This is a genomic window from Cryobacterium sp. TMS1-13-1, assembly GCF_004403125.1.
Taxonomy (GTDB): domain Bacteria; phylum Actinomycetota; class Actinomycetes; order Actinomycetales; family Microbacteriaceae; genus Cryobacterium; species Cryobacterium levicorallinum.
The window spans coordinates 799,609-905,941 of record NZ_SOGX01000010.1; the positions used below are offsets into that span (position 1 = coordinate 799,609).

At 65.4% G+C, this 106,333-nt stretch carries 102 protein-coding genes (1 of these 102 cut by a window edge); 27 read left to right on the forward strand and 75 right to left on the reverse strand.

The window, feature by feature from the left end; translation table 11 throughout:
- The 8 genes from mraY to E3T31_RS13130 all read right to left on the reverse strand — a co-directional run.
- Positions 1–487, reverse strand: the 5' portion of a protein-coding gene (mraY, locus tag E3T31_RS13095) for a phospho-N-acetylmuramoyl-pentapeptide-transferase (RefSeq protein WP_092450543.1). 605 nt of this gene lie to the left of the window's left edge; the window shows 487 of its 1,092 coding nt (coding positions 1–487); its start codon is at positions 485–487; the stop codon falls past the left edge of the window.
- Positions 484–1,893 (reverse strand): UDP-N-acetylmuramoyl-tripeptide--D-alanyl-D-alanine ligase, encoded by a 1,410-nt coding sequence (murF, locus tag E3T31_RS13100; RefSeq protein ID WP_134469063.1) that lies wholly within the window; start codon positions 1,891–1,893, stop codon positions 484–486. Before murF ends, mraY begins: the two co-directional genes overlap by 4 nt.
- Complete coding sequence (locus E3T31_RS13105) at positions 1,894–3,438, reverse strand: Mur ligase family protein (protein ID WP_134469064.1); 1,545 nt, start codon at positions 3,436–3,438, stop codon at positions 1,894–1,896.
- A 15-nt stretch (positions 3,439–3,453) separates the two neighbouring features.
- Positions 3,454–5,262, reverse strand: coding sequence for a penicillin-binding protein 2 (locus tag E3T31_RS13110; RefSeq protein ID WP_134469065.1), 1,809 nt, complete (start codon positions 5,260–5,262; stop codon positions 3,454–3,456).
- A 27-nt stretch (positions 5,263–5,289) separates the two neighbouring features.
- Positions 5,290–5,853, reverse strand: coding sequence for a hypothetical protein (locus tag E3T31_RS13115; RefSeq protein ID WP_134443119.1), 564 nt, complete (start codon positions 5,851–5,853; stop codon positions 5,290–5,292).
- Entirely contained in the window at positions 5,850–6,821 is a 972-nt protein-coding gene (gene rsmH, locus E3T31_RS13120) for a 16S rRNA (cytosine(1402)-N(4))-methyltransferase RsmH (protein ID WP_134469366.1), read from the reverse strand. The genes E3T31_RS13115 and rsmH overlap by 4 nt, the downstream gene beginning before the upstream one ends.
- Before the next feature lie 99 nt (positions 6,822–6,920).
- The gene (mraZ, locus tag E3T31_RS13125; protein WP_092339873.1) at positions 6,921–7,352 is read right to left on the reverse strand and encodes a division/cell wall cluster transcriptional repressor MraZ; all 432 of its coding nucleotides are present in this window, start codon (positions 7,350–7,352) and stop codon (positions 6,921–6,923) included.
- Positions 7,353–7,707: 355 nt separating this feature from the next.
- On the reverse strand, positions 7,708–8,085 hold the full coding sequence (locus tag E3T31_RS13130) for a DUF3040 domain-containing protein (RefSeq protein WP_134469066.1): 378 nt from the start codon (positions 8,083–8,085) through the stop codon (positions 7,708–7,710).
- 120 nt (positions 8,086–8,205) lie between these two features.
- Here E3T31_RS13130 and E3T31_RS13135 point away from each other — a divergent pair, with 120 nt between their 5' ends.
- Positions 8,206–9,372, forward strand: coding sequence for a polyprenyl synthetase family protein (locus E3T31_RS13135; RefSeq protein WP_134469067.1), 1,167 nt, complete (start codon positions 8,206–8,208; stop codon positions 9,370–9,372).
- Between the two features lie 89 nt (positions 9,373–9,461).
- Here the strand turns inward: E3T31_RS13135 and E3T31_RS13140 are convergent, their stop codons facing one another.
- Positions 9,462–9,803, reverse strand: coding sequence for an Rv2175c family DNA-binding protein (locus E3T31_RS13140; RefSeq protein WP_134469068.1), 342 nt, complete (start codon positions 9,801–9,803; stop codon positions 9,462–9,464).
- A 201-nt stretch (positions 9,804–10,004) separates the two neighbouring features.
- On the opposite strand from E3T31_RS13140, the gene E3T31_RS13145 reads away from it, so the two are divergent.
- Both E3T31_RS13145 and pknB read left to right on the forward strand, forming a co-directional pair.
- The gene (locus tag E3T31_RS13145) at positions 10,005–11,342 is read left to right on the forward strand and encodes a LysM peptidoglycan-binding domain-containing protein (protein ID WP_134469069.1); all 1,338 of its coding nucleotides are present in this window, start codon (positions 10,005–10,007) and stop codon (positions 11,340–11,342) included.
- A gap of 112 nt (positions 11,343–11,454) precedes the next feature.
- Positions 11,455–13,407: a Stk1 family PASTA domain-containing Ser/Thr kinase gene (gene pknB / locus E3T31_RS13150; protein WP_370304606.1), complete on the forward strand. Its 1,953-nt coding sequence runs from the start codon at positions 11,455–11,457 to the stop codon at positions 13,405–13,407.
- Between the two features lie 326 nt (positions 13,408–13,733).
- On the opposite strand, the gene E3T31_RS13155 is transcribed toward pknB, so the two are convergent.
- The 3 genes from E3T31_RS13155 to E3T31_RS13165 form a co-directional block, all read right to left on the reverse strand.
- On the reverse strand, positions 13,734–15,104 hold the full coding sequence (locus tag E3T31_RS13155; RefSeq protein WP_134469071.1) for a class II 3-deoxy-7-phosphoheptulonate synthase: 1,371 nt from the start codon (positions 15,102–15,104) through the stop codon (positions 13,734–13,736).
- A gap of 100 nt (positions 15,105–15,204) precedes the next feature.
- On the reverse strand, positions 15,205–15,894 hold the full coding sequence (locus tag E3T31_RS13160) for a 1-acyl-sn-glycerol-3-phosphate acyltransferase (RefSeq protein WP_134469072.1): 690 nt from the start codon (positions 15,892–15,894) through the stop codon (positions 15,205–15,207).
- A 142-nt stretch (positions 15,895–16,036) separates the two neighbouring features.
- Positions 16,037–16,981: an ROK family glucokinase gene (locus tag E3T31_RS13165; RefSeq protein WP_134469073.1), complete on the reverse strand. Its 945-nt coding sequence runs from the start codon at positions 16,979–16,981 to the stop codon at positions 16,037–16,039.
- Between the two features lie 173 nt (positions 16,982–17,154).
- Here E3T31_RS13165 and E3T31_RS13170 point away from each other — a divergent pair, with 173 nt between their 5' ends.
- Entirely contained in the window at positions 17,155–18,987 is a 1,833-nt protein-coding gene (locus tag E3T31_RS13170) for a long-chain fatty acid--CoA ligase (protein WP_134469074.1), read from the forward strand.
- Between the two features lie 212 nt (positions 18,988–19,199).
- Here the strand turns inward: E3T31_RS13170 and def are convergent, their stop codons facing one another.
- The 3 genes from def to E3T31_RS13185 all read right to left on the reverse strand — a co-directional run bounded on the left by def (position 19,200) and on the right by E3T31_RS13185 (position 24,574).
- Positions 19,200–19,691, reverse strand: coding sequence for a peptide deformylase (def, locus tag E3T31_RS13175; protein WP_134469075.1), 492 nt, complete (start codon positions 19,689–19,691; stop codon positions 19,200–19,202).
- A 93-nt stretch (positions 19,692–19,784) separates the two neighbouring features.
- On the reverse strand, positions 19,785–21,134 hold the full coding sequence (locus E3T31_RS13180; protein WP_241977908.1) for a MinD/ParA family protein: 1,350 nt from the start codon (positions 21,132–21,134) through the stop codon (positions 19,785–19,787).
- A 35-nt stretch (positions 21,135–21,169) separates the two neighbouring features.
- Entirely contained in the window at positions 21,170–24,574 is a 3,405-nt protein-coding gene (locus E3T31_RS13185; protein ID WP_134469076.1) for a pyruvate carboxylase, read from the reverse strand.
- Between the two features lie 77 nt (positions 24,575–24,651).
- On the opposite strand from E3T31_RS13185, the gene E3T31_RS13190 reads away from it, so the two are divergent.
- Positions 24,652–25,464: a ParA family protein gene (locus E3T31_RS13190; RefSeq protein WP_134469370.1), complete on the forward strand. Its 813-nt coding sequence runs from the start codon at positions 24,652–24,654 to the stop codon at positions 25,462–25,464.
- 406 nt (positions 25,465–25,870) lie between these two features.
- Here the strand turns inward: E3T31_RS13190 and E3T31_RS13195 are convergent, their stop codons facing one another.
- The 7 genes from E3T31_RS13195 to E3T31_RS13225 form a co-directional block, all read right to left on the reverse strand.
- Positions 25,871–26,422, reverse strand: a complete 552-nt coding sequence (locus tag E3T31_RS13195; RefSeq protein WP_092450577.1) for a MerR family transcriptional regulator — start codon at positions 26,420–26,422, stop codon at positions 25,871–25,873.
- A gap of 341 nt (positions 26,423–26,763) precedes the next feature.
- Positions 26,764–27,456, reverse strand: a complete 693-nt coding sequence (locus tag E3T31_RS13200; protein WP_166788501.1) for a MerR family transcriptional regulator — start codon at positions 27,454–27,456, stop codon at positions 26,764–26,766.
- Positions 27,457–27,485: 29 nt separating this feature from the next.
- Positions 27,486–27,920 carry an FHA domain-containing protein gene (locus E3T31_RS13205; protein WP_134469372.1) on the reverse strand — a complete coding sequence of 145 codons (435 nt, stop codon included), beginning with the start codon at positions 27,918–27,920 and terminating at the stop codon, positions 27,486–27,488.
- Between the two features lie 220 nt (positions 27,921–28,140).
- Entirely contained in the window at positions 28,141–28,758 is a 618-nt protein-coding gene (locus E3T31_RS13210) for a CDP-alcohol phosphatidyltransferase family protein (RefSeq protein ID WP_241977909.1), read from the reverse strand.
- Between the two features lie 65 nt (positions 28,759–28,823).
- The gene (locus E3T31_RS13215) at positions 28,824–29,333 is read right to left on the reverse strand and encodes an NUDIX domain-containing protein (protein ID WP_134469078.1); all 510 of its coding nucleotides are present in this window, start codon (positions 29,331–29,333) and stop codon (positions 28,824–28,826) included.
- Positions 29,334–29,412: 79 nt separating this feature from the next.
- Positions 29,413–29,964: an adenine phosphoribosyltransferase gene (locus E3T31_RS13220; protein ID WP_134469079.1), complete on the reverse strand. Its 552-nt coding sequence runs from the start codon at positions 29,962–29,964 to the stop codon at positions 29,413–29,415.
- A 54-nt stretch (positions 29,965–30,018) separates the two neighbouring features.
- The gene (locus E3T31_RS13225; RefSeq protein ID WP_134469080.1) at positions 30,019–30,573 is read right to left on the reverse strand and encodes a MarR family winged helix-turn-helix transcriptional regulator; all 555 of its coding nucleotides are present in this window, start codon (positions 30,571–30,573) and stop codon (positions 30,019–30,021) included.
- Between the two features lie 79 nt (positions 30,574–30,652).
- Here E3T31_RS13225 and E3T31_RS18070 point away from each other — a divergent pair, with 79 nt between their 5' ends.
- The 8 genes from E3T31_RS18070 to E3T31_RS13255 are packed head-to-tail and all read left to right on the forward strand — an operon-like array spanning position 30,653 to position 36,319.
- Positions 30,653–30,793: a hypothetical protein gene (locus E3T31_RS18070; RefSeq protein WP_206750318.1), complete on the forward strand. Its 141-nt coding sequence runs from the start codon at positions 30,653–30,655 to the stop codon at positions 30,791–30,793.
- Positions 30,786–31,832, forward strand: a complete 1,047-nt coding sequence (locus E3T31_RS13230) for a polyprenyl synthetase family protein (RefSeq protein ID WP_166788502.1) — start codon at positions 30,786–30,788, stop codon at positions 31,830–31,832. The genes E3T31_RS18070 and E3T31_RS13230 overlap by 8 nt, the downstream gene beginning before the upstream one ends.
- A complete protein-coding gene (locus E3T31_RS17880; protein WP_166788503.1) occupies positions 31,832–32,740 on the forward strand; it encodes a squalene/phytoene synthase family protein in 909 nt (302 codons plus the stop codon). The genes E3T31_RS13230 and E3T31_RS17880 overlap by 1 nt, the downstream gene beginning before the upstream one ends.
- Positions 32,737–34,383 carry a phytoene desaturase family protein gene (gene crtI / locus E3T31_RS17885; RefSeq protein ID WP_166788504.1) on the forward strand — a complete coding sequence of 549 codons (1,647 nt, stop codon included), beginning with the start codon at positions 32,737–32,739 and terminating at the stop codon, positions 34,381–34,383. The genes E3T31_RS17880 and crtI overlap by 4 nt, the downstream gene beginning before the upstream one ends.
- The gene (locus E3T31_RS13240) at positions 34,380–34,703 is read left to right on the forward strand and encodes a lycopene cyclase domain-containing protein (protein ID WP_134469082.1); all 324 of its coding nucleotides are present in this window, start codon (positions 34,380–34,382) and stop codon (positions 34,701–34,703) included. Before crtI ends, E3T31_RS13240 begins: the two co-directional genes overlap by 4 nt.
- Positions 34,700–35,020, forward strand: a complete 321-nt coding sequence (locus E3T31_RS13245) for a lycopene cyclase domain-containing protein (protein WP_134469083.1) — start codon at positions 34,700–34,702, stop codon at positions 35,018–35,020. The genes E3T31_RS13240 and E3T31_RS13245 overlap by 4 nt, the downstream gene beginning before the upstream one ends.
- A complete protein-coding gene (locus tag E3T31_RS13250; protein ID WP_134469084.1) occupies positions 35,013–35,912 on the forward strand; it encodes a prenyltransferase in 900 nt (299 codons plus the stop codon). The genes E3T31_RS13245 and E3T31_RS13250 overlap by 8 nt, the downstream gene beginning before the upstream one ends.
- A gap of 29 nt (positions 35,913–35,941) precedes the next feature.
- Entirely contained in the window at positions 35,942–36,319 is a 378-nt protein-coding gene (locus E3T31_RS13255; RefSeq protein ID WP_092450597.1) for an RNA-binding S4 domain-containing protein, read from the forward strand.
- A gap of 16 nt (positions 36,320–36,335) precedes the next feature.
- On the opposite strand, the gene csrA is transcribed toward E3T31_RS13255, so the two are convergent.
- From csrA to E3T31_RS13410, 31 genes are all read right to left on the reverse strand, one after another.
- On the reverse strand, positions 36,336–36,689 hold the full coding sequence (csrA, locus tag E3T31_RS18770) for a carbon storage regulator CsrA (protein WP_134469085.1): 354 nt from the start codon (positions 36,687–36,689) through the stop codon (positions 36,336–36,338).
- A gap of 16 nt (positions 36,690–36,705) precedes the next feature.
- Complete coding sequence (locus E3T31_RS13265; RefSeq protein ID WP_134469086.1) at positions 36,706–37,653, reverse strand: hypothetical protein; 948 nt, start codon at positions 37,651–37,653, stop codon at positions 36,706–36,708.
- Entirely contained in the window at positions 37,628–39,679 is a 2,052-nt protein-coding gene (locus E3T31_RS13270; protein ID WP_134469088.1) for a flagellar biosynthesis protein FlhA, read from the reverse strand. Before E3T31_RS13270 ends, E3T31_RS13265 begins: the two co-directional genes overlap by 26 nt.
- A 1-nt stretch (position 39,680) precedes the next feature.
- Positions 39,681–40,907, reverse strand: a complete 1,227-nt coding sequence (locus E3T31_RS13275; RefSeq protein WP_134469090.1) for a flagellar biosynthesis protein FlhB — start codon at positions 40,905–40,907, stop codon at positions 39,681–39,683.
- Positions 40,908–41,666, reverse strand: coding sequence for a flagellar biosynthetic protein FliR (locus E3T31_RS13280; RefSeq protein ID WP_134469092.1), 759 nt, complete (start codon positions 41,664–41,666; stop codon positions 40,908–40,910).
- Positions 41,667–41,942 (reverse strand): flagellar biosynthesis protein FliQ, encoded by a 276-nt coding sequence (gene fliQ, locus E3T31_RS13285; RefSeq protein WP_134469094.1) that lies wholly within the window; start codon positions 41,940–41,942, stop codon positions 41,667–41,669.
- Positions 41,939–42,808, reverse strand: coding sequence for a flagellar type III secretion system pore protein FliP (gene fliP / locus E3T31_RS13290; protein ID WP_241977911.1), 870 nt, complete (start codon positions 42,806–42,808; stop codon positions 41,939–41,941). Before fliP ends, fliQ begins: the two co-directional genes overlap by 4 nt.
- Positions 42,805–43,326, reverse strand: coding sequence for a flagellar biosynthetic protein FliO (locus E3T31_RS13295; protein ID WP_134469096.1), 522 nt, complete (start codon positions 43,324–43,326; stop codon positions 42,805–42,807). The genes fliP and E3T31_RS13295 overlap by 4 nt, the downstream gene beginning before the upstream one ends.
- Before the next feature lie 3 nt (positions 43,327–43,329).
- On the reverse strand, positions 43,330–44,034 hold the full coding sequence (gene fliN, locus E3T31_RS13300; RefSeq protein WP_134469098.1) for a flagellar motor switch protein FliN: 705 nt from the start codon (positions 44,032–44,034) through the stop codon (positions 43,330–43,332).
- Positions 44,031–44,942 (reverse strand): flagellar motor switch protein FliM, encoded by a 912-nt coding sequence (locus E3T31_RS13305; protein WP_241977913.1) that lies wholly within the window; start codon positions 44,940–44,942, stop codon positions 44,031–44,033. Before E3T31_RS13305 ends, fliN begins: the two co-directional genes overlap by 4 nt.
- A 64-nt stretch (positions 44,943–45,006) precedes the next feature.
- Complete coding sequence (locus E3T31_RS13310; protein ID WP_134469102.1) at positions 45,007–45,897, reverse strand: flagellar motor protein MotB; 891 nt, start codon at positions 45,895–45,897, stop codon at positions 45,007–45,009.
- The gene (locus E3T31_RS13315; RefSeq protein WP_134469104.1) at positions 45,894–46,754 is read right to left on the reverse strand and encodes a motility protein A; all 861 of its coding nucleotides are present in this window, start codon (positions 46,752–46,754) and stop codon (positions 45,894–45,896) included. The genes E3T31_RS13310 and E3T31_RS13315 overlap by 4 nt, the downstream gene beginning before the upstream one ends.
- A complete protein-coding gene (locus tag E3T31_RS13320; RefSeq protein ID WP_134469106.1) occupies positions 46,754–46,987 on the reverse strand; it encodes a flagellar FlbD family protein in 234 nt (77 codons plus the stop codon). The genes E3T31_RS13315 and E3T31_RS13320 overlap by 1 nt, the downstream gene beginning before the upstream one ends.
- A gap of 160 nt (positions 46,988–47,147) precedes the next feature.
- Positions 47,148–48,092, reverse strand: coding sequence for a hypothetical protein (locus E3T31_RS13325; protein WP_134469108.1), 945 nt, complete (start codon positions 48,090–48,092; stop codon positions 47,148–47,150).
- Positions 48,093–48,368: 276 nt separating this feature from the next.
- Complete coding sequence (locus tag E3T31_RS13330) at positions 48,369–49,559, reverse strand: flagellar hook protein FlgE (RefSeq protein WP_134469110.1); 1,191 nt, start codon at positions 49,557–49,559, stop codon at positions 48,369–48,371.
- Positions 49,560–49,615: 56 nt separating this feature from the next.
- The gene (locus E3T31_RS13335) at positions 49,616–50,044 is read right to left on the reverse strand and encodes a flagellar hook assembly protein FlgD (protein WP_134469112.1); all 429 of its coding nucleotides are present in this window, start codon (positions 50,042–50,044) and stop codon (positions 49,616–49,618) included.
- 15 nt (positions 50,045–50,059) lie between these two features.
- Positions 50,060–51,811 (reverse strand): flagellar hook-length control protein FliK, encoded by a 1,752-nt coding sequence (locus tag E3T31_RS13340; protein ID WP_134469114.1) that lies wholly within the window; start codon positions 51,809–51,811, stop codon positions 50,060–50,062.
- Positions 51,808–52,467: a C40 family peptidase gene (locus tag E3T31_RS13345; RefSeq protein WP_134469116.1), complete on the reverse strand. Its 660-nt coding sequence runs from the start codon at positions 52,465–52,467 to the stop codon at positions 51,808–51,810. Before E3T31_RS13345 ends, E3T31_RS13340 begins: the two co-directional genes overlap by 4 nt.
- Positions 52,464–52,922, reverse strand: a complete 459-nt coding sequence (locus E3T31_RS13350) for a flagellar FliJ family protein (RefSeq protein ID WP_134469118.1) — start codon at positions 52,920–52,922, stop codon at positions 52,464–52,466. Before E3T31_RS13350 ends, E3T31_RS13345 begins: the two co-directional genes overlap by 4 nt.
- The gene (locus E3T31_RS13355; RefSeq protein WP_134469120.1) at positions 52,919–54,262 is read right to left on the reverse strand and encodes a FliI/YscN family ATPase; all 1,344 of its coding nucleotides are present in this window, start codon (positions 54,260–54,262) and stop codon (positions 52,919–52,921) included. Before E3T31_RS13355 ends, E3T31_RS13350 begins: the two co-directional genes overlap by 4 nt.
- Positions 54,259–54,888 (reverse strand): FliH/SctL family protein, encoded by a 630-nt coding sequence (locus E3T31_RS13360; RefSeq protein ID WP_166788505.1) that lies wholly within the window; start codon positions 54,886–54,888, stop codon positions 54,259–54,261. Before E3T31_RS13360 ends, E3T31_RS13355 begins: the two co-directional genes overlap by 4 nt.
- Positions 54,878–55,921 (reverse strand): flagellar motor switch protein FliG, encoded by a 1,044-nt coding sequence (gene fliG, locus E3T31_RS13365; protein WP_134469124.1) that lies wholly within the window; start codon positions 55,919–55,921, stop codon positions 54,878–54,880. The genes E3T31_RS13360 and fliG overlap by 11 nt, the downstream gene beginning before the upstream one ends.
- A complete protein-coding gene (fliF, locus tag E3T31_RS13370; protein ID WP_134469126.1) occupies positions 55,918–57,561 on the reverse strand; it encodes a flagellar basal-body MS-ring/collar protein FliF in 1,644 nt (547 codons plus the stop codon). Before fliF ends, fliG begins: the two co-directional genes overlap by 4 nt.
- Positions 57,561–57,875, reverse strand: coding sequence for a flagellar hook-basal body complex protein FliE (locus E3T31_RS13375; protein ID WP_092450645.1), 315 nt, complete (start codon positions 57,873–57,875; stop codon positions 57,561–57,563). Before E3T31_RS13375 ends, fliF begins: the two co-directional genes overlap by 1 nt.
- Positions 57,875–58,264 (reverse strand): flagellar basal body rod protein FlgC, encoded by a 390-nt coding sequence (locus E3T31_RS13380; RefSeq protein ID WP_134469128.1) that lies wholly within the window; start codon positions 58,262–58,264, stop codon positions 57,875–57,877. Before E3T31_RS13380 ends, E3T31_RS13375 begins: the two co-directional genes overlap by 1 nt.
- Positions 58,261–58,602, reverse strand: a complete 342-nt coding sequence (locus tag E3T31_RS13385; RefSeq protein WP_104132884.1) for a flagellar basal body protein — start codon at positions 58,600–58,602, stop codon at positions 58,261–58,263. Before E3T31_RS13385 ends, E3T31_RS13380 begins: the two co-directional genes overlap by 4 nt.
- A gap of 193 nt (positions 58,603–58,795) precedes the next feature.
- Positions 58,796–59,209 (reverse strand): hypothetical protein, encoded by a 414-nt coding sequence (locus E3T31_RS13390; RefSeq protein WP_134469130.1) that lies wholly within the window; start codon positions 59,207–59,209, stop codon positions 58,796–58,798.
- Positions 59,202–59,630, reverse strand: a complete 429-nt coding sequence (fliS, locus tag E3T31_RS13395) for a flagellar export chaperone FliS (RefSeq protein WP_174775289.1) — start codon at positions 59,628–59,630, stop codon at positions 59,202–59,204. Before fliS ends, E3T31_RS13390 begins: the two co-directional genes overlap by 8 nt.
- Before the next feature lie 11 nt (positions 59,631–59,641).
- On the reverse strand, positions 59,642–60,988 hold the full coding sequence (fliD, locus tag E3T31_RS13400; protein WP_134469134.1) for a flagellar filament capping protein FliD: 1,347 nt from the start codon (positions 60,986–60,988) through the stop codon (positions 59,642–59,644).
- A gap of 581 nt (positions 60,989–61,569) precedes the next feature.
- A complete protein-coding gene (locus E3T31_RS13405) occupies positions 61,570–62,859 on the reverse strand; it encodes a type II toxin-antitoxin system HipA family toxin (protein WP_134469136.1) in 1,290 nt (429 codons plus the stop codon).
- Positions 62,852–63,073 (reverse strand): helix-turn-helix domain-containing protein, encoded by a 222-nt coding sequence (locus E3T31_RS13410; RefSeq protein ID WP_134469138.1) that lies wholly within the window; start codon positions 63,071–63,073, stop codon positions 62,852–62,854. The genes E3T31_RS13405 and E3T31_RS13410 overlap by 8 nt, the downstream gene beginning before the upstream one ends.
- Positions 63,074–63,180: 107 nt before the next feature.
- Between E3T31_RS13410 and E3T31_RS17890 the strand changes: the two genes are divergently transcribed.
- Positions 63,181–63,318 (forward strand): hypothetical protein, encoded by a 138-nt coding sequence (locus E3T31_RS17890; RefSeq protein WP_166788506.1) that lies wholly within the window; start codon positions 63,181–63,183, stop codon positions 63,316–63,318.
- Positions 63,319–63,419: 101 nt separating this feature from the next.
- On the opposite strand, the gene E3T31_RS13415 is transcribed toward E3T31_RS17890, so the two are convergent.
- From E3T31_RS13415 to E3T31_RS13440, 6 genes are all read right to left on the reverse strand, one after another.
- The gene (locus E3T31_RS13415; RefSeq protein ID WP_134469140.1) at positions 63,420–63,725 is read right to left on the reverse strand and encodes a GIY-YIG nuclease family protein; all 306 of its coding nucleotides are present in this window, start codon (positions 63,723–63,725) and stop codon (positions 63,420–63,422) included.
- Between the two features lie 390 nt (positions 63,726–64,115).
- The gene (locus E3T31_RS13420) at positions 64,116–65,246 is read right to left on the reverse strand and encodes a flagellin (RefSeq protein WP_134469142.1); all 1,131 of its coding nucleotides are present in this window, start codon (positions 65,244–65,246) and stop codon (positions 64,116–64,118) included.
- 320 nt (positions 65,247–65,566) lie between these two features.
- Positions 65,567–65,830 carry a nucleotidyltransferase family protein gene (locus tag E3T31_RS13425; RefSeq protein ID WP_134469144.1) on the reverse strand — a complete coding sequence of 88 codons (264 nt, stop codon included), beginning with the start codon at positions 65,828–65,830 and terminating at the stop codon, positions 65,567–65,569.
- A gap of 134 nt (positions 65,831–65,964) precedes the next feature.
- Positions 65,965–66,630: a maleylpyruvate isomerase family mycothiol-dependent enzyme gene (locus tag E3T31_RS13430; protein WP_134469145.1), complete on the reverse strand. Its 666-nt coding sequence runs from the start codon at positions 66,628–66,630 to the stop codon at positions 65,965–65,967.
- Positions 66,631–66,756: 126 nt separating this feature from the next.
- A complete protein-coding gene (locus E3T31_RS13435; protein ID WP_134469147.1) occupies positions 66,757–67,092 on the reverse strand; it encodes a flagellin in 336 nt (111 codons plus the stop codon).
- 99 nt (positions 67,093–67,191) lie between these two features.
- A complete protein-coding gene (locus E3T31_RS13440) occupies positions 67,192–68,028 on the reverse strand; it encodes a sigma-70 family RNA polymerase sigma factor (RefSeq protein ID WP_134469149.1) in 837 nt (278 codons plus the stop codon).
- Positions 68,029–68,379: 351 nt separating this feature from the next.
- Here E3T31_RS13440 and E3T31_RS13445 point away from each other — a divergent pair, with 351 nt between their 5' ends.
- The 4 genes from E3T31_RS13445 to E3T31_RS13460 are packed head-to-tail and all read left to right on the forward strand — an operon-like array spanning position 68,380 to position 71,649.
- Complete coding sequence (locus tag E3T31_RS13445) at positions 68,380–68,865, forward strand: flagellar protein FlgN (RefSeq protein WP_092450676.1); 486 nt, start codon at positions 68,380–68,382, stop codon at positions 68,863–68,865.
- A 10-nt stretch (positions 68,866–68,875) separates the two neighbouring features.
- Positions 68,876–70,318, forward strand: a complete 1,443-nt coding sequence (gene flgK, locus E3T31_RS13450; protein WP_134469151.1) for a flagellar hook-associated protein FlgK — start codon at positions 68,876–68,878, stop codon at positions 70,316–70,318.
- Between the two features lie 3 nt (positions 70,319–70,321).
- The gene (flgL, locus tag E3T31_RS13455; RefSeq protein WP_134469153.1) at positions 70,322–71,248 is read left to right on the forward strand and encodes a flagellar hook-associated protein FlgL; all 927 of its coding nucleotides are present in this window, start codon (positions 70,322–70,324) and stop codon (positions 71,246–71,248) included.
- A complete protein-coding gene (locus E3T31_RS13460) occupies positions 71,245–71,649 on the forward strand; it encodes a flagellar assembly protein FliW (protein WP_134469155.1) in 405 nt (134 codons plus the stop codon). The genes flgL and E3T31_RS13460 overlap by 4 nt, the downstream gene beginning before the upstream one ends.
- 100 nt (positions 71,650–71,749) lie before the next feature.
- On the opposite strand, the gene sufU is transcribed toward E3T31_RS13460, so the two are convergent.
- Positions 71,750–72,289, reverse strand: a complete 540-nt coding sequence (gene sufU, locus E3T31_RS13465) for a Fe-S cluster assembly sulfur transfer protein SufU (RefSeq protein WP_134469157.1) — start codon at positions 72,287–72,289, stop codon at positions 71,750–71,752.
- Positions 72,286–73,650, reverse strand: coding sequence for an aminotransferase class V-fold PLP-dependent enzyme (locus tag E3T31_RS13470; RefSeq protein WP_134469159.1), 1,365 nt, complete (start codon positions 73,648–73,650; stop codon positions 72,286–72,288). Before E3T31_RS13470 ends, sufU begins: the two co-directional genes overlap by 4 nt.
- A 109-nt stretch (positions 73,651–73,759) precedes the next feature.
- On the opposite strand from E3T31_RS13470, the gene clpS reads away from it, so the two are divergent.
- Positions 73,760–74,044 (forward strand): ATP-dependent Clp protease adapter ClpS, encoded by a 285-nt coding sequence (gene clpS, locus E3T31_RS13475; RefSeq protein ID WP_134443168.1) that lies wholly within the window; start codon positions 73,760–73,762, stop codon positions 74,042–74,044.
- Positions 74,041–74,574 (forward strand): DUF2017 family protein, encoded by a 534-nt coding sequence (locus E3T31_RS13480; protein WP_134469161.1) that lies wholly within the window; start codon positions 74,041–74,043, stop codon positions 74,572–74,574. The genes clpS and E3T31_RS13480 overlap by 4 nt, the downstream gene beginning before the upstream one ends.
- Here the strand turns inward: E3T31_RS13480 and E3T31_RS13485 are convergent.
- A complete protein-coding gene (locus tag E3T31_RS13485; protein WP_134469163.1) occupies positions 74,556–76,049 on the reverse strand; it encodes an NAD(P)/FAD-dependent oxidoreductase in 1,494 nt (497 codons plus the stop codon). The two genes, E3T31_RS13480 and E3T31_RS13485, sit on opposite strands and share 19 nt — an antisense overlap.
- A gap of 209 nt (positions 76,050–76,258) precedes the next feature.
- On the opposite strand from E3T31_RS13485, the gene E3T31_RS13490 reads away from it, so the two are divergent.
- The 3 genes from E3T31_RS13490 (at position 76,259) to E3T31_RS13500 (ending at position 81,864) form a co-directional block, all read left to right on the forward strand.
- Entirely contained in the window at positions 76,259–77,074 is an 816-nt protein-coding gene (locus tag E3T31_RS13490; RefSeq protein ID WP_134469166.1) for an FAD binding domain-containing protein, read from the forward strand.
- A complete protein-coding gene (locus E3T31_RS13495; protein ID WP_134469168.1) occupies positions 77,071–80,034 on the forward strand; it encodes a molybdopterin-dependent oxidoreductase in 2,964 nt (987 codons plus the stop codon). The genes E3T31_RS13490 and E3T31_RS13495 overlap by 4 nt, the downstream gene beginning before the upstream one ends.
- Positions 80,035–80,547: 513 nt before the next feature.
- Complete coding sequence (locus E3T31_RS13500) at positions 80,548–81,864, forward strand: amidohydrolase family protein (protein WP_241977917.1); 1,317 nt, start codon at positions 80,548–80,550, stop codon at positions 81,862–81,864.
- A gap of 89 nt (positions 81,865–81,953) precedes the next feature.
- On the opposite strand, the gene E3T31_RS18775 is transcribed toward E3T31_RS13500, so the two are convergent.
- The 3 genes from E3T31_RS18775 to E3T31_RS17895 all read right to left on the reverse strand — a co-directional run bounded on the left by E3T31_RS18775 (position 81,954) and on the right by E3T31_RS17895 (position 83,444).
- A complete protein-coding gene (locus tag E3T31_RS18775) occupies positions 81,954–82,022 on the reverse strand; it encodes a hydroxyisourate hydrolase (RefSeq protein WP_370304607.1) in 69 nt (22 codons plus the stop codon).
- Between the two features lie 54 nt (positions 82,023–82,076).
- Positions 82,077–82,928 (reverse strand): MurR/RpiR family transcriptional regulator, encoded by an 852-nt coding sequence (locus E3T31_RS13510; protein ID WP_134469172.1) that lies wholly within the window; start codon positions 82,926–82,928, stop codon positions 82,077–82,079.
- 318 nt (positions 82,929–83,246) lie between these two features.
- Positions 83,247–83,444, reverse strand: a complete 198-nt coding sequence (locus E3T31_RS17895) for a hypothetical protein (protein ID WP_166788508.1) — start codon at positions 83,442–83,444, stop codon at positions 83,247–83,249.
- A 259-nt stretch (positions 83,445–83,703) separates the two neighbouring features.
- Here E3T31_RS17895 and E3T31_RS13520 point away from each other — a divergent pair, with 259 nt between their 5' ends.
- Entirely contained in the window at positions 83,704–84,414 is a 711-nt protein-coding gene (locus E3T31_RS13520; RefSeq protein WP_134469176.1) for an NTP transferase domain-containing protein, read from the forward strand.
- A gap of 81 nt (positions 84,415–84,495) precedes the next feature.
- Here E3T31_RS13520 and E3T31_RS13525 read toward each other — a convergent pair whose 3' ends face one another.
- The 3 genes from E3T31_RS13525 to E3T31_RS13535 form a co-directional block, all read right to left on the reverse strand.
- Positions 84,496–85,809: a glycosyltransferase gene (locus E3T31_RS13525; protein WP_134469178.1), complete on the reverse strand. Its 1,314-nt coding sequence runs from the start codon at positions 85,807–85,809 to the stop codon at positions 84,496–84,498.
- Positions 85,806–88,184, reverse strand: a complete 2,379-nt coding sequence (locus E3T31_RS13530) for a glycosyltransferase (RefSeq protein WP_134469180.1) — start codon at positions 88,182–88,184, stop codon at positions 85,806–85,808. The genes E3T31_RS13525 and E3T31_RS13530 overlap by 4 nt, the downstream gene beginning before the upstream one ends.
- Before the next feature lie 399 nt (positions 88,185–88,583).
- Complete coding sequence (locus E3T31_RS13535; protein ID WP_134469182.1) at positions 88,584–89,978, reverse strand: OFA family MFS transporter; 1,395 nt, start codon at positions 89,976–89,978, stop codon at positions 88,584–88,586.
- Between the two features lie 207 nt (positions 89,979–90,185).
- Between E3T31_RS13535 and E3T31_RS13540 the strand changes: the two genes are divergently transcribed.
- On the forward strand, positions 90,186–92,486 hold the full coding sequence (locus tag E3T31_RS13540; protein WP_134469184.1) for an FdhF/YdeP family oxidoreductase: 2,301 nt from the start codon (positions 90,186–90,188) through the stop codon (positions 92,484–92,486).
- Between the two features lie 6 nt (positions 92,487–92,492).
- Here the strand turns inward: E3T31_RS13540 and fdhD are convergent, their stop codons facing one another.
- From fdhD to E3T31_RS13575, 7 genes are all read right to left on the reverse strand, one after another.
- Positions 92,493–93,344 carry a formate dehydrogenase accessory sulfurtransferase FdhD gene (gene fdhD / locus E3T31_RS13545; RefSeq protein ID WP_134469186.1) on the reverse strand — a complete coding sequence of 284 codons (852 nt, stop codon included), beginning with the start codon at positions 93,342–93,344 and terminating at the stop codon, positions 92,493–92,495.
- A gap of 49 nt (positions 93,345–93,393) precedes the next feature.
- Positions 93,394–94,512 (reverse strand): GTP 3',8-cyclase MoaA, encoded by a 1,119-nt coding sequence (gene moaA, locus E3T31_RS13550; protein WP_134469188.1) that lies wholly within the window; start codon positions 94,510–94,512, stop codon positions 93,394–93,396.
- 250 nt (positions 94,513–94,762) lie between these two features.
- Complete coding sequence (gene fdhA / locus E3T31_RS13555; RefSeq protein ID WP_134469190.1) at positions 94,763–95,980, reverse strand: formaldehyde dehydrogenase, glutathione-independent; 1,218 nt, start codon at positions 95,978–95,980, stop codon at positions 94,763–94,765.
- 192 nt (positions 95,981–96,172) lie between these two features.
- On the reverse strand, positions 96,173–98,212 hold the full coding sequence (locus E3T31_RS13560; RefSeq protein ID WP_241977956.1) for a PhoX family phosphatase: 2,040 nt from the start codon (positions 98,210–98,212) through the stop codon (positions 96,173–96,175).
- A 207-nt stretch (positions 98,213–98,419) separates the two neighbouring features.
- Entirely contained in the window at positions 98,420–99,784 is a 1,365-nt protein-coding gene (locus E3T31_RS13565; protein WP_134469194.1) for a GntP family permease, read from the reverse strand.
- A 49-nt stretch (positions 99,785–99,833) separates the two neighbouring features.
- Positions 99,834–101,006, reverse strand: coding sequence for a glycerate kinase (locus tag E3T31_RS13570; RefSeq protein ID WP_134469196.1), 1,173 nt, complete (start codon positions 101,004–101,006; stop codon positions 99,834–99,836).
- 72 nt (positions 101,007–101,078) lie between these two features.
- Positions 101,079–102,221: a sugar diacid recognition domain-containing protein gene (locus E3T31_RS13575; RefSeq protein WP_166788509.1), complete on the reverse strand. Its 1,143-nt coding sequence runs from the start codon at positions 102,219–102,221 to the stop codon at positions 101,079–101,081.
- A 245-nt stretch (positions 102,222–102,466) separates the two neighbouring features.
- Between E3T31_RS13575 and E3T31_RS13580 the strand changes: the two genes are divergently transcribed.
- Together E3T31_RS13580 and E3T31_RS13585 are read left to right on the forward strand one after the other, a co-directional pair.
- Positions 102,467–102,739 (forward strand): hypothetical protein, encoded by a 273-nt coding sequence (locus E3T31_RS13580; protein ID WP_092450722.1) that lies wholly within the window; start codon positions 102,467–102,469, stop codon positions 102,737–102,739.
- A complete protein-coding gene (locus E3T31_RS13585; RefSeq protein ID WP_134469199.1) occupies positions 102,736–106,188 on the forward strand; it encodes a DNA polymerase III subunit alpha in 3,453 nt (1,150 codons plus the stop codon). The genes E3T31_RS13580 and E3T31_RS13585 overlap by 4 nt, the downstream gene beginning before the upstream one ends.
- Positions 106,189–106,333: the final 145 nt, after the last annotated feature.

A 106,333-nucleotide genomic window follows, 5' to 3' on the forward strand; every position in this document is an offset into this window, starting at 1 on the left:
TGAACGTGCCCAGTTTCATGAAGTCGAGCGGCAGGTCCCGAATGAAGGACACGCTCGTCGAGGCGGGGGTCTGACCGTTGCGGTCGACGAATTGCAGCGACAGCACGCCAAAAGCGCCGGCGACGATGACCTGCCCGAGCACCTTGGACCAGCCGCCGAGGCCGAGACTGCGCTGGTTGCGGGTCTTCAGAAAGTCGTCGAGAAACCCGACCAGTCCGAGGCCGACCATCATGAACAGCACGAGCAGCGGCGAGGGGGTGAACGGTCGTTGCTCGATCAGCATGGCGGTGAAATAGCTGATCAACACACCCAGGATGATGATGATGCCGCCCATGGTGGCGGTGCCGCGCTTGGCGTGGTGGCTCTTCGGCCCATCGTCGCGAATGAACTGGCCCCAGCCGAACTTCTTGAACAGCCGAATGAACAGCGGCGTCAGAAACAGGGTGAAGGCGAGCGAAAACGCGCCGGACAGTAGCAGGACTCTCACGAGAACAAGTCTCCCAGTCGATCGCCGAGGAACCGCAGACCCGCGGAGTTGGATGACTTGACGAGCACAGTATCACCCGGATTCACTGAGCTGCGCACCAGTTCGAAGGCCTCGTTCGGCGTGTCGACATAGGCCGACTCACCGTCCCAGGACCCCTCGTTGATGGTGCTGATGTGCATGCGGCGGGCACCCCGCCCGACCACGATCAGTTGCGAGATATTGAGGCGCACGGCAAGCAGGCCTATTCGATCGTGCTCCTCACCGGCCAATTCGCCCAGTTCGGCCATTTCGCCGAGCACGGCGATGGTGCGCTTTCCGGGGGTACCGATCTGAGCGAGAGTCTTGAGCGCGGCGCTCATCGAGTCGGGGCTTGCGTTATAGGCGTCGTTGATGACGGTGACATCGTCCTTGCCGCCGAGAACCTCCATGCGCCAGCGTTCGGCCCGGGTCGTGGCCTCGAGCGCGGCGACGATGTCGGGCAGCGAGACCCCGAGTACTTCAGCGGCGGCGGCAGCGGCGAGTGCGTTCATAACGTGGTGCTCGCCTAGCACCCGGAACACGACCGGAGCGCTCTGCCCGCCTGCGAGGTGCAGGGTGAACGTTGTGCCGGTGCGGCCTCCGTGCAGGTCGCTCGCGCGCACGTCGACCTGACCGTACTCGCCGAAGCGCACGATGCGGGCCGGGGTGAGCGCGGCCATCTGCGCGACGCGCGGATCGTCTGCATTCAGCACCGCGACATCCGTTTCCAGCAGGTCGGTGACCATCTCGGATTTGGCGCGAACGGTGGCATCAAGATCGCCGAACTCGCCGGCGTGGGCGAGGCCGACGGTCAGCACGATCCCCACGTCGGGCCGGGCCAGGCGCACCAGGTGCGCGATCGCACCTTCGCTGCTGGCGCCCATCTCGATCACGAGAAAACGAGTCTCGGCCGTGACCTCGAGCATGGTCATCGGCGCGCCGACCTGGTTGTTGAAGGACCCGCGCGGGGCGACGGTCGGGCCGACCCGTTCGAGCATGCTGCGCAGCAGGTTCTTGGTGGTGGTCTTGCCGTTCGAGCCGGTGACGGCGACAACCTTGAGCGTTCCGGCGGCGCGTACCCGGGCAACCACGGCCGCGGCGAGGGCGCCGAGCGCGGCCACGGCATCGGCGACGACGATCTGGGTGACCGGCAGGTCGAGCGTTCGCTCGACGATCAACAGGGCGGCACCGCGCTCGGCGGCGACCGGCGCGAACAGGTGGCCGTCGGTCACCGCGCCGGGCTTGGCAACGAAGATGGAGCCTGGCTCGATCAGGCGGGAGTCGGTCTGTACCGAGCCGCTGATCTGGTCAGCGGCGTTGGCAGGACCGGCCAGGTGCAGCGCACCGTTAACGGCCTCGGTGATCTCGGTCAGGGAGAGGGCAATCATTTACAGCCACCCCGCCGAACGCAGCGCTTCGCGGGCATCCTCGCGGGCGGAGTAGGGCAGTTTCTTGCCCTGTACCTCGTGGTAGTCCTCATGGCCTGGGCCGGCATACAGAATGGTGTCTCCTTCGTGTGCCAGTGACAACGCCGTGCGGAATGCCGCACGAGGGTTGGCCACCTCGTAGAACTCGCCGTCGGGAACGGCCGCGCGCGCTGCTTCAAGCAAGACAGCACGGATGCTCGCGGCGTCTTCGTAGCGCGGGTGAAAGTCGGTCACGACCACGATATCGCTGCCCCGGGCAGCGATCGCGCCCATATCGGCGCGTTTCGTGGTGTCACGGTCACCGTCAGCGCCGAACAGCATGATCAGCTTGCCGGAGGTGAATTTGCGCAGGGCCGCGAGGGTATTGAGGAAGGCGTCCGGACTGTGCCCGTAGTCGATGTAGACGAGCGGGCCACGGTCGCCGGAGATGCGCTCGGCCCGGCCGGGAATGTAAGCGACGATGCCGCCGTCGCGGTCGAGGGTGTGCTGAATCGCCTCGAGGTCGAAGCCGGATTCGACCAGCATGACGATGGCGAGGGCAGCGTTCGCCGCCATGTACCAGCCGAGCAGGGGAACCCGGGTGCGCAGGCGCCGGCCGTCCGGCCCGTCGAGCACGAAATCGGTGTGGCTGGCGGTTTCACCGACCACGGTCATGCGCCAGTCGGCGTCAATGTCCGTGTGGTTGGTGATCGTCGTGACCGGGATACGGCATTCGTCGGCGATGCGCCGGCCCCAGTCGGTGTCGACGGTGACGACGCCGCGGTGCGAGCGGTCGGGCTGGAACAGCTCGAGCTTGGCCTGAAAGTAGTCGTCCATCGCCGCGTAGTCGTCGAGGTGGTCGTGGCTGAGGTTGGTGAACGCGGCGACGTCGAAGACCAGCCCGTCGACCCGGTAGCGGCTGAGCGCCTGGGCCGACACCTCGATGCCGACCGCGCGCACCTCGGCCTCGTTCATGCGGGCGAGCAGGGCGTGCAGTTCGCTCGCCTCCGGGGTGGTCAGCGCACTGGTCACGGCGAGGTCGCCGATGCGACGCTCGGCGGTGGAGGTCAGCCCGGAGACGATGCCGAGCTGGTTCAGAATGCCGAAGAGCAGGTAGACCACGCTGGTCTTGCCGTTCGTGCCGGTCACCGCGAACAGGGTCGCCGGATTATCGGCGGTGCGGTAGATCCACCCGGAGACGGCGCCGAGCGCTGCGCGGGCATCCGGGGTGACGAGCACGGGGAGCCCACTGCCCGCGGCCAGCAGCGCCCCGGCCTGGTCGGTCAGGATAGCCACGGCACCGGCCTCTGCCGCGGCGGCGGCGAAAGTGGCTCCGTGCAGGTGCGCTCCGGGTACACCGACGTAGAGGTCGCCGGGCTGCACCGTGCGGGAGCTCAGGCTCACCCCGGTGACTTCAAGACCGTCAATGTCTCCACGTAGTTCTAGATCAAATTCGGCAACCAATCCCGACAACGACCGCGGAACGGGATGCTCGGGACGGAGAGCCGACGGCGCCAATTCAGACACGCAGGGCTCGCTTTCTTACCAGGTGGACGGGAGATCGGGCGCACTCGCGCCGGAGGGAACCGCCCGGTACTTTTTCAAAACCTGGCTCATGATCTCCTGGAAGACCGGAGCCGGTGCGGCAGATGTGTTCAGTTTAACAGGATCGGCGATGCTGACCGAGACTACGTACTGTGGATCGTCGGCCGGGGCGAACCCAGAAACCGAAACGAGGTACCCGTTAGAGTACCCACCGTGCCCGTCAGGCATCTGGGCGGTGCCGGTCTTAGCGGCGACGCGATAGCCCGGAATATTCCACTTACTGTTCACCCAGCTCTTCTGATAGACCATCTCGAGCACGTCGCTCGTGTCATTCGCCGCGCTTTCGGAGAGCACCCGGGTGCCGGTGGCATCGGGCACATTGGTCAGCGTGCCGTCGGCCTGCCGGCAACCCTCCACCAGTTGCACCGGCATGCGCACGCCGTCGTTGGCGATGGTCTGGTAGATGCTGGCGATCTGAAGGGCGCTCGTGGTTAGGCCCTGCCCGAACATGGTCGCGTAGCTGGTCTGGTTGTCCCATTCGTCGGCGGGGTGCAGAATGCCGCCGTCTTCGCGCGGGAATCCGGTCTCCGTGGCGGTGCCCACTCCGAAGGCCTTCATATAGTCGTAGCGCTGCTGATTGGTGAGCATCTCGCCGAACTTGGACATGCCGGTGTTGCTCGAGTCGATCAGCACCCCGGTGAGGGTCATGTTCTGGTCGGGGTGCGAGTGGCTGTCATTGATATTGGCGCCGTTGGAGGGCAGGTAGCGGTAGGGCGAGACGACGCCGGTATCGAGTGTGGCAACGCCGGCATCGAGAACGGATGCCGCGGTGAGCGCTTTGAAGGTCGACCCCGGTTCGAAAGACTGGGTGAACGCCCGGGATCCGCGATCGTCGGGGTTTTCGGTACCGCCCACATTGTTCGGGTCGACCGAGGGGTAGTCGGCGACGGCGAGAAGTTTGCCGGTCTTGGCGTCCTGCACGACCGCGTTCGCCCAGGCGGCTCCGGTCTCTTGCGCCCGCGCGGCAAGGGTCTGCTGCACGAACCATTGCAGGTCGGAGTCGATGGTGGTGACGACGTCGCCGCCGTCAACGGCCTCGGTGCTCGTGACGCTGCTACCCGGGATGCGCACGCCGTCGGCTCCCTTTTCATAGGTTTCCGAACCGTTGGTGGAGGCCAGGCAGGCGTCCTGCCCGGATTCGAGGCCGGCCTGCGGCACTCCCTCCCCCGACAGAAAGCCGAGCAGATTGCCGGCGACGGCTCCGTTCGGGTAGACCCGGCTCGGGCTGTTCTCGGAGTACGTCCACGGAATGTGCAGCTCCTGCACGGCGCGCAGCACGTCGACGTCGACCTTCTGGGCGATGTAGGCGAAATTGGCCTTGGCGTTGGCCTCCAGGGCGGTGGAAATGGTCAGCAGAATGGCGTCACCAGTCTGCCCGGTGGCGGCACCGATTTCGGCGGCCGCCTCGGCCACCGAGACCTCGACCTTTTTTCCGTCGACCGTGCGTTTGAAGGGGGTGGCGTTGACCGGCGACATGGTGATGTTATAGCGCATGACCGTTCCGGCAAGCACCACACCGTTCCCATCGACGATCTCGCCGCGCGAGCCATAGATCACCTGGCCGACCGAACGGTTTCCCACGGAGTCCTTGGTGAGCGAATCGGCCTGCACCACCTGAATATCGACGAGTCGCACCACGAACACACCGATGACGGCGAACAGCACGACGATGGTGAAAAAGGTGCGTCGACGACTGGACCGGGTGTTGGTCGGGTTGGTTCGGGCACTGCTGTTGCGCACGCTCATCTGCCCATCATGGTCGACACGGAGAAACTATCGGGTAGTGGGCGCCGCGAGTCCTGCAGGAACTACCGGAGCACTCGTGATCGCGACAGCGCCCGTTGCCGCCGCTGCGTCGTCGGGCAGCTGCGACAGCAGGGCGCTGCCGGTCAGCAGGGCGTTCGGAACGAGGCTGGCCGCCCCGGCCTGCGAACCCGACGCCGAGGCCGGAGCGCCCAGAACAGCGCCGTCGGACAGGCGCAGGTAGACGGGGTTGGAGTTGGTGACCATGCCGAGTCCCTCGGCGTTGGCGGCGAGACTTTGCGGCGATGAGACCCGCACGAGGTCTTCGCTGACGCCCGCGGCCGTGCGGCCGAGTTCGGACTGGCTCGACTGAAGGCTGGAGATCTCGTAGGCTCCCTGGGAGATGCCCACGCTCAGGAGCAGCTGGGCGACGATGATCGCAGCCATGCCGGCCACCGCGGTGAGGGCATAGAAGATGCGCGGGCGCGCCCGGCGTCTCGGGTTCGACGAGACGATACGAAAGGGGCGACGCTCCGGCGTCTCGAACTTTTCGCGTTCGACCGCAAACGATACGCGTGCCAGGTTGTCGCTCATGCGGCGGCCCTTCTCAGTCGTTCAGCAGCGCGCAGCCGAACCGGCGTCGCGCGGGGGTTGATGGCCTTCTCCGCGTCGGATGCCAGCTCGGCTCCGCGCAGCAGCAGGGTGAAGAGCGGTTTGTGTTCGGGGAGTTCCACCGGCAAGCCGGCGGGGGCGGTTGAACCGGATGCCGCGGCGAGGGCCCGTTTGACGATGCGGTCTTCGAGCGACTGGTACGCCATGACGACGATGCGCCCACCAACCTGCACGCGCTCGAGCGCTGCGGGAATGGCCCGCTCGAGCACGGCGAGCTCCTGGTTGACCTCGATGCGGAGCGCCTGGAAGACTCGCTTGGCCGGGTGGCCCTGCCGCTGAACGACGACCGGGGTCGCCTTCGTGATCACGTCGACGAGCTGTGCCGACCGCACGAAGGGAGTCGTTTCGCGAGCTTCGACGATGGCCTTGGCGTAGCGGGCGGACAGTTTCTCTTCGCCGTAGTCCTGAAAGATGCGCTTGAGGTCGCGTTCGCTGTAATCGGCGAGGATGCTCGCGGCTGTCAGGCCGGCGGTGCCGTCCATGCGCATATCGAGCGGGGCATCCTTCGAGTAGGAAAAGCCGCGTTCGACCCGGTCGATCTGCAGGCTGGAGACGCCGAGGTCGAACAAGACGCCGGCGACCTCAGTGATGCCGAGGCCGTCGAGGGCTTCGCCGATGCCGTCATAGACGGTGTGCACGAGGTGGACCCGGTCGCCGAATCCCTTGAGGCGTTCCTCGGCGATGGCGAGGGCCTCGGTGTCGCGGTCGAGGCCGACGAGCGTGAGCCCCGGAAAGCGGGACAGGATCGCTTCGGCGTGACCGCCCATTCCCAGCGTCGCGTCAACGAGCACGGCTCCGGGTTGTTCGAGCGCGGGGGCAAGCAGCTCGACGCAGCGTTCGAGCAGGACCGGGGTGTGGATCTTGTTGCTGGGGATGTCGTTGCTGGCCATAATGCCGGGAAAGTCCGTGAGGCCTGATTCCCCTCCATTTCGTCCTGGCACCGGGGAAGTGTGTCAGGGCAAAAACGGCGAGGAGTCAGGCACCAGGGGCTAGAAGAGTCCCGGAATCACCTCCTCCGTCGTGTTGGCGTACGAGGTTTCCTGCTCGGCGAGGTATGTGGCCCACGCTTCGCTGTCCCAAATCTCGACTCGGCTGCCAGCGCCGATGACGGTCAGTTCCCGGTCAAGCCCCGCATAGCTGCGGAGATTGCCGGGGATGGTGACGCGGTTTTGTTTGTCCGGCGTTTCGGAACTCGCTCCGGACAGGAACACCCGGAGGTAGTCGCGAGCTTGTTTGCTCGTGACCGGGGCCTGACGGATCTTGTCGTGGAGCGTTTCGAATTCGCGGGTGCTGAACACGTAGATGCAGTGTTCCTGCCCGCGTGTCATCACCACGCCGGTGGAGAGTTCCTCCCGAAATTTCGCGGGAAGAATGATTCGACCTTTCTCGTCGAGCCGGGGGGCGTACGTGCCAAGGAACACGCGTACCCCTTTCTTCCGGCCAGATTCAGGTCTACCTCCACTTTACTCCACCTTCAACCACTTGTCGAAGAATTCTGACCTTTTTCTAAACTTAATCAACAAACTGCCCCGAATTCATTGGTAACTTGCTGTGGAGGAAAAGGGAGCACACTCATTGGAAATGGATGTCAATTGCTGGTTTTTGGGCACAAAAAAAGGGCCGATCGGATGATCGGCCCTTTGGGGCTGCAAATTCTTGAGTCCTGGAAACCCGGTGGAGGACTCAGCTCAGGTGACTCGAGGCCATTCTCGCTACTGGCCATTCTCGCTACTGACCGTTCGCGCTACTGACCGTTCGCGCTACTGACCGTTCGCGCTACTGACCGTCTTGACGGCGGTCCCAGCGGTCATTCAGGCGATCCATCAGCCCTTGGTTGGACTTGGCCTGCGCCGGTCGACGACCGGGTGCGGACGGTCCGGAAACACCACGGATGGCTTTGCCTGGCGAGACGGCGACAAGAACGCCACCGAACATCACAATGAAGCCGAGAATGCCGAGCCAGAGCTGTGCAATGGCTACGCCCAGGATGAGCGCGACAATGCCCGCGACGGCGAGGAGTACACCGATGGCGATGGAACGATAGTTCGGGCGGAGTCGCGACACACCCACGCTGGCGACGAAGTCGGCATCGTTGTGATAGAGGCTGCGCTCCATCTCTTCAAGGAGTCGCTGCTCCTGTTCTGAAAGCGGCATCTCATTCCCTTCCAGTTACGGGATCGAGCGGGTGGGTTGAAAAATTTGAACTGCAAAATTCGAACCGGGTAAGGTCGAACTACTCAATTCTAACCCCGCCATGGTGGCTAGGCTATACGGGTGCCTGAAAGCAAACGCCTGGTCGACTTGGTTCAATCTCGCATCGACGAGTTCCTCATGTCCCGCGAACCAATTGTGACCCTGATCAGCTCCGATCTGACGCCTCTAACAGACTTCTCACGGCAGTTTCTCAGCGGTGGAAAGCGGTTTCGAGCCCAGTTTTGTTACTGGGGCGCGCAGAGCGTCCGTGCGGCCGATACGGGCCCAAATGCAGGCCAGTCGGAGGCGAAAACACCGGCGGCCACAGCCGGCGGGCGAGGCGCGGCATCCACTGCCCCAGTCCCGCTTGAGGCGGTCGTCTCGGCGGCCAGCGCCCTGGAAATTTTTCATGCCGCCGCGCTCGTGCACGACGACATTATTGACAACTCGGACACCCGACGCGGGGCGCCGAGCGCCCACAAACTGTTCGAAAGTTTGCACGAGAATGAGGGCTGGTCCGGCGGTCCGGTCACGTTCGGACGGGCATCGGCGATTCTGCTCGGCGACCTGCTCCTTGGATGGAGTGACGAGCTGCTCGACGAAGGACTCGATGCGGTCGCCGACCGACCGTCGGCCCGGCGCGCTCGGCTTGAGTTCAATCACATGCGCACCGAGGTCACGGCCGGGCAATACCTCGATATTCTCGAGGAACGCGCCTGGCTTGCTCAGCCCGAATCGCAGCTGCTCGACCGTGCCCTGCGGGTCATCGTCTACAAGTCAGCCAAGTACAGCGTGCAGGCTCCGCTCGTGATCGGGGCCGCGCTGGCCGGAGCGTCGGCCGACCAGCTCAGCTCACTGCGGGCCTTCGGCCTGCCGCTCGGCATGGCTTATCAGTTGCGCGACGACCTGCTCGGGGTGTTCGGCGATGCCGCGGTGACCGGAAAACCGAGCGGGGACGACCTGACCGAGGGCAAGCGCACCGTGCTGATCGCGCTGGCTCGGGAGCGGCTAAACGACCGGGATCGACAGGCACTGGATGCCCAGCTCGGCGACCCGACGCTCGATCAGGCGCAGATTCGCGCCCTTCAGGAGCTCATCACGGCCAGCGGCGCGGTCGCGCGGGTCGAAACTTTGATCGCCGCCCAGGTCGCAGAAGCGCTGAACGCGCTGGAAACCGCTCCGATCACCGCAACGGCCCGGCAGACCCTGCTCGATCTGACCGATCGCGTGACGCGTCGGGCATACTGACCGGCGCAGCCGTCGTGATCGGCGCATCCGTTTTATCGTGAGGTCATTTTGCACCGCACGCCGTCGCTGGCGGGCCGGACCGAAGGCGCTTAGGCGAGCGCCTGGGCGACGCGGCGCACCTCAGCCTTGCGTCCGGCGCGGAGGGCTTCGATCGGAGCAACGCCGAGGCTGTCGTCGACCTCGAGCAGCCAGGTCATGGCCTGCATGTCGGTGAAGCCGTCATCGGCCAGCACGAACAGCGTGCCGCGCAGTTCCGGAACGGGAGCTCCCTCACGCAGAAACAGGGCGGGAACCGACACGACGTTGTCCCGCCGGATAGCCAGCAGGTATTTGTCGTCGATCAGGTGCCGCACGCGGCTCTGGCTCATTCCGAGGAGGTTGACAAGGGCAGGAATAGTAAGCCACTCGGGCTCTGAAGACAGATCACTCACGTTGGTAGCTTCCCATGATTTTGGGGCCGGTACAAAACCTTGTGGAGCTTTTTATCGTGATCAGTGCCAATTCGCCGCTCCGTTTCAATTGACTCCTTCTCATATTTATGAAAACCTCAGGGTGGGGATTGCTGCACAGCAGCCGTTGCTGCGAACTTGATGTCCACATCGAGCGTGATGCACACAATGAAATGGAGCACCATGTCGACCAGGGTGAAAACACAAACTAAAACGGATGCCGCGGCGCCGGCCGCACCGCGCGCCACCGTTCCGCAGACTGGCGCTGCACACGCCGGTATTGAGCTGAGCGCTGTTGATCGTGCCAGCGCTCCTGTCGCCAGCGGTACGAAGCGTCGGGTGAAGAAGGTCGCAGACCTGCGGTCCCGCCAGGCCCTGCTCACTGTGCCCATTGTGCTGGTCAGCACCCTGGCCATCAGCCTCAACCTCGCAGCCCCCGCCGAAGCCCAGGCGCTCGCCAAGAAGCCACTGAAAGCAAAGCTCGCCCAGTCCACACCGGTTCTCGCCGCCGTTCCCAGGTTGGTCGCTGCCACCGTGCAGATCGCACCGGCGCAGTACTCCGTCGTGGACGGCGACACCGTCAGTGGTATCGCTGGCCGGTTCGGCCTGTCGACGGCGACCGTGCTGGCACTGAACGGTCTCGATTCCCGGGCCCTGATCTTTCCAGGCCAGGTCTTGACCCTGACTCAGGCGGCGGCGCCGGCCGCATCCGCTGCACCGGTCTCGACGGATTATGTCGTGCAGAGCGGCGACACGATCAGCGGCATTGCGGCCATACACGGGCTGAAGACCGCCGACCTGCTTGGAGCCAACGGCCTCGACGGCAGCAGCGTGATCTACCCCGGTCAGGTCGTGCTGCTGGCCGCTGCTGGCGCGATGGAGGCCGCCGTGTACGTCGCGCCGGCGGTTGCGGTTGCCGCCGCCACCCATACGATTGCCTCGGGCGAGACCATCACCGCGGTCGCTGATGCGGCCGGGGTGAGCGTGCAGGCCGTGCTCGACGCCAACGGACTCGGCTGGTCGAGCATCATCTACCCCGGGCAGGTTCTGACGCTGCCCGTGACCGTGGCCCCGGCGGCCTCCATCACTCGCGCCACCGCTGGCATCGTCACGCCGATGACCGCCGAAATGCGCCAGAACGCCCAAACCATCGTGGCGACGGGGCGCGGCGCGGGTGTGAACAATGCCGGTCTGGTGATCGCGCTGGCCGCCGCCGCCCAGGAGTCGGGGCTGCGCAATGTCGACTACGGCGACCGGGATTCCCTCGGGCTGTTCCAACAGCGCCCGAGCGCCGGCTGGGGCACCCCGGAACAGGTCATGGACCCGGTACGGGCCAGCCTGGCCTTCTTCGGCGGCGCGTCCAACCCCAACCCCGACATCACGCGCGGTCTGCTCGATATCCCCGGCTGGGAGTCCATGACCGTCACCCAGGCCGCCCAGGCAGTGCAGATTTCGGCCTACCCCGACTACTACGCGAAGTGGGAAACCTCGGCGCAGGCCTGGCTCGTCGAAATCGGTTGACCGAATTCAGCGCCCCGACCGGGTGTCTCCCCGGCGAACCCTGCGCGCCGCGCGCCGGGGTCGCCACCCTATTACCTAGAATCAAGGAGTGAGCGTTCCCTCGACCGACCCGATGATTGGCCGTCTTATCGACGGCCGGTATCAGGTGCGCTCGCGGATCGCGCGCGGCGGCATGGCCACGGTCTACCTGGCCACCGATTTGCGGCTGGAACGTCGCGTCGCGATCAAGATCATGCACGGCCATCTGGCCGACGACAGCGCCTTCAAGATCCGCTTCATTCAGGAAGCCCGCTCGGCCGCCCGGCTCGCACACCCGAACGTCGTGAATGTCTTCGACCAGGGCCAGGACGCCGATATGGCCTACCTGGTCATGGAATACCTGCCCGGCATCACCCTGCGCGACCTGCTCAAGGATTACGGCCGGCTCACCCCCGAACAGACCCTCGACATTCTCGAAGCCGTGCTCAGCGGGCTCGCCGCCGCCCACAAGGCCGGCATCGTGCACCGCGACGTCAAACCCGAGAACGTGCTGCTCGCCGACGACGGCCGTATCAAGATCAGCGACTTCGGCCTGGCGCGCGCGGTCAACAACAACACGGCGACCGGCCAGGCCCTGCTCGGCACCATCGCCTATCTCTCCCCCGAGCTCGTCACCCGCGGCATCGCCGATGCGCGCAGCGACATCTACGCCCTCGGCATCATGACGTTCGAAATGCTGACCGGCGAGCAGCCCTACCTGGGCGAAGCTCCCATGCAGATCGCCTATCAGCACGCCAATGACACCGTGCCGATGCCGAGCAGCAAGGTCGACTCAATTCCCCGCGAACTCGATGAACTCGTGCTCTGGGCCACTGCCCGCGATCCAGAGGATCGTCCCCGCGACGCCCGGGTCATGCTCGACCAACTGCACGATGTCAGCGCATTGATGCGTGGCGGCACCCAGGAGCTGGCCCTGCAATCGACCATGGTGCTGCCCGCGAGCGTGCGCACCGGCGCCAACGCTCTGGCGGATGCCGAAACCCAGGTTTTCGGTCCCAAGCTCGCTCCCACCAAACCGCCCGCCGCGACCCTGCTCGGCATTCACCCGGTCGGCACCGGCCCGGTGGGACCGCCCAACAGCGGTGAACTGCTGAGCAAGAAGGCCGGCAAGCGCAAACGCCGCGGATTCTGGCTGTTCGCCCTCGTCATCTTCATCGCGGCGGCTCTCGGCGGCACCGGCTGGTACTTCGGCTCCGGCCCGGGCTCCGACGTGATGCTGCCCGATTTCGCGTCGGCCTCCCCCGAAACAGCCTCGGCTGAATTGACTGAACTCGGCCTCCAGCCCGAGCTCGGTGGTGCCTTCAGCGCCACGGTCGCCGAGGGGCTCGTCATCGGCACTGATCCGGATGCCGGCAGCCGGGTTCCCCAGGACAGTCCGGTCACGGTCATCGTCTCCCAGGGCCTTCAACCGATCACGCTGCCCACGCTGGCCGGCGTTACGCAGGAGGCGGCATCCGCTCTGATCACCGATTTGAACGCCGTGGTCGGCAGCATCGACCCGGTCTTCAACGGTGACGTGCCCGAGGGCACTGTCGTGGCCGCGAGCAAGGAAACCGACGGTGCCGATGTCTCGGCCGGTGGCGAGTATTTCGAAGGCCTGACCGTGAACCTCGTCGTGTCGCTCGGGGCGATTCCAAACGTCGACGGCAAGACCGTGGCCGAGGCCACCGATATTCTGGTCGGAAAGAACCTGCTCGTCGTCTCGGGCGAGCAGACCTACAGCGACACCGTGGCCGAGGGCGACGTCATCACCGCGCAGGTTCCCGAGGGCACGATTCGCGAGGGCGCCACGCTCACCCTCGTAATCTCACGCGGCCCCGAGCCGGTCATCGTGCCCAACGTCGTGGGCATGTCCTGGAGTGACGGCAAGGCTGCCTTGACCGCCCTCGGGTTCGAGTTGAAGTACAACCTGGCCGCTGATGCCATCGCCGCCATTCTCAAGGTCGCGTCGACTGATCCCGTTGCGGGCACGGCCGCGCCGAAGAACAGCGTCATCACGGTCAATCCGACGAACCCCTTCGGATAGCACGCTCAGACCTTTCCGCTCACCGAGGGGTGAGTTTCGGCCCGATTTCAGCCGTTGAAACGATCAAAACTCACACCTCGACGAGGCTCTGCCTCGAAAACTCACACCTCGACGAAACCTCGGGCTTCAGAGCGGCTGTGAGCGGCGGAGGCGGGTTGTTCGCGGAGTTGCGAGTTTTGAGCGGGGAGCGGATGACCCGTCTCCGACGCGGGCCGCGCTAGGAACGCGGATGCAGGCATCCGCTTACCGGGCCCACCTTGTGAAAGCGGACCCACGATTGATCATGGGCCCGCTTTCCGGGCCCGGGCCCGGTCGATAAGAAGAGGCTAGCGAGCGGCGAGCTCCTCGGCCACCAGGAAGGCAAGCTCGAGGGACTGCATGTGGTTCAGGCGCGGGTCGCAGAGCGACTCGTAGCGGGTCGCCAGGGCGGCCTCGTCGATGTGCTCGGAGCCGCCGAGGCACTCGGTGACATCGTCGCCGGTGAGTTCGACGTGGATTCCACCGGGGTGGGTTCCGACGGCGCGGTGCGCCTCGAAGAAGCCCTTGACCTCGTCGACGACATCGTCGAACCGACGCGTCTTGTAGCCGGTCGGGGTAGTGACACCGTTGCCGTGCATCGGGTCGGTTACCCAGAGCGGCGTCGCCTCGCTCGCCTTGATCGCCTCGAGCAGCGGCGGCAGGGCATCGCGCACCTTGCCGGCCCCCATGCGGGTGATGAAGGTGAGGCGGCCAGGCTCCCGGTTCGGGTCGAGCTTGTCGACCAGGCGCAGCATGTCTTCGGCCGACGTGGTCGGGCCGAGCTTGACCCCGATCGGGTTGCGCACCCGGGAGAGGAAGTCGACGTGGGCGCCGTCGAGATCGCGGGTGCGTTCCCCGATCCAGATGAAGTGGGCCGAGGTGTTGTACGGCGTGCCGGTGCGGGAGTCGATGCGCGTCATCGGGCGCTCGTAGTCCATCAACAGGCCTTCATGGCTGGTGTAGAACTCGGTGCGGCGCATGGCTTCGAAGTCGGCGCCACAGGCGATCATGAACTTAATGGCGCGGTCGATGTCCTTGGCCAGGCCCTCGTAGCGCTGGTTGGCCGGGTTCTTGGCGAAGCCCTGGTTCCAGCTGTGCACCTGCCGCAGATCGGCGAAGCCACCCTGGGTGAACGCGCGAATGAGATTGAGAGTGGATGCTGCCGTGTGGTACGCCTTGACGAGCCGGTCGGGGTCGGCTTCGCGCGATTCGGGGGTGAACGGGTATCCGTTGACGATGTCACCGCGGTAGGCGGGCAGGGTCACGTCACCGCGGGTTTCGAAGTCGCTCGAGCGCGGCTTGGCGAACTGGCCAGCCATCCGCCCCATCTTGATCACGGGCATCGATGCGCCGTAGGTGAGTACGACCGCCATCTGCAGCACGGTCTTCACCCGATTGCGAATCTGGTCGGCGGTGGCGCCACTGAACGTTTCGGCACAGTCGCCGCCCTGCAGCAAAAATCCCTGCCCGCCGGCGGCCTGCGCGAGCCGGTCACGCAAAATGTCGACCTCACCGGCAAAGACCAGCGGCGGTTGGGTCGCCAATTCGGCGGATGCCGCGGCCACCTTGTCGGCGTCCGGCCAGGTCGGCTGCTGCTTGATCGGCAGGGTGCGCCAGTGGTCGAGACCCGTGATGACAGAGGCTTCTGCGGCAACAATGGGCTCGGTGGGGTCTACCACGGGATAGTTCCTGTTTTCTCTGCTGGACCGGTAACGCGCGCCGGCTACGAAATGGATGAGGTGCTGCAACGCGCACGGCGCAGACAGCACTTCTGGCAGCCTATCGCGAAAGACTGGCCCGCTTCTCTTTGAAGGAGGATGCGTAGACGTCCACGTACTCCTGCGTGCTCAGCTGCCGCAGCTCGTACATGAGCTCATCGGTGACGCTGCGCAGCACGAACCGGTCGCCCTCCATGCCCTCGAACCGGGAAAAATCGAGCGGTTTGCCGATCACGATTCCGATTCGGCGCACCCGGGGAATGCGAGTTCCGGTGGGCATGGCCTTCTCGGTGTCGATCATGGCGACCGGAATGACCGTGACGCCCGACTCGAGCACCATGCGTGCCACACCGGTGCGTCCCCGATACAGGCGGGCGTCCGGGCTGCGGGTGCCCTCTGGGTAGATGCCGAGAATTCGGCCATCCCGCAGGACGCGCAAGCCGGTATTGAGCGAATCTTCGGAGGCCTTGCCGCCGGAGCGGTCGATCGGCAGCTGCCCGGCCGCGGTCAGAAACTGCCGCGTTGCCCAGCCCTTGAGCCCCTTGCCGGTGAAATAGTCGCTTTTGGCCAGGAAAGCCACGCGGCGCGGCACGACGAGCGGCAGAAAAACCGAGTCGATGAACGACAGGTGGTTGCTGGCCAGAATGACCGGGCCGGTCTTCGGAATGTGGTCCAGACCGATGATCCAGGGGCGAAACAGCGAGAGCAGCAGCGGGCCGATGACGATGTTCTTCATGATCCAATAGAACATTCGCACTCCTTCATCCTGCTGTGAAAGCTTAGTCCGCCTGCGCTATCCAAGCGGATGCCGCGCGCGGCCAGACCAGACCGGTCACCGCCGCGGTCTTCCGCACCCGCGCGCCAAGCCTGCTGAGCGCCCGCTCAACGCCCACTCAGCGCACGGCGTGCAGTCGGGCGAGGTCTGCCGCACCGACGACGCCGGCGTCGTTCACGAGCTGGGCGATGGCGAACTCGGCCTCCGGGTGATACCCGCGGGCCGGAAGGTGGTCGAGGTAGGCCGCCCGGATCGGCTCGAGGAGCAGCTCGCCGGCGGCGGCGACTCCCCCGCCGAACACGAAGACCTGCGGGTCGAGCACAGCGCCCAGACTCGCACAGCCTTGCCCGAGCGCGCCGCCGAGCTGGCGCAGAGCCGCGAGGGCTCCGCCGTCGCCGTCCTGAATTAGCCGTCCGACCTCTTTGCCGGTGAGTTTGCCGCGCCGCTCGCGGGCAGCAGCCAAGCCGAGGCCGATGCCGCCGGCATCCGCAAAATCATTGGCGATGCGCAGCAGTGCCCGGCCGGAGCCGTACTGCTCGAGGCAGCCGTGGGCGCCACAGCCGCAGGCCAGACCGTCGGGAACGACGCGCAGGTGGCCGAGTTCAGCGCCGGCGCCGAATCCACCGCGAAACAGTGCGTTGTTGGTCACGATCGCACCGCCCACCCCTGTGCCGATCGTGAGGGTAACCATGTCGGTGTATGCGCGTCCGGCGCCGAAGCGAAATTCGGCCCAGCCGGCGGCATTGGCGTCGTTCTCGATGATGATCGGCAGGTCCAGGCGCGCCTCGAGCTTGTCGCGGAACGGTTCGTTGCGCCAACTGATGTTCGGCGCGTAATACACGGTCGACTGGGCAGAATCGATGAACCCGGCGGCGGCGACCCCGGCGGCGGCGACCTCTTCGCCCTTGGAGAGGCCCAAGATCATGGCGACGACAACATCTTCGATTTCCCGCGGGTTTCCCGGGGTGGTCGGCTGCCGATCCGAGCGGATGATGGTGCCCGCCTCGTCGACGAGGGCGCCGGCAATTTTGGTGCCCCCGATATCGATACCAATTGCGTGCACGGGGCACCTTTCGTTGCGGGTGATCGAGAAGTAGTGTGGCGGCACCGGGTGGCCGGGCATTGCACCCTCTAGAGTGTAGTAAACCAGTTTGCCGCTGGACGAAACACCCGCTCACCGTAGATTTTCTGGCTCGCGAGCAGTTGGCACGTTCAGCCGGTACCAAAGGAGTTGCCGTGAAACAGTTTGATATGCCCGCCGCTGTTCCCGCCGATCCTGGCGCCAACATCACCGACCTCCTGATGGACCGCCTCGCTGCGACTCCAGACCTCGTTTTGTTCTCTCTGCCGCGCAATGGCCAGTGGCTTCCCGTCACCACGAAGGAGTTCCACGCCCAGGTCGTGGCGCTGGCCAAGGGTCTCGTTGCCGCCGGCATCGAGCCCGGCGACAAAATCGGCTTGATCTGCAAGACCCGCTACGAGTGGACCTTGATCGACTTCGCGACCTGGTTTGCCGGAGCGATTCTGGTTCCGGTCTATGAGACCAGTTCGCCGAGCCAGGTGCAGTGGAACCTCAGCGACTCCGGCGCGACGGCCGTCATCGTGGAGACCGCCGATCATTTCGCCCGATTCGATGAAGTTCATCCGGAACTCAGCGACATCCGTTCGGTCTGGCAGATCAACCTGGGCGACCTGGACAAGCTCGTAGCCGGGGGTGTCAACGTCACCGACGCCGAGATCGAACGCCGCCGCTCGCTCGCGGTGGGCGACGACATGGCCACCCTCATCTACACCTCCGGCTCGACCGGCAAGCCCAAGGGCTGCGTGCTCACCCACGCGAACTTCCTCGAGACCAGCCGCAATGCCGCGGTGGCGCTCAAAGAGGTGTTGGTGCACCCGGAGGGCGCCTCAACCCTCCTCTTCATCACGACCGCCCACGTCTTCGCGCGCTTCATTTCGGTGCTGTGCGTGCACGCCGGGGTGCGCGTGGGGCACCAGGCCGACACCAAAACCCTCCTGGCGGCGCTGGGCAGCTTTCAACCGACCTTTCTGCTCGCCGTGCCGCGGGTGTTTGAAAAGGTCTACAACTCGGCCCAGCAGAAGGCCGTGGCCGGTGGCAAGGGCAAGATCTTCGATTCCGCAGCCCACGTCGCGGTCGAGCATTCCAAGCTCGTACAGGCGGGAACGTCGATTCCGCTCGGCATGAAGATCAAGTTCGCCCTGTTCGACAAGCTGGTCTACAGCAAGCTGCGCGCCGCGATGGGCGGCAAGGTCGTCTGGGCCGTCTCGGGCTCGGCTCCGCTCGGCGCCCACCTCGGCCACTTCTTCAAGAGCCTCGGCATCGTCATTCTCGAGGGTTACGGCCTGACCGAAACGACCGCCCCCGCCAACGTTGGCCTGGCCACTCGGGCCAAAATCGGCACGGTCGGACCGCCACTGCCCGGCGTTTCAGTGCGCGTCATGGACGACGGTGAGATCGAAGTCAAGGGCGTCAACGTCTTCAAGGAATACTGGAAGAACCCGCAGGCCACGGCAGACACCTTCGACGACGGCTGGCTGAAAACGGGCGACATCGGCGACTTCGACGCCGACGGCTTTCTCACCATAACCGGGCGCAAGAAGGAGATCATCGTCACGGCCGGCGGCAAGAACGTCGCTCCGGCCGCCCTCGAAGACCCGATCCGGGCGAACCCGTTGGTCGGACAGGTGATCGTCGTCGGCGACCAGAAGCCCTTCATCGGAGCGCTCATCACCCTCGACCCCGACATGCTGCCGGTCTGGCTGAACAACCATCAAGAGGACGCCGGAATGACGCTGGAACAGGCATCCGTAAATAAAACCGTGCTCGCCGAAATTCAGCGCGCAGTCGACCATGCTAATGAGGGTGTGTCGCGGGCGGAATCGATTCGCAAGTTCACGCTGCTTTCGGTCGAGCTAACCGAGGACAGCGGACATCTGACGCCGAAGATGAGCATCAAGCGCAACATCATTCTGCGCGACTTCGCACAGGAGATCGACACGATGTACTCGAACGCGCCGGTGACTGAGGGAATCTCGCTGCGGGAGTAGTTCGAGATTGGCCCCGGCCCGCGTGGGTCGGGCTCAGTGCGGTTTCTGACGGGTCGGGCCCGGGGAAAGCACTCCGCTCCTCGCTCAAACCTTGAACTCGCAACCCCGCGGCATACTTGCACCGTTCCCTCATGTCACGGGGGCACGAGGCTTCGCCCGTGCCGGGTCAGCGCCGAATGTTCACGCTCCGGTCAGTACGCGGCGGTGCCGGGCTAGAACCAGCTGGACTCGCGGATTTCCCTCATCGCGGCTCGACGGTTTTCCTTGTCGAGACGGTCGATGTAGAGAAAGCCGTCGAGGTGATCGGTCTCGTGCTGCAGCGCCTGCGCCATAATTCCGGTGCCGGCGAGCTCGACCGGGTTATTGTCGAGGTCGATACCGGTCACCCGGGCGAAAGGGTAGCGCTTGGTGGGGTACCAGAGGCCCGGAACGGACAGGCAGCCCTCGTCCACGAAGTCGGGTTCGCCGGAGAGTTCAACGACGGTGGGGTTGAGGATGTAGCCGATGTCGCCGTCGACGTTGTAACTGAAGGCGCGCAGGTTGACACCGATCTGGGAGGCGGCGACGCCGGCCCGGCCGGGTAGGCGCACGCTGTCGACCAGGTCGCGCACGAGGCCGCGAACGCGGTCGTCGATTCCGTCGATGGGGTCGGAGACGGTCTTCAGCACCGGATCCCCGAAGAGACGGATCTGACGTTCGGGCACGGGGACTCTCCTCGGGGTGAGCGGATGAGGCAGATTGAGCAGGAGGGCACGACTGGTTCAAACGGACGCAGCGTATCCCCTGTGTGGGTCGGGTTAGGCGCTGCGGTCGGCGGGGAGACCCTCGACGACGAGCTCGGCCAAGGTGCGCGCGGCCAGCCGAGTGATCGGCCTGAGGTCCTTGTAGGACACGACGCTGCCGGCGGCGAGCTGCGGGTCGTAGGGAACGCGCACGATTTCCCGCACCCGCGAGCGGAAGTGCGACTCGATCTCTTCGAGGCGCACCAGGTTGGTGCCCTGCGTGGCCGTGTTGAGCGCGACGATCGCGTTGCGCACGAGGTCGCCGTAGCCGTTCGCTTCGAGCCAGGTCAGGGTCTCGGAGGCCAAACGCGCCTCGTCGACGCTTCCACCGGAGACGATGACGATTGAGTCGGCCCGCTGCAGGGTGGCGCGCATGACCGAGTGCACAATGCCGGTGCCGCAGTCGGTGAGGGCGATCGAGTAGTAACGCGCGGCCAGGTCGGCGACGACGTTGTAGTCGTTCTCATCGAAGGCTTCGGAGAGCAGCGGGTCGGTGTCCGAAGCAAGAATGTCGAGGCGGGTTTCATCGCGCGAGACGAGCGTGGAGAAATCGGTGAAGTTGCCGATCGATGCGGCCTTCGAGACGACATCGCGCACGGTCGAGCGGGTCTGCTTGCTCACGCGTTCGGAGAGCGTTCCGCGGTCGGGGTTGGCGTCGATCGCGATGATGCGGTCGTCGCGAGCGTCGGCCAGCGCCATGCCGAGCAGCGTCGTGACGGTGGTCTTACCGACGCCGCCCTTGCGGGTGAGGATCGGCACGAACCGGGTGCCGCCTTCGAATTTGCGACGAATGCGCTCATCCATCTCCTTGTAGGCGCGCACCTTGGGCGAGTCGCCGAGATTGACCAGGTGCAGCGAGAGCGCATAGATGAATTCCGGCCAGGCGCCCTGCGGAGCCTTGCGGGTCTTGCGGTTCACAGTGAGCAGGCGATCCGAGGTCAGCATGGCCGCCGACTCGGGAGCTGAGCTGTTTTCGGAGCGGATGCGATCGCGCCGAACCGACGCGGCGGCATCCGTTTTGGAAAGCGATTCGATGGCGGAACTGGCGCCAGCCGCCCTGGCCGGGGCCGGCGTGTTGATTTCGACGGTGTGGGTGGCCGGGGTCGGCAGGGCGCGAGCGTTTTCGACGGAGGTGCTCTGTCCCCCCGCGGCGACGGCCCGTCGCGGAGCGGCGGGCACGTCGATGGGAACGCTCAAGCTCTCGGGCAGGGAGGCTGCGAGGTTGTCGATCGTGTGCGGTGGCAGCTCGCTGTGGTATTCGTCGCCGTTGTTATCGGCACCGCGATGCTCGTCCCGGGTTCGTTTGGCGGTGGCCGACACGGGGCGCGCGGGCGCGCTCTGGTCGTCAGTACGTTTGTCTGGCACGGCACATCCTCAACTGATCGATAACGGCCCTAATCTTAGCGTGGACGCACCACCACGAGCAGATCGCCGGCATCGACCTGCTGGGTGAGCGGGATGGCGACCCGCTCGATGGTTCCGGCGATCGGCGAGGTGATCGCGGCTTCCATTTTCATGGCTTCGATCGACGCGACGCTCTGGCCGGCTTCGACCTGGGCGCCTTCTTCGACCTGCAGGGTGACCACGCCGGAGAAGGGCGCGGCGATTTGGCCGGGCTGGTTGGCATCCGCTTTCTCGGCGATTTTAGTCTGCACGGTAATGCTCGTGTCGCGCACGAAGACAGGGCGCAGCTGGCCGTTGAGGATGGTCATGACGGTGCGCATGCCCTTCTCGTCGGCTTCACCGATGGCTTCGAGGCCGACGTAGAGGCGAACGCCCTTTTCAATCTCGACGGCGTGTTCCTGGCCCTGATGCAGGCCGTAGAGGTAATCGAGCGTGTCGATGACCGAGAGGTCACCGTAGGTCTCCTTGACCTGTTCGAACTGGCGGGTCGGCGCCGGGAACAGCAGTTGGTTGAGCATCGAGCGACGTTCGGCGCTCGTGGCTTCGAGCGCGGTGCGCTCCCCCTCGGTGATCTCGGTGACGCCGACGCGCACGTTGCGTCCGGCGAGCACCTTGGTACGGAAGGGCTCCGGCCAGCCGCCGGGCAGCTCGCCGAGTTCGCCGGCCATGAATCCGATCACGGAGTCCGGCACGTCGTACTTGTCCGGGTTTTGCTCGAAGTCGGCCGGGTCGGCCTTCACCGCGGCGAGGTAGAGGGCGAGGTCACCGACGACCTTCGACGACGGGGTGACCTTGGGCACCCGGCCGAGGATGGTGTTCGCGGCGGTGTACATGTCTTCGATCAGTTCGAAGTGGTCGGCCAGGCCGAGGGCAACGGCCTGGGTGCGCAGGTTCGACAGCTGCCCGCCCGGAATTTCATGCGAGTACACCCGGCCGGTCGGGGCGGACAGGCCCGATTCGAACGGGCGGTACAGGGTGCGCACGGCTTCCCAGTACGGCTCGAGGTCGGTCGTGGCCTTGAGCGAAATGCCGGTGTCGCGTTCGGTATGGGCGAGGGCGGCGACGAGAGAGGATGCCGACGGCTGGCTGGTCGTGCCGGCCATCGGAGCGGATGCCACGTCCACGGCGTCCGCACCGGCGCGCGCCGCGGCGAGCAGCGTCGCGAGCTGGCCGCCCGGGGTGTCATGGGTGTGCACGTGCACGGGCAGGTCGAACCGTTCACGGAACGCGCTAACGAGCTTCTCGGCGGCGCTCGGACGGAGCAGCCCGGCCATGTCCTTGATGCCGATCACGTGCGCGCCGCTGGCGACGATCTGCTCGGCCAGGCGCAGGTAGTAGTCGAGGGTGTAGAGGTTCTCGGCCGGGTCGAGCAGGTCGCCGGTGTAGCAGACGGCGACCTCGGCCAGGGCGGTGCCGGTGTTCAGCACCGCGTCGATCGCCGGACGCATCTGCGACACGTCGTTGAGGGCGTCGAAGATGCGGAAGATGTCCACACCGGTGTCGGTGGCCTCCCGCACGAACGCGTCGGTCACCTCCGTCGGATAGGGGGTGTAGCCGACCGTGTTGCGGCCGCGCAGCAGCATCTGAAGGTTGATGTTCGGCAGGGCTTCGCGCAGGCTCGCGAGGCGTTCCCACGGGTCCTCGCCAAGAAAACGCAGTGCCACGTCGTAGGTGGCGCCGCCCCACGCTTCGACCGACAGTAGCTGCGGCGTCAGCCGGGCCACATACGGGGCGACAGCGACGAGGTCCTTGGTGCGCACCCGCGTCGCGAGCAGCGACTGGTGGGCATCCCGGAACGTCGTGTCGGTGACAGCGAGTGCGATCTGCCCGCGCAGGTCGGCGGCGAACTTGGTCGGGCCGAGCAGCTGCAGCTTCTGGCGTGAGCCGTCCGGGGCCGGCTGGGTGATGTCGAGCTGGGGCAGTTTGTCGCGCGGGTGCACCGTGGTGGGCGGCGCGCCGTTGGGCTGATTGACGGTGACCTCGGCCAGCCAGTTGAGAATCTTGGTGCCGCGGTCCTTGGACTCCCGGCCGCGCAGCAGCTCCGGACGCTCGTCGATGAACGAGGTGCTCAGGTCGCCGGCGGCGAAGTCGGGGTCGTCGAGCACGGCCTGCAGGAACGAAATATTGGTGGAGACGCCTCGAATGCGAAATTCCGCCAGCGCGCGCTTGGACCGCACGACGGCGGCGGCGTAGTCGCGGCCGCGGCAGGTGAGCTTGGCGAGCATCGAGTCGAAGTGCGGGCTGATCTGGGCGCCCGGGTTGATCGTGCCACCGTCCAAGCGGATGCCGGCGCCACCGGGAGAGCGATAGGTGGTGATCTTGCCGGTGTCGGGTCGGAACCCGGCGGCGGGGTCTTCGGTGGTGATGCGGCACTGCAGGGCGGCGCCGCGCAGGCGGATCTCGCCCTGGGTCAGGCCGATCTCTTCGAGGGTCTCCCCCGCCGCGATGCGGATCTGCGCCTGCACCAGGTCAACATCGGTGACCTCCTCGGTCACGGTGTGTTCCACCTGGATGCGCGGGTTCATCTCAATGAAAACGTGCTGCCCGGCACGTTCGCCGACGGTGTCGAGCAAAAACTCGACCGTGCCGGCGTTGACGTAGCCGATCGAGCGGGCGAACTTGATCGCGTCGGCGTAGAGCTGCACCCGAATCTCATCACTCAGGTTCGGCGCCGGAGCGATCTCGATGACCTTCTGGTGCCGACGCTGCACCGAGCAGTCGCGCTCGAACAGGTGCACCGTCTCGCCGGACGCATCCGCCAGAATCTGCACCTCGATGTGCCGGGGCCGAAGCACCGCAGCTTCAAGGAACATCGTGGCGTCGCCGAAAGCACTGTTGGCCTCACGCATGGCCTCTTCGAGCGCTCCACGCAGCTCGCTCTTCTTGGCGACGCGACGCATGCCACGCCCGCCACCACCGGCGACGGCCTTGGCGAAGATGGGAAAACCGATCTCGTCGGCCTGGCTGATCAGCAGTTCAACATCGGTCGACGGCTGCGTCGACTTCAGCACGGGAACGCCGGCCGCTATGGCGTGCTCCTTCGCGGTGACTTTGTTGCCGGCCATTTCGAGCACGTCGGCGCCCGGGCCGATGAACGTAATGCCGGCAGCGGCGGCCGCATCGGCCAGCTCGGGGTTCTCCGACAGAAAACCGTAGCCAGGGTAGATGGCGTCGGCGCCGCATTCCTTTGCCACGCGGATGATTTCACTCACGTCGAGATACGCGCGAACCGGATGCCCGGCCTCGCCGATCTGATACGCCTCATCCGCTTTTAGGCGGTGCAAAGAATTCCGATCCTCGAACGGAAACACAGCCACGGTCTTGGCTCCGAGCTCATACGCCGCGCGCATGGCACGGATCGCAATCTCTCCGCGGTTGGCAACGAGGATTTTCTCAAACATGCAAGCCTTTCGAGGGCAGCCGGGCGCACAGCTAACGGTTAGGTTCTCTAACACTAGTGAAGGTAACCTTGCTACTCATGCACGTACTCAGCGTTAGCTCCCTCAAAGGAGGCGTAGGAAAGACCACGGTGACCCTTGGTCTGGCTTCTGCAGCCTTCGCCCGCGGCGTGCGAACACTGGTCGTGGATCTCGATCCGCAGTCCGATGTTTCCACCGGAATGGACATTCAGGTCGCCGGTCACCTCAATGTCGCCGATGTGCTCAGTTCGCCGAAGGAAAAAACCGTTCGGGCCGCTATTGCGCCCAGCGGTTGGACGCGGAATCGCCCAGGCACGATTGACGTCATGATCGGCAGCCCCTCGGCCATCAATTTCGACGGGCCGCACCCAAGCATCCGTGATATCTGGAAACTCGAGGAAGCACTCTCGACGATCGAGAAGGACTATGAGCTCGTACTCATCGACTGTGCGCCCTCGCTCAACGCTCTCACGCGCACAGCGTGGGCTGCGAGCGACCGGGTTGCGGTTGTGACCGAGCCCGGCCTGTTCTCGGTCGCAGCGGCCGACCGGGCGCTGCGCGCGATCGAAGAAATTCGCCGTGGGCTGAGTCCGCGGCTGCAGCCGCTCGGAATCATCGTGAACCGGGCCCGCACGGCGTCGCTCGAGCACCAGTTCCGGATCAAGGAGCTGCGCGACATGTTCGGGCCGCTCGTGCTCAGCCCGCAGCTGCCCGAGCGCACCTCGCTGCAGCAGGCGCAGGGGGCTGCGAAGCCGCTGCACATCTGGCCGGGTGACAGTGCCCTCGAAATGGCCGGCTACTTCGACCAGCTGCTCGACCGGGTGCTGCGGACGGCGCGCATCGGCGAGTACGCCGAGATTCCCGCTCACTAGTTCGAAACTCGGCTCCTGCGAGATCGCTGAGTTCGAACCGCAGCTTTTTGGATTTACAGGGTTTGCGCGGGCGATGCGGGAGGACAGTCATCTGCTGCTCGGCTCAGGCATCGCCGTTGCTCCGGTGGAATCCGAATAAAGCGCTCGGATTCCGCCTCCGGAACGGCGAAACTCGCTCCCCGCAGACAACCGCCCCCCGCATCGACTTCGGGATGGGCGCGTCCCCGACGCGGGTCACGGCTGCTTCGCAGCGTGACCAAGTACTTCGACTGCAAGCTTGCGCTACCGGCCTGACCGACCCGTCAGTGCCTGCGCTCGTCCCCATCCGTTGACCGAGCTCGAGATCACCATCGACCGACCCGACCGTGTCTGCGGGTTTGTGGGTGGGTGCTCGCGGAGGGCGCTGCTAGGAGATTTTGCGGGTGGTGCGACGGGCGGCCAACTCGTCGGCGGGGTCGACGGGCTGCATGTCGAGCTCGACCAGGCTGGTCTCGACCTCGCGCAGCACCTTGCCGACGGCGATGCCGAAGACGCCCTGGCCACGGCTGACCAGATCGATAACCTCGTCGTTGGAGGTGCACAGGTAGACACTCGCGCCATCGCTCATGAGTGTGGTCTGGGCGAGATCGCTGATGCCCGATTCGCGCAGCTGGTTGACCGCGGTGCGAATCTGCTGCAGTGAGATTCCGGTGTCGAGCAAACGTTTGACGAGTTTGAGCACGAGGATGTCGCGAAAGCCGTAGAGGCGCTGGGAGCCGGATCCAGCCGCCCCACGCACAGTGGGCTCGACCAAGCCGGTGCGGGCCCAGTAGTCGAGCTGGCGATAGCTGATACCAGCGGCACGCGCAGCGACAGCGCCGCGGTAGCCGGAATTCTCATCGAGCTCGGGCATGCCATCCGTGAACAGCAGTCCTAACGAGTAACGCGAAGCGTCAGCGTCAGGCTTGAGCTCACTCATATGGGTTGCCTCTCGGGGGTTTACCTGGTGCGGTGCGTCAGCTGGCGGTGGCGCCCTGATTCACTGTGGTGTGGAACTGGTGCAAAAGATACGTGGTGCAAAATATTGGTGGTGCAAAAAGAATTAATGAGAAAACTAGTGCTGAAGGTTTGCGCCTTGCAGCCGGTGATGCGACGACGTCCTGCTGTGGATCGCTCTAGCTACGGTACCGAGGTGGAGTGCCTCAATGCCTGACATTCGCGCCAACGGTTTGGCGTGTCGGTGCCAGGCACCGACTAAGACACCTTTTGCGACGGCGTCACCCGACTTCACGACGGTTTGTGCCTGAACCAGTCTACGACCTACTTGGTCAGTCGGCCCAGAGCTGAGCGAATCAGGCTGCCCCGAATCACTTCGAGCTGCCCGGCGATTTCTACCGCCATTTCGGCAGCCTTTGCCCGGCTCGAGGCGTCTTTACGCCGAGCCAGGGGCACCAGGGCACTCTCAATCAGACCCAGCTCACGTTCAGCGGCCCCACGGAACCCACGCAGGTGGCGCGGTTCGATGCCGCTGCGCTGCAGCTCCACGAGGGCACGCAGCACGTTCAGTGCCCCATCGCCGTAGTAATCGGCGGGCAGGATGATCGACGCCGAAACGGCATCGTGCAGCAGGGTCGCCGATGCTCCCGCTTCGCGCAGGAGGTCTTCCCGGGAGAGCCGTCGCACGGTGGCGAGCATCGACGGCCCCGGAGTCGTTCCGCCCGGCAGCACCGGCGAGAGACCGGCGTCCAGATCGTCCAAATAAGAACGGATAACTTTCAACGGCAGGTAGTGATCGCGCTGCATCGACAAAATCAGCCGTAACCGATCCACGTCGCCCGTGCAGAACTTGCGATAGCCCGATTCAGTGCGAGCCGGCGAGACCAGACCCTGCTCCTCGAGAAAACGCAGCTTGGACGGGGTGAGATCAGCGAATTCCGGCGTGAGGCGTGCCAGTACCTGGCCGATGCTCAGCAACGGCGCCGAGCCCGGGGACTGGGCCTTCGCCGCCGACACGGGCCGAGCCTGAGCGGCGCTTGCCGCCACTAGTCGCTCGCCGCGCGGGCGAGGTCAAGGCGGGAGGCGTAGAAGGTCAGGCGGAATTTACCGACCTGCACCTCCGTACCGTCGGTGAGGCGCGCGGTTTCGATGCGCTCCCCCTCGTAGTACGTGCCGTTGAGCGAGCCGAGGTCTTTGACGGTGAACGCGGTGCCGTTCCGCAGAAATTCGGCGTGACGGCGGGACACGGTGACATCGTCGAGAAAGATGTCGGCGTTGGGGTGCCGGCCGACACTCGTGAGATCGGCGTCCAGCAGAAAGCGGGCGCCGGCATTGGGGCCACGCCGCACCACCATGAGCGCAGAGCCCGACGGCAACGCTGCGATCGACTCCTGCTCCTCTGCGGTCACGTTGGAGTCGATCGACGCGATCTGGGCGGCGAACTCCTGGCTGAAGTTCATCGTCGTATCGGTGCTGAGCATGTCGTGCACCGTCGTCGCTTCACCGGACACGGCGTCGATGGGCACGGCGTCGATGGGCACTGAGCCGTTGGACGACACCGCGCTGGACGATGCTGGGGTGGACTGCGCCTTGCTGGGCATTGCTTCGCCTGTCGTCGGGTTCTCTGGCTGATCTGCGGGCACGTGCTCGTTCTGCTCCTCGGAATTATTCCTACCGGAAAGATCGACCATCATGCACCTCCTATCGTTCCAGCGTATCGGAAGATACACCCTCGGAGACCCTCGGTTGTCGAATCACTCGCATCGCTTCAATGGCGTAGATAATGCCGGCCCACCAGTACAGAAAAGCGCCCCAGATTCCGAAGGCCCACCCCACCGGCTGCGACCACCATTCCAGCTGCGGAAATGCCTGCCCCAGCATGAGCATCGGCAGGGCGTAGAACAGGCAGAAGGTAGCGACCTTGCCCAGTTGGTGCACCGGGAGCGGTCCGAAACCGAAGTTCGCGAGGACGATTCCGAGAGCCAGCAGAAACACATCGCGCCCCACCACGACGAGCACGATCCACCACGGCACGAGTTCGCGCCAGGCCAGGCCGATCAGCGCAGCGAAGATATAGAGGCGATCGGCGGCCGGATCCAGTAACTGACCGAGGCGGGTGATCTGGTTCCAACGGCGGGCCAGAAAGCCATCCAGCCAGTCCGTGAAACTAGAGATGCTGAGCACGACGAGCGCCCAGGCATCCTCCCCCTGAGCCAGCAGCACCAGGAACACCGGCACGAGCAGGAGACGCAGAAAACTCAGCACGTTGGGCAGGTTCAATACCCGATCGCTCACCGTGCCGTTCACTGGGCCTGTCACATACGCAGTCTATCGAGCGGCCGACCGGAACCGCACGGCAATGCACTCCACGCCCGGCGGTTCGGTCAGCCCAGTCGCGCCCGCAGCGCCGGCCAGCTGGCAGCGAAACCGGGATGCAGCGCGAGCAGGTCCACCCCGTCGGCGGGCACCCACCGCAGGGCAATGCTCTCCAGATCGCTGATGACCGGCTCGAACACCTCGGTGGCCTCGACGACGACGGTCGTGTAGGACCAGAATCCTAGGTCGAATCGCGACGTAAATTTCAAAGTCACGAGGTGGGCCGGGACGCCCGCTTCTTCCCGCGCTTCGCGCAGCGCCGCGTCGAAAGCGGTTTCGTTCTCGTGACGGGCGCCACCGGGTAGTCCCCAGGTATCACCAAAATGGCTCCATACCGCGCGATGCTGCAGCAACACCCCACGGTCGGGATGATGCACGAGCAGACCGGCTGCCCCGAATCGGCCCCAATATTTGCGGCCGTCCGGACTGTAGACCCAGGCGTCGCCGCTGTCTCGATCCACGCCAGGACGAGGCACACCGGCCGCAGCCGGACCAGACACGCTAGAACCGTCAGTCATGCTCTAAGCATGCCCGTCTGCGACCCCAAAAAGAATTCAGGCGGCCGGCGAATTGCCGCTGTCGGTGGATTCTCGGTCCCTAGATCGACATGATGGCGTGCATCGGGGCTGTGCCCAGACGTTCGCGACCGTGCAGATCGGTCAGTTCGAGCACGACGCCGACACCGGAGACGGTGTAGCCGGCCCGTTCGATCAGCCGGCTCGTGGCTGCGATGGTGCCCCCCGTTGCCAACACGTCGTCGAGAATCAAGACGCGGGTACCGGCGGGCAGCTGGCCGACCTCAAGTTCCAGGCGTGCCGAGCCGTACTCGAGGTCATATTCTTCGGTCAGCACAGTGCCGGGCAGTTTGCCGCCCTTGCGCACGGCCAGAACGGATGTCTGCGCTGCGTACCCGACGGCGGCCGCCAGCAGAAAGCCGCGCGCCTCGATGCCGGCCACTGCATCGAACTGGCCGCGGTGCTGGTCGGCCAGGTCATCGACGATCGCGCGGAAGGCGAGGGCATCAGCGAAGACCGGGTTCAGATCGCGGAACACGATGCCGGGCTGGGGAAAATCGGGATAGGAGGCCAGAAGTGCTTCGACGTGGCTGGCGGCAGAGGACGGCGAAGTGGGAGCAGAAAGTTGAGTCACTGATTCATCTTAAGCTGCGTTGCCCGCAGCCGTATGCGGAAGGAACGGCCAGGGTCAGGATTCCGAGCGCTCCGGAGCCAGCTCATCGGCGGGTACCTTCGGAGCGCTCGGCACCGTAGCTATCGCGCTCATCGAATCCAGAAAATGCACGACAGCGATCTGCTGGTCGCCGGTGAGCTCGAGGACGACCCGCATCATCTGCTCGTGGGTGGCAGCAAGCGAGTCGCGCATCTCGTCGTGCGACGACTGCGTGGCGAACAGCCGCTGCGCGCGCCCGTCTGACGGGTTCACCTCGCGGCGAATATGACCGGATGCCGACAATCTCGCGAGAAGTTTTGCCGTGGCCGCCGAGGAGATGTTCAAGAATTCGCTGAGATCCTTCGGGCTGGCGACCCGGTCCTGCCGCTCGCACGCGATGAGATGACGCAGCGCCATCAGATCGGTTTCGTTGACGTTCATCTCGGCCTGCGCACGATGACGCATGGCGGCATCGGCTACCCGAAAGCGACGCACGGCACGCAAGACCTCGATGGCGAAAGAAACACCATGTTTCTCAGGGTCATACCAGTACGACCCCTGTTGCCGGGGGTTACGCTCATCTTGGATCATATGACCATGCTAACGTGAGCAGTCGCTAACCTGGTTAGTTATTCGTGTAATGATCGGGTTGACCTAGGAAGGAGAGCACGTGCACACCGCCAACGCGCTGAATGAACACGAAATTCTGCTGGTTGATGAGCACACGCACGACGGAACAGCACCCCAGCCCAACGGGTCGCCGCCAACACTGCCGGCACGAGTACAGCACGTGGACCGTGTTCATGCTTGACACGGTCCCGGCCGGAGTAGAAATCGAGCTGGCTCGATTCTTCGCTGCCGCACGCCTGCGGGCGAGCGACTACGGCGAGCACTACGTCGCCCTCTGGGATTCCCTGGCCCAGGCCAGCAGTGGCGGCAAGCGCGTGCGCCCCGCCCTGGTCCTGGCGGCGTATGCCGGTTTTGGCGGGCGCGATCAGGGCCTCGTCGCTCCGGTCGCAGTGAGCTTCGAGCTGCTGCACACGGCCTTCCTCATCCATGACGACGTCATCGACCGCGATCTGACCCGCCGCGGGGTGGCCAACATTGCCGGTCGCTTCAGTGACCGCGCGCTCGCCCACGGTGCAGCGGCCGACCAGGCCGGGGTTTGGGCTGCGGCAGCGGCAATTCTCGCGGGCGATCTCGCCCTGAGTGAGGCACACCGCGCGCTGGCGAAACTGCCGGTCGATGTGCCCACCCGGCTGCGCCTGCTCGACCTGCTTGACCGGGCCGTTTTCGTCTCGGCAGCCGGGGAGCTGGCCGACGTCACCAATAGCTCCGCGCGGCATCCGCTCACGGTGGCCGAGGTCATCACCACCCTCGAGAATAAGACCGCCGTGTATTCCTTCGAAGCCCCATTGCAGGCCGGAGCGGTACTGGCCGGGGCCGGGGCCGATGCGATTCGCGTTCTCGGCCGCTACGGACGACTCGTTGGAGTGGCGTTCCAACTGACCGATGACCTGCTCGGCGTCTTCGGCGATCCACTGAAAACCGGCAAGAGCGTGACGGCCGACCTGCGCGAGGGCAAGCAGACCGCCCTGATCGCCCACGCCGGCAGCACCGCCAGCTGGTCGCTGATCGCTCCCTATCTGGGCAAGGTCGACCTGAATGACGACGAAGCGGAACGCGCCAGGGAATACCTGCGCGCGTGCGGGGCGAAGGAAGCGGCCGAAGGCCTGGCCTACGACCACTCCCGACTGGCGGTGGAGGCCCTCGACCCGGCGATCATTCCGGCGGAACTGCGCGCCAGCCTGATTGAACTCGCCGAAGCCGCCGTGAATCGGTCACGCTGATGGGCCCATTTCGGGCCGCGGTTCAAACCGGCAGCACGACCACCAACCTGAACAAGTACGCCGAGACGGCCCGGGCGAGCTCGACGACCGTCATCGGGCACTATTCCACCTCGTTCGGACTGGCCACCCGGCTGCTCGACGCCCGGGTGCGCACGCCGGTGCGCACCATCTATGCGCTCGTGCGCATCGCCGACGAGATTGTGGACGGCGCCGCCGCCGAGGCCGGTGTCTCCGTCGAGGAACAGCGGCACCTGCTCGACGAGCTCGAACTCGAGACCGAGCGGGCGATCGTACGCGGCTACAGCACGAACCTGGTAGTGCACGCCTTTGCCGCAACGGCCCGCCAATCGGGCATCGACTCCAGTCTGATCGCCCCATTCTTTGCGTCGATGCGCCGGGACCTCGACCCGGGACCATTCACCGCCGAGGGCGTCGCCGAGTATATTTACGGCTCGGCCGAGGTGATCGGACTCATGTGCCTGCGCTGCTTTCTGCAGCACTCACCCCGCACCGCCGCCGAAGTCAGTGTGCTCGAAGACGGTGCCCGCCACCTGGGCGCGGCCTTTCAGAAGATCAATTTTCTGCGCGACCTGTCCTGCGATCGTGAAGTGCTCGGCCGCAACTACTTTCCGGGAATCGAGCCGCTGAACCTCAGCGACCCGCAGAAGAATGCGATCCTCGACGACATTGATGCCGACCTCGAAATCGCCAGCGCCGTGCTGCCCCTGCTGCCCGCCAGCTGCCGCCGGGCCGTGGCCGCAGCGCAGGGCCTGTTCACCCGCCTGTCGAATCGACTGCGGTCGACACCGGCCGATCGATTACTGCGCTCCCGCGTTCGGGTGCCGGATGGAGAAAAATTCGTGATTGCTCTGACCGCTACCCTCGGACCCGGCGCGTGGAAGCGATGACCGGCCCAGGAACCACCGGCACCGGACGCACCCGCACGATCGTGATCGGCGGCGGTATCGCCGGCCTCGCGAGTGCAGCCCTGCTCGCCCGCGAGGGCCATGAGGTGACCCTGCTCGAGGCCCGTTCCGAGCTCGGCGGGCGGGCCGGCGTGTGGAACACCGACGGCTTTCGCTTCGACACCGGCCCGTCGTGGTATCTCATGCCGGAGGTATTCGAGCACTTTTACCGCCTGCTCGGCACCTCCGCAGCCGAACAACTCGACCTCTTCAAGCTGGACCCGGGCTATCGGGTGCACTTTGAAGGGGACAAGGCGCCGGTGGATATTCTCGCTGACCGGGCCGCTAACATCCGCTTATTTGAGCAGCTGCAGCCGGGGGCCGGGGCGGCGCTCCGCCGTTATCTCGACTCGGCCGCCGAGACCTACGACCTGGCCGTGCAGCGTTTTCTGTACTCCAGCTACGAATCGTTTCGCCCGTTTTTAGTGCCCGACGTGCTGCGGCGGCTCGGACGGCTGGCCCGTCTGCTGCTGCAACCACTGGACAAGTTCGTGGCCGGCTTTGTCAGCGACCCCCGACTGCGGCAGATCCTCGGCTACCCGGCGGTCTTTCTCGGGTCGGCGCCGAACCTGACACCGTCGATGTACCACCTCATGAGCCATCTCGATCTGGCCGACGGCGTGCTTTACCCGCAGGGCGGTTTCGGAACCCTGATCGACAGCATCTCCGCGCTCGCTCGCGCCGAGGGTGTGCAGCTCGTCACCGGCGCGCGCGTCACCGCGATTCGGGTCAGCGATCAGAAGGCCATCGCCGGGGTGAGCTACCTGGACGCCGAGGACCAGCTGCAGTATCTGCGCGCCGACACGGTAGTGTCGTCGGCTGACCTGCACCACACGGAGACCGAGCTGGTGCCGGCCGAACTGCAAACCTATCCCCAGCGCTGGTGGGACAAGCGCGTCTCGGGCCCCGGGGCCGTGCTAGTCATGCTCGGCGTGACCGGGGAAATCTCCCAGCTGCAGCACCACTCACTGTTCTTCACCACGGACTGGGGCAAGAACTTTGGGCAGATTTTCGGCAAGCGCCCCTCGGTGCCGTCACCGGCCTCGCTCTACGTCTGCATGCCGAGCGCCACGGACACGTCGGTGGCGCCGGCCGGAAGCAGCAACCTGTTCGTACTGGTGCCGGTGCCGCCCGACGTGACCCTTGGCCACGGTGGTGTCAACGGTGCCGGCTCGCGGGCGATCGAGCTGATCGCGGATGCCGCCATCGAGCAGGTCTCCCGCTGGGCCGGCATCCCCGACCTGACCGACCGGATCGTGGTGCGCCGCACCGTCGGTCCGGCCGACTTCGCCGCTGACCTGAACAGTTGGAAGGGCGGCGCCCTCGGCCCCGCGCACACCCTGCGGCAGAGCGCCTTTCTGCGCGGTTCGAACATGTCGAAGAAAATCTCGGGACTCTACTACGCCGGCGGTACCACCATTCCCGGTATTGGACTGCCTATGTGCCTGATCAGCGCCGAGATTTTGCTTAAGCGGATGCGCCACGACACGACCACGGGACCGCTCGCCGAACCGTTGCCCGCACGTCCGACTCAGTCGAACGGGGCTGCCGGAGACCCGGTGGAGTCTGCGCCGCAGCAATCGTGACCTGGCTGTACCTGCTCACCCTGCTGGTCTCGCTCGGCGGCATGGTCGTTCTGGACTGGCGCTTTGGTCTGTTCTTCTGGCACTCGCCGGTTCGAGCCGCGCTCGTGGTCGGCATCGGCGTGCTGTTCTTTCTAACCTGGGACCTGTTCGGAATCGGCCTGGGCATCTTCTACCGCGGGGAAACCACCCTGATGACCGGGCTGCAGCTGGCGCCGGAGCTACCGCTCGAGGAGATCGTCTTTCTCACCTTTCTCTGCTATCTCACCATGAACCTGGTACGGGGGGCCCAGCTCGTGCTGCACCGGCAAACCCGAGCATGACTTATCTCATCCTGAATGCGATCTTTCTGGCCGTGGCCGCCGCGATTGCCACGATGGCGCTCGCGCGCCAGTTGATTTCCCGCCGATTCGTGGTGTCCGTCACGCTGGCCCTCGCATTGACCCTGCTACTCACGGCCGTTTTCGATAACCTGATGATCGGGGCTGGACTGTTCAGCTACGACCCGGCGCATATTTCGGGTCTGTTCGTCGGTCTCGCTCCGATCGAAGATTTTGCCTACCCACTCGCCGCCGCTATTCTGCTGCCTGCACTGTGGGTTCTCCTGGGCCGTACCAAGATAGGACGAACGGATGACTGAGCAGCTCGGCACTGTGTCTTGGAAGACCCGCCAGGTGGTGCTGTCGTCCCGGCCGCTTAGCTGGATCAATACGGCTTTTCCCTTTGCCGCGGCCTACGTCGTGACCACCGGACGCATCGATGCACTGCTGATCGTTGGCACCCTGTTCTTTCTCATTCCGTACAACCTGCTGATGTACGGCATCAACGATGTCTTCGACTACGAGTCCGATCTGCGCAATCCTCGGAAGGGCGGCGCGGAGGGGGCTCTGCTGCATCCCGCTCTGCACCACCTGGTGATCGGCGCCGGCGTCGCGAACGTGGGGATCGTGGGGGCGGCGATGCTGGTGCTGGCGGGGGCGAAGCATCCGTTGTCCTGGGTCGTCCTGGCCGGGAGCCTGTTCGCCGTCGTCGCCTACTCGGTGCGCGGACTGCGGTTCAAGGAACGCCCCATTCTGGACTCAATCACCTCGAGCACGCACTTCGTCAGCCCGGCCGTCTACGGCCTCGTCGTGGCCGGCGCCACGATCACCCCTGGACTGCTGGCCCTGCTCGCGGCGTTTTTTCTATGGGGCATGGCCAGCCATGCCTTCGGCGCCGTGCAGGACGTTGAACCCGATCGCCACGCCGGAATCGCGTCGATCGCGACGGCGCTCGGCGCCTGGCCGACGGTGCGCCTCGCGATCACCTTCTGGGCCCTGGCCGGCCTGCTCATGCTGTTCACACCGTGGCCCGGGCCGCTGGCCGCTCTGCTTGTCGTGCCGTATATTCTCGCGGTTCGGCCGTTTTGGACGGTCAGCGATGCCGATTCGGGCCGCGCAAACCGGGGCTGGAAGCGCTTTCTCCGGCTCAATTTTTTGAGCGGATTTCTCGTGACCCTGCTGCTGCTCTACTCCATCCGTCTGGCAGCGTGACGCAGGCCGAGGCCAGCTAGAGTCGTGTGATGGAGCTTACTTCTGCCCGGGTCGACAGCTGGAGCTGGGGCGTTCGCCTGTTCAAGACACGGTCCATGGCCACGACCGCCTGCCGCGCTGGTCACGTCAAGGTCAACGGTGACAAAGCCAAGGCCGCGCAGGCGCTGCATATCGGCGACGAGGTACGCGTGCGCACGGCCGGATTCGACCGGGTGCTGATCGTGTCACGCCTTGTGGTCAAGCGGGTCGGGGCCTCGCTCGCCGCCGAGTGTTACGTCGACCACACTCCCCCACCGCCGCCGCGCGAGGAGGTCGCGCTGGTGCCGATGCGAGATCGAGGTGCCGGGCGGCCGACCAAGCGCGAGCGCCGGGAAATCGACGAGCTGCGCGGGCACATCACCGAGTAACCCGCAGGGGCGACGGCTATGGCTGCGCGGGCGGCTGGGCTGCCACGGGTGTTGCGGCCGCTGCTGGCACGGCCTGGGATTGCGGCGGCTTGGGCCGCGCCTCGGCCTGGGACTGATGTGACTGCGCCGATTGCAGGGCAGCGAGCATGCCGAGCGACCGTTTAATGCGGTCCTCGGCGTTCTCGTCGACGTGGCTCGCCGCCATGTTGGCCTCGATGACCGCACGCAGCACCTCGTCGCGCTGAATCTTCACCCCGCGCGGAGCGTCGATTCCGATGCGCACGCTGTCTCCGCGCGCGTCGAGCACGGTGACGACGATGTCGTCACCGATGAGGATTTTCTCCCCGGGTTTGCGTGTCAGGACCAGCATTGTTCCAGCCTATCCTTTAGGCCTGCCCCGGACGTGCCGCCCGTCGCCCACTCGGCGGCGCGGCTACACGGCCGTCCATCCATTCCACCGGAAGCCCGAACGATTCAACGGAGGTCGGTGAGGTCGTGAAGTGTCGGCCGATGGCCGCGACCGCGTCGATCGGAACGACCTCGTTGACCATGTTCACCCACCGCGTGCTGTCCTCGCTCTTGCGCCCGGCATCCACGACAACCCAGATCTGATCGGCGCCGATCGCCTCGAGGTCGGCCGCACGGGCCTCCGCGTCGGAGGCCGGGTCGATGCCGAAGGCGATAAAGGCGCTGCAGCCCTTTTCGACCCCGCGGGCACGGGCCGCGCGGGCGCTGCGCCGGTCATCCACTCGATCGGGACCGACGACGGTACCGCTGGTGAACACGTCACCACCCCCGGCGAGCCGCTGCATCAGTCGCGCAATGGTTACCGGGTCCTCGCCAAGACCAAGAATCAGTACGAGGTCTCCCGGCCGGGTGAGCGGCGCGGGAACCGCGAGGGTGCTGACCCGGCTGGGGCCGGGCGTTGACGGGGCCCCGCCGCCCTCGTACCCGGCACCGGCCGGCAGCCCTGACGGCAGCGTCGTCGCAAACGTCAGCTCGTCCATGAGTGCCGCGAAGCCGTCCGAAGCCGTTGACAGCTGCGGAGCGGTGCGGGCGATTTCGTATTCGGCATCGTCGGCATCGTCGAGCAGCGCGGCGATTCCGAGGCGTTTGTTCAGGTCGAGCCCGGAATGGGCCGAGCGTCGTTGCGACTCCGGCGCAGGCACCTCGACGGTGACTTCATAGTGTTGGCGCGCGAAGAAGCCGCGGATGCCGCCGACGGTGACCCGTTCGGCCGCGATAATGACCGCGTGCCGACCGTGCACGAGCAGGACCCGCTCCTGCACCTCGCGCATGGTCGGTCCCTTAAGCAGAAATCGAGTCGGTTCCACGAACCACACCTACCGTCTCAATGGTGACGTTCGCGGAGGTGACTTCCTGGTAGGACAGCACCGGAAGTCCGCCGGTCTGGGTCGAGACCAGTCGGCGGATGGCCGGGCGCAGTGCCGGAGCACAGACCAGCACGGCCGACAGCCCACTCGCTTCAACCGTGGCGACCGAGGCTCGCACCGAGGAGAGCACAGCTTCGATTCGAGCCGGGTCCATCAGAATCTGGGTTCCCTGATCGGAGGGACGCATCCCCTCGAGCATGCTCTGCTCCAGGGCCGGCTCGATCATGATCACACGCAGTACGGAGCCATCGAGGTACTGCGCGGTCAGCGCCGGTCCGAGAGCCATACGCGCCGCCTCGATCAAACCTTCCGGGTCATTTGAAGTTTTCGCGCGCAGGGACAGGGCCTCGTAGATGCGGGGCAGGTCGTTGATCGGGATCTGCTCGATCAGCAGTCCCTGGAGCACCCGCTGCACCTCGGCGAGGGACAGCAGGCCGGGAATCAGATCGTCGACCGATGAGGGGTTGACCTGCTTGACGCCGTCGGTGAGTACCCGCACATCTTCGCGGGTGAGCAGCCGGGCCGCGTTGATCGTGATGATCGAGGACAGATGGGTCACCACGACGGACACCCGGTCGATCACGGTGGCGCCGGTCATCTCGGCGCTGTGCCGCATCTCGCTCGGAACCCATTTGCCGGCCAGTCCAAAGACGGGCTCCACGGTTTCTGTGCCGGGCAGGGTGTCGAGAAAGTCACCGAGCGCGAGTACCTTGCCGGCCGGGGCGATTCCGCGGCCGTATTCGACGCCGGCGATGCGAATGACATAGGTCGACGACGGCAGGTCGACACTGTCCCTGGTGCGCACCGGCGGCACGACGACGCCGAGATCCATGGCGATTTTGCGCCGTAGTCCGCGCACCCGGGCGAGCAGGTCGTCCGAGGCGCCCGAGACAATATCGACGAGGTCGGGGGCGAGCATGATCTCCAGCGCGTGCACCCGCATCTGCTCGATCAGGTCCTCGGTCGTGTCGGTCTTGGCTACGCTCTTCTCGGCCGCTTCACTCGCGGCGGCGGTGGCGACGGTACTCGCCTCACGAACCTTCAGTCGTTGCGCCACCACGATGAGGGTTCCACCGACGATCAGGAACGGCAGCACCGGCATGCCGGGAATGATGGCCATCAGAATGGCAGCGCCGCCGGCGATGACCAGGGCCACGCGCGACTGCGTCAGCTGAGCGGATGCCGTCGACCCGATGTCGGTCTCCGCATTGGACCGGGTCACGATCATACCTGTGGAGACGGCCATCAGGAGTGCGGGAATTTGGGTGACCAGGCCGTCACCGATGGTGAGCAACGCGTAGGTGTTCAACGCGTCGCCGATTTCCATGCCACGCTGCAACATGCCGATGGCGATGCCACCGACCAGGTTGATGATGATGATGATGAGGCCGGCGATGGCGTCACCCTTGACGAACTTCGACGCACCGTCCATGGCGCCGTAGAAGTCGGCTTCGGCGGAGACCTCGGCGCGGCGGGCCTTGGCCTCGGCGTCGGTGATCAGGCCGGCACTGAGGTCGGCGTCGATCGCCATCTGCTTGCCGGGCATGGCATCGAGAGTGAATCGGGCGCCCACCTCGGCCACGCGCTCGGCACCCTTGGTAACCACGACGAACTGGATGACCACGAGGATGAGAAAGATAACCGAGCCGATGATGATCGAGCCGCCAACGGCGACGTGACCGAAGGCCTCGATAACCTGCCCGGCGTAGCCGTCGCCGAGCACCAGACGAGTGGATGCGACGTTGAGACCGAGTCGAAACAAGGTCGCCACCAGCAACAGCGATGGGAAGACAGAGAATTCCAGGGGCTTCTTGACGAACATGGTCGTGAGCAGGGTGACCAGGCCGAGCATGATGTTGACGATGATCAGTATGTCGAGCAGGACCGCCGGAATGGGGACGACCAGCAGCAAAATGATGCCGACAACGCCGACCGGAACGGCGAGCTTTGCGAGGTTCTTATTCACGTCAACGGCCTCCGGCTGTCTGGGTCTGGGTGGTCTGGGTTTGCGTGGTCTGGGTTTGCGTGGTCTGGGTTTGCGTGGTCTGGGTTTGCGTGGTCTGGGTTTGCGTGGTCTGGGTTTGGCTTGAGGGCATCGGGCGGGCGCCGCCGAACGGCGAGGACATGGTGTGCACGCCGGCCCCGGTACTGCCGCGGGCTTTCAGGGCCAGCACGAAGGCGAGGACCCGGGCCACGGCGTTGTACATATCGGCGGGAATCTCCTCGCCGATCTCGCAGGCCGCGTGCAGGGCTCGGGCCAGGGGGATGTCCTGCACGATCGGCACCCGGTCGGTGTCGGCCTGCTCACGAATGCGGGCGGCCACGTGGCCGAGTCCCTTGGCGATGACCCGCGGCGCTGACCGGCCCGGTTCGTACTTGAGCGCGACGGCGACGTGAGTCGGGTTGACCAACACGACATCGGCATCCGCTACCGCAGAAATCATGCGGTTGCGGCTCATCATGATCTGACGAGACCGGCGCTGGGATTTGATCAGCGGGTCACCCTCGGCGGCTTTGTTCTCATCCTTGACCTCTTTCTTGGACATGCGGGTTTTCTTGCGGTTGCGCCGCATGACCACGAAGACGTCGGCGGCGGCGAGCACGAGACCGGCCACGACGGCGGCCTGCAGGAGTGCTGCCGCGCCGCCCGTCGCCGCGATCATAAGCTCCGACACGGGGAGTCCGCCCGCAGTCATCAGCACCGGCATGAGGCCCTGAATGACCATGTACAGCACGAAGCCAACGACGGCGGTCTTGGCGAGAACCTTAACGCCTTCCCACAGTGCCTGGCCGCCGAACACCCGCTTCATGCCGGTGATGACGTTGAACTGCTCGTATTTTCCCGTGAACTTCTTAAAGTGGATGCCGCCCTGCAGCGCCGCTCCGCCGAGCACGACCACCAGGACCACGACGAAGAACGGGGTCAGCACCTCGGCCATCGAGACCAGCCCGTTACCGAGCGCCTGCACCGCAACATCGGTGTCTGGGCTGGCGGCGAGGGTACCGATCATGAACATCTGGCCGGTGCCCGCGGCCGCGCCCCGCTCGATCGTGGTGGGCAGCATGAGGGCGGCCGCGCCGACGCCGAGCCAGGCCGTGATGTCCTGGGATTTGGAGAGCTGACCCTTCTCACGCACCTCCTTCATGCGCTTCGGGGTGGCTAGTTCGGTCTTTTCGCCGGAATCCTCAGCCATTTATTGCACCCCCATAAGTGCATCGAGCGCCTCGCCGGTGAGCGAGGACACGATCTGCGGGAGGGCGACGAATACGGTCGCCGCGAGGGTGAGGGTGATGAGAATTTTGAGGGGAAAACCGAGGGCGAAGGCGTTGAGGGCCGGGGCGACGCGCGTGAGCAGGCCGAGGCCGGCATCCGCGAGAAAAAGCACGACGAGCAGCGGGCCGGCGATCTGCACGGACGCGAGGAACATTTGGGTGACGGCGGCGATGAGCGCCTGCGCGGGGTCAGCGAAGTCGATGCCGCCGCCGAGCGGAATGGCGGTGAAGCTGCGGGCGAGGCCGCCGATAATGAGCTGGTAGGCGCCGGAGGCGAACATGAGGGCGAGGGCGGTCATCTGGAACAGCCGGGTGAACTGGGCGCCGTTGACCATGGACTGTGGGTCGAAGCCCTGCGCCATCTGGAATCCGCTGAACATGTCGATCAGGCCACCGGCGGACTGCACGGCGGCGAAGATGAGGTAGACCAGAAAACCGAGCAGCGCGCCGACTACGATTTCGAGCACGAGGGCGCCCATGAAGCCCGCCGTGTTTTGCGACACGTAGCCATCGGCGACGCGCGGCGACATGGCCAGGGCGAACGCGACCGCGAGCATCCCTTTAATACGCAGCGGAATGGCGTTGTAGGAGAACGGCGGCGCGATGACGATGAACGCCACCATGCGCACACCGGACAGCATGACCGCTTCGATCCAGGCGTAGTTGAGAACGAATTCCACTCAGCCACCGCCGAGGAGGGAGGGGATCTTCTCGAACATCTGGTTGGTGAAGGCCACGGACTCGGAAATCATCCAGTGCCCGCAGATCAGCAGCGCGAAGGAGACGGCAATGGCCTTGGGCACGAAGGAGAGGGTGACTTCCTGAATCTGGGTGATCGACTGCAGCAGCGAGATGGCAAAGCCGACGACGAGGGCCGTGATGAGCATCGGCGCCGAGAGCTTGGCGGCGAGAATGAGGGCCTGCAGGCCAATATCGAGAACCGCGTTGGTATTCATGTGACCATCTGGTAACTGCCGATGAGCGAGGTGATGATGAGTCCCCAACCGTCGACGAGAATGAACAGCAAAATTTTGAAGGGCAGCGAGATCATGACCGGCGGGAGCATCATCATGCCCATGGACATGAGAGCGGCCGAGACCACGATGTCGATGACCAGGAACGGGATGAAGATGACGAAGCCGATAATGAAGGCGGCGCGCAGCTCGGAGATCATGAACGCCGGAATGAGCGTCAACAGCGTCACATCGTCGGGGCTGTTCGGGTTCGGCTGGTCGGCCGCCCGGGTCATCAGCGCGAGGTCTTCACCGCGGGTGTTGGCCATCATGAATTGCCGCAGCGGCTCGGAGCCGAGGTTGAGGGCGTCGGTGAAGGTCATGGTGCCGTCGAGGTAGGGCTGCAGAGCGACACTGTTGATGTCGGTGAGCACCGGCGACATGATGAACAGCGACAGGAACAGGGCCAGTCCGGCGAGCACCTGGTTCGGCGGAATCGATGGCAGGGCCAGCGCGTTGCGGGTCATCGCGAGCACGACGAATATCTTGGTGAAACTCGTCATCATGAGCAGCAACGCCGGGGCCACCGAGAGCAACGTGATTCCGAGGAGCGTGACGATGGCCGAAGACGGCGCGCCGTTCGGACCGTTGATGTCGACGCTCAGGCCGCCACCGCCGCTGTCGTCGGGGTTGGTCGGGTCGGTGGGCTCGGTCGGATCGGTCGGTGCGGTCGGGTCGACCGTCACGGCGTGGGAGGCGTGAGCGCCCAGCCAGAGGAAGGCGGCCGTGAGCACGATCACGAAGAGAATCAGGATGCCGACGCGCGCGACGTTGCCGCGGTTGGTCGACCGAGGGAGTACGGTGCTCACCGGCCGTTCCGAAGGGCGGCGGCAGTCTGGGACCAGGTGGCCGGGGACAGGATCGAGCCGGCCAGGCGGGAGGGCGGTGTAGTTTTCGGTGCCGGCGGGCCCTTGCGGCGCGGGCGGAATGCGAGGGTCGGCGCGAGGGTGTCGTCCGACGCGGCCGAGTCGAGGGATCGGGCGAAAATGGCGGCGGAGGCTTGGGCTGGTGACTGGGCTGGGACGGTGGTGGTGTCGGTGAGTGTAGCGACGGCATCCGCTTCACCGGCATCGTCGATGGAGGCCGGGCTGCCGTGCAGCACGCTGACGGCGTGCTCGGTGACGCCGAGAATGAGTCGCTGACCGTCAACGTCGACGACAACAACGGATGCCTTCTGGCCTACGTTGGCGCGGCCGACCACGGTGACGAGGTTTGCGGAGAGCTTGACCCGACCACCCTTGACCAGGCGGCGCTGCAGGTACCAGAGCAACCCGAACACCACGCCGAGCGAGAGGACGACCCGCAGGGCGACGATGAGGGTATCCATGTATTAGAGGCCTTCGACGACGTCGAGAATCTGGGTGATGCGTACGGCGTAGTCCTGGTCGACGACGACGATTTCGCCGTGGGCGATGAGACGCCCATTGAGCAGAATGTCGGCGGGCGCGCCGGCGGAACGGTCGAGTTCGATGACGGCGCCGGGTTCGAGCGAGAGCACGTCGCGAACGGCCATGCGAGTGCGGCCGATCTCCACGGTCAGGGTCATTTCGACGTTGTTGATGCGACCGAGGTTGCCGAGAACCGCCTTATTGATCGTGGCCGATCCCCCGCCGATGGTGCCATTGGAGCGCAGACGAATCGCGAACCAGCCGGTCACGACGCCGCCGGCGCTGAGCTCGAACACCTGGGTGTCGTCGGCGAGAAAGAGGGTAGACGCGTCTTCGACGCGGGAATCGCCGAGCACACCGATGCCGAGCACGCTCGCCGCACTTTCCAGAGCGGGCCGCAGCACGTCCTGGCTGGAGACGAGTGACGGGGCTGCGCCGGACGCGGCGTCGAGCGAGGACGCATCCATGAGCACGACGGCCAAATCGGCGGAGCTGGACCCGACGAAGGAGGCAACCACGCTGGAGCCGAACCGGGCGGTCAGTGCTGCGCTGCCACTGTGCGCGGTGGCGTGCAGGGGCACGGCCGTGGGAAGAACGCGCAGGAGTGCGTCGACGGCGGCTTCGGAGACTGACTGATTGGAGATCATGGGGTGCTTTCTTCGGTGTCGATGACGATGCAGGCGAGGCGGGAGCCGTTGGCTCCGACGGCAGCCCGGGCCAGGGCCTGGTCTCCGACGGCGAGATCAAGCGGGCGATGCTTGGGGTGCGGGATGGGGAGCACGTCGCCGACCATGAGGGAGAGAATTCTGCTGGGCAACACTCGGGCCGGGGTCAGCCGCAGTGCCACATCGACCGGAACGGCAGCGAGCTGTGCCTGCAGGTATTCGGCCGAGTTCGTGGTGATGCGCATGGGGTTGGCCTCCCCAAGCTGCGGCATGAGTGCCGCGGCGGGGATGGCTAGTGTCGCGGTCGTCGTGTTGCGTTCGATGCGAATCGAGAAGGTCGCGACAATCATCAGGTCGGCCGGGGCCGCAGCCTGGGCGAACTGCGAGTTGTACTGGATGCCATCGACGGCGAAATCGTTGACCAGCAGCGGGCCGAACGAGTAGCGCAGGTCTTCGAGCGCCTCGGTCATCATCTGTCGCATGAGTGCGAGTTCGATCGGGGTGAAGTTGCGCCCGGCCGGAATCACCTGAGAACCGTTGCCGCCGAGCATGTGGTTCACCCAGGTCAGTCCGGTCACCGTCGGCAGCTGTATGACCGACTTGGCCTCCAGAGCGGAGATCGTGCAGAGCACCATGGCCGTCTTGGGCGGGAGCGATCCGGCATATTCGTCGTAGGTCTGCATCAGCACCTGATCACAGGTGATCGTGCAGAGCGCACGAACCCGCGCGGTGATCTGAGTGCCCCACTGGCGGGCAAATGTCTCGAAGGCGAGTTCAAGGACGCGAGCATGATCGCGCGCCAATGTCGTCGGCCGGCGGAAGTCATACAACTCCACCGACTTCACCGCCTTAATGGGCGCACCTGTTTGAATCTGTTCCTGGACCGTCACGTTTGCACTATCGGCCGTGCGGGCCAAAATGTTAGAAGTTGAGCAAAAATCACTTAACGGATGCCTAATGCCCTGATGTGGCAGGAGCGCTGTCTTCCGTTTCGCCGGCATCCGTCGAGGTTTCGCTGGTGTCCTGCGACAACGTGCCATCGACGGCCGCGGGAATCAGGTCTCGCACACTATCGGGCAGGGTGGAAAGCAGCACAATATCGACGCGCCGGTTCTGGGCCATCTCCGACAGGCTGCTTCCCTCGGACACCGGCCGGGCCGACCCGTAGCCGACGGCGCCGATGAGGGTGGGATTGACGCCACCCTGCTCCACCAGGCGCCGCAGCACCTGGGTTGCCCGCCCGGAGGAGAGCTCCCAGTCGGTGGCGAAGGTCGCCGACTGTCCGTGCTTGTCAGCATGGCCTTCGACGGATATCTGCAACGCGGAGTGGACGATGGCCGGTGCGGCAGCATCCAGCACGGCTACGGCAACGGCGCTGAGCGCGGTGCTGTCCGGGGCGAAGAAGGAGTCCGTACCGACCAACCCCATGGTCAGCCCACGCTCGTCGATGAAGAATTCCACCCGCTCGGCCATACCGGCGGCCGACAGGTTGGCATTGATGCTCTCTTCGATCGCGTTCAGTTTGACCACTTCGGCCACGGCCTGTTCGGCATCGGTGAGGGTCTCGTCGATGAACCCCTCGGCCACGTCATCGACCATTTCGGCGGGAACGACGACGCCTTCAGCGGTGTCGATGCTGCCGACCTCGACGGTGCCGAAACCGGTGGCCAGGGAATTAGCCAGTTTTTCGTACTTGCTCTGGTCGACCGTTGACATGGAGAACAGCACGATGAACATACACATCAGCACGGTGACCATGTCCATGTACGAGGCCATCCAGCGTTCGTCGAAGTGCTCCGGCTCGTCGTCTGGACCCTCCTTGCGCTTACGTCTCCGCGCACTCATGCTGCTTCGGCGGTGTCTTCAGCCGTGGCCTTCTTGCCCTTGGACTTCGTTTTGACCTTGCCGGTGAGCGCCTCACCCGCTACTTTCGCCTTCGCCTCACCCTTGGGCAGGTCCTCGAGTGGAACCATGGCACGCAGGCGTTCGCCGAGCAGACGCGGCTGACTGCCGGCCTGCACGGCGAGGACACCCTCCATCAGGAGCGTGAGCCGGTCGATTTCGATGTCGGACAGGCGGCGCAACCGCGCACCGATAGGAAGCCAGAGAAAGTTGGCCGAGAGCAGTCCCCACAGGGTGGCGATGAACGCTGCGGCGATCATCGGACCGAGCGTATCCGGTGTGTCCAGGTTCTCCAGCACGTGGGTCAACGATACGACGGTGCCGATGATGCCGACGGTCGGGGCGTAGCCGCCGAGGCTCGTGAAGAACTTCGAGGCGTTCCGACCCGATCTGGCCTTGGTGGCGATTTCGTCCTCGAGCAGCATGCGCAGTTCGTCACCGTCTGTACCGTCGGCGATGTTCTGCAGGGCGCCGCGCAGGAACGGGTCGGAAACGTTGTCGGCTTCCTGCTCGAGCGCCAACAGGCCGGATTTGCGCGCAGTCTCGGCGATGCCGACGACCTGGTCGATGACCTGCACCGGCGGTGTGGTCTTGCCGCGAAACGCTCCGGGGAGCGCCTTGAACGCGGTGATGGTGTCGCGCACAGTTCCGCCGGCGATCCCCACGGCGATGGTCGCTCCGAACACGAGGATCATCGGCGCCGGAAGCAGAAGGGACGACACATAGCTGCCCTCGATGGTGAGCATGGCGTACAGGGCGCCGAAGGCGACCACAATGCCAATGATTGTTGCGGGATCCACTAGATGGCCCGTGGTCCCCGCGGCAGGTCACTGGCCGTCGGGTCATAGGCGAGGGCGATGACGTGAGCCCGATAGTTCGCGATTTTTTCGATGACTTCGTCCATGGACTCGGTCACGATGAAGTTGGCGCCATCGACCATGACGAGCGTCGTGTCCGGGTTGGCGTGGATGCGTTCGATCAGGTCGGGATTGATCGCAAAGTGGCTCTCATTCAGCCGCGTGAGTACGATCATGAGCTCTTCCCTGGTTTCTGACACCCCCAGTCGAGGTATCAACCGCTACTGTCGGTCATTGCGCTGCTGGCGTTAGATTGCTTAGGTGCCCGTGTCCAGCAGCATCCGTTCAGCGGACAACTTCGGTGGGTGCGCGCCCCCGATCACCCACCGAAGTCGTCTACTGAACGGGCCGGGGAGACCCGAGCCACCCGCGACGTTGCAGGTTGCGGGCGATCCGCGCCACGAGCGCAGCCTCGTGTCGCAGGTCCTCGGCGTTGACCCGGGTGACGTGCAGTCCCTCGGACTCCAGGTCGGCGGTGCGGGTGAGATCTCGGCGCCACTGCAGCTGGTCGGTTCGGTGCTGGTCGCCCTCATACTCGAGGAGCTCGCCGTAGTCCTTGAAGTACAGGTCCGCGCGCGCCAGGAACCGTCCGGAGGCGGAGAAGACGTTCTCATTGACGAGTGGGCGCGGCAGACCGTTCGTCACCACGACGACCCGCAGCTCAGACTCCGGCGAGGATTCGGCGCGGTCGCTCAGCAGCAGGAGAGCCTTGTGCAGGAGCAGCTTTCCGCGCCGATGGCCATCGACGGCGCGGACGAGCTCGTCGAAGGTGGCCAGGGGCGATTCCCAGTGGATCAGAAAGTCGCCCACCGCGACCAGCTGGCGCAGGTTCAGGGTGTCAGCGAGATCGCACCAAGTGCGTGCCGGGCTCGTGATGCTGAGGCCGAACCAGTCGATCAGGTCGGTGTCGTGCACGGCCAAGGAGTGTCCGGTGACCCCATTCAGCCGCAGGGCGCGGCCGGGCAGGGGAACACCCACGTGCAGGGAGGTGGAAACGCCGGAGCGATGGAGCGGGAGCGGTGCACCCAGCAGCAGGGCTGCCGTGTCGTGACTGAAGAAGCTGCCCACCGGCATACGTGTGGCGAGGGCGGAGCACCGGGTGCGCACGCTCAGCGAAACGGATGCCGGTGTGCGCACGCCCCAGAATGGGCGGGCCAGGTCGCTGGCGCGCATACGCCCGGTGGAGAGCCCGTTTTCCGTGCCGCGAGCCACGGTAAAGGGGTGGGTTTGCAGGTGCGGCGGGAGGTTGCGGCGTTCGGTCACGACAAGAGGATGACGCATCCCGTGCTCGCCCGTTGAGGTTATGCACAGGCCTGGGCTGAGTGGACAACTTTGTGGGGTGTGGGCGGTCCGGGACCGCCCGAAGTTGTCCACTGAGGACGCGGCGGCGACCGCCTGGGCGCCCTGGGTCCCAGGGCCCACAGGTGAGTGGACAAGATTGTGGGGTGCGAGCGGGCCAGGACCCCACGAAGTTGTCCACTGAGACTGAGGGCAGGGAAAGGAAGGGGGCACCCGTCGGAATTGGGAGGGTGCCCCTTTGGGCCGCCGGAGGCGGGGTTAGCGCTTCAGGTTGGTGAGCTCCTGCAGGACCTCGTCGGAGGTGGTGATGATGCGGGCGTTGGCCTGGAAGCCACGCTGCGCGACGATGAGGTTGGTGAACTCCTGCGACAGGTCGACGTTCGACATTTCGAGGGCGCCGCTGGAGAGCGAGCCGAGTCCAACGGTGCCGGCGGTACCGATGGTCGGGTCTCCCGAGTTGAACGTGGCGCGGTAGGCCGAGCCGCCGGCCTTCTCCAGTCCGCCCGGGTTGACGAAGTTTGCGAGGGCGATACGACCGATGGCGAGCTGCTCACCGTTGCTGAACAGCCCGACCAGTGTTCCGTCGGCACTGAGCGTGTAAGAGTTCAGCGTTCCGGCGGCCTTGCCGTTGGTCGCGGTGCCGGTGACGGTGGTGAGGTTGGCGTAGCCTTCAAGGCCGCTCAGATCGATGTCGATATCGGTCGAAAGCGGTCCGCCAGTGGCGATGAAGCCACCGCTACCGTCTGCAGCGAGGCTGACGGAGCCACCTGTCGCAGCATTGGTGACGTTCCAGCCATCCGTTGGATAAGACGAGGCGCCGAGTGAGCGGGTAAACGTGAGTGTCACGGTACTGGAAGCACCGAGGTCGTCGAACACCGTGAAGTCGCGAACGAGCGGAGCATCGCCCTCGACAGTATCCGACGGCAGGTTACCCGTGAACGTCGCAGTGGTCGTGGGGGTCGCACCGATGATCGCACCGACCGGCAGCGTGATATTGCTCGTCGGGCCGCCGTCGGCGACAACGCCGTTGTTCGCGCCCCAACCCTGCACGATGGAACCGTCGGGCGTGACCAGGCGGCCGGCGGAGTCGAAGTCGAACGAGCCGGCGCGGGTGTAAAGAGTTTCGCCGCCCATCTTGGTGATGAACAGTCCGTCGCCGGAGATCAGCAGATCGGTGGACTTGCCGGTGGCCTGCGAGGAGCCCTGAGAGAAGTTGGTGGAGATGCCCGCAACCTGCACGCCGAGCCCGATCTGGGCCGGGTTGGTGCCACCGACCTCGCCCTGCGGAGCGCCAGCGCCGGAGGTCAGCTGCGAGAGCGTGTCCTGAAACTGCGCGGCCGAGGCCTTGAAGCCGGTGGTGTTGACGTTGGCGATGTTGTTGCCGGTGACGTCGAGCATGGCCTGGTGCGAGCGAAGACCAGAGATGCCGGAGTAAAGAGAACGAAGCATGAGAATGTGCCTTTCAAAAAAGCGAACGGGGATAAAAAAGTGGGGGTGGAGAGAAGTTAGGAGGAGGAAGCGGCCGTGGTGACCCCGGAGACAGCGTCGAGGGCGATCGACTTGCCGCCGATCGTGACCTGCGGAACCGCGTCCTTGAACGAGACCGAGGAAGCGATTCCAGTAGTCTCGGTGCCGTCACCCATTGTGTAGGTGACGGTTTGGCCGACGAGCGCGGCGGCGGATGAGCGCATCTGCAGCGAGAAGCTCTCCTGGCTGGCCGTGGCCATCTCGGTGATTTTCTCCATCATCGCCAGCTGGGTGGTCTGGGCGATCATCTGGTTGGTGTCCATCGGCGAGGAGGGGTCCTGGTTCTGCAGCTGGGTGACCAGCAGATTCATGAACACCTCCGAGTCCATCGACTGGCTCGGCGTGCGGGTGGTCGCGCCGGAGTACAACCCGGCGGCCCCGGCGGCAGCTACTGCGTCTACTGGCATGGTTGGTCTCTCTTTCTAAGCCATTACGTCGATGGTCGACGCGGATCCGAATGTGACGGGGCGAAGCGGTTGCTCGCCGTTAGGAGTGTCGGGCTCGCGCTCCAGCAGGTTTCTGGGCGATTGCTCGGGCCGGGGCTGCTTGGTGCCCGGCGAGTCTCCGGCCAGATCCCCCGCCTGGTTCTGCGACGAGAGATCGAGTTGCGCACTCAGTCCCCCGCCGGCCAGGTCGCGGCGCAAGTCGGGCATGATGGCGCGCAGTGCTTCGCGGGCCAGATCGGTGGGAGCGAACAGCTCCACCCGAATACTGTCGGGCGATACGTGAGCACGCACGGTGACCGGGCCGAGGTTGTCGGGGTTCACGGTGATGGTCAGCGTGTGCTGGCCGGGTGCCACATTGGCCAGCGAGAACAGTGGCCTGGCGATCTGCGCGGCCAAAGGCACCGGCACAGCGGATGCGACGGGCGCGGGTGCCGCGACCGGCGTCAGGCTGGCCGCGGGTACGGTCGGCGCGGCGAGGCCGGGTGTCGGGGACGGAGCTGGGGCATCCGTTGTGACGATGCGCACGGCGCCGAGCTTCGGGCCGCGACCGGCTTCGTTTGCTACGGCGGTCAGGAACGTGGCTGCCGCGGCCACGGCGGTCGGTGCAGCAGAGGTCGGTGCGCCGGCGGTCGGTGCGGCGTTCGGTGCCTGCGCTCCGGCCGACCCTGCGGGCGCGCCCGATGCGGTCGGCGCGATGACGACGGCGGCGGCGCTGCCCGAGGATGCCGTGGCGCCGGTGCCGACGGCGGACGCCGGTGCCGGGGTCGCGGCCGTTCGGGCGGTGGCTCCGGTCGAGGCGGCGGAGGCCGCCGGTGCGGCCACTGCACCGGCCAGGCTCGAAGCGGCCATGACGGCGGCTGAACCGGTGGTCGTGCCCATCGAAGCGGTGTCGGCGTCAAGAACGTCAGCGTCCGCGGTACCGGCAGAGGCTTCCGCGGCGGGTTCTGCGGTGAGTTCGGCAGTGAGTTCTACAGTGTCCGCCGACACACCGAAGGTGCGGGCATCGCCGGGCGCGCCGGCGGCGGGCTCGCCTGTTTCCAGGCCCGACGCGTTCGGAGCGACAGTGCCGAGGTGCGGCGGCGTTGTGCCAGCGGCGGCGGAGTCGCCGGACTGTGCAGCTGCTGTCGGCTCGGTCGAGCTCGCATCCTGCCCGGTCGACGACTGTTCGTCGTTTCCGGTTCGGGCACCGGCACGGTCAGCAGCGGAGTCGGCAGCTACCGAGTCGGTGGCCGCTGAAGCGTTGACCGCTGAAGCGTTGACCGCTGAAGCGTTGACCGACGACGTGGTGGAGCCTGCTGACGACGAATCGCTCGCACGATCCGCGGCACGGGCAGCAGCGCTGTCCGCCGCACGGTCGGCGGTGCGAGCGGCAGCGCTGTCGGTAACACGATCGGCCGAACGATCGGCCGAACGGTCAGCAGCACGATCGGCACGATCCTGCAGCGCGGCCGGGCGGTCGCCCGACATCGAACGGCGTTCCCGGTAGGCTGCGGCCTGGTCCGCGGCGCGCGCGTGGTCGTCGGCGCGAGCCTCGTGGGCGGAACGGGAGCGGTCGGCATCCGCTGTGGCTGAGCGGCGAGCGGTCGCAAGGTCGGCGACGGAATCGGCCATAGCCGAGGCGAAACCGTTGGCTCCGACCGAGGGGGTGCCGGTGGCAGCGCCCGTGCGGGGGGCGCCGGACAGGCCGGCTGCTCCGCCGGAACGGAACTGGTTCAGTGCGAGGCTCATGCCGCGCCGCCCTTGGCGATGGCAGCGAAGGCGGCGCTCAACATGTCTGCGCTGGCGGCGCCCGTGGTTCCCGCCGCAGCGGTGGGAATAATGCGACGAATGGTCGTGATCTCCGAATCTGACATATAGACGTCACGCAGGCAGACATCGCGCCCGGCGTATGGTGCGTGGATGATTTTGTTGTTGCCGGCGTAGATAAGAATGTGGTCGCCGCCGCCGGTGACGATGAGGTCGCCGGGCTGGGCTTCGGCCAGCGATGCCACCTCGGTGCCCATCTTCATCTGGCCGGAAACCAGACGCGGCATATCTATTCCAACATCGGAATATACCTTTTGCACGAGGCCGGAGCAGTCCATTCCGCTCGCGTCCTCACCGCCGAAGACGTAAGGAACGCCGATGTACTTCTTGGCGGCGTCGACGACGTTGGTTCCGGTCGCTCCGCCGTTCGCTCCGAGAGCGGATGCTCCGGCAGCGGATGCCCCGCCGGCCGTGCCCAGCGCGGAGGCCATGGACGCGGCGAAGCTCTCGGCCGAGGCCGTCGCGGCGGCAGCCGTGGCTGCGGCGACGGTGGTCGTCGCCGCGCGCGGTCCGGAGGCAAGCTGCTGCATCATCGACTGGATCTGCTCGATGCGTCCCATAGCAGCGATCATGGTCATTCTGAATCACCTTTCTCGGGCGAAGTTGGAGTGTCGGTGGGCTCTTGGTGCCACCGGGTTGAGGCGATTTCATCGAGCACGATCTGTTCGGCGCGAAGCTCTTCGGCCTGGGCGGTTTCGTGGTGACGAACCTCGAGCTTCTCCAGGGCGATCGCTTCGGCGCGAGCCGCATCGAAGGCGGCCTGAGCCTCTCCGAGCGACGCAGCGTTGTTGCGGCCCAGGGCATCGAGGTCAGCGAGCATACTGCGGGACGACGACCGTGCCGCGGCCATGGCGTTCATGGCTGCGACGGTGTCCGGCGTGATCGACGTGGCGCTGAGGGCCGATCGTGCCCGGCCGCGACGCGCTTCATTCGCGGCCACTCGCGCATTCGCTTCGGCCAGGTCGCTCGCCGCCTGGTCCTGCTGCAGGTGGCGCAGGCGAAGCAGGCCCGCCAACGGAAAATGACGAATCATTGCACGCCACCCAACTTTCTGGTGAGCCCGGCGAGCTGCTGCCAGGCCGCGTCTGAGGGAGTCTGGTCGTCCATCCGCTGCTGCAGGAACGACTTGATGGCAGCATCGTGCGCAACGGCAGCGTCAACCAGCGGGTTGGTGCCGGCGCGGTAGGCGCCGACGTCGAGCAGGTCCTGGGCGGCCGACCGCGCGGCAAGCACCTTGCGCAGGGTCGTCGCGATGGCGTTGCGCTCGGGCGAGTTCACCCGCGACGCCACGCGCGAGATCGACCCGAGCACGTCGACGGAGGGAAAATGGCCGGTGATGGCGAGTTTGCGGTCGAGAACGACGTGGCCGTCGAGAATGGACCTGGCAGCGTCAGCGATGGGTTCGTTGTGGTCGTCACCGTCGACGAGCACGGTGTACATGCCCGTGATCGAGCCGACCTCGTCAGTACCGGCGCGTTCGAGCAGACGAGCCAGCACGGAGAAGGTCGAGGGCGGGTAACCGCGGGTGGCCGGTGGTTCGCCGACCGACAGGCCGATTTCGCGCTGGGCCATGGCCACGCGGGTGAGCGAGTCCATCATGAGCATGACGTCGGCGCCGCACGCGCGAAAAGATTCGGCGATGCGGGTGGCGGTGAAGGCCGCGCGGAGTCGCATCATGGCGGGTTCATCAGACGTCGAGACCACGACGATGGAGCGGGCCAGGCCCTCGGCTCCGAGGTCGTCTTCGAGGAATTCGCGCACCTCACGGCCGCGCTCCCCCACCAGGGCAATGACCGATACTTCGGCATCCGTTCCGCGGGCGATCATCGACAGCAGCGAGGACTTGCCGACGCCGCTGCCGGCGAACAGGCCCAGGCGCTGGCCGCGACCGACCGTGGTGAGGGTGTCGAGCACGCGCACTCCCAGGTGCAGCGGAGTGGTGATGCGGGCGCGGTGCATGGCCGAGGGGCTGTCGTTTTCGAGCGCCACGGCGCCGTCGGAGACCAGCGGGCCCTTGCCGTCGATCGGGCGGCCGAGGCCGTCGATGACGCGGCCGAACAGGCCGGAACCGGTGGGAACGAGCAGGGGGCTGTGCGCGGCGCGCGCGCGGGCTCCCGCGCGGAGTCCGGTCATGCGGCCGAGCGGCATGCAGCGGATGCTGTCGCGGGTGGTCGCGACGACTTCGGCGTCGATGCCCGGCGCATCCGTTTCACCGCCGAGAACGACGAGGTCACCGATGGCGGAGCGCAAGCCCCGTACTTCGACGCCGAGGCCGACGATCGACGACACGACGCCGATTCGCTCGGGGCGCGCGACCCGCAACGCCGAGGCGAAGGCGTCGGCGTGCGGGCGCCACGTGGTCGTCGTGGTCATGGGGTCTGGCCCGCGGCATCGGCGAGCAGAATCTCTTTCGCTCGGGCCAGGGCGGTCTCGATGCGGGCGTCGAGAATTCCGTCGTTGAATTCGGCGATGGCATCCCCGCGCTTGATCTGTGCGTCGGAGATGAAGGTCACGCCGCTGAGGCGCACGGTCGTCGCGTCGAGCAGCGGCAGATCTTCGGGATTCATGCGGATGCTGTGGGCCGACGTGCGGTCGCCGGCGTCAACCGACCGCATGGCGCGGTCGAGGGCTCGCCGAGCGGATGCCTCGGTGCGGCTGAGTTCGTTGCCGATAATGGCTTCGGCCAGTTGCAGCGCGCAGGCCAGGAGTGTGTTTTCGGCGTCGACCAGCACCGGCAGGCTGCGGTGGTTGAGGGCGGTGGCTGCGGCATTCAGCACGCGCACTCCGCGATCCATTTTCGCCGCCACGAGACGCTCGCCCTGCTCACGTTCGGCTTGCAGGTCGAGCTTGATGCGATCGATCTCGACCGTCGCCGCGCGCAGGCCTTCGGCGTAACCGGCAGCGTGCCCCTGGGCGCGCGCGGTTTCGTCGGCGCGGATGCGCTCGTCGTCGTGCAGGCGGGGAAAAGAGATTCGGCCGAAAACGGTGTCAGCTGACATATTCGTCGTCCGATCCGCGCTGCACGGTGATGATTCCCTGGGCTTCCATGTCGCGAATGGCACGCACAACACTGGCACGGGCATCCTCGACCTGGCTCATGCGAACCGGGCCCAGGCTGCGGATCTCGTCGTCGAGCACATCGCGGTTGCGCTCGGACAGGTTCGCGCGAATGACTTCGGAAACCGCGGAGGTGGTGCTCTTCATAGCCATCGCGAGAACCGTGGTGTCGATTCCACGCAGAACCTGCTGCACGTCGCGGCTTTCCAGCTTGACGATGTCGTTGAAGGTCAGCATGCGCGAGCGCACTTCTTCGGCCAGATCCGGGTCGCTCTCTTCGAGGCCCTCGAGCAGGGCGCGCTCGGTGGCGGCATCCGCTTGATTGAGAATATCGACGAGCGGCTGAATTCCGCCGACGACCTCGGTGACCTCGCGGGAGGCGAGGGAACCCGCCCGCTGCTTGAGCGATTCGGTCACGACGCGGATGGATTCGGGGGTGGCGCTGCCCATCGTGGCGATGCAGCGGGCGACGTCGGTGCGCAGGCTCGGGTCCATGCCGGTGAGCACACCGGAGGCCTGGTCGCGGCGCAGGTGGGCGAGCACGAGGGCGATGGTCTGGGGCATTTCGCCGTCGAGCAGGTTGAGCACATCGGTGGGTTCAGAGGAGTCGAGAAATTCGAACGCCTTGCTGGCCATCGATGTCGCCACGCGGGTCATCATGCCGGCCGAGCGCTCAGCGCCGAAGGAGGCCTCGAGCAGGCCCATCGCGAAGTCGTGGCCGCCGCGGGCGTGACGTCCGCCGCGCTGGGTCATTTCGTGGAACTCGGTCAGGATCGCCTCGGCGATGCTGGAGTCGACCTTGCGCAGCTGCACGATCTCGGAGACGATGTCCTCGGCCTCGACCTCGGTGAACTGTTTCATGACCTCGGTCGCACGCTGGCGATCCATGTTCATGAGCACGACGGCCACCTTTTGGGTGCCGGTGAGGGGAGCATCCGTTCGGGCGACCGTGGGGATCGCTACGGTCTCGGTCATACGCTCTGCCGGTCGTCCATCAGGCCGCGCAGCTGCTCAGCCATGCCGCGGGGGTCGTTCTGGGCCAGTGCGTCGATTTCACCACGACGGATGTCTGCTTCGGTCGGTTCAAAGTGAACCGTACGAATGACCTGGGTCGGCAGGTCAGTCGGGTTGAAGAACAGCGAACCGGGGCCGGCGATGGCCGAGTTCGAGGGGTTGGCGCCGGGGCCGGTGAGAGCGCCGACACCGCCGAGGCCGCCGAGCATGCCTTGGGTCTCGCTGAGTTCGCCGATCTCGACCGACTCGCGACGCTGACGGCGTGACCGGCGAGCGTAGAACACGAGGCTGATGACGATGGCGGCGACGATGCCGAGCACGATGACGGCGATGCGAATGATCTCGGCGGTGGCCGCTGCGGAGGCAGCATCCGTCGACGCCTTGAGCGCGTCGGCCGCTGCGGTTGCGCCGACGGTGCTGAAGGCCATGACCTCAACGGTCACGGCGTCGCCGCGCACAGCGTCGATACCGGCCGCCGAGGTGACCAGCGAGGTGACGTCGGCAACGTTGATGCCCGCGGCGGCGTCGGCGTTGAGGGCGACGGATACCGTCTGACGGGTGATCGATCCGGCCGGAATGGTGCGGTTCTCGGTGACCTTGTTGACGGCATTATTGCGGGTGGTGGATTCGGAGCTGAAGGTACCGTCGGTGCCTTCTGTCGTGGCCGCCGTATCGGTGCCGAGCACCCCGGCCGCGGCGCCGCCGGTGCCGGTGTAGGTCTCGGTGTCGACCGAGTCGCTCAGGGTGAGCGCCTCGGTCGGGGAGGTGAAGGACTCTTCGACGCGGGAGGCTGATTCGGTGCTCAGGTCAGCGGCGACGACGACGGTGGCGTTGCCGACACCGACGACCTTGTCGAGCATGGCCTGCACGGCGCTTTGCACGCCGGATTCATAGTCGGAGGCCTGCTTGTCGGCGGAGCCGGTGGCGCCGATGCCGACGGCCGAGAGAACGGCGCCGGTCGAGTCGATGACAGCTACATCCGAGGCCTTCATACCGTCGATGGAGGCGCTGGTCAGGTGCACAATCGCCTGAACCTGGTCGCTCGACAGGGTGACGCCGTTGCGGGCCTGCACGAAAACGGATGCCGTCGGCGCATTCTTCTCGGACACAAAGACGGTGTCTTTCGGGATCGCCAGCTGCACCGACGCGGTCTGCACGCCGTTCATCGCTCCGATGGTCTGGGCGAGTTCGCCCTCGAGCGCACGCTTGTAGGTCACCGACTGCTGGAACTCGCTCGACGTGACGCCCATGGTGTCGAGCAGGGAGTATCCCCCGGTGCTCGAGGAGGGCAGGCCGGCCGCGGAAGCCTTGATGCGCTGGCTGTAAACATCCGCTTCGGGAACCAGGATGCTGGCGCCGCCGTCGGCGAGTTCATAGCTGACGCCGTCGGCGGTGAGCTGGTCGACGATGCTGCTGGCGTCCGTGCCGCTCAGGCCGGTGAATAGGGGGGTGTAGGCGGGCTTGGTGAGGAACATGCCGAGCGCGGATGCGCCGAGCACGAGCACGGCGATGCCGATGATGGCCACCGTGCGCTGGGCGACGGTGAATTCGCGAACGGCATTGCCGAAGCGGCGAAAGATAGAACTTACCTGACGGGGCATTATGCCTGCATCCTCATGATCTCGTTGAACGCGTCGACGCCCTTGTTACGAACGGCGGCGACGAGCTCCATCGTGAGCTGTGCACGGGTACTGGCAATGGTGGCGGTGTGAATGTCATCGAGGCTGCCGTTGACGGCCTGGATGGAAAGTTCGTTGGATGCGGACGACAGACCCTGCAGGTTGTCGACGGCGCCGGACAGCGCGTTGCCGAAACCGGCCCCACCGGTCGCGGTGGTGCTCGAAGAGCCCATGACGCCGCCAGTGGTGCTGGCGCCGATGATGGCGGGAGGAAAGCCGATTGCGCCAATAGGCATCAGCCACGTCCGATCTGTAGTGCTGCTTCGTAAGCGGTCTTGGCCCGGTCAACCACGGCCGCGTTGGCCTGGTATCCGCGCTGAGCCATGATGAGGTGTGCCATCTGCTCGGCCATGTCAATGTCGGGGTAACGCACGTAACCGGCCTCATCGGCGAGCGGATGCGTCGGCTCATAGACGAGAGTGCCGGCCGCGTCTCCGAAAGCGGCAGATGCCCCAACCCCGGAGGTGCCCTGACCCTCTTGAGCCATGATGAAGCGTTCCTGGAAGGCTGGACCGTTGGTGGCCTTGACCGTGTTGGCGTTGGCCAAGTTGTCGGCGATGGCGTCGAGCCATTTGCGGTGCATCGTCATTCCGCTGCCGGAGATGCTGATCGCGTCGGTCATCAGCTGGTCCGCAGCGCGGTGCGCATCGCCGTCGCTGGGCCGTCAACGGCCTTCGCCGCGAACTGGTAGCGCAGCAGGGCGTCGATGTTGGCGAGGGTCTCGGTATCGAGGTTCACGTTGTTGCCGTTGAGGTTCGTCGCCTCGGTGGAACGCGTCGTGGCCGCGGTGACTTTGCCTTCGCCGGCCTGCACCGACTGGGCCAGGGCATTCTCGAACGAGACGACCTTGGCGTGATAGTTCGGCGTATTGATGTTGGCGATATTGTTCGCGATGGTGCGCTGGCGCAGCGCGAGGCCATCCAGTGCACTGGTGAGGGCCACAGAGGTCACGGAATCAAGCACAACTACCCGTTTCGTCGACGAAAGACATAAACGGCCAATCCTTGGCCCGATGGTGAGCAATCCATGCTCGATAGTACCTATCGGCGGGGGTAGACGCTGTGTAAGGAGTTTTGCAGAAAGATTTCAGAAATTGTTGCAATACATTTTTTTAGCCGGCGCGTGACCGAAATTCAGGCCCGCTCTGTCGAGCTTCTTAGCCGGCGACGTCGAGATAAACGGATGCCCGCGCGTCGCGCTTCGGCGGCACCGCCCGCACCGCGGCGAGGTGCTTCGCGGTCAAATTACGCGCCGTCTCCAGTTCGCCAATGAGCTTGTGCTGGTTGTGCAGCAGGTCCCGTACGCGCTCCGCGAGTTCCGCCGGAATGGCCCCGAGCCCCCGCGGTGGCGTCCAATTCGCGGCGGAGTCTGCCGCTGCCAAAACATTTGCACCTAAAAACTCGCTGGTCGAGCTTGCCGAGACCGCCAGAGAACCAGCCGACGCGCTCGACCCGGCTACGCCGGAACCCGACCGCCCGCCGTCGGTGACGCCCGTGATCGACCGAGCCGCAGCATCCACTCGCAGCTCCAGGTCTTCGAGCACCGCCTCCCAAGCCGACAGGTTACCCAATGCCGAGTATTCCGCCGACGCGCGCCGCGGGGGCCGGCGCGGCCGGCAGCATCCCGGCCGCTTCGTGCCAGGTCTGCCGCAGCGGCTCGAGCAGGGCGATGCACTCCCGGGTGCGCTCCGCGTTGCGGCTCGTGTTCGCGCTCATCATCGCCGTCGACGCATAGGTATATAGGGAGAACAACCCCTCGCCGCCGTCCCACGCCTCAACGTTGAGCGAGGTGCTCAGCTCAGACACGATGGCCTGGGCGTGCAGCAGGTTGTCCGACGCGATCTGCCAGTCCTGGCGCAGCTGCGCGGCCTCGGCCCGGTTCAGGTCGAGCAGCAGGCGGTCGTACAGCATGGTGAGCAGGCGCACCGGCGTCGCCGAAAGCACCGCGTCGCGGTTGTAGCGCGAGCGCTGGGCCTGAGTTGCTGCAGTCATCGTCATGGGTATCACTTCGTCGTCGAGCTGGTCAGTGAGCTCACCTGGGCGGTGAGCCACGCGGATTGTGCGTTCATATTGCTGAGCTGTACTTCCATGGCCGAGTAGGTGCGCTCCAGGGTCGACCGCCGCGAGGCCAGCCTCACATCCCAGCTGTCGATCTGCGTGCCGAGGCTCTTCACGAGCGATTCCTGCCCGGTGATTCTCGACGTGATCATGCCGTCGTACTTGTCCGACGCGTTCTCGGCGACCGCTTCGACCCGGGAGGCGATCGTGGCGAGCACGCTCTTCACGTAGTCCGGGTCGGCGGCCATGGCTGTGGCGAACTTGGCCGAGTCGAATTCCATCGTGCCGCTCTTAGTGATGCTGATGCCGATCTCCGACGGGGAACGCCCGTTGATCGGCTGGCTGGCAGCGTTCAGAATCTGCTGCTTCACGTCGCGCACCGTGCTGTCGCCGCTGAACACGCCGGCCGACAAAATGGCCTTGCCGCTCGAGTCGGTGCTGTTCACCACGGCGCTCTTGGTCGAGATCAGCGCGAACACCCCGTTGAGGGCGGTCACCAGGTCGGAGGCGATCGTGCTCACCGCGGCATCGTTGCGGGACACGCTCACGGTCACGGCTTCGGTTGCTACAGCGGATGCCGTCACCGACACTCCCGGAAGCAGGTCACTGAAGGTGTTGGTCGAGCTGGTGATGGTCTGTTGCGCACCACTGCCGGCCCAGAGCCGCACTTTGGCGTCCTGAGCGGCCGTGATCTGCGTCATGCCAGGCGGCGTGATGGCCGCGTCATATTTAAACGAAAAGGCGCTCGACGCACCGGTCGAGGTCGCGGTGAATTGCACGCGATACAGCGCATTTCCGCTGCCATCGGTCCCGGCAGCAACCTTCACGGCCTTCACTCCGGCATCCGCCGCATTTACGGCCGTGACGACATCGTCGAGACTGGCCGAGTCGGCGACAATTGCTGTCGCCACGCCCGACGCATCTAAAATGGAAAAATTCGATCCGGGCCACACCGACACGGCGTCAGAAACCGAGACCTGTGCCTTGGCTAGCTGGTCGACCACAATGTCGATCGAGCCGGCCGTAGCGGACGCCCCGGCCGTCACCGATACGCCGGTCGAGCTACTCTTCGCCGAGTACAGGTCCAGGGCATTGGTCGCCGTCGCCTTCGCGGCGAGGGTCGCGAGGGAAGCGATCTGAGAATTCAGCCCCTGCAGGGCGGTCATGAGCGTGTTCGTGCTCGTGACCTTGGCCTTGAGCTGGTTCTGGGGACCAGCCTCGAGGGTCATGAGGGAGTTGATGAGGGACGTCGTGTCCAGACCGCTGATGAGCCCATCGACTGCCATCGACATGGGGTGCCTCTCCTGATGCTCGGTCAATCATTTACTACGGGGTCTGTATGGCGGCGGTGTTGGGCGAGGTCCAGTTCGCCGGTTCGCTTCCGCCATACAAGATTGTGGATCAGCTCTGGTGATACACCGGCTGGGATGGATGCTGCGTCGTGAACGTGGGGGCGGCATCCGCTTTGATGAAGATTTCACCGCGGCCAAGGTTCGGCGAATGCCGTACGCCCTGGCGGCAAGCACTATGTGTGTCTCTGTGCGCGCTAATGATGAGTCCTCCATGAACAAATGATGCTGCACCGGCCCATCCATGGGCCAGCACCATAAGCTATCGACCGCGCGGGCCTCGAGGTTAGAAAACCGTGCAGATATCTGGACGTCGAGCCAGCCCTGCGCGATGGGCGCGCCCCATTTCGGTGCGCGCTACGGTAACCGTCGTAGCGCCTACCCGTTTCGGGCGCGCTTACGCGTATACCTGACATTCGACCCACCGCGACGGGACGGCCATTGGTGGTATTTCGAGATTCCAGACCTGGACCTGAGTGGTCACGCCCGCAACCAGTCGAATATCTCGTTCGAGGCCAGGGGCATTAGCCCTCAGTTCGCGGCGTACCAATCGACTTCTGGAGTATCAGCGGAATCGACGACGAAATCCGGGCGCGGTATCCGTCCCTCAGGTTCTGAGCTTGACCACGGATGTACCCGGGCGTGTGAGCCGCAATGGACGCGTGACAATTCAGCTTTCGCGTTGCCTCGACCAAAGAGTCGAGGGTTTCCTCAACGAGTGCGCGTGATTGCGCCCCGTCGAGGCCCCAACTTTCAGCCTCGGCAACTAAATCGCCGGCCGTCACTTCGTCGAGCCGCTTGACATCGTTCACCGACATCGCCATCACTTGGCTGGCTTCGTAACCGAGTGCGAGCGGCGCCACGTCGTATAGCGGCGCCAGAACGGTGCCGCCATCTTCATGATGCAAAATTGAGAAGTTCTTGGCATGTGCGTCGGTGTTGCCAACAGCAACATTGAAGGTTGCGTAGCGCAGCAGCCGCTCGGCGTCGGGTCGCCCTGGGGAGAAGGCGCTGCGCTTGGTGTCGAGAAGACTCGCAATTGACCTGAGTGAGGCTCGCTCATCGTCACGCTCGAACTTCGCGTTGCCTCCCCAGGGAAGCCCGAGTGCCTGGGCGCAGTCCTCCTGATGAATCCGCTCCACCGTTGTTCCCTGCAGCCGCCGGTCGTACCTTTCGATGACGAGGACATGCTTGCTGCCGATGGTTTCCACCCAGGAGTCGAAGCTCAGTAGCCCGAGTTCGCGTCCGACAGCCAATGTGTAATTCTCGTTCTCGACAGCACGCCGATCCTCGTCGCTGACGGGCTTCAGAATGTGCGTCGACGGAATAGAGCCATTTCCACGTACCCAAACTCCGTCGTCCCGAGTCAATGTCAGTTTGCGCTGAAAGCCCGGCAGAGCCGACCCACCGCCACCAACCAGAAACCCCGATGCGCGGGCGAGAAGTGCATCGATCTGACCATCGTCAAGCGCCTGCGGGTCCGTGGCCTCGCGAGCATCCCCGACACGCAGAGCCCCGGCGAGGTCAGCCCCGACTCGATTGAAGATCCCGAGCAGGTCATTGCTGGGAACACGAATTTCGTTTGCAAGTCGGTCAAGGTTCGCGCCTTCAGGGATGAGTGCGCCAAAAAAGGATGCGGTCTGCTCTGGTGTGCTGCTTCCGACACGGAGCGACTGGCTTAGTACTGGAGAGTTGATGAGCCATCGGTCTTCGGCAGCTTTGGACCAGTCGAGGTTCACCCCGCCACGGCCAGTGCCGACGAGGTCGCCAGTATGGGTTCCGTACAGATATACGGGCAGGTCGCGTTCACTCATCTGGAGCCTCAGCGGTCAGCTGAATTCCCAGCCGGTGGAGCACGTCAAAGTAGTGCGCATCAGCGCGCTTGGGCTTCCCGACCTCGAGCTCGTGAAGGTACCGCTGGGAGGTACCAAGTCGGGCTGCCAGCTCGCGCTGTGTGAGGCCGTGGCTGGTCCTGACGCGGCGCACGAGGTCGCCGAGGTCTTCAGGTGTTGAGATAAGCGCTCGCAAGCTAACTCCTTACGTGAATACGATTTCGTATTCACAACTGTGCTGATTACCTAATCGTAGTCGCGGAGGCCGTGAATACCTAGCAGTATTCATCAAGCAGAGCATCTGTGCGCGTGACCGGAGATGCTCTTCTCTCGACCCTGCACAACTACCTCGAGGCCGCTGGCGCCATCCACCCGCACCTCGTCGTGACAGTCGGCGACAAAGACATCGAACGTGGACTCTCCGCCCTCACTGGCCGGTAACGGGCAAACCCATGCCAGTCCGTTAACGCGACCCGTCCCATGAACCCGCCCATCCCGTTGATCGAGCTTGTCGAGATCGCCATGGACCAACGCGATCTGTCTCAGGTAGCCGCCGGGCCGCCTACGTCTGGCGGCATCCGCTTGACCAGATCGGCGATGCGGCCCTCCATGAGCGCGACCCGCTTCTTGCGGCCCCAGTTCTGCAGCTGCTTCTCGCGACCGTAAGCGTCGATCATCAGCTCGTACTCCTCGAAGTAGACGAGCACGACCGGCCGGCGGGCAGCCGTATAACTGGCACCACCCTCGTCCTTACTGTGGTTGTGCTGCCAGATCCGCCGCTCCAGACTCCACGTGCTGCCGATATAGAACGTACCGTCGAAGCACTTCACCATGTACGCATAGGGCATGTCCCTCAGAGTGGCACTGTGCCGGCCGGCTCATAAAAGTTATCCACAGGCCGGTCATTGCAGCGGACGCAAAATGGCTGGCTTCCCGAGACCGCTCCCGCCAGTCAATGCTGGTCTCGGCAAGCTCGACCGACGGGATGGGTGCGATACCGAGACCGGCTCACGCTAATCGGACCCCCTCAGCATCCACCCGCAAGTCACTACGCGGCACCCATCCCTACCGCTGATCGAGCTTGCCGAGATCTCCAGCGACCAACGCGACCATGTCTACCAAACGGAAGTAATGACATAAAAATAGCCTGGCCGCAGCTGAGAAGCGACGTCTAATTCGCTCTTTGACTGCGGCCAGGCTCAGGTCAGAATCGACCTGTTTGTTCGGTTGTACCAGTGTTACTGGAGAAGCTGCAGAACGCCCGAGTTGGACTGGTTCGCCTGCGCGAGCATGGCGGTTCCAGCCTGCGACAGGATGTTCGCACGGGTGTACTTGACCATCTCTTCAGCCATGTCAGTGTCGCGAATACGCGATCCGGCAGCGGTGAGGTTCTCCTTCGAGACGGCCAGGTTCTTGATGACGCTCTCGAAGCGGTTCTGGTTTGCACCGAGCGACGCGCGAGCGGTGGATACTTTGTTGATCTGCGTATCGATGAGTGTGATTGCGGCCGCTGCACTTGCAGCGCTCGAGAAATCCAGGCCGGACGAGATGGCCGGACCGGCAGCGCCACCGGCCAGCGTCGACGACGCAACAGTTCCACCATTGAGAGCCTTGACGTTGATCTTTCCGTTTGAATCCAACGAAGCGACCATGCTGCCAGCGAACTTGGCATCCTTGTTTAGCGCAGCAGCGACCTCAGCGGGCGTGCCTGCTGTAGTAGCGAGTGCCGCAGTAGTAACGCCAGTGGTCGAACCATCAGGGTTTGTAACCGTGAAAGTCTGCGCAACGTTTGCGGCCGTGGCGTTCGCCGGGTCCGTGAAGGACGTTCCGACGTTCGTCGTGCCAATAGCTCCCGCAATCGTCTTTACGTTCGCCCCGGTGAGGTCGACGGAAATCTGGCTGCTTGCGCTCGAGTTGGCACCGACCTGAAAGCTCAGGGCTACCTTCGAGCCATCTAGGAGCTGCGTACCGTTGAAGTTCGTCGAGTCGGCGATTCGATTCAGTTCCTTGGTCAGCGCTGTGACCTCAGTTCCGATTGCCTTACGTGAATCAGCGTTGTTCGAGTCGTTGCCGGCCTGAACGGCGAGGTCACGAACGCGCTGGAGGATCGACGTGACCTCGTTGAGCGAACCTTCAGCGGTCTGGATGACGCTGATGCCGTCCTGCGCGTTGCGGGCAGCAACCGTGAGGCCACCGACCTGCGACTTCAGGCCTTCGGAGATTGCGAGACCAGCTGCGTCATCCGCGGCGCGGTTGATGCGCAGGCCGCTGGACAGCTTTTCCAGCGACTTGGAAAGGTCGTTCTGTGTTGTCGCGAGGTTGCGGTAAGCGTTATTCGCCGCAATGTTTGTGTTTACCTGCATGCCCATGGTGAATCCTCCGTGATTGGGTCAAAGTACGCCGGCCCATCCATGGGCCAGCACCATGAGCTATCGGCCCAATCCCGGCCCCGGTAAGAAGCCCTCCCAGAGTTTCTGTCGAAACTTTCTATTTGCCGCCCCCGCGCCGACCCCCCTGCCCAGAAGACAAATCGCGCGGGGGCGCGCGAAGCTCAAGAAATGCGCGCAATGATCCCCTCAGCCGCGAGTTGGATGCGCCAGTCACTGTGCAACCCAGGCATCCGATCGGAGCTCCATGGCGGAATCCAGCTCGGAGTGCAATGCCATAACAGCCTCGGCGTCAGAGACGTTCACAATGGAACGGTGTCGCGCAGAATTGTTTGGCCTATACCCGTTGACTGTGCGCGGGCGAACACGGCTTCGTGGTCCACGACATCCACCTGGAGGCCGGTCAACCGGCTGAGGGCATCGGACAGGCCAACGAGATCACGAGGCTTTCCGTCATCAAACCGCACGATGAGGTCCAAGTCGGAGAACGGCGAGTCGTCGCGTCGGGCCTCGGAACCGAACACGCCAGCCTCAGAAACACAGTAGGCGGCAAGGATGGCACGGATTGCGTCTCGATCGCGCTCACACCGAGAACGGCACCGACGTCAGCCAGCGTGAAACCCTGACCTCGGAGGCCAGCCGCGGCCATCCGTGATTCTCTCGCTGCTTCCTGTCGCGTCGCCAGCTCTTGATTGAAATTCTAGAGCGGCCTTGCAAATGAGCCGCCGGGGCGGCCGAACAGGAACAGCAAGTGCTCCTCTGCCGTTCCGGCGAGCTCGGGGCCGCGGCCGACGCGCCAGTCAGCATCCGTCGCCACCAGCGTGCGAGCGCACAGTATGGCCTTGATCGCTGTCGGCGCGATCAAGCTCTGACGCAGGGCTACCGCGCCGGATACCGGCGGCGCCACCGGCAGCTTGAGGCCGAGCGGATGCGCCAGGTCAAGGCCGTGCACTACGGCCTCGGTGAGTTCGGTAATGCCGTGGCGCCCGTAGCCGGCAGCCTTGTCCGCGGCGATCTGCCTGATCTGCGCGACGAGTTCGGCCGGGGGCGCTTCTGCCGCGGCGCGGCTGAGTACGTCGATCGCTCGGTTGGGATTGATGAAGTGCCCAAGATAGGCGCGGGCCGCGGTGCTAACCAGCTGCCGGTTCGAGCTGCCAACCCGCCAGACGACGTGGCCGGCGACATCCCGAACCCGCCAGCCCGCACAGAGGCTCGGCGTCTCCCACTGCTCGGCAGTAAGCTCCACAAGCAGGTCGGCGGTGGCCGTGAGAGTGGACACGAGAAAGGCGCGCCAGTTCGAGTTCGCGCCGGATTCGTCACCGACACGTCGCTGACTGAGCGGTAGGTATTTCGACAAGTCGGCCATGTCATTCAGCGTAGACGACAGTGATCGGTAGCACTCAGAAATACCAGGCCCAGGAACACCAAAACCCCGCCGACCGAAGTCGACGGGGCAGGCAAAACACCGCAGCCGCTGGAGCGGCCGCGACGACTACTTACGGGCTGGCTCGAGCAGCTGCAGCACGTCGGAGTTGGACTGGTTGGCCTGGGCCGACATAGCGACTCCCGGCTGCGCGAGGATATTCTCCTGCGTGTGCTTGCTCATTTGCGCGGCCATCTCGCCGTCGCGCAGAGGCGTACTGGCGGCGATCTTGTTCTCGGTCGCGACCTGGGAGACCTTGCCGTCGAATTCGACGGTGTCGGTAACGACGCGGTCTCGAATTCCGCCCGAGAGGGCGACGGTTGGCTGAGCGAGACTGCTTTGCGACGCTGCCAGGTTGCGCAGGGCAGTCGAAGCGGAGCTCGAAGTGTTGACCTGAATACTCATGATTTTTTCTTCCGTGAGAGGTGATTGTCACGCCGGCCCGTCCGTGGGCCGGTGCTGTTTGGTGAGGTGAAACTAGGCAGTGAATTGGTACTGCGGGGGTCAGGACGCGATGCCCGCGACCTCGGGTAAGGCAACCCCTGGGAGTGGGCCTCGCACCGCGCGGGTCATGCCCACGGCTGCTAGGTCGGCCAGTCGAGCGAGGTAGGCGCTGCGACGGGCTGGTGCGATGCGCGACTCCGGCTGATACTCAGCCTCGGTGTCATCGGCGTAGTGGGTGCCCAGGCCATCACGCAACAAGCGGATGGCCTCGGCTCGGGTCTGAGACACGGCCGAGTGGGTGGTACCCAGGTCGGCTGCAATCTCTTTGACCGATCGGTCGTCGAAGTAGACCTGCTCGACGATCTCGCGCATTTTTTCAGGCAGAGCCGCGATAGCAGCGCGCAGGTAGACCAGTCGCTCATCGGAGAGCAACGAAGCTTCGGGCATGGCCGTGTCGGCCACGAGAAATTCGGCGGTGGTGTCGTCGAGAGTGGACAACGTGCGGGCAGCATCGGAGAGGCCAGCAGCGGCGGTCTCGCGATCGACACCGAGCGCGGCGGCAACTTCTTCGACGTTGGGCGTGCGACCGAGAGCTGCGGACAGCGTGTCCTGCACGGAGAGGGTTTCCTTGATGCGGCGACGCGCGGTGCGGGTGGCCCAGTCGTTGGAACGCATCTCGTCGGCGAAAGCACCGATGATGCGACGGCGAGCGAAGGCGCCGAAGGGAACGCCGAGATCTGAATTGAAGGCATCCGCTGAAGTGATGAGGGCGACAGAACCGGCGGAGGCCAGATCATCGCGAGACAGATGACGAGCCTTGGCCCAGACCTCGGATACCAGGTATCCAACGAGCGGAAGGTTCTCGACGACGAGGGCATTGCGCTCAGTTCTATTCACAAGCCGGCCCCCAGAATTATTTCACTACCTGTCAAAATGTGTCCGCACATGCAACACATGCGATAGACCCCACGGCCTGCGATGCCCAATCTACCCCAGAAAAGGGTAAATGGGTAGCACTTCTTTGCCCATTTGGCCAATTTGCTGTCCCTCGAAGTGGGGATTAGCACGTTCCGGAAGCTGTGGTTCGGCATTTAGGCAACATCACTGCGGCAAACTGTTGGAGTTTTCGTGAATTGCGAACTCTTTTTCTAACGCTTTCGGGTGACCGGCCGAGAGTGGGATTGACGGAATCGCTGCATCTACGTGGGTAGGCGCCGAACTAGACCGATAAAGGTGGTTGGAGGACTCATGGGCGCCAATGAACTCTCAGCGTTGCTCTGGCGCGAACGGGAACTCCTGGAACTGCTGGTGTTCAAGCTCGAAGAGGAACAACTGCTGCTGCAGGGCGGCAAGTCACGCTGGCTCCAGCACGCCACCCGCGAGGTCGAACAGGTCTTGAACCTGGTGCGCGAGGCCGGCCTCGGTCGCTCGGTCGAAGTCGCCGCCCTCGCTACCCAGTGGGGAACGCAGGACGATTCGACCCTGCGCGAGCTCGTCGCCAATGCGCCGACCGGTCCGTGGGGCGAAATCTTCGCTGCCCACCTCAAGGCCATGGGCGATCTCACCGCGCAGATCAAAGAGTTGCGCGACTCCAACGAACGCTTCATTCGTAACGCAGCTCGGTCGACCCAGGAGACCATGGCCAGCGCGAACGTCGGCGCCAAGACCTACAACGCGAGCGGGGCGACCGGCGCCCCCGTGACGAACGCCCGAATCTTCGACCGAAACCTGTGAGGAAGCCGCGATGAGTACCTTCAGCGGTCTGAACACGGCCTACTCGGGACTCGTCGCGGCCAGAAAAGGTCTCGACGTTGTCGGGCAGAACATCTCCAACGCCAACACGGTCGGGTACACCCGCCAGCGGGTGACTACTTCGGCCGTCGGCAGCCTGGCCGAAACCGGCCAGCTCACGGGCGGCCTGCGCGTGGGCGAGGGTGTCTCCGTCGACGGAATCGCCCGCCTCGGCAACGCCCAGCTGGATGCCCACGTGCGCAACTCCGCAGCGGCCGCCGGCTACACCGCGGTGCGCGCCAACTCCCTGAGCAGCATTGAGACCTCGCTCAACGAGCCCGGCGAGAACGGTATCTCGGCCAAGCTCGACGAATTCTGGGCGGGCTGGCAGGAACTCTCCAACGGATCGGATTCGGCCACTCCCGCCGCGCTGCTCCTCTCTACTGCCGGCGAACTGACCACCATGATCGCCCAGGGCTACCAGGCGGTCAGCACCGAGTACTCCTCGGTACGCGGCGACCTCGGCAGCATGGTGTCCGAGCTCAACACCGCGGCGAGCCAGGTGGCCGCCCTCAACGTGCAGATTCGCACGACGCTCGCCACCGGCGGCAGCGCCAACGAGCTGCTCGACCAGCGCGAACTGCTGACGACGACGATTTCGGCGCTCACCGGGGCATCCGTTGTCGCGCAGAGTGACGGAACGGTCAACGTTCTGATTGGCGGCAACGCGCTCGTGAGTGGCGGGACGGCCAGTGCGCTGAAGGTGTCTGGCGGCACGACCCTTGACGATGCGATGGCCGGAACCAAAGTGACCTTGGCGTGGGCGGATGACTCGCGCACATCTGACGTAGTCGTTGACGGTGGCGAGATTGCTGGGGCATTGACTTTGTTGGCGCCCACGGGTGACTTTAAGCGGGCAGCGGATGGCTACAACGGCTTCGCCACGGAGCTCAAGACCAGGGTCAACGAGATCTATTCGACCGGCCGGGATGCAACGGACGCCTCACCGGGCAATTTCTTCTCCATCGACGGGACGAAACCAGCCGCTCTGGGCCTGAGCGTCATTCCCTTGAAAGGATCAGACGTCGTCGCCGGAGACGTCTATGGTGGCGGCACTTATGACGGAACCATCGCCGACCAGATCGCCCAGCTCGGCGCAGGCAAGGCTGTCGACGTCGATGGAAACCCTGTCGTCTCCCCCAATGCGACCTGGTCCGACTTCGTCTCGACCATTGCTGTCGCCACCCAGTCCGAGCTGCAGCAGGCGAACCTGGCCAGCACGACAGCCACCTACGCCTCCAGCCAGCAGCTCGCCAACTCCTCCGTCGACCTTGACGAAGAGAACGTGAACCTGCTCATGTTCCAGACCGCGTACCAGGGCGCTGCCCGGGTGTTGACGGCCGTGGACGAAATGCTCGATACTCTGATCAACCGCACCGGACTGGTAGGAAGGTAAATCATGATCACTCGTGTCACCGGCCAGACCCAGATGCGCGCGGCCCAGCGCAACCTGCAGGACAACATGGCGCAACTGTCCAAGCTGCAGGAACAGGCCAGCACGCTCAAGGCCATCAATCGGTCGTCCGACGACCCGACCGCTGCGGCATCCGCTCTCGCCGTGCGTGCCGAGCAGGCCGCGACCGGCCAGTACAGCCGCAACGCCAACGACGGCGACAACTGGCTCACCACCATCGACTCCGCCATGTCGGCGACGAGCGACATCATGATTCGGGTGCGCGACCTCACGGTGCAGGGTACCAACGGTGCCATCAACGCCACCGCCAAGGAAGCCATCGCGGTTGAGCTCGAGGGGCTCAAGGCCGAGCTGCTCACCCAGGCGAACACCACCTATGTGGGGCGCAGCGTGTTCGCGGGCAATTCCGACGCTAAGGCAGCCTTCGTTGCTGATCCTGATACCGGGATCTTGTCCTACACCGGCGTTAGCGGAAGCGGCGTACCCAACAGCCCCGTCGAACGGCGCATCAGCGCCGACACGACGGTTCGAGTGGATGGCGATGGTGCGGCGATTTTCGGTGGGAGCGCCGGGGAATCCGTTTTCGATCTGCTGGACGATGTCATCGCGAGCCTGCGCGGCACCTCGACCACGGGCGCTACGGTCAGCAGCCACCTCACAAATATCGATACCCGAATGGGCAAGATGACGAGCGAGTGGGCCACCATCGGTGCCCGCCAGGTGCAAGTCGAACGCGCGCAGGAGAACCTGCTGAGCAAGACCGGGGCGCTCGAGACCCAACGCGTTGGACTCGAAGACGTCGACCTCACCCAGATTGTGCTCGAACTGCAATTGCAACAGGTTTCCTACCAATCCGCCCTCGCTGTCACCGCCAAGGTGCTGCAGCCCACACTGATGGACTTTCTCCGATGAGCTCCTCTTCGCTTCTGGTCAGCCCCCTGCTGAGCTTCGTTACTCCGCCGCCCGGGCTCGATCCGCACACGGACTTTCGTCTCAGCGAGATCGAGGGCGCTGCGGGGCTGTACTCCCTGCAAGCCGAGGCCGAGGCCGAGACGCGCATGTTCGTGCTCGACGCCGGGGTCTATTTGCCCGACTACTCCCCGGTGATCTCGAGCGAGCAGTCCGATGCGCTGTCGATCACGGAGGCGGCCGATGCGATCGTGCTCGTCGTGGTCAACCCCGGCGAGGAGGCGACTACGGTGAACCTGATGGCTCCAATCGTGGTCAACGCGCTGACCGGCATCTGCGCCCAGGTCATTCTCGACGGCCAGGACTGGCCGCTGCGCGCCGAGCTCGGGGCTCTCGCCGCCTGATTCCTCCGCGCACCCAGCTTTCTGCGCGAGGTGCCATTTTTTCGCCCCTTGAAATGGATTCATGGGGCCAAAGATGGCACCTCGCGGGTAGCGCGGTCAGCTAGCGCGACTCGGCCTCGATCAGGGCGGCCTCGAACGCTACCCACGGCAGCATCGCGCACTTGACCCGGGCTGGATAACGCGAGACTCCCCCGAACGCGGCCGCATCGCCGAGAATCTCTTCGTCGGGTTCGATCTTGCCGCGCGAGCGCAGCATCTCGCGAAAGTTGTCGAGCAGAGCGCGGGACTCGGTCACACTGAGGCCGCGCAGTGTGTCCGTCAGAATCGAAGCGGATGCCTGCGAGATCGAGCAGCCCTCCCCGGCCCAGACCAGGTCGGCCACGGTGGCACTCGCAGCTGTTTCCGCGCCACCGGCCGAGTCAGCGCCATCCGTTTCGGCAGAAGCACCCGCGCCGAGCGACACGCGCAGCGTCACCTCGTCACCGCAGGTCGTGTTGATCTGGTGTGATTCGGCCACGCGCAGGCCGCTCGCCGCGCCGAGCGCTACGGCGTCGGCCAGCGGCGTGAGGGCGACCGCTCCGTGCCGGGCCTTGGAATGCTCCAGAATGATCGTCTGGTAGAGCTGCTGCAGGTCGCTCATCGGCGCACTCCCGTGCTGACCCCGAAGAAGGGCGCGACCTCAGCGAGGGTAGCCAGAAACAGGTCGACCTCATCAGTGGTGTTGTAGAGGTAAGTGCTCGCCCGGGTCGAGGCGGTCACGCCGAGTCGACGGTGCAGCGGCTGGGCACAGTGGTGGCCGACCCGCACGGCGATGCCGGCGTCGTCGAGAAACTGGCCAACGTCGTGCGCGTGCACACCGGCGACATCCACGGCGGCTAGTCCGAGCCGTTCCACGCCGAGCCCGGGGCCGAGCAGGCGCACTCCGGGAATTTCGGCCAGCCCCGCCACGAGGCGCTGACCGAGCTGCGCCTCCCACGCTGCGACCCGATCCATGCCGGTCTCCCGCAAGTAGTCAACGGCCGCGGCCAACGCGATCGCCTGCGAGATGCGCTGAGTGCCGGCCTCAAAACGCTGCGGCGGCGCCAAGAACTCGGCGGTCTGCATGTTCACGGTGGTGATCATCGACCCACCGGTGAGGAACGGCGGCATATCGGCGAGCAGGTCGGCCTTGCCATAGAGCACCCCAATGCCCGTGGGGCCGAGCATCTTGTGACCCGAGAACATTGCGAAGTCCACATCGAGCGCCGCAACGTCGACCGGCAGGTGCGGCACGGTCTGGCAGGCGTCGAGCACGACGAGGGCGCCGACTTTGCGGGCGAGCGCGACGAGTTCGGCGACCGGGTTCAGGGTTCCGGTGACGTTCGAGCCGTGCGTGAAGGCGAGGAGCCTCGTGTGGGGGCCGACAATGTTCGCTGCGTCGAGCAGGTCGAGGGTGCCGTCATCGAGCACGGGGATGAAGCGCAGCGTGGCGCCGGTGCGCAGCGCGAGTTGCTGCCAGGGAATGAGGTTGGCGTGGTGCTCCATCTCGGTAACCACGATCTCGTCGCCGGCGCCGAGGCTGAACCGGCGGGCGGCCGGGCCGCCGAGGCCGAGCGAGGCGTTGGAGAAGCTGTAGGCCAGAAGGTTGATGGCTTCGGTGGCGTTGGAGGTCCAGACGATTTCGTCGGTTTGGGCGCCGACGAACGCAGCGACTTTCTCGCGGGCGGCTTCGAACCCCTCGGTCGCTTCGACGGCGAGCGTGTGGGCGCCGCGGTGCACGGCGGCGTTACGCTGCTCGTAGTACTCCTGCTCGGCTTCCATCACGCTGATCGGGTTCTGCGAGGTTGCCCCGGAGTCGAGATAGGTGAGCGGATGCCCGTTCACCACCTGATGCAGCACCGGAAAGTCGTTGCGAATGCGTTCAACGTCAATGTTGGTCAGTGGGGCCAACTCGGGGTGCTGGGAACCAGCTGCGGGAGTTCCGGTTGGTGTAACGGCGGACGATGGTGCAAAAGACGTCATACATCAAGGATATTGCCTCTCCCCGAACCTGGGCACCGCGCGGGCACATCTGCACGGGAAGTCTGCGTGTACGGTGGAAAACTCCGCGGCGGCGTGTGAGGCTTAAGGGGTGACCAAGACTGCCGAACACACGGAGCTACGCGAGCACGTGTTACTCGACCGACCGTGGGTGACGCTGGTCTGGGACGACCCGGTCAATCTCATGTCGTACGTCGCCTACGTTTTTCGTAGCTACTTCGGGGTCACCCCGAAGCAGGCCGAACGTCTCATGCTGCAGGTCCACAACACCGGTCGGGCCGTCGTGGCCACCGGCAATCGCGAATCGATGGAACGCCACGTCGAAGCCATGCACGGCTACGGACTCTGGGCGACCCTGGCCAAGGCTGACGAATGAGCGGCCTGAGGCGGTTCACCCCGCACGTCTCCGGTATCCTGCTCGCACGATTCGAGGCGATCGAGGTTGATCTGCTGCGTCTGGCCACCAGCCAACTGATCGATATGCTCGATGCCGGCGCCGCCGACCCCGTGCTCGCCGGCAGCGACGGTGTCTTCGTCCGCCTGCTGCCCGACGCTTACCGTGACGACGATGAGGCTGCGGCAGAATTTCGTCGCTTCACAGCGCCCGGCCTGCTCGAACGCAAAGAGCACAACGCCCAGATTGTGTTGGATACCCTCGGAACGGAACGGGACGAGACCGAAACGGACGACGAGGAACATCAACCGGTCACCATCAGCCTCGACCCCAATGCCGTGCAGGCCTGGCTGCGCAGCCTCACCGACCTACGGCTGACGCTCGCCGACCGGTTGCAGGTCTCCGCCGACGGAGTCGTCCACCTCGAGGGTGAAGACGCACCATTTTTGCGCGAACTTTATGACTGGCTTGGCATGCTTCAGGAAGAACTCGTCTACGCGATCGACGTGTGACCTCGGCGACGAGCTGACCCATCGGCGTACTCGGCCAACAGATCTCGGGCAGCGATACCGATCACGGCGTTGTAGGTCGGGTAAGCGAAGCGCACTTTGGCCAGCGTGGCCACGTCGATTCCGGCAGCCATCGCCGTGGTGACCGACTGAATGACCTCCACGGCGTTCTCACCGACCGAGTGAGCACCCAGAATGAGCTCACGCCGACGATCGGTGATGAGTTTGAGAAATCCACGTTGGCGATCGTCGATCACAGCACGATCCAGCCGCGAGAACGGTACCACCGCCACCACACACAGCTCGTCGCGACGCCGGGCCTCCACCTCGGACAGGCCAACGCCAGCGTAATCGGGATCCGTGAACCCACCCGCCGGAAGCAAATGGTGCGCGGTTCGCCGGTTGGCATCCAAAACGGCGTTCTCGGCTGCCGCCTCTCCCTCGGACTGTGCAGCTTGCACCAGCATGTCCCGGCCGTTGGCATCGCCGACGGCGAAGATGTGCGGCACCGAACTGCGAAAATACGCATCGACAGGGATAGACGATCGGCTCGTAACGACGCCGGCTGCTTCTAGACCCAGGTCGTCGACATCCGCTGGCCAGCCGGTTGCCATGATCACGGCGTCGAAGCTGCCTGACACGTCGCGCCCGTGCTCGCGCCAGGTCAGCGTGATCGAGCCGTCCGCGGCACGATCGAGCCCGGCGACACCGTCAATGCCGAGGTGGACGGCGACCCCCTGTTCGACGAAGGCCTCCGCGACGGCCTGCGAGACGGACTCATCGGAGGTGGCGAGTACCCGGTCGGCCACGTCGAGCAGCGTCACGGTTGAACCGAAAGAATTGAACACGGTGACCAGTTGTGCGCCGGTGTTGCCGCCGCCGATAACCGCCAGCCGATCGGGAACTCGAGGCAGGTCGAGCACGTGTTCGGGCACTACCGCCAGTTCAGCTCCCGGCACCGGCAGACGGCGAGAATGACCTCCCACGCACACCACGACAGCGTCGGCCGAAATTGTGCGCCCGGTGTCGAGCTTGAGCGTGAAGGCATCCACAAAGCGGGCGCGCCCCTCCAGGATGAGGTGAACGCCGGCATCGGCAAATCGGGTGGCCTCACCCTTCATGGAACGAACCCGGTCCACGGTCTCCCGTACTCGGGCGACCGTGGCGGGCCAGTCGATGGGACGTTCAGTCACGGAGATGCCATAAGCGTCGGCCGTTCGGATCTCTCGCATGAGTCTTGCGGTTTTGGCGAGTACGCGAGTCGGCACGCATCCGGTGTTCACGCACGTGCCCCCCAGGCGATCAGCCTCACAGATGGCGACGGATGCTCCAAGCTCGGCGGCGCGCAGGGCTGCAGCGGCTCCGGCCGGGCCGGCACCGATCACGACGACGTCGAAATGGTCGCGCCCGAGCACGCGTGAATCGGGAGCCGGGTTGGCGGCTGACTTCGTGTGCGCGAAGATTGGGGTCGTAGTCATCTCTGTCTCCCACCGTCGAAAGGTGCCTAAATCCTGACAGCGTCGGCTGGGAATCAACCGGTGCCGACACCCCGTTTCTACACGAAATCTCATCATCATGGTGGGTTCAGTTTGGTGGGCAGAGTGTGCGGTAGCCTACTCTGTGCACCCACTATTACCGTGTGCTCAAGGTCGCACGCACGGCTCGACTCGGCCCGCGACGGAGACCCATGGACCTCAGCACTGTGACACACGTCACCTCCGCTCGACAGCGGAGCGACCTCGCCGCGCTCGGTCCGACCGTGCTGCCGCTGGCCGGAGGATCGGAGCTGTTCGCCGACCCGCGAGCTCACCTCACCGGTCTGATCGATTTGCACACCTTCGGCTGGGCGGCTCTCACCATTACCGGGGACGGTCTCTCCATTGCCGCGACCTGCACCGTCGCTGAACTCTCCCGGTTACCGATGCAGCCGGGGTGGGCGGCGCATCCGCTGTTCTACCAATGCTGCACGGCCCTGTTCGGTTCGTTCAAGGTGTGGAACGTCGCCACGGTCGGCGGCAACCTGGCCACCTCTCTGCCGGCTGGCCCCATGATCACTCTCGCCGTCGCGCTCGACGCGGAGGTTCTGGTCTGGCGTGCTGGTGAGCGCGATGAGGTCGTGCCGGCCCGTTCGTTTGTCACGGGAAACATGACCAACGTGCTCGCACCCGGTGATGTGGTGCGCTCTATTCACGTTCCGCTCGCCGCGTTGCAGTCGCAGACGGCGTATCGCAAGATTGCCCTGTCGCCGCTCGGACGCTCGGGCGCGGTGCTCGCCGGGCGGCTCGATGCCGACGGTCTGTTCGTGCTCACGGTCACGGCGGCGACGCTGCATCCGGTGCAATTGCGGTACCCGGAGCTACCCGCCGCCGAGGTGCTGGCCGGCGATATTGCCGCGATCGACTGCTGGTTCACGGATGCCCACGGCGCCGCCGACTGGCGACGCGCGATGGGGCTGTTGCTCGGCGAAGAAATTCGCGCTGAACTTGTTGGAGGTCTCGCATGACGCTGGAACGGGTCGCAACGGTCGGCACGGTCATTTTCGAGGTCAACGGCAGCCCGGTCGAGGCGACGCCCCAACCCGGCCAGTGCCTGCGCACCCTGCTGCGCGACCACGAACACTTCGAGGTGAAGAAGGGCTGCGACACCGGCGACTGCGGCGCCTGCACGGTTCAGGTCGACGGCACGCCCGTGCACTCCTGCATCTACCCGGCCTACCGTGCAGCCGGCAAGCAGATCACGACCGCGGCCGGCCTCGGCCAGCCCGGCAACCTCGCGCCGGTGCAGCAGCGCTTCGTCGACGCCGCCGGCTTTCAGTGCGGCTTCTGCACACCCGGCATGGTCGTCACCGCCGCCGCCATCGAAGCAGATGCCGACACCACCCGTGCAAACGGCGTCGACGCCAGCTTCAGCACCGACCCCGACGAACTTCCCCGCCTGCTCAAGGGAAACCTCTGCCGCTGCACCGGTTACCGTTCGATCAATGACGCCATTCGCGGCCAGCACACCCCGCCGGCGGGCTCCTGCCACGTCGCCCCGGAGCGCGAGCACGCCGAAACGTCCAGCCTCGGACCGGTGCGCACGACCGGCCGGGCCACTCCCGAACCGGCTTCGGCTGGTGCGGGTTCGACCGGATCGGCCTCGACCGGACGGGTCGCGACGAGCGAGTCCACGACGGACCACTCCACCACGAGCCGCACGATCGGCCCGGTTGGCACCTCCGCCGGCGCGATCGCCGGGGAGCGCGTCGTGAGCGGGCTCGAGCCGTACACTCTCGACGTTTCCGTTGCCGGACTGCTGCACCTCGCGGTGCTCGGGAGTCCGCACGCGCACGCGCGCATCCGCTCTCTTGATGCGTCGAAAGCGGCCAGGCTGCCCGGGGTGCACCGCGTGCTCACCCATGCCGACTCCCCCACGACCCTGTTTTCGACCGCGCGGCACGAGAGCCGGTTCGACGACCCCGACGACACCCTGGTCTTCGACCAGACCCTGCGCTTTCGCGGGCAGCGCGTGGCAGCGGTCGTCGCCGATTCGGTCGCGATCGCCGAGGCCGCCTGCCGACTGATCGACGTCGAGTACGAGCTGCTCGATGCCGTATTCGACCCTCGGCTGGCTGCTCTGCCGGGTGCCCCGCTGGTGCACGGCGACAAGGACCCGGTCGTGTCGCGACTGGCCGACCCGGGGCGCAACCTCGTCGCCGAACTGCACGGCGAATTCGGTGACGTTGCGGCCGGACTCGCCGAGGCGACCACCGTTATCTCGGGCAGCTGGCAGACCCAACGTATTTCGCACACCCACCTCGAAACCCACGGCACGATCGGCTGGATCGACGGCGACCGGCTGGTGCTGCGCACGAGCTCGCAGGTTCCGTTTTTGGTTCAGAAGGAGATCTGCCGGCTGTTCGACCTCGACCCGGCCGGCGTGCGGGTGTTCACGGCCCGGGTCGGCGGCGGTTTCGGCGGCAAGCAGGAGCTGCTCACCGAAGACCTCGTCACCCTCGCGGTGCTCAGTACCGGCCAGCCGGTACAGTACGAATTCACCCGCACCGACGAGCTCACGATCGCCCCGGTGCGGCATCCGTTTGCGATCGACGTGACCCTCGGCGCCACGGCCGATGGCCGCCTCACCGCCCTGAAACTGGGCGTGCTCGCCGACACCGGCGCCTATGGCAACCACGGCCCGGGCGTGATGTTCCACGGCACGAGTGAGTCCGTCGCGCTCTACAACGTGCCCAACAAAAGAGTGGATGCCCAGAGCGTTTACACGAACAACCCGCCGTCGGGCGCCTTCCGCGGCTACGGCCTCGGCCAGATCATCTTCGCGATCGAAAGCGCGCTCGACGACCTGGCCCGGGAACTCGAGATGGACCCGTTCGAACTGCGCCGACTCAATTCGGTGCAGCCCGGCGACCCGCTCGTGGTCACGCACGAGGAAGGGCCCGACCTCGTTTTCGGAAGCTATGGCCTCGACCAGTGCCTCGACCTCGCCGAGTCGGCGCTGGGGCGCGGCAACCGGTCCGTCGTTCCGGTCGGTGCTCAGTGGAAAGTCGGCTCCGGCATGGCGTCGTCGATGATCGCGACCACGCCGCCACGCGGCCACCGCTCGCAGGCATCCGTTCAGCTACTCGCTGGCGGACGCTATCTGGTGCGGGTCGGCACGACCGAGTTCGGCAACGGCACTACGACCGTGCACGCGCAGATCGCGGCGACGGCGCTGCACACGTCTGTCGACCGCATCGATTTGGTGCACTCCGACACGGATGCTGCCGGTTACGATTCCGGCGCGTTCGGCTCGGCCGGGGTCGTCGTCGCCGGCAAGGCCGTGCTCGCCGCGGCGACCGCGCTGGCCGAGTCCCTGGTCGGGGCAGCGGCATCGTGCAGCGGTCTCGGTGAGGTGGATTGGCAGCTTGAACGGGAGGGGCTGCGTGCGACGGGTACGGTCGTCACCCTGGACGACCTCGCAGCCTGGGCCGCGGCCAACGACGTCGACCTCACAGCGATGCGCCGCGAAGACGGAGCGCTGCGCTCGCTCGCCTTCAACGTGCACGCGTTTCGAGTGGCAGTGAACACCGACACCGGCGAGGTGCGCATTCTGCAGTCGATCCAGGCCGCCGATGCCGGCTTCGTGATGAACCCCGAGCAGTGTCGCGGACAGATCGAGGGCGGAGTCGCGCAGGCGCTCGGCACCGCCCTGTTCGAAGAGATCGTGCTCGACGGCGCCGGAGCGGTGACGACGCGGGTGCTGCGCAACTACCACGTGCCCCAGCTCGTGGATCTGCCGGTCACCGAGGTGTACTTCGCCGAAAGCCACGACGTGCTCGGGCCTTTCGGTGCCAAGTCGATGAGCGAGTCAACCTTCAACCCGGTCGCGCCGGCGCTGGCCAATGCGATACGCGACGCGATCGGCATCCGTCCGACCGAGTTGCCCATGTCCCGCGACCGCATCTGGCGTCTGCTGCACGGCTGAGCGGATGCGCGGCCCGGCTCGCGCAGGGTAGCTCGCGCCAGTCGATGGCGGTCACGGCCACCGGACAGGCGGCCCACCCGCGCGTGCCGACCATCTCGCTGATCGAGCTCGCCGAGATCACCATACGACCAACCGACGCAATCTCGACGAACGCGGGGCAGCACTCCCGCGACCTGCCGGGCCGCATATTTCGGCGGGATCACGCGGCGTGTCAGGCAAGTTTCCAAACCCTCGAATGGGATGAATCCGATTTCAGTAGGGTGAAAACAGGCTCCCGTGGCACGTTGCAGACACCGCGCCGGCCTGGGACTCGCATACCGGGCTGGTCGAGAACATACCGGCAGAACAACCAGAAATCTCGCCGCAACCGGTCAAAATTGCCGATTTCGACGCCGGAACACGATAATATCCGTAGATATGTACGAATCAAGGGGTAGTGCGGTCTTTTGCGGCCACATTTTTCACATAGCCGACGCTCCCACAGTTGCGCAGGCCCATTCGCAGCTCGTTTCGGTGCCCGACGGGGCCCTCGTCACGGCCGACGACGGCACGATCGCCTGGGTCGGCCCCTTCAACGAGCTGCCGGCCGCGTTCACTGCACTGCCGGTGACCCGAACCGGGTTCATTCTGCCGGGTTTCGTCGACACTCACATTCATTTTCCACAGACCTACACAACGGATGCCTACGGTGGCGGCCAGCTGCTCGAATGGCTCGACGAGTGCGTCTTCCCGGCCGAGTCGCGGCTGGAAGACCCGGGTTTTGCCCGGCAGGTGGCGCGCGATTTCACGCGGCGGCGGGCATCCGTCGGTACGACCAGCGCCCTCGTGTTCGGCTCGGCGTTTGCGCCGGCGCAGGACGCCCTGTTCGAAGAAACGCAGAAGGCCGGCCTTCGCCTGGTGAGCGGGCGCGGCATCCAGACCGTCGGCACCGACTCCGCCAAGGCGCTGGTCACGAGCGAGCAGGCGGCTCTTGAGCTCACGGCGGCCGAGATCGACCGCTGGCACGCCGTCGACACCGGTAACGCCCAGACCGCGCTGCTGCAGGTCGCGATCGTGCCCCGGTTCAGTCTGTCGGTGACGCCGACAACCCTCGCAGGCCTCGGCGAGCTCTACGACTCGGTGCGCGGGCGAGGCGTGTACTTTCACAGTCACCTCAACGAGAACGACCGGCCGGGCACGGGAGAGATCGACGCGGTGCGCTCGGTGTTCGGCACGAAAACCTACCTCGACACCTACGATGGATGCTTCCTGCCGGGCTCCGCCCGCGGCGGCTCATCCTTGCTTGGCCGCCGCAGCATCCTCGCCCACGCCGTGCACTGCCAGAATTCGGAGCTCGCCCGCCTCGCCGACACCGGCACGTCGATCGCGCACTGCCCGACCTCGCAGGCGTTCCTCGGCTCCGGCACAATGCCGTGGCGGCGCACGACCGGGTTCGGGGTGAACGTCGCGATTGGAACGGATGTCGGTGGCGGCGACGAATGGCTCGTCGCGCGGGTGCTCAACGACTGCTACAAATCGCACCTGTCCGAGCCCGGCGACGCCGGAGTGGCACTCGACCCGGCCGCGCTGCTGTTCACCGGCACACTCGCCGGGGCCCGCGCGCTCGATATGGAGGCCCGGTTCGGCAACTTCGACCTCGGCAAGGATGCGGACTTTCTGCTGATCGACCCGGACCGCTGGGAACCGCTCGCACTCGTGCTGGCGAACGCCGTGCGCGCCGACGACGCGGTACTGGCCGCCGAGCAGACCCTGTTCGCGCTGCTGCTCGCCCTGCGCGAGCCCGCGATCACCGGGGTTTACGTTCGTGGCCGCCGGGTGAGGGTGGAGTAGTCGAGTCGGGTGGCGCATCCGCTCGTCGAGCCGTGAGTTTCAGCCCATTCTTCGTGATTTTGACGCCAAGCCTCACGGCTCGGCACGGGTCAGCTACCGCGATAGGTGGAGTACGCGAACGGGGCGAGCAGCAGGGGCACGTGATAGTGCTCTGACACGTCGGCGGTCGCAGAGCGCTGGGGCGGCGAGAGTCAGCAGGGGGCCCAATTTGCTCACCACGGCGCCTCGAGTTCGTCGAGATCGTCGTAGATGCTGGTGATGGCCGCGATGCGGGTGCGGGTCACGCGCACGTGCGCTCCCATGGCGCCGGTCGCGAGCAGGTGGATCAGGCTCATCGCGGTGGCATAACTGTCGAATGCGCTGGCGCTGTCGATCGGGCATTCGAGCCAGACGGCGGCGCCGTCGGCGTACCGCCGGGCGGAGGAGTCGGCGATCAGCACGAGGGGAATCCCGCGCCGTTCGATCGCCGCGACCAGCTGCCCGAACCCGGCCGTGCGGCGCCGGAATCCGAACAATACGACGACATCGTGCGCGCCGAGCCCGGCCAGGTCCTCACCGATCGACTGCCCGGGCAGCGGCGCGAGCCGCACATTGTCGCAGGCCTGGGCGAGCTGCTGACGCAGGTGCAGGGCGAGCGGGGAGCTGTTGCGCAGCCCGATCACGACGACGTTGCCGGCGTGCGCGATCAGCCGCGCCGCGGCATCCAGCCGGCCGTCTTCGAGATTCTGCAGCAGCTGCCGCAGGTTCTCCTGCTCCCCCGCAAGGTGCGCCGCGAGGCGCGACGGCGTTCCAGCGGATGCTCCCGGCCCACCCACCGGGGCGCCGTTGCGGCGCAGGGCACGCGCGTGTTCGCGCACCTCGGCCGAATCCTGAAAGCCGAGCCGGGTGCCCTCCTCATCGCCGAACGCGACGACTTCGAGCGCGAACGGCAGGGCGCGGCCGGAACGCGCGATGCGTTCGGCCACAGCCACGGCGCGCGGCACCCGGGGAGCGGCGTTGATCGGGCCCGGACCCATGAGAAGCCTCGCTGGCGGGTTGATCGGAAGGCTGGAAATGTGTTTCACTCCCTCGGCATGGTGAAACCAAAGTTTCAGGTGGCCAGTTTAGGCAGCGGAGGTTTCCGGCGCGTTATGGGCCTGTCGCAGCATTAAAACCCGGTAGCCAGGTGAACGCGTCCACGAGCTCCAGGTGGACCAGGCACAGCCCCAGCGGGCCCGCTCTGAGAGAATCATTCCCACTGTCTCGAGTTGTCCGTCGCGAGTGTGCCAGGCTTTCGAGCGTTTACCATCCTGGGCCTGAAAATCGAACGGGTACGAGCTTCCGGACTCGATGTCGCCCACTAGGCATCCAGAGTCCAGCGGAATGTGACGACCCTTTTCGCGTTATTTCGTTCCCGAACCCGGGGGTGTTGTCACTCGATGCTCGCTGTCATCGACCACGTCTGGTTCCGCTCGCAGGGCGTCGGCGATCTCTTCCTCTGGACGCGGCGCGATGGTCTGGTCGACCTCGAGCTGTGGGATGGACGGCTCACCCGGGCCGGGAACGTGGCGCTGAGGGGAATGTTCGAAGTGGAGGGACACGGCGAATCCTTCGGTCGGTAACATTCACAGCGTATGCGATTTTACGGCGGAGTAGCCAGGTTTCGAGCACATCGCTACCGCTGCGACCAGCCTGTGCCACACAACGTCAAGGACCTCGTCCCCGGAGTCCATGGTGAGCACGCCCACATCGCGCGCAGGGCTGGAGTGGGCGGGCAGAGCTAGGGACACATCCGCTCGGAGGAGCCATGTAGTTGACCATGGTGCCAGGCCGCGGCTCGTGAACCCTACGATGGCAGACATGCACAAGCCGCCAGCACCCAACCACGTGGCCGGACTCGTGCTCGCCGCTGGTGCTGGCTCCCGCTATGGCATGCCCAAGGCGCTCGTGCACGATGCCTCGGGCCGATCCTGGCTGCAGAACGCCGTCGACGTGCTCGCGGCCGCCGGGTGTTCCCCGGTCATCGTCGTGCTCGGCGCCCGCGGTGCCGAGGCCGCGGCGCTGCTCAAAACGGATCCCTTGGCCTCAGGGGACGGTGCGCGAGCCCGCAGCACGAACCGGCCAACAGCATCCGTTTTGGTCGTGCAGGCCGACGATTGGGCCGAAGGACTCTCTGCCTCCCTGCGCGCCGGCCTGCGCTGCGCCCTCGACCACCCCGAGCTCACGGCTATCGCGGTCGTTCCCGTTGACGTACCCGACCTGAACGCGGCGACGGTGGCTCGCCTGATCGGCAGGACCAACGAGACGACGGATGCGCCCGGCTCCGCCGCCGCGTCGGCCGGCACACTGCGTCAGGCCCGTTTTACCGGCCAGCCGGGGCATCCCGTGGTGATCGGCCGGTCGCACTGGGCGTCCCTCCTCGAGACTCTCGCCGGCGATTCCGGCGCGCGTCCCTATCTGCGCGCGCACGACGTCGAAGCGGTCGAGTGTGGCGACCTCGGCACCGGGGCCGACGTCGACCGTCCCCGCGAACCACCGGGCCCACTTTCGGAACATGGGCCCATGATCTAACCTGGGCCCACGTTCCGGGCCCGGGCCCGGAACAAATGGTGAGGTCTCGAACCCTCGTGGCTCAACGAAACTGCGCCTGAACTACCCCCGCGCCACCACCCGGCTCAGCGCCGCATAGGCGCGCGCCGCGCCCGGCTGCACGGTCAGCGACACCGCGAGGGCGTCGAGACGGGCGCGCGTTTCGCCGGTGAGGTGCAGCATCCGCTCACAGGCGTCGCGCAACGCGAGAACGGTTGCGGTATTGGGGGGCAGCGAGGTGCCGAAGCCCGCCGCGTCGAGGGCGGCCGCGCCGGCGAATTGGTCGGTGGAGAACGGCAGCACAACGAGCGGCACGCCTGCCGTCATCGCCTCGGTCACCGAATTGTTGCCCCCGTGCGTCACCGCGAGCACAGCCTCCCGCAGCAGGCGCACCTGCGGCAGAAACCCGCGCACCAGCCAGGAATCAGGAATGGGGCCGAGCTCGGCGGGGCTGGTCGCTCCGACAGCCATGGCCACCCGCACCGGCAGCCCGCTCAGGGCCGCGGCGACGCGCGCGAGCACATCACCGCGCACCGAGAGAAAACTTCCGAAGCTCACGTAGACGACGGGCCGAGAATCCGCTGCCAGCCAGGCTTCGACCTCGGGGTCGACCGCCTCGGAGCGCACCGCCGAACCGAGAAACCGGTGGGGTGGAAGCTCGTCCGTGCGCGCCGACGAGTGCAGTTCGCCCGGATAGTTGAGCAGCAGCAGATCCCCGCACTCCTGAAAGGCATCGAGGGTCGGTGCCGCGGACGGATCGAGTTCAAAAAGTGCGTCGTTCCACTGGGCGGTGAACGAGTCGCGAACGGCCGCACACTGCAGCTCGAGCAGCGCCAACTCGCCAACGTCGGGCGAGAACACGGCGGGCCAGGCCGGCGGGTAACCGTAGATCTCCGGGCCGACGGGCAGGGCAGACGGATGCCCGAGCACCACATCGGCGTGCGGCACGCCCGCACTGAGTAGCCCGAGCCGGGCGCTGAAGGCGAGGTGGTCGACGATCACCTGGTCGGGCTGCACCCGTTCGACGATGCGCTGCACCTCGCGGGCGATCGCGACCGGGTTATAGAGCAGGTCGCTGCTGCGGGCCTCAGCCTGAAAGAGCAGGGTATCGACCATTCCGCGGCGGGTGGCGTCGAAGAATCCGCGCAGGGCGTCATCTTCGCCGGCGGGCTGCTGCTCGACCCGGATGGTGCCGGGGTTGGAACCGCGGCCCAGCTGCAGGTTCTCCCGTTCGAACCCGAACGCGGCCACAATGTCGGCCGTTGCCGGTCCGCTCGCCACCACGACGCGTTCGCCGGCCTGCGCCCAGGCGGTGCCGAGCGTCGCGAGCGGGTACAGGTGCGAGGCGTAGTCGGGGCTGATGATGAGCAGGGTCATGAGACGCTCAGCTCCCAGGCGACCGGCTCGGTCGCCAGGGCGACGTCCCGGTAGACCGAACCGAGTGTGCTCGCCATGGCTTCGATCGTGAACTTGTCGGCCACCATGCGCCGGGCCAGGTCGGCGTACTCACCGCCGTGCACTCCGGCCGCCACGGCGAGGGCATCGCGGATGCCGGAACCGAGAGCCTGCGCGTCGCCGGTGTCGACCAGAAAACCGGTCACGCCATTCTCGACGTAGGTGGCCGGTCCGCCGCCGTTCGGCGCGACGACCGCGAGGCCGGTCGCCATCGCCTCGAGCAGCGCGATGCCGAACTCTTCCTTCATGCTCGCGCAGACATACACACCGAACGGCGCAGCGAGCCCGGGCCGGCCGTAGCGGATCGCGGCCAGCCAGCGGGCGACCGTGTCGTTGGCGCGATGCCCGGCCAGGAGCAGGCCGTGGGACGCAGCGTCGTCACGATTCGCGCCAGACAGGGAACGGGCCATGCGCGCCAGCTCAATGCCCTCATCAAAGGACGGATGCTCCAAATCACCGCCCACAATCAGCAGGTTGCAGCGCTCTCGCAGGGTCGGGTCCCCGGTCCAGGCTTCGACCAGGGCCGCCATGCCCTTGACGCGGTGCAGCCGGCCGACGCTGATCAGCAGCGGCAGTCCGCGCCGGGACGGCGGAAGGGTGCCCAGCAGCGCGTCGAGCTGGTCGAAGGCAAGCGCGGCGGACGCAGCGCGAGAATCGTCCATATTAGTGCGGTCGATGCGGTCAAAGTCGTGGTCGAAGTGATCAACCGGGTCCTGGTCGTGGCTGAGGTCGTCGTCGCTGGCGCCCAAACCGCTCGCGCCGGTCTGGCTGAGCGATGCCAGGGCATCCGTTCGGGAACGGTCGATCACCGCGAGGTCGATGCCCTCCGGAATGACCGAGTGTCGTTCCGGGTGTGCGTCAATGTCGATTCCGATCAGTCGCTCAATGTCCTGCTGCAGGTACGGGCGTGGGAAAAGCACGGTGTGCGCGGCATCCGCGGCAAGTCGCTGTACCAGACGGGCACGAAACCAGAAGTGTTCGACCGCATCAACCTCGCCGAAGTTCGTTCGGGTGAGCGCGCCACTCGATTCGAGCGAGTCGATCACGCCGTGCGGATCGGGCGCCACTGTGAAGACGACCGGAATGTCCAGGTCGCGGGCCACGGTCGCGGCGGCGAGGCTGCCGACATCGGCCATACGGAGGTGAATCGCGTCGACGACTCCGGCCGAGCGCAGGATGCGCCGAATGCCGCGTTGCGCCGCGACCCGCCGAGGCCAGGAGTCGATCGACGGCACCGGACCACCGACGAACGGAACCGCCGCGAAGGAGTGCCCGCGCCGGGTCGCTCCGACGTCGGCCAGTCCATCAAGCGCTGACTCGTGGCTGCCGCGGGACAGGGTGATGACCCGATCGACCCGATCTTCGCGGCCCGTCCCGAGACGGCTTCCGACAAACGGCGCACGCAAAGCGGATGCCGCGGCGCTCTCCGTTCCGCTCCCTCGGCCGGCCGGCTCGGCGACGAGGGCGTCACCGAGCCGCACCAGCAGGGTGGCGATGCCCCCGTTGTCGCCGGCACCCACCTGGGAAAGTTCACCATCGATGTCGGCATGCAGAAAGAGCTGAGCGATCGTGGCGCCCTGGCGCCAGGGCTGGGGTGGTGCGGTCGTGGCCGTCAGGTCGAACAGGGCCAGCCGGGCAACTGCGGCGAGTTCGCTCGCATTGTCGTCCTGAGAGAGGACGCTCAGTAATTCGAGCACAGCTTCGTTCGGGGATCGGTCACCGAGGCCGGCGATGGCGGCGGCGCGAGCGGGCAGGCTCTCGGCACGGTCGGTGGCCACCCGACGCAGCAACCGCTCGGGAATGCGGCCGGGCATGAGGCCGATGGTCTCGATGAGGCGGGTGCGGGCATCCGTTTCGGTCATGCCGAGCAGGGAACCCTCGAGGAACAGGGCCACCTGATCGGCGGCCGAAGATCCCCACTGTTCCAGAGTGCGCTGGGCGAGCATGCCGGTAAAGCCGCCCTGCCGAACGAGCGTGACGAGGCCGGCGATGGCGTCATAGCGCGGCAGGCGGGTGCCGAAGGCCCAGGCGGAGTGCTCACGCAGAAAAGCCGAGTCGTGGTGCAGCAAGGCAACAAGCACCTCGTCAGCGGAGTCGTCGAAGACCTGGGCGAGGGCGTGCACTGCGGCGATGGCGGTGAGCTGGTCGCTCGGATCGGTCGCGGCTTGTGCCAGCAGGCGCACAGCCCGGGCGCCCCCATCGCGGCTGGCTGCCACGGTGAGGTCGTCGGCGCGTCGAATTCCCTCGAGCAGCGTTGCGGCGCATCGTTGTTGGTCGAGTGCGGTGTGGGTAGCCATTGACTGCTCCTTTTCGTGAAACTCGTCGAATCAATCGTGGCGATTCGGGGTTGCCACGAGCGAACATGGGTGAATTTCGGAACTTTGGGTGCGAGAGGTCGAGGATCCCGAACACTAAAGCCAACGAATCAGGTATAGCTAGCCTAGCTAGCGAATTCCCCATTCGCCATCATTGCATGAATGAGGGCGCCAGGGCTGACAGGCTATCCTGATCGGTGCCGAGCACTCAAGACGCAAAAAAAGAGCCACGCCCCAGTGAATGGGGCATGGCTCTATCTGTTTATATCTGCAAATGCCGGGTTTAGCCGAACAGGGCCGTCACCTTCGCGAGTGTCTGAGAAATGCCAAAGGCCAGCGGAATCCCTACCAGTGCCCAAGCCACGATGACTTTTAGAACCTTCATGCGTGCGCCTTCCAAGCTGTTGCACCGACGAGCGGCTTTTCGGGTTCGTGAAAGTCGGTGTGAACCGGTCGCACGAAAAGGTTCGCCACAAAACCAACAACGAGCAGCCCAACCATGGTGAGCAGGGCCGGCTGATAGGCCGCGGCCGTCAACTCACCCGGAGCGCCCTGAGCATCGAGGAACGAGTTGACAATGAGCGGACCGGCAATGCCGGCCGCCGACCAGGCCGTCAGCAGGCGACCATGGATGGCCCCCACCTGAAAGGTTCCGAACAAATCCCGCAGGTAGGCCGGAGCGGTAGCGAAACCGCCACCGTAAAAAGAAATGATAACGAAGGCCAGTACAACGTAGAGCGCCGTCGTACTCGATCCGAAGAGCGCCAGCAGCACGTACAACACCGTGCCAACGCCGAGGTACACCATGTAAATGTTCTTTCGTCCGGTCTTGTCCGACGTGGCCGACCAGGCGAATCGTCCGCCCATGTTAGCGAGCGACAACAAGCCCACAAAGCCTCCGGCAACGGCCGCCGAGACCAGCGAGTTGCCGTCGCTCTGCCGGAAGAAGTCCTGGATCATCGGTGCGGCCTGCTCGAGAATGCCGATACCGGCCGTGACGTTGCAGAACAGGACGACCCAGAGCAGCCAGAACTGACGCGTGCGAATGGCGTTCCTGGCTGAAACGTGGTTGCTCGTGACGAGGGCCTTGACCCGCACCTTCGACGGATCGAAACCGGCCGGCACCCAATCAGCAGCCGGAACCTTGATCGTGAAAGCCCCGAACATCATGTACGCGAGATAGATCACGGCGAGGGTGAGAAAAAGCTTGCCCACGGAGTCGCCGCTCGCCACCCAGTTCGCTGCCCCGGAGTTGGGGTCATAGAAGCCGAGAAGCGCCGTCGACACTGGGCTGGCGATGAGGGCGCCGCCGCCGAAGCCCATGATGGCCATGCCGGTGGCGAGGCCCGGGCGGTCCGGAAACCACTTGATGAGCGTCGAGACGGGCGATATGTAGCCGATGCCGAGGCCGATACCGCCGATGAAGCCGTAGCCGACGTAGACCAGCCACAGCTGGTTCGTAAAGATTCCGAGCGAACCGATGAGGAATCCGCCCGACCAGAACAGAGCCGCGACGAACATGGCCTTGCGCGGCCCGTTGGTGTCGACCCAGGTACCCATGATGGCCGCCGACAGGCCGAGCATCACGATGGCGATTGAGAAGATCACCCCGATCTGCACCAGGCTGGCGTCGAAGTGTGCCACAAGCGCGGTCTTGTAAACACTCGTGGCGTAGGCCTGGCCAATGCAGAGGTGCACGGCGAGTGCGGCCGGCGGAATCAGCCAGCGGTTGAATCCGGGTGGGGCGATGGTGCGGTCTCGGTCGAGCCAGCTCATGAAGATATCCTTGCTGCCGGTATGGCGATAGCGACTCTGCTGTGCGTTTCGGCTGTCCACGATGGCCGTGGACGTACTCCGCAAACGGATAGAATGATTAGTCTGCGGAGGCAATCCTAGACGATTCATCGAGAACATTTCGTTCCAAAATCTCGCCCATTTGGTAATTCGGGGGAATTCCCCTTGGCGGCAAGGCAGGATAGATATATGACACGTTCAGCACCTATCGACGACATCAACGAAAATAATCTTGTCGTCACCGCGCCCAAGACCCACGCGGCCGGCATCCAAGCCGTAGCGGTGGCGCTCGATCGGGGTATTGCCCAGGCTGGTATCGTTCGCACCGCACGGTCGCTGCTGCGCCTCAACCAGCGCGACGGCACCGACTGCCCCGGATGCGCGTGGCCGGAATCCCAGGGACATCGCAAGACCGCAGAATTCTGCGAAAACGGCGCGAAGGCCGTCGCTGAAGAGAGCACGCTACGCACGGTGACGCCCGCGTTCTGGGCAGAGCATTCCATCGCCGAGCTCGCCACCAAGACCGAGTATTGGCTCGGAAACCAGGGCCGCATTACGCACCCCGTCGTCATTCGCCCGGGCGACACGCACTACTCGCAGATCTCCTGGGATGATGCTTTCGAGCTCATCGGTGAGCAGATTCGCGCCACGGTACCCGACCGCACCGTCTTCTACACGTCTGGCCGCACCGCCAACGAGTCGGCGTTCATGTACCAGCTGTTCGCCAGGTCGATCGGCACCAATAACCTGCCCGACTGCTCCAATATGTGCCACGAGTCCTCCGGCTCAGCACTGAACCCCACGATCGGCATCGGCAAGGGTACGGTCTCGCTGGAAGACATCCACCAGGCCGAACTCATTATGGTGGTCGGCCAGAACCCGGGCACCAACCACCCGCGCATGCTGTCGGCCTTGGCCGAATGCAAGGACAACGGCGGCAAGATTGTGGCCGTCAACCCTCTGCCCGAAGCGGGACTGTTCAACTTCATGGACCCGCAGACTCCGAAGGGCGTCGTCGGCAAGGGCACCAACCTGGCTGATGAGTTTCTGCAGATCAAGGTCGGCGGTGACCTGGCCCTGTTCCAGGCGCTCGGTCATCTGTTGCTCGAGGAGGAGGCCCGCATACCGGGGTCGGTCATCGACCACGAGTTCGTCGCCGCGAACACCGACGGAATCGAGGCCTATCGGGCCGCCCGATCGGTGATCGACTGGGCCGAAACGAAAAAGGCCACCGGCCTGGACCGTGCCGCGATCGAGACGGTGGCGCAACTGCTCATCGCGAGCAAGGCCACCATCATCTGCTGGGCGCTCGGACTGACCCAGCAGCCGCACTCGGTGAACACCCTCAAGGAGATCATCAACCTGTTGCTCCTGCAGGGCAACTTTGGCAAGCCCGGCGCAGGCGCCTGCCCGGTGCGCGGCCACTCCAACGTTCAGGGCGACCGCACCATGGGTGTGTGGGAAAAGCCGAAGGAGCCCATGCTCGCCGCCCTCGACGCCGAGTTCGGCATCGTATCCCCGCGGGAGCATGGCCTCGACTCCGTCGACACGGTGGATGCCTTCGTGCACGACCGCGTCGACGTGTTCGTCTCCATGGGCGGCAACTTCGCCCTGGCTTGCTCCGATACCGACCTGCTGGAGAAAGCCATGCAGCGCGTCGGTCTCACCGTGCATGTGTCGACCAAACCCAATCGCTCGCACGTTATGCACGGTTTGACCTCGCTCATCCTGCCGACGCTCGGCCGAACGGATACCGATGACAAGCATCCGTCGGGCCGCCAGGTGCTCTCAGTGGAAGACTCGATGTCGGTCGTTCGCACCACTCAGGGACGCCTCGAGCCGGTGTCTGAGCACCTCCTCGCCGAACCGGTGATCATTGCCCGCATGGCCAACGCCACGCTCGGAGACGACCACCCGGTCGATTGGAAGGCGATGGCGGAAGACTACGACGTCGTTCGTGACCACATCTCCCGCGTCGTACCCGGCTTCGTCGACTTCAACGTTCGGCTCAAGACCAAGAATGGGTTCGTGCTGCCCAACCCGCCGCGCGATACGCGCAGCTTTGCCACCGATATTGGTCTGGCCCGGTTCACGGTGAGCCCGATCGAGTACCTGTCGGCGCCAGAGGGTCACTTGATTTTGCAGACCATCCGCAGCCATGACCAGTACAACACCACGTTCTACGGTCTTGACGACCGCTACCGCGGCATCAAGAACGGTCGTCGCGTCATCCTCATCCACGAAGACGATGTCACCGAGCTGGGCTTCGCCGACCGCGATATGGTCGACGTGATCAGCACGTACCAGGGCGTCGAGCGCCGAGCCGACACGTTCCGCCTCGTGGTCTATCCGACACCGCGCGGCTGCGCGGCTGCGTACTTTCCGGAGGCGAACGCACTCATGCACCGCGAGCTCGTGGCCCGCGAATCGAACACCCCCGGTTACAAGGCCATGACCGTGCGCTTCGTTCCGGCCGGCGCCGCTGCCTAGCCTGAGTCAGGCGGCCTGGTCGTCACGCTGTGCGTCGATGATCCGGTCGCCGCCGGCATAGACGACCATGGAGTTGCCGCGGAGAAAACCGACCAGGGTCATGCCAACCTCGACGGCGAACTCCGCGGCGAGTGACGAGGGCGCCGAGACCGCCGCGAGCACGGGAATGCCCGCCATCAGGGCCTTCTGGGTGAGTTCGAAACTCGCCCTGCTCGATACCATGAGCACCGTGCCGGTCAGCGGCAGCCTGTTCTCCTTGACTGCCCAGCCGATGACCTTGTCAACGGCGTTGTGCCGGCCGACGTCTTCGCGCAGCACGAGCATTTCGCCGGTAGCGGCATCGAACAGGCCGGCCGCGTGAATGCCGCCAGTCTTCTCGAACACGTTCTGCCCCGCGCGCAGCTTGTCGGGAAAAGTCGTGAGCAATTCGGCAGTCACTCGCACCGCGTCATCCGCTATCTCAAAGACTGATTTGGTGCGCACGGCATCGATGCTCTCCTTGCCGCACAGGCCACAGGAGCTGTTGGTGATGAGGGAGCGCTCCAAGCTCCGTTCCGGTGGCGCGACGCCGGCACCGAGGGTGACGTCCAGCACGTTATAGGTGTTGACCCCGTCTATCGCCCCAGCGCAGTAGCGGGCCGAATTAAAATCGTCGCCCTGCGTGATGACGCCCTCCGAGACTAGAAACCCCGCCGCAAGGTCGATGTCGTTACCCGGGGTACGCATCGTGACGGCAAGGCGGCGGCCGTTCACCCGAATTTCCAGGGGTTCTTCGACCGCAAGCAGGTCCTCGCCAGCCAGAGGCTGGGCACCGACGGTGATTCGGGTAATTTTGCGTCGCGCGGTAATTCTGTTCATTCTTAAAGTCTCCCACGCTGGTGCCGTTACCGCACTCCAGCCTTGCCGATTAGCCGCCGATGTAGGACATTTCGATTTTTTTGGCACCAGACGCCCGAAGCTCACTGGTCTTCGCGCTCCGCAGCTGCGAATAGCGGTCGGTGCGCTCCCGCCAGAGGTGCGCCATAACGGTGGAGAGTTCCGCGTCGGAGCATCCGCCGCGCATGAGCGCCCGCAGGTCGTGGCCCTCGGTGGCGAACAGGCAGGTGAAGAGTTTGCCATCGGTCGACACGCGGGCGCGCGAGCAGGTCTGGCAGAAGTTCTGGGTGACGCTCGAGATGACGCCGATCTCGCCGCCGCCGTCCTGGTAGCGCCAGCGGCGGGAGGTCTCGCCGCTGTAGTTCGGGGCGATCTCTTCAAGCGGCAGCTCGGCGTGGATGCGCGCGATCACGTCCTTCGACGGAACGACGGCGCCCATCTCCCAGCCGTTGCTCGAACCGACGTCCATGAACTCGATGAACCGCAAAATGTAGGGGGTGTCCTTGAAATGCCGGGCCATGGCGACGATGTCCTGGTCGTTCTTGCCGCGCTGCACGACCATGTTAACCTTGATCGGGCCAAGGCCGACGGCTTCGGCCACGTCGATGCCGTGCAGCACCTTCGCGACCGGAAACTTCACGTCGTTCATGGTGCGAAACGTGGTGTCGTCGAGCGAGTCGAGCGACACCGTGACGCGCTTCAGGCCGGCATCCTTGAGCGCCTGCGCCTTCACGGCCAGCGCCGACCCGTTCGTGGTCAGGGCAATGTCGATTTCGCGCCCGTCGGGCGTGCGCAGCTCGGCCAGCAGGGCAATGAGGTCTTCAAGCCCCCTACGCAGCAGTGGTTCACCGCCGGTCAGCCGAATCTTCTCAACGCCATGGGCGACGGCCACGCGCGCGAGCCGGGTGAGTTCCTCGAAGCTGAGCAGTTCGTCGTGTTCCATGAACGCGAAGTCCCGGCCGAAGATCTCCTTCGGCATGCAGTAGACGCAGCGAAAGTTGCAGCGGTCGGTGACGCTGAGGCGCAGGTCGTGCAACGGCCGGTTCAGCCGGTCGGTCACGGTGCCGGTGGGCGTTTCAAGGTCCACCGGAATGTCCGAGCGCTCTCGATAGAAGCGCGGAGCTGGTTCTGCAAGGTCGGCGCCGGTCATGTTCCCACCCTAACCCCGCGCTCCGCCCGGGGATACCCAGAACACCGGTTCTAAGCGGATGCCGCGGCTCGCGGCCTGAATCCGTGGCTAATTCAGGAATTATTTCAATTTCTGAGCGGATCCGACGCTATTAGCTCAGATTCGGGTCGGATTTCCTGAATGAGCCACGCGGCGCGCGGATGCTGATGCCGCCGATACAGGAACGGCCCGCCCGGGAGAATTCCCGGGCGGGCCGTTCACCTATCTGCTGTTAGCCCTTGACGTAGCCGTTGGGGTTTAGCACGTACTTCGTCGCCGCGCCGGCGTCGAATTCGGCGTAGCCACGCGGGGCATCTTCGAGGCTGATGGCCTGGGCGTTGACGGCCTTGGCAATCTGTACCTTGTCGTGCAGGATCGCCATCATCAGCTGGCGGTTGTACTTCATCACCGGGCACTGGCCGGTGGTGAACGACAGCGATTTGGCCCAGCCGAGGCCCAGCCGAATCGACAGTGAGCCCACCTGAGCGGCCTTTTCCTTGGCGCCCGGGTCGCCCGTGACGTAGAGGCCGGGAATGCCGAGGGCACCGCCGGCGGCGGTGACCGTCATGAGCGAGTTGAGCACGGTGGCCGGAGCCTCGTGGTCGGCGTCCTTACCGTGACCACGCGCCTCGAAGCCCACGGCGTCAACACCGGCGTCGACCTCTGGTACGCCGAGGATCTGTTCGATCTGCTCCCCCGGCTCGCCTTTGCTGAGGTCGATGGTCTCGCAGCCGAAGCTGCGGGCCTGCGCGAGACGATCCACGTTCATGTCACCGACGATGACGACGGCCGCACCGAGCAGCTGCGCCGAGACGGCGGCCGCGAGGCCCACCGGGCCGGCTCCGGCCACGTACACGGTCGTTCCGACGCCGGCACCGGCCGTGTAGGCCCCGTGGAATCCGGTCGGGAAGATGTCGGACAGCATGGTGAGGTCCATGATCTTTTCGAGCGCCTGGTCCCGGTCGGGAAACTTCAGCAGGTTCCAGTCGGCATAGGGAACCAGCACGTACTCGGCCTGGCCTCCCACCCAACCGCCCATGTCGACGTAACCATATGCACTACCCGGACGGTCCGGGTTGACGTTGAGGCAGATGCCGGTCTTGCGTTCCTTGCAGTTGCGACAGCGACCGCAGCTGATGTTGAACGGCACCGACACGATGTCGCCCACCTTGATGAATTCGACGTCGGGGCCAGCTTCGACCACTTCGCCGGTGATTTCGTGACCCAGCACTAGGTTCGCCGGTGCGGTTGTGCGGCCGCGCACCATGTGCTGGTCGGAGCCGCAGATATTGGTGGTCACTGTTTTGAGAATGACGCCGTGTGGCACCTTCCGGCCGACGTTGGCCGGGTTGACACCCGGTCCGTCTTTCAGCTCGAAACTCGGGTAATCAATGTCGATTACCTCGACGACACCCGGGCTCTTGTAGGCAACTGCTCTGTTCCCCGTCATGAACTACCTTCCTGGTTTTACGCTGATCAGGATGATGTGTTGGGCACGACCCGATCGGCACTGGATATTCCTGAACGCTGCGTGTGACGGCAGCTCTCCCACTCCATCACCGCTCAACTGAAATTACAATCAGCAAATTGCCAGTTCGCGCCCCCCTTTCAGGACTACGGCACGACCAGACCGGTGAGCGTCTCAGACCTTCCAGACCTGCACAACGGATGGCCGTGGACCGGTCCAGGCACCGGCCGGCACGGGTGCGCCGAGCGGAACGTAGTCGGGGAATCGGCTCGACTGGGCCGCCCAGCTGCCTCTTTCCCCCGGGTGCTGCACGGCGACGTAGACCATCGATTGCTCAGAGCGGATGACCGGACCGCAGGTTTCGGCCTCGCGCGGCACTGAGAGGAACTGCTGCACCCGGCCGCGCTCGGGGCCGGTGAGCGGTACTTTGAACAGTCCGTCGCAGTATCCGATCGTGCTCGGCGCGCCGTCGGTGGAGATCCACAGGTTGCCCTGGACGTCGAAAGCCACGTTGTCGGGGCAGGAGATGGGCGACACCTTCTCTCTCGGAAAACCGGCGAAGTAGGTGCTCGTGTTCGTCGCGGGGTCTCCGCAAACCAGCAGCAGGTTCCAGTCAAAGGTCACCGAGGTCGCGTCAGAGCCAGTTTCGGTGATCTCTACGATGTGGCCGTCGCGGTTGGCCACCCGGGGGTTGGGCTCGGTGGCGCCTTCCTGACCGAGCGCGCCGCGATCGGTGTTGTTGGTGCAGGCGACATAGATCTTGCCGGTCACCGGGCTCGGCTCGACGTCTTCGCAACGGTCCATTTTGGTGGCGCCGACGGCATCCGCTACCAGACGGGTGTTCACGAGGGCATCGTCGGTACTGAAGCCAGGAACCTGGCAGACGCCGTCGATGACGAGCGCCACCCACTGACCGGTGCCGTCGAAGAGGCCGTCGACGGGTAGCTGGCCGGTGCCGGTGATCTCGCGCTCTGGCGAGTTTCCAGTGAAGCGGGCTACGTAGAGGGATCCCCGGGTGAGCAGGGACTTGTTGTGGGTGCGTGCCTTCGGGCCCTTCTTCTTGTCGAAGCGATCGAAGGAGACAAACTTGTAGAGATAGTCGAAGCGCTCGTCGTCGCCCATGTAGGCGGCGACGTGGCCGGTCTTTCCGACGATGACATTGGCCCCCTCGTGCTTGAACCGGCCGAGCGCAGTGTGCTTGACCGGGGGCTCGTTCGGTGCCTCCGGATCGATCTCCACGATCCAGCCGAATCGGTTGGGCTCGTTCTCGTTGCCGGCGACGGTGGCGTCGAAGCGGTCGTCGATCTGCTCCCAGAGCCGACCGGTGGGGCGATTTGCCAGGCCGTAGCGGGCATCAGCTGTGCTGGTGCCGTTCGTTCGAAAGTACCCGTTGAAATTCTCCTCGCCGGACAGCACCGTGCCCCAGGGTGTGGTGCCGCCGGCACAGTTGCCGAGGGTGCCAAGCACGGTTCGACCGGTAGGGTCGGCCGCGGTCTTCAGCAGGGCGCTTCCGGCGGCCGGGCCGGTGACGGTGAACGGTGTGCTCGCGGTGATGCGGCGGTTGAGGGGGTCACCCACGCGGTAGGTCCAGGGTTGGCCGGCGCGCTTCCGTTCGAGGGCGACCACGGACATGCCGTGGGCCATCATGGCCACGCGACGCTGCTCATCCGCTTCGACCGCAGTGAGCGCTGGCGAAAACATGATGCCCTCGTTGGTGTACTCATGGTTGCTGACGAGGATGCCGGAGCGTCCCTTTGGTCCCTTGCTCTCGATGATGTCGAGGTAGTCATTGTTGTAGCCGAACTGGCGGGCCTGCAATGCGGCGCTCTGGTGTTCGGGGTCGAAACGATCGGTGGCGGCAAAGAGCGGGTCACCCCAGCGGATGATCGGGTTCCAGGAATAGCCCGTCGGAACCACGAAGGAGTCAACGGCAGCCGGAACTGGAGCGATGGGGGCAAACGCGAGGCCGCGGCCAGCAGCGCCGGCCGGGCCGCCCGGCACGGCCATGGCGGGAGCGGGTTCGCCGGAACCGAGCAGGATGGCAGCGGCGCCGACGCCAGCCCCCACGAGCAGGGAACGACGGCTCATGGCGGCCCCCACGATGTCGCGAAAATAGTCGTTCGAGCTCTCATTGGGTACCGGGTGAAAGCAGGCATCCGCGCACTTGAGGTGGCAGGTGACGGCGCTGCGTTTGCCGAGGGTGTGCCCCTGCATGGGAAGGAGCGGAAGCAATGGCCGGTCACGAGCTGGGGCGTGCCGGCTGGGGCCGGTGGATTCGTTGCTCAGCATGCGGGCGCTCCTCGTGGTCGTTTTGGTCCCCGAACTGGGGATAGAACCACTCTCTCGCTGTCCCCTATCCGATTCACGACAGCCCTGTGGCCCGTTGGTGAACGGACCATGAACGCTCGGGGTCGCTAGCTTCTACAGAACGATAAGCCCGATCACCCACACGGCGGCGAAGCCGGCGACTCCCTGGATGGCGGTGGCCGGGGTGAGCGTGCGGTACGCGGTCGCGACCGGAATGCGGCTGAGCTGCGAGACGACCCAGAAGTAGCTGTCGTTGGCGTGCGAGACGACCATGGCGCCGGCACCGATGGCCAGCACGGAGAGCACCTTGCCCAGGTCAGAGTCGAGGCCGAGCGCCGGCAGCAGCGGCAGGAGCAGCACGGAGGTGGTCACCATGGCAACCGTGGACGAGCCCTGGGCGGTCTTGAGCGCGGCCGAGATCAGGAACGGTACGGCCAGTCCAAGACCAAGCGTCGAGAGCGTGCTGCCGAGAAATTCGGTGAGGTCGGATGCCGCGAGAATGGCTCCAAAGGCAGCACCGGAGGCGGTGATCAACAAAATGGGGGCAGAGATACGGATGCCCTCACTCACGCGTTCGCCGAACATCTCCAGTTTTCCCTTACCACGCAGCAGAAACAGCGCGGCAATGAGGCCAACCGCCAGGGCGATGACCGGGGTTCCAAGAAATACGATGGCGGCGTAGAGGGCGGACTCACCGAACGGCAGGGCCGGAAGCTTGGCGATCGAGGCGATGCAGATCAGCAAAATCGGCGCGAGAATGGGCAGGAAGGCCAGGAACGCGTTGGGCAGCTTGCCATAGGCGGCACGGATGGTTTCGTAGTCCGCGTCGAGGTCGCTGTCTTCGCCGGCGAGCTCAGGCATCAGCTCGACGTTCTTTTTCAGGAACCGGTTGGCCCAGAGCAGCCCGGCCAGCGCCGAAACGACGGCGGTGATCAGGCCGAACCCGATGATGAGGCCGAGCTGGTCGATGATGTTGAGGTTTCCGGCGGCCGCGAGCGGGCCGGGAGTCGGCGGCACGAAGACGTGAGTGGCGTAAAGGCCCGTCATCAGGGCGATCGTCATGGCCACGAGCGATACCTTGGCCCGGGCGGCAAGCGATTTCTTGAGGGAGTTGAGAATAACGAATCCGGAGTCGCAGAACACCGGAATCGAAACGATGAAACCGATGACACTCATGGTGAGAGTCGGAAATCGGGTGCCGAGCACGCGAATGAGGGCTTCGGCCATCGATATCGCCGCGCCGGTGCGCTCGAGAACCACCCCGATGATGGTGCCGAACAGAATGATCAGACCGATATTGCCCAGGGTGGCGCCGAAGGCGGTCGTGATGGTCGGGGCGATTTCGGCGACCGGAATGCCGAACGCAAAACCACCGACCAGCGCCGCAGCGAGCAGCGCGAGGAAGGGATTGATTTTCAGCTTCGCGGTAGCGAAGACGATGGCGGCGACGAGAGTCACCAGGATAGCGATGCTCAGCATTGAGAGGGCCTTTCTCTTTCAGGTTCAAGTTCAGGTGGAACGGTGGCGATTAGCGGGAGTGAAGAAAGAGGGCGACGGCGTGCGCCGTGGTTTCGCGTACCCGTGCGGCCGCATTCTGCTGCAGGTCGTCGAGCGTTGCCGGCCCACCGGCGATCGAGAATGCGGCAGTGACACCGGATGCCGCGGTGTCGGCCGCAGACAGCGCCACCCGCCCGGCGATGACGACGACCGGGCATCCTGCCGGGGCGAGACGAGCGACAGCCACGGCCACCTTGCCGCCGAGGGACTGGGAGTCGAAGCTGCCTTCACCGGTGAGTACGAGGTCGGCGTTGGCCATTTTGTGGGGCAGGCCGACGGCATCCGCTACCAGGGTGGAGCCGGGAACCAACTCGGCCCGAAGCAGCGGCACGAGAGTGGCCGGCATGCCGCCGGCCGCCCCCGCTCCGGGCCGGTCGATCATGTCCTCGCCGGTCATATCGAGCACGATCGCGGCGAGGTGGGCCAGGCCGGCGTCGAGCCCAGCGATATCGCGGGGCTGTGCACCTTTTTGCGGACCGAAAACGGCAGCGGCACCGGTGGGGCCACAGAGTGGATTGTTCACGTCGACGGCGAGGCGCCAGCGCACGGTGCGGGCGCGTGGGTGCAGCTCGCTCAGGTCGATCGAGGCAATCCGGGCCAGCCCGGCGCCGCCGGGAGCGACGGGGGTGCCGGCAGCGTCAAGAAACCGCGCGCCGAGGCCAGCCAACAGACCTGTTCCACCGTCGGTGCTGGCCGAGCCGCCGACGCAAACCAGAATCTCTTCGACGTTTTGCTCGAGCAGTTCGCGGGCGAGCAGACCGACCCCGAAGGTGTCGGCGCGCTGGGGCTGGGGCGCGGCATCCGCTACCAGAGGCAGACCGTTAGACTCGGCCGCCTCGATCAGGCCGATGCGGCCGTCGGCCGAGGTCGCGTACCGAGCCCGGCGGCTGCGACCGAGCGCATCGACGGTGAGCATGGTGCGGGGCGTGACTCCCCAGACCGCTGCGATGGCATCGAGCGTTCCCTCGCCGCCATCGGCCATCGGGCACAGCGTGATCCGGGCCTCCGGCAGGCCGAGGGCGAGGCAAGCGCCCCGTGTCCCGGCCGCCATGGCGTCTGCCGCATCGGCCGCGCTCAGACTCCCCTTGAACGAATCGGGTGCGATGACCAGTGTGAGCGGCTTCAGCGCCGTGCGACCATTCATTAATTAAGGCTAGAACAGAATTACGCACATATTCAGGTGGAACGAACCCACATTTATCGGCAACTTACGTCGTTAAACCTGTGCATTGTGCACATATTGGGCCGAATCTGCCGCCAGCGCGACTCGCATCGAAACGGCACAACTGAACCGACGAATATTCAGACCGGTGAGCAACTCGATGCGATCGAGTCGCTGCACCACGGTATTGCGGTGCACGCCGAGCGCCGCGGCGGTGTGCGCGATCGACAATTCTTCGCGCAGAAACACGCGCGCTGTTTCGCGCAGAACCTCGCCGAGCGGGTCGAGCACCGACCCAGCTACGTCGCCCAGCAGTTCGTCTGGCAAGACGGCGATGGCCAGTTCGAGGCCGAGGGAGTCGAGCGGAATTTCGGAGCGCGGCTCTCTGGCTGAGGCGCCGATGAGACCGGGCCGGGCGAGCAGCGCGCTCAGGCGCTCGGCATCATCGGTGAGTTGCATCATCGTCGCGCCAACCCGCCCGGTCAGAAACCGCAAGGACTTGGAGCTGGGCTGTTGCAACCGTTGCTGGAGCAGCGCGAGACCGAGAGCGGTCGACGATCCGCTCAACACCCAGACAGCACCGTGAATATCGGCGGCCACGACTCCGGATACATCGCGCAGTTGACGCAGCAACAACACCGAACGACTGGTTCCAAGATGCAGAATGCCGGTCAGATTCCACGGCGGCTGCAATGGAGCATCAATACCCTGCAGTGCCGCGATCAGGCGCCCTTCAGTGAGCTTGCGCAGCGACAGGCTCGAGAGGATGTCCCGGGTCGCCGATTCCCGCCACGACGCGTTGTCCCGCAGCCGTTCCTGCATGATCAGCATCTGAACGGTGAGCACGAGCACCTGCGCCACCGGCAACACTTCGGCGGGGGTTCCGGTGACCCCGACCACCGCGGCGACGCGTCCATCGAGGATCAGTGGAATATTCACTCCCGGCCGGGTGCCCTGGTGCTCGTCACCGGGAGCAATCTGCACCGTCTCGCCGCGTCCGGCGGCGTTTCGCGCCCCGTCGTGCAGGGTGCCGATACGTGACGCGTCCATCGACCCGATGATCAGCCCTGCGGCATCCATGATGTTGACGTTGTGCACGAGGCTCGGCGCGACCTGCTCGACCAGGCGCTGCGCGAGCGCCCGGGTGATCTGCACAGTATCGGGCAGCACGGCGTCGCTCGGAACGATGTCAGTCACCTGACCATCGTAGATCGAGGTCGGCGGATGGGTCTCGCGCAATCTCTTGTGGCGCGTGTCGGTGGGTTGACCTACACTTTTCATATAGAAGATGCATTCTAGAAGAAGCGGTTTTTTCCAGCATTTGTTCGAATTTGATACAGCACTTTTACAGCACTTTTACAGCACTGGCTGGCTCATCAGCTTTTTTGTGACCAGTCGGTGCGTATGCACCCGAATACCAGCACCCGAACAGGGAGGCCACCTTGCCCCAGATTATTGATACACCGGTTGACGTTGAGCTGTCCGCCGATGGCGACCCGCGCGCGTTCATTTGGAATCGATTCGAGCACACCGTCATCGGGCAACCACAGGCGGTGTTCAAGCGCACCCGCTGGTGGGAGAACGAGGGAACACCCACCCGCATCGACACCGAGCTGTGGCGGCTCGATGCCAGCCGGGGCGGCGAAGAGCAGCACCGATACGACCTGCGCCGCGGCACGGACGGATCCTGGACTTTAGCATTGGACTGGGGATGAACAGCGCGCTGAACTTCCCACACTTGCACGTCGCGAGCGCCTACTCGACCCACTATGGGGTGACACTTCCCGAAGTTCTGGCCGAGCAGGCGGCCGCACAGGGGGCAACGTTTCTCGCCGTCACCGACCGTGACGGGCTCTACGGCGCCGTCAAACACGTGCGCGCCTGCGTTGCCGCGGGCATCCGCCCCGGGCTCGGCGCCGAACTCGCCGTGCACGACGACGAGTACCGCTCGCTCGGCCGGGTGGTCGTGCTCGCCCACGGCAACACCAACGGCCGCGGGTACGCCGCACTCTGCCGCGCGGTCAGTGCCGCTCACGCCGCCGATGCCGGTCACCGCTCTGCGATCACAACCGGCAGCGCCGGGCCGAGCATCTCGCGCGCCCGGCTGGCCGACCAGGCCGGCCTCGCTTCGCTCACCGTGCTGCTCGGCCCAGACTCCGACGTCGGTCTCGCGATCGCACGGCGCGACAATACGGATGCCGCGGCGCGGCTCGCTCACTGGCAGCGTGCCCTGCCCGCCCAGGCCGTCGTGCTCGAGATCGTCTGTCACCTCGCCGAAAGCGGCACGGTCGGCAGCGTGACCCCGGCCACCCGCATGCTTGCCCTCGCCGAGAACGCCGGGCTACCGGCGGTGCTCAGCAATGCCGTGCGGTACGGCACCCCCGAAGAAGCGGTCACCGCCGACCTCGCCGACGCCGCGCGCTATCTGCTGCCGCTCGCCGAACTCGAAACCCCGCAGACCAACGGCCAGGCCTGGCTCAAACCGGCCGGAGCAATGCGCCAGGTGGCCCGTATGGTCGTTGACGCCGGCCTGCATGACACGGGCGCCCTCGAACGGCTGCTGCGCGATACCGAACAGCTCGCTGACCGCTGCAGCCTCGATCCAGCCCTCGACATCGGCCTCGGGCGCCCGCGCATGCCGGAAGCGCGCATCATCGGCGTCACCGGCGACCCGGTTACCGAACTCTGGCGTCGGGCTCGCAGCGGCATCGCCGACCTGTACTCGGCGAGCGGCTCGCGCGCGGTCGAGGCCGCCCACGCCCAACTCGCCCACGAGATGAAAACGGTCGAGCACTTAGGCTTTGCCAGCTACTTTCTCACCGTGTCCCGGGTGGCCGACATTATTCGTGGCATGGGCATCCGCATTCAGGCGCGCGGCTCCGGGGTCGGCTCGGTGCTCAACTATGCGCTGCGCACCTCCTCGGTCGAACCGATCGAAAACGGGCTGCTCTGGGAGCGGTTTCTCTCCCCCGAACGCCAAACGCTGCCCGACATCGACATCGACGTCGAGTCGGCCCGGCGGCACGACATCTACCGCGAGGTCTTTCGCGCTTTCGGCAGCGACCGGGTCTCGCTCATGTCAATGACCAACGCCTACCGCGGCCGCGGCGCCGTGCGCGACGCCGGCCTCGCCCTCGGCCTGCCCGACGCGCAGATCAACGTGATCGCCAAGCAGATGTGGCGGTTCAACGCCCGCGACTTTCGCCGCGCCCTCGAAGAGAAGCCCGAGCTCGAGGCCCTCGCCACCGAGGTGCGCGAATCGCAACAACTCGACCTGTTGGTCGACCTCACCGCGAAACTCGACCGGCTCCCCCGGCACATTTCGGTGCACCCCTGCGGCGTGATCCTCTCCGACGCCAGCCTGCTCGACCGCACTCCGGTGCAGGCGAGCGGCATGGGCCTGCCCATGTCGCAGTACGACAAGCACGACATGGACCCGATGGGCCTGATCAAACTCGACATTCTCGGCGTGCGAATGCAGTCGGCAATGGCGCACGCCGTCGAAGAGCACCACCGACTCACCGGCGAAAGCATCGACCTCGACCGGGTGCCGCTCGACGACCCGAAAACCTTCGAGCTCATTCGCTCCACCCGCACCCTGGGCATCTTTCAGATCGAGTCCCCCGGCCAAATGGAACTGGTCGGCAAGCTGCAACCCGAGGTGTTCAACGACCTCACCGTGGAGATTTCGCTGTTTCGCCCCGGCCCGATGAAGAACAACATGCCGCTCAAATACCTGCAGGCTCGGCACGGCGAGGTCATACCCGACTACATCCACCCCCGCTTCGAACCGATTCTGCGCGAAACGAACGGCGTCGTGATCTTTCACGAACAGGTCATGCGACTGTTCGACGAACTCACCGGCTGCGGCCTCGGCAAAGCGGATGTCTTTCGCCGGCACCTGGGCAAGCCCGAGCAGCTGCCGCAGATTGAGGAGTACCTGCGCGAAAAAGCGCTCGCCCGCGGGTTCAGTACGAAGGTCATCGACCAGATCTGGACGGTGTTGGCCGGGTTTGGTAGCTTCGGTTTCGCCAAGGCTCACGGGGCCGCGTTCGCCCTGCCCACCTACCAGTCGGCCTGGCTAAAAACCCATCATCCAGCGGCTTTTCTCGCCGGGCTGCTCACCCACGACCCGGGCATGTGGCCCAAAGACCTCATCGTCGCCGAGGCTCGGGTGCTCGGGGTACCGGTACTCCCCCTCGACGTGCAGTCGAGCGCGCTCGACTACCGGGTAGAAGATCTCGCCGACGGGAGCCAGGGCATCCGTTTGGCGCTGCCCGAACTCGTCGGCAGCACGGAGGCGGAGCGGGAGCGCATTGCGCGGCACCAGCCGTTCGGATCGTTGCAGGACTTTCGCGACCGGGTGCATCCCCGAAGGCGCACCTTCGAGGCGCTCGCCCGGGTGGGCGCCCTCGACACGTTCATCGGCTACGATCGCACCCGGCGACACGAGCTGCTCGCGCACATTCAGTCGCTGCGCGGCACCGCCGTGGTCATTCGCGCCGACCAGCTCGCGTTCGAGGTGGAGTTGCCGGTGCCGCGGTACTCGGGACTGCACGAATCGGGTGGGCGAACCGGCGCCATCACCTCGCTCGAGCTGCGCGGGCGCACCCAGACCGACCTGGAGCTGCTCGATCTGAACCTGGCCGTCGGGTCGCACCAGATGAAGCGGTTTCACGCGCTGTTCCACGAGTTGGGGGTGACCCCGGCGAGCGAGCTCGGCAACCTGCCCGGCGGCACCGAGGTGCTGCTCGCCGGAGTGCGGCGGGCCACGAACACACCGCCGATGCGCGGCGGCCGCCGCGTGGTGTTCATCAGCCTCGATGACGGCACCGGCCCGGTCGCGAACGTGGTGTTCTTTCACGATGCGCAGGAGCGGGTCGGCGGGCAGGTGTTCCAGACCAATTACATGCTCGTGCGCGGTCGCACCCGCCGTTCTGGGGCCAGGGGCGTCTCGGTGACCGGGGAAAACATCTGGAATCTGTTCGACGTGGCCCGGCAGGTGAAGGAACGGCACGCCGTTGAACGCGCCGCCGCCGAGGAAGCGGCCAGTGCGGCCGCCTACGCGGCCGAGCTGGTGGTGCAGGCACAGGTGTCCAGCACACATTCTTCAGGAGTGCCGGGCGGCACCCTGCACCATCTGCGGGCCGCAGAGAGCGCGTGACGTTGTACTCGCCAGCGAGCGCTACTGGCCGGGCGGGGCGGGTGCCGGGTCCAGCGGGGCCGGCTCGGCAGGCGGGGCCGGCTCCACGGGCGGGGCCGGCTCCACGGGCGGGGCCGGCTCCACGGGCGGGGCCGGCTCCACGGGC

Excerpts from the sequence above, each read along its gene's own strand:
- E3T31_RS13130 (WP_134469066.1), bottom strand. The coding sequence starts at position 8,085 with ATGCCGCTTTCAGAACAGGAGCAGCGACTCCTTGAAGAGATGGAGCGC.
- E3T31_RS13250 (WP_134469084.1), top strand. The coding sequence starts at position 35,013 with ATGACTGAGCAGCTCGGCACTGTGTCTTGGAAGACCCGCCAGGTGGTG.
- fliN (WP_134469098.1), bottom strand. The coding sequence starts at position 44,034 with ATGATCTCCAATCAGTCAGTCTCCGAAGCCGCCGTCGACGCACTCCTG.
- E3T31_RS13470 (WP_134469159.1), bottom strand. The coding sequence starts at position 73,650 with ATGACGTCTTTTGCACCATCGTCCGCCGTTACACCAACCGGAACTCCC.
- E3T31_RS13430 (WP_134469145.1), bottom strand. The coding sequence starts at position 66,630 with ATGGCCGACTTGTCGAAATACCTACCGCTCAGTCAGCGACGTGTCGGT.
- E3T31_RS13375 (WP_092450645.1), bottom strand. The coding sequence starts at position 57,875 with ATGCCTATTGGCGCAATCGGCTTTCCTCCCGCCATCATCGGCGCCAGC.
- E3T31_RS13225 (WP_134469080.1), bottom strand. The coding sequence starts at position 30,573 with ATGATCCAAGATGAGCGTAACCCCCGGCAACAGGGGTCGTACTGGTAT.
- E3T31_RS13495 (WP_134469168.1), top strand. The coding sequence starts at position 77,071 with ATGACGCTGGAACGGGTCGCAACGGTCGGCACGGTCATTTTCGAGGTC.
- E3T31_RS13295 (WP_134469096.1), bottom strand. The coding sequence starts at position 43,326 with ATGGATACCCTCATCGTCGCCCTGCGGGTCGTCCTCTCGCTCGGCGTG.
- E3T31_RS13115 (WP_134443119.1), bottom strand. The coding sequence starts at position 5,853 with ATGAGCGACAACCTGGCACGCGTATCGTTTGCGGTCGAACGCGAAAAG.
- E3T31_RS13330 (WP_134469110.1), bottom strand. The coding sequence starts at position 49,559 with ATGCTTCGTTCTCTTTACTCCGGCATCTCTGGTCTTCGCTCGCACCAG.
- E3T31_RS13405 (WP_134469136.1), bottom strand. The coding sequence starts at position 62,859 with ATGAGTGAACGCGACCTGCCCGTATATCTGTACGGAACCCATACTGGC.
- E3T31_RS13525 (WP_134469178.1), bottom strand. The coding sequence starts at position 85,809 with ATGACCCTGCTCATCATCAGCCCCGACTACGCCTCGCACCTGTACCCG.
- fliS (WP_174775289.1), bottom strand. The coding sequence starts at position 59,630 with ATGACTGCAGCAACTCAGGCCCAGCGCTCGCGCTACAACCGCGACGCG.
- E3T31_RS13310 (WP_134469102.1), bottom strand. The coding sequence starts at position 45,897 with ATGAGTGCGCGGAGACGTAAGCGCAAGGAGGGTCCAGACGACGAGCCG.
- E3T31_RS13350 (WP_134469118.1), bottom strand. The coding sequence starts at position 52,922 with ATGATTCGTCATTTTCCGTTGGCGGGCCTGCTTCGCCTGCGCCACCTG.
- flgL (WP_134469153.1), top strand. The coding sequence starts at position 70,322 with ATGATCACTCGTGTCACCGGCCAGACCCAGATGCGCGCGGCCCAGCGC.
- rsmH (WP_134469366.1), bottom strand. The coding sequence starts at position 6,821 with ATGGCCAGCAACGACATCCCCAGCAACAAGATCCACACCCCGGTCCTG.
- E3T31_RS13585 (WP_134469199.1), top strand. The coding sequence starts at position 102,736 with ATGAACAGCGCGCTGAACTTCCCACACTTGCACGTCGCGAGCGCCTAC.
- E3T31_RS17880 (WP_166788503.1), top strand. The coding sequence starts at position 31,832 with ATGGGCCCATTTCGGGCCGCGGTTCAAACCGGCAGCACGACCACCAAC.
- pknB (WP_370304606.1), top strand. The coding sequence starts at position 11,455 with ATGATTGGCCGTCTTATCGACGGCCGGTATCAGGTGCGCTCGCGGATC.
- E3T31_RS13490 (WP_134469166.1), top strand. The coding sequence starts at position 76,259 with ATGGACCTCAGCACTGTGACACACGTCACCTCCGCTCGACAGCGGAGC.
- fliD (WP_134469134.1), bottom strand. The coding sequence starts at position 60,988 with ATGTCGATGGCAGTCGATGGGCTCATCAGCGGTCTGGACACGACGTCC.
- E3T31_RS13480 (WP_134469161.1), top strand. The coding sequence starts at position 74,041 with ATGAGCGGCCTGAGGCGGTTCACCCCGCACGTCTCCGGTATCCTGCTC.
- crtI (WP_166788504.1), top strand. The coding sequence starts at position 32,737 with ATGACCGGCCCAGGAACCACCGGCACCGGACGCACCCGCACGATCGTG.
- E3T31_RS13160 (WP_134469072.1), bottom strand. The coding sequence starts at position 15,894 with ATGTTCTATTGGATCATGAAGAACATCGTCATCGGCCCGCTGCTGCTC.
- E3T31_RS13540 (WP_134469184.1), top strand. The coding sequence starts at position 90,186 with ATGACACGTTCAGCACCTATCGACGACATCAACGAAAATAATCTTGTC.
- E3T31_RS13565 (WP_134469194.1), bottom strand. The coding sequence starts at position 99,784 with ATGCTGAGCATCGCTATCCTGGTGACTCTCGTCGCCGCCATCGTCTTC.
- flgK (WP_134469151.1), top strand. The coding sequence starts at position 68,876 with ATGAGTACCTTCAGCGGTCTGAACACGGCCTACTCGGGACTCGTCGCG.
- moaA (WP_134469188.1), bottom strand. The coding sequence starts at position 94,512 with ATGACCGGCGCCGACCTTGCAGAACCAGCTCCGCGCTTCTATCGAGAG.
- E3T31_RS13185 (WP_134469076.1), bottom strand. The coding sequence starts at position 24,574 with ATGTTTGAGAAAATCCTCGTTGCCAACCGCGGAGAGATTGCGATCCGT.
- E3T31_RS13340 (WP_134469114.1), bottom strand. The coding sequence starts at position 51,811 with ATGAGCCTCGCACTGAACCAGTTCCGTTCCGGCGGAGCAGCCGGCCTG.
- E3T31_RS13435 (WP_134469147.1), bottom strand. The coding sequence starts at position 67,092 with ATGAGTATTCAGGTCAACACTTCGAGCTCCGCTTCGACTGCCCTGCGC.
- fdhD (WP_134469186.1), bottom strand. The coding sequence starts at position 93,344 with ATGAACAGAATTACCGCGCGACGCAAAATTACCCGAATCACCGTCGGT.
- E3T31_RS13110 (WP_134469065.1), bottom strand. The coding sequence starts at position 5,262 with ATGAGCGTGCGCAACAGCAGTGCCCGAACCAACCCGACCAACACCCGG.
- fdhA (WP_134469190.1), bottom strand. The coding sequence starts at position 95,980 with ATGACGGGGAACAGAGCAGTTGCCTACAAGAGCCCGGGTGTCGTCGAG.
- fliF (WP_134469126.1), bottom strand. The coding sequence starts at position 57,561 with ATGCCCCGTCAGGTAAGTTCTATCTTTCGCCGCTTCGGCAATGCCGTT.
- E3T31_RS13530 (WP_134469180.1), bottom strand. The coding sequence starts at position 88,184 with ATGGCTACCCACACCGCACTCGACCAACAACGATGCGCCGCAACGCTG.
- E3T31_RS13320 (WP_134469106.1), bottom strand. The coding sequence starts at position 46,987 with ATGATCGTACTCACGCGGCTGAATGAGAGCCACTTTGCGATCAATCCC.
- E3T31_RS13535 (WP_134469182.1), bottom strand. The coding sequence starts at position 89,978 with ATGAGCTGGCTCGACCGAGACCGCACCATCGCCCCACCCGGATTCAAC.
- E3T31_RS13205 (WP_134469372.1), bottom strand. The coding sequence starts at position 27,920 with ATGCTCAGCACCGATACGACGATGAACTTCAGCCAGGAGTTCGCCGCC.
- E3T31_RS13520 (WP_134469176.1), top strand. The coding sequence starts at position 83,704 with ATGCACAAGCCGCCAGCACCCAACCACGTGGCCGGACTCGTGCTCGCC.
- E3T31_RS13195 (WP_092450577.1), bottom strand. The coding sequence starts at position 26,422 with ATGAGTGAGCTCAAGCCTGACGCTGACGCTTCGCGTTACTCGTTAGGA.
- E3T31_RS13230 (WP_166788502.1), top strand. The coding sequence starts at position 30,786 with ATGCTTGACACGGTCCCGGCCGGAGTAGAAATCGAGCTGGCTCGATTC.
- E3T31_RS13325 (WP_134469108.1), bottom strand. The coding sequence starts at position 48,092 with ATGCGTCATCCTCTTGTCGTGACCGAACGCCGCAACCTCCCGCCGCAC.
- E3T31_RS13445 (WP_092450676.1), top strand. The coding sequence starts at position 68,380 with ATGGGCGCCAATGAACTCTCAGCGTTGCTCTGGCGCGAACGGGAACTC.
- fliG (WP_134469124.1), bottom strand. The coding sequence starts at position 55,921 with ATGACCGAGACCGTAGCGATCCCCACGGTCGCCCGAACGGATGCTCCC.
- E3T31_RS13485 (WP_134469163.1), bottom strand. The coding sequence starts at position 76,049 with ATGACTACGACCCCAATCTTCGCGCACACGAAGTCAGCCGCCAACCCG.
- sufU (WP_134469157.1), bottom strand. The coding sequence starts at position 72,289 with ATGAGCGACCTGCAGCAGCTCTACCAGACGATCATTCTGGAGCATTCC.
- E3T31_RS13415 (WP_134469140.1), bottom strand. The coding sequence starts at position 63,725 with ATGCCCTATGCGTACATGGTGAAGTGCTTCGACGGTACGTTCTATATC.
- E3T31_RS13145 (WP_134469069.1), top strand. The coding sequence starts at position 10,005 with ATGTCGACCAGGGTGAAAACACAAACTAAAACGGATGCCGCGGCGCCG.
- E3T31_RS13255 (WP_092450597.1), top strand. The coding sequence starts at position 35,942 with ATGGAGCTTACTTCTGCCCGGGTCGACAGCTGGAGCTGGGGCGTTCGC.
- E3T31_RS13460 (WP_134469155.1), top strand. The coding sequence starts at position 71,245 with ATGAGCTCCTCTTCGCTTCTGGTCAGCCCCCTGCTGAGCTTCGTTACT.
- E3T31_RS13335 (WP_134469112.1), bottom strand. The coding sequence starts at position 50,044 with ATGCCAGTAGACGCAGTAGCTGCCGCCGGGGCCGCCGGGTTGTACTCC.
- E3T31_RS13345 (WP_134469116.1), bottom strand. The coding sequence starts at position 52,467 with ATGACCATGATCGCTGCTATGGGACGCATCGAGCAGATCCAGTCGATG.
- E3T31_RS13560 (WP_241977956.1), bottom strand. The coding sequence starts at position 98,212 with ATGCAGGGGCACACCCTCGGCAAACGCAGCGCCGTCACCTGCCACCTC.
- E3T31_RS13570 (WP_134469196.1), bottom strand. The coding sequence starts at position 101,006 with ATGAATGGTCGCACGGCGCTGAAGCCGCTCACACTGGTCATCGCACCC.
- fliQ (WP_134469094.1), bottom strand. The coding sequence starts at position 41,942 with ATGAATACCAACGCGGTTCTCGATATTGGCCTGCAGGCCCTCATTCTC.
- E3T31_RS13355 (WP_134469120.1), bottom strand. The coding sequence starts at position 54,262 with ATGACCACGACGACCACGTGGCGCCCGCACGCCGACGCCTTCGCCTCG.
- murF (WP_134469063.1), bottom strand. The coding sequence starts at position 1,893 with ATGATTGCCCTCTCCCTGACCGAGATCACCGAGGCCGTTAACGGTGCG.
- E3T31_RS13275 (WP_134469090.1), bottom strand. The coding sequence starts at position 40,907 with ATGGCTGAGGATTCCGGCGAAAAGACCGAACTAGCCACCCCGAAGCGC.
- csrA (WP_134469085.1), bottom strand. The coding sequence starts at position 36,689 with ATGCTGGTCCTGACACGCAAACCCGGGGAGAAAATCCTCATCGGTGAC.
- E3T31_RS13245 (WP_134469083.1), top strand. The coding sequence starts at position 34,700 with ATGACTTATCTCATCCTGAATGCGATCTTTCTGGCCGTGGCCGCCGCG.
- E3T31_RS13420 (WP_134469142.1), bottom strand. The coding sequence starts at position 65,246 with ATGGGCATGCAGGTAAACACAAACATTGCGGCGAATAACGCTTACCGC.
- E3T31_RS13360 (WP_166788505.1), bottom strand. The coding sequence starts at position 54,888 with ATGTCAGCTGACACCGTTTTCGGCCGAATCTCTTTTCCCCGCCTGCAC.
- E3T31_RS13215 (WP_134469078.1), bottom strand. The coding sequence starts at position 29,333 with ATGACTGACGGTTCTAGCGTGTCTGGTCCGGCTGCGGCCGGTGTGCCT.
- E3T31_RS13190 (WP_134469370.1), top strand. The coding sequence starts at position 24,652 with ATGCACGTACTCAGCGTTAGCTCCCTCAAAGGAGGCGTAGGAAAGACC.